The organism is Curvibacter sp. CHRR-16 (assembly GCF_018474005.1).
Taxonomy (GTDB): Bacteria; Pseudomonadota; Gammaproteobacteria; order Burkholderiales; family Burkholderiaceae_C; genus Allorhodoferax.
On record NZ_JAHCSH010000006.1, the window covers coordinates 56424 to 171766 of the forward strand.

Here is a 115343-nt window from a genome sequence, read left to right on the forward strand (position 1 = left end):
AAAACCTTGCGACCACGGTAAAAACCGTTGGGGCTGATGTGGTGGCGCAGGTGGGTTTCGCCAGTAGTGGCTTCCACAGCGATACCAGGAACGGTCAGCGCATTGTGCGAACGGTGCATACCGCGCTTAGAAGGAGACTTTTTGTTTTGTTGAACTGCCATGATCGGCTCCTGAGCATGAGTGCTGCACAGGGATAGGCAACACATCGGTTAAAAGGGTTAAGCCGCGAACCAAGTACTTTTCAGCACGCGAAGCCCGCCATTATAGACCAAACTAGACCGAACTAGGAACCCCCCTTTTTGAACTGCTGCAAAACGGCAAATGGGTTGGGCTTTTCGCTCTCGCCTTGGTCAAAGTCTTTGTCTTGCACCGCCATACGCACAGGCTGTGGGCACACGGCATGCATGGGAATGGCGGGCATGTCCATTAAAAATTCATCTTCTGCCAGCTCTTGCACGGAAAAAGTTTGGCTGATGACCAGCACATCTTCTTCCGACTCCTCGTCCTCGATTTCAGCCAACTCTTCGGTAGCCACAAAGCGGAACTGGCGATCCACCTGCATGGCCATGTCGACTGGCTGCAAACAACGCTGGCAAGTTTGGCGCAAGGTGGCGGTGCTTTGCAGATGCAACCAGGGTTCTTGCGCACCGGATGCATCAGCCTGCATCCACCCACGGGCTTGTATGTACACCGCCACCGATTGATCGGTAGGCAAAGTTTCGCGCAGCAAACGTGGCATGTCTGCCAGTGGCACGGTGGCTTGCAGTTGCCCCTCTTGTTTGGCGAACTGAACGATGTTGAGGCTTTGGACAGAGTATTCGTGCTTCATAGGCGGCAGTGTAAGAGAATCGCCCCCCATGACCGCAACATCCCCCGCCCCAATCCTGACGCCCCCAGTGGTGCTGGGCTCCACCTCGGTGTACCGCCGCGCTTTGCTGGAGCGCCTGCGCATCCCTTTTAGCGTAGCCGCCCCCCACGTGGACGAAACCCCACTGCCCGGCGAAGCCCCCCAAGCCTTGGCCCAACGCTTGGCACTGGCCAAAGCCCAAGCCGTCGCCGCCCAGCATCCCCATGCCGTGGTGATTGGTTCCGACCAAGTAGCCGACCTGAACGGCGAGCCGCTGGGCAAACCCGGTACGCACGAACGGGCTGTCGAACAACTGCGCCGCATGCGCGGGCAAACCGTCATTTTCCAAACCGCACTGGCAGTGGTGTGCCAAGCCACGGGCTTTTGCCAACAAGACATTGCGCAGGTGAAAGTGGTGTTTCGCGACCTGAGCGATGCCGAAATCGAGTTCTACCTGCGGACTGAAACGCCGTATGACTGCGCGGGCAGCGCCAAGAGCGAAGGGCTGGGCATCAGCCTGTTGGAGCGCATCGACAACGACGACCCCACCGCCTTGGTCGGGTTGCCACTGATTCGCACCTGCCACCTGCTGCGCGCTGCCGGAGTTCCCCTGCTGTCGCCCACCCCCTCTGCCAGCGCATGAGCACCACCAAACACCCCAGCCCCGGTCGCTTGCTGCTGGTGCCAGCCCCACTGGACTTTGGCTGCGAGCCCCAAGGGCCGCTGCAGCACACCCTGCCCGAGGCCACTTTGCAAGCAGCAGCCAACCTGCGCCACTGGGTGTGCGAAAACGCCAAAACCACCCGCGCTTTGCTCAAACGCCTCTCGGCCACCCACCCACTGCCCTGCCCGCTGCAGGAGATGCAGATCCAAGAATTACCACGCCAAGTGCACAAAAAAGGGGATCACGTCACAGGTGATCGCTCTGGCCTATTCGATGCCAAACCACTGTTGCAAGCCGCTCTGCTGGGCCACGATATAGGTTTAGTCAGCGAAGCGGGTATGCCGGCCGTGGCCGATCCAGGCAGCTCCGTGGTGCGTGCAGCCCATGACCTAAGCCTGACTGTGGTGCCCTTGGTAGGCCCCGTCTCGCTACTGCTGGCCTTGGCTGGCAGCGGTCTCAATGGCCAAGACTTTGCCTTCGTGGGCTACATCCCCACCGATGCAACCGAACGCAGCAAGCGTTTGCGCGAGTTGGAGCAGCGCGCCCTGCAAACCGGGCAAAGCCAGCTGTTCATTGAAACACCCTATCGCAATAGTGCCTTGCTGCAAGCCTTGCTACAAAGCCTCAAACCCAGCACCCGCTTGGTATGCGCCAGCGGACTGACGCTGCCCCAGCAAAGCATTCGCAGCGCCACCGTGCAGCAATGGAAGCAACGCAGCTGGCAACTGGACAACGCCACCCCCGTGGTGTTTGCCTTGGGCGCCTAGGGTTTTGCACTGCTTCGATAATGGCAACTGCCTATCAACGCCCCTCCCTCCAAAGCCTCGCACTGAAAGCCTAAATCATGAGCCCATACTACGAACGCCATATTTTTTTCTGCCTCAATGAACGCCCCAACGGCGAAGACAGCTGCCACCTGCACGGAGCCAAAGAGGGCTTTGACCACTGCAAACGCATGGTCGCCGCAGCCGGACACGCTGGCAAAGGCAAAGTGCGCGTCAACAAAGCCGGCTGTCTGGATCGCTGCGCGGGTGGCCCAGTGGCCGTGGTCTACCCCGAAGGCACCTGGTACACCTTTGTCGACAAAAGCGATGTGGAAGAAATCGTGCAAAGCCACCTGATCGGCGGCCAAGTGGTCGAGCGGCTGGTATTGCCCGAGGACGTGGGGCGCTGAGCATGGTGGAGCAACTGTTGATCCAAGGCCCTGCGGGGTCTGTGCAAGTCGCCATCGATACACCCGACGGCTGGCAGCCCGGACACGGCACGGCCATCGTGGCCCACCCCAACCCCGCCCACGGCGGCAATATGGACCACAAAATCGTCCACACCCTCAACCGGGCTTGGGTGCTGATGGGCTGGCGCGCGGTGCGCTTCAACTTCCGCGGTGTGGGCCAGAGTGAAGGAGCCTTCGATGACGGCAAGGGCGAAGTCAATGATCTGATGGCCGTGGTGCAGCACATCACCCCCACCGGACCATTGGGCCTATCAGGCTTTTCCTTCGGTGCGTATGTCACCAGCCACGCGGTGCAGCGCCTGCATGCCAGCCGTGCAGCCGACATGCGCTCCATCGTACTGGTAGGCACAGCCACTAGCCGCTTCACTGCCGCCACCATTCCCAGCGACCTGCACCACCGCACCCTGGCATTGCACGCCGATGACGACGAGATCGTCCCCTACGCGGGTACGCTGGCGTGGGCGCAAGCGCAAAAGCTGCCCCTGCTGGTGGTTCCCGGTGGTGGTCACTTCTTCCACGGTCAGCAACCCTTGCTGCGTGAGCTGGTGCTGCGGCACTTGCGCGGCACGCTGACAAGCTAGGCTACAAGCCGCCTGCCGGGTCGATAAAACTGCCGGTAACGAAAGACGACTTATCGGTAGCAAGCCACACAATGGCCTCTGCTACTTCGTGTGCCTGACCACCCCGCTGCATAGGGATTTTGCTTTTCAGTCGGTCTACCCGCCCTGGCTCACCGCCGGCTGCGTGTATGTCGGTGTAGATCAACCCTGGGCGCACGGCGTTGACACGTATGCCCTCGGCAGCCACCTCCAAAGCCAGCCCTCGGGTCAAGGTGTCCACAGCGCCTTTGGATGCGGCGTAGTCCACATACTCGTTGGGCGAGCCGCTTTTGGAAGCCCCCGACGACACATTGACAATGACCCCTCCTGCGCCGCCATAGCGGGTGGACATGCGCATGATCGCTTCTTGGCAGCACAAAAAACAGCTCAGCACATTGGTGCGAAACACCGCTTCAAAACGTTCCACACTGATATCTACCAATCGGCTTTGTGTGTGCAAAATACCTGCGTTGTTCACCAGCACCGATACCGTGCCCAGCGCCTGCTCAACCGCATCGAACATTGGCTTCACCGCCGCTGGCTGTGACACATCAGCCTGAACCAAGAGGCCTATACCACCCGCTTGCTCAATATCGTGCAGCACCGCCTGCGCTGCTTGCGTGTTGGAGTGGTAGTTGATGGCTACGGCATAGCCATGCGCGGCCAATAATTTGGCGGTAGCCGCGCCAATGCCGCGACTGGCACCCGTGACGATGGCGACTTTGCGTCCGGCTGCGTTCATGCTTGCTGGCCCGTCTCTGCGCATGGCGTGTGCGCTGCCCGCTGGGCACAGCGGGGGCACAAACACGCTAGACCCACTTTGTCAGCCGGTATTTGAGCCAGCGCATTGGCCGACACTGCTACACGCTGGCACCAGCAATCGAGGGCCACTTGGGCTGAACTGGGACTGGAAACGCTCTGCCCTGTCGCGGGCTGCGCTGCAGCCACCATGGCGCAGGCATTGGCTGCGCCACACAAAGGACAGATATCGGCGCTCACTGCAAGGCAGGCAGTTTTCCGCCCATGGCTTTGACAGCACCTTCACCAAAGGCTGCACCAAAGCGTTTGGCCAGGCGTTCGGCCACGTTGTCTTTGCGGGTGTAGTCGATGATGTCTTCGGCCTTCACCACCTCACGCGCCACGTAGTCCAAGCTACCTAGCTGGTCAGCCAAGCCCATTTCCACGGCTTGCTGGCCCGTCCAAAACAAACCGCTAAAGGTTTCTGGCGTTTCTTTCAGGCGTGCGCCACGGCCTGTTTTGACCGCTGCGATGAACTGCTGGTGGATTTGATTGAGCATCTCTTGGGCATAGCCCCGTTGCTTGTCGGTTTGGGGGCTGAATGGATCCAAAAAGCCTTTGTTCTCACCCGCCGTGAGCAAACGGCGCTCCACGCCCAGCTTGTCCATCAAACCCGTGAAGCCAAAACCATCCATCAACACCCCAATACTGCCGACGATGCTGGCCTTGTCGACAAAGATTTTGTCCGCAGCCGAGGCGATGTAGTACGCCGCCGATGCACAACTCTCCTCCACCACGGCATACACCGGGGTGTCTTTGTGCAGACTGCGCAAGCGACGGATTTCGTCGTAAATCATGCCAGCCTGCACAGGGCTACCACCGGGCGAATTGATGAGCAATACGATGGCTTTGGCGTTTTTGTCCTCAAAGGCGCTGCGCATGGATGCATTGACAAACTCCGCACTGGCTTGGGCGCCGCTGGCAATCTCACCTTGCACCGCCACCACCGCTGTGTGGGGGGTATTCAGGTTGGTATCGCTGGCATTGCGCTCCCAGCCAATCACCACCAGCACAATGGCAAACGCCAACCATGCCAAGCGGATGCCGTTGCGCCAACGGCGGGCAATGCGCTGCTCAGCCAAAGAACCCAAGGCCAGTTTTTCCAGTACCGCCCGCTCCCAGCCGGGGGCGCTACCAGTCTCAGTGGCAGCACCTGCCAGGGAAGGGATAGGGCTTGGCTGCGCACTGGCATCGGCATGGATATCCGTGCGCTTATCGTCATCGGTGGGGCTTGTCATATTAAAAAGGGATGGGTTTCAAGTTGTAAGCAGTATGCCAGTAGACCATGTCACCGACTTCCGTGGTGGCAATTGGAACCAATGCCCCCCGGCAAGGGCCGCTGCGGCAGCGCCCTGTGCGCGGATCGTACTGGGCACCATGGGTGGCACACATGATCCAGTGACCAGTCATGTCAAAAAATCGGTTGGGCTGGTAATCCATCTCCATGGGGACATGGGAGCAGCGATTCAGGTAGGCATACACCTTATCGGCATAGCGCACCGCAAAACCAAGGCAAGTCTGGCCACCATACTGCACATCAAACGGCACCGCCAACCCACTGTTGAGCAAAGCAGAGGATGGGCACAGCGCAATCGACTGCGATTGGAACGGTGCATCCTGCATGTGCAGCACCTCAACTCAAGCGTTGGTCAGCAGCCACTGGTGCAAATCAGCCACCGAGTGGGCGATGTACAGCGGCTTGAGCGCAGCAAAACCACTGGGCTCATGGGCTCCATAGCTCACCGCCACGCTGGGACAGCCAGCGTTGAGTGCCAACTGCAAATCATGGGTCGTATCGCCAACCATGAGCAAACGCTCGGGGGTGATATCCAGTTCAGCCATCAGTTCTTGCAGCATCAGCGGGTGGGGCTTGCTGGCGGTTTCGTCCGCGGTGCGCGAGGCGTCAAACACCCCACGCAAGCGCACGCTGTGCAGGGCTTCGTTCAAACCCGAGCGGCTTTTGCCGGTGGCCACGGCCAACAGGTGCTGGCGGTCTTTCAGGTCTTGCAGCATAGGCAGCACGCCATCGAACAAGGTAATGTCGTTCTGGTGCGCCATGTAGTGGAAACGGTAGCGCATGCCCAAATCGGCATGGCGCTCAGGAGGCACATCGGGCGCTGCGTGGGCCAAAGCCTGCATCAACCCCATGCCAATCACATAGGATGCTTGGCTGTCGCTGGGCACGGTGCCGCCCACATCGGCCACGGCCAACTGGATGCAACGGGTAATGATGGCGGTCGAATCGAACAGCGTGCCGTCCCAGTCAAAAGCGATAAGGTCAAATTGGCGCGGGCGTTCGGTCATGGAGTCTCCGGTAGGGATGCGGCGAATTGCTGCAATTCTGGGGCCAAGGGGCACAACAGCTCCATGGCTTGGCCTGTGGTGGGGTGGGTGCAGCGCAAGCGCCACGCATGCAAAAACATGCGCTTGAGGCCACCACTCTGGCGTGCCAGCGCTTTATTGAGTTCAAAGTCACCGTATTTGTCATCGCCCGCAATGGGCATGCCTTCGCTGGCCAAGTGCACGCGGATTTGGTGTGTACGCCCGGTTTTGATGGTCACCTCCAACAAGGTGTAGTCACCCAAGCGTTGGCGAATCTGCACCAGTGTGAGCGATGGCATACCTTCGGGATCGTCCTTGGCTACCGCCCGCACCCGGCGCTCCCCATCGGGCAACAAATATTTATAGAGCGGTTTGTCCAGCACCTTTTTGTTGGCGGGCCAAGCACCTTTGACCAGCGCCAAATAGGTTTTGCCAGTCGAGCGCTGGCGAAATTGGTCCTGCAGGTGGTTCAGGGCACTGCGTTTTTTGGCCACCAACAAAATACCGCTGGTTTCCCGATCCAAGCGGTGCACCAGCTCCAAGAACTTGGCTTGCGGGCGCGCCATGCGCAACTGCTCAATGACGCCAAAGCTCACACCCGACCCACCGTGCACAGCCACACCAGCGGGCTTGTTGACAGCAATGAAGGCGTCGTCTTCAAACAACACATCAAACTGCCGCGCTGGCGCAGCAGCGCTGGCCACCAACGCAGCCCCTTGGGCCACCTGCTCGGCTTTGGCTTGGGCGCGCTCGGACACGCGCACCGGGGGCACGCGCACTTCGTCGTCCAGCTCCAGACGGGTGTCGGCGCTGGCACGGCCTTTGTTCACGCGCACCTCACCGCTGCGGATGATGCGGTAGATATGGGTTTTGGGCACGCCTTTGAGTTCGCGCAGCAGGAAGTTATCCAGCCGCTGGCCGCTGCTGTTTTCATCCACGCGCAATCGGCGCACTGAAGCGGCCCCTATAATGTCTTTCACTAGTGTTGCAAGATCAGTGGTTTAAGCGTCTGGAGTTTAGTCGACGCGCTAGCTGATGCGGCACTGGTGGAGTCGATGCTGCTGCAGGCGCTGCCAGCAAACCCCAAAGGGCCAATTGCCAGGGGTGGCTGACCCGCTCGCAGTCAAGCGGACGCATGAAAGCTTTACATAACGGAATACCCCAATTCGCCAGCTTGACTCTGGCGAACGGAATGAAAAACGAGATGCTGGTGTTGTTCAAATTAATCCTGTGGTGCCTGCACGGCGAGAAGCGCGTGCAAAAAAGCATTTTCAGGCCTGCAACACCCGCTCCATCTGCACTGGCTGCTACATTTTTGCTAGCAAAAACCACTGCTTTCAACCTCGTCCACATCCCTGCGCCCCCACTGCTAGGCGCCGCCCTCAGGGTGGCGTGAGCGGTTATTGGCAATTCCTGCAGCTTTTGTTCGTCGGCCTTGCATCCTGTCGCCCGTAATGGGCTGTTATTTACGTAAGGAATGCAATCCATGAAACGGATGCTGATCAACGCCACGCAGGCAGAAGAACGCCGCTTGGCCATTGTGGACGGGCAAAAACTGCTCGACTACGAAATCGAAATCGAAGGACGCGAGCAGCGCAAAGGCAATATCTACAAAGCCGTCGTCACCCGCGTAGAACCCTCGCTGGAAGCCTGTTTTGTGGATTACGGCGAAGAGCGCCACGGCTTTTTGCCTTTCAAAGAAATCTCCAAGCAATACTTCGCCCCTGGCGTAGCGCCTAGCCAAGCACGTATCCAAGACGTCATCAAAGAAGGCCAAGAGCTGCTGGTGCAAGTGGAAAAGGAAGAGCGCGGCAACAAAGGCGCAGCCCTGACCACTTTTGTGTCTTTGGCTGGCCGCTATGTGGTGCTGATGCCCAACAACCCCCGCGGTGGTGGCGTATCGCGCCGCATCGAAGGTGATGACCGGGCCGAACTGAAAGAAGCCCTCGATCAGCTCGAATACCCCAACGGCATGTCCATCATTGCGCGCACCGCCGGCATTGGCCGCAGCGCACCCGAACTGCAATGGGACTTGAACTACCTGCTCAAGCTCTGGAGCGCCATTGACGGTGCCGCCAAAGGCTCCAAAGGTGCCTTCCTGATCTACCAAGAATCGAGTTTGGTGATCCGCGCCATTCGCGATTACTTCAACAGCGACATCGGCGACATCCTGATCGACACCGACGACGTGTACGAGCAAGCGCACCAATTCATGGCCCACGTCATGCCCGAACACGTGGCCAAGGTCAAGCGCTACCGCGACGACGCGCCGCTGTTTAGCCGTTTCCAGATCGAGCACCAAATCGAATCGGCCTACGCCCGTACCGTGCAACTGCCCTCGGGCGGTGCCATCGTGATCGACCACACCGAAGCGCTGGTATCCATCGACGTCAACTCAGCGCGAGCCATCAAGGGCGGCGATATCGAAGAAACCGCCACCCGCACCAACTTAGAAGCGGCTGACGAAGTGGCCCGCCAAGCACGCCTGCGCGACTTGGGCGGCCTGATCGTGATCGACTTCATCGATATGGAAGAGAGCAAAAACCGCCGCGAAGTGGAAAACCGCCTGCGCGACGCGCTGCGCCAAGACCGTGCCCGCGTGCAGTTTGGCTCTATCTCCAAGTTTGGCCTCATGGAAATGAGCCGCCAACGCCTGCGCCCCGCACTGGCCGAAGGCGCATCCTGCCCCTGCCCCCGTTGCGGCGGCTCTGGACACATCCGCGACACCGAAAGCTCCGCACTGCAGATCCTGCGCGTCATCCAAGAGGAATCTCTCAAGGACAACACCGCTTGCGTGCAAGTGCAAGTGCCGGTGGAAGTGGCCAGCTTCCTGCTCAATGAAAAGCGCAACGAGATCACCAAAATCGAACTCAAGCAGCGCATCAGCGTGCTGATGGTGCCCAACAAGTCGCTCGAGACTCCCAACTACAAGCTCGAACGCCTCAAGCACGACGACCCCCGTTTGGACCACTTGGAAGCCAGCTACCAACTGGCCGAAGTGGTGGAAGACCCCACCACCGTCACCCGCCGCTCCCAAGAGCCCACCAACAAACAAACCCCAGTGATCAAGGGCGTGCTGCCGGACGCACCCGCACCCGTGGTGCCAGTTGCGCCCGTTGCAGCCAAAACTGCCTCCAACAAGCCTGCAGCCCCCGCTGCGGCACCTGCCAGCGCCACAAGCAGCGGCGGGTTCTTTGGCTGGATCAAAAAGCTGCTCGGCCTTGAAGCCGCACCAGCCCCTGCCACCACACCAGCCAAACCCGTTGGCAAAGACGGCAAGGATGGCCAGCGCGGCCCACGCGATGCCCGTGGCGAACGCAGTGAACGCAATGGCCGTGGTGAGCGCAAAAACAGCGAGCACGGTGAACGTGGTCGCAACGGACGTGATAGCCGCGATGGCCAACGCCCAGCACGCGACGGCCAAGCCGACGCCACCAGCGACACCCGCCCAGAAGGCCGCAATCCACGCGCCCAAAACGGCAATGCCAACCGCCCCGAACGTGGCGAACGCGCAGACCGTGGCGAGCGCAATGATCGCGGCCCACGTCCCCCCAAGGGAGAGCGTGGTGAACAGCGGCCCGATACACGTGCCGAAACACGCACAGACACGCGTGCAGAAATCACACCTACAGCGCCAAACCAAGAAGTCGGTGTACCCGAGGCACGCAGCGAACGCCCCGCGCGTGGTGAACGTGGCCGCAATGGCCGTGGCGACCGTGGTGAACGCGCCCCACGCCGCGAGGAAGCAGCCCCCGCCGAAGCTGTGGTGGACAACACCGCCGTAGAAGCCAATGCTGCACAAACCATGGCCGTAGCGCCCGAAGGTGAAGGCCACAGCCCCGTGCTGGAAGGCAACCGCGAACCCCGCCGCAGCCGTGACCGTTATGGCCGCCGCCGTGGCGACCGTGGCGCCCGTGGCGAGCGCACTAGCGATGCAGTAGATGCTACAGAAACAGGAGCAGATGCAGCTTATTCCACGGGCTCTGCAGCCGAATTGACTACACAGAGCACAGAGACAACACCTGCTGCAGCCCCCCAAGCGACGGCACCTGTGTCAGCCCCTGCCGTGCCTGCTGCTCCAGCGCTAGCCCCCGCGCCCGTGGAGACTGCCCCTGTGGTAGCAAGCGCAGCAACAGTGCCCGCAGCACCCCTGCCTGTAGTGAGCCGCTACACACTGCCAGTGACTGATCTGCAAGGCATTGCCCAAGCCTCTGGCTTGGAGTGGGTGAACTCCGACGCCGCCAAGGTAGCTGCTGTGCAAGCTGCCATCGCTGCCGAGCCTAAGCCGGTGCACGTACCGCGTGAGCGGCCCCCGGTCGTAGAGCTGGACGAAGGTCCGCTGGTGCTGGTGGAAACACGCAAAGACCTGCGCAACCTGCAACTGCCTTTTGACCAGGTTTGATCACCTGCAAGACCAGCAAAAAGCCGACCCAAGGGTCGGCTTTTTTGTGGGCCTAAAACAAATCCACCCCACCACGGCGCGGTTGACCGGGCTTGATACCCCGGCTGACCAACTCAGCATGGTGGTGAATTTGGTTGCCGCCATGCTGACGACCATACTCCATGGCATCCTCGGTGCGCTCCAGCGCAGCAGCTGGCGAGTCATCGGGCGTGACGCGGGTGTAGCCCGCCGAAATGGTGATGTTCTCCACCTGCGGGAATGTGAACTTCTCCACATTGGCACGCAAACGCTCAAAAGCGGCGTGCACCAAGGCATCTTGCGGGCAGTGCATGAGCACGGCAAACTGATCCCCACCCAAGCGGTACAGGCGGTCATAGGCTCGGAAAGTGTTGCCCAAAATACGGGCAATGAGCAGCAGCACCTCTTCGGCCAGCAAATGGCCATGCTGCTCGGACACTTTGCTAAAGCCATCGACCCGCAAGGTGCCCAACCAATAGTTGGGCGGCACGCGGTGGCGTCGCTCTTGCTGCGGCTCCAGCGTGGACTGCAATTGGGCCAAGCCCGTGGGTTTGACACCCAACTCGTCGAGCACCGCTTTGTAAAACGTGTCATCCAGTGCTTGGCGGTTGAGCAAGCCGGTCAATCCATCGCGGTCGCTGTAGGCCAACAACTGGTACATGCTGCGAAAAACGTGGCGTAGCTGGTGCACCAAGTGCAATTCGTCTGCGGGAACCAGCGCATCGGTGTGCAACTCCAGCACACCGAGCTCTTCGTCGGGGTTGGGAGCAAACAGAGGCATGTAGGTAATGCGGGGACCGTCTTCTCCCGCCCAGGCCACCGTATGCTCGGCATTTGTTTCCAGCGCCCGCAAACGGTCACCATGCTCTTCCAGCAAGGGCAACTGCTCAAAATCCACACGCAGTGGATCGACCACCTTGCCACCGCCACGCACGTCCAACGAAGCCACTTCCAGCCATCGTCGGGAGCCATCCTCGCTGAGTACACGGCTCACAACCACGCGCTCAATAGGCAGCAAATCCACTACGGCTTTGCAAAGCGTTAGTTCCAAATGATCCCGATCGCGGTGATCGGTGAGGAAAATGAGGTGTTCGGTCAAGGTAGGCATGCAGCCATGATAGTCCTGCAAGCCCAATTCGTCACCCCGGGTGCTGCCCGGGGGGCCAAAGATCAATGCCCGCTGCGGGCAGCTTCGCGGTAGGCCTGCTGGGCTGCGGCCATGTCTTGGCGTTGCTCGGCCAATTCGGCCAAGGTGTTCCAAGCGTGGCGGCGCAAAGTGCTGTCCTTGAGGCCATGCAAAGACTGGCGGATCAGCTGCTGGGCCTTGCCCCACAGTGCCAAACGCATGCACACCATGCCCGCTAAATACTGCCACAGCGGATCGCCGGGGTTGGCCATTTGCACCTGCTCCACGCGCTGCAGCCATTGTTTGTCCAAGCCATCGGTCTCGCTATCGGCTTCTTGGCCAAATGAACGCTCGACCAATCGCACCAACTGCACCCGGTGACTCAAAGGAAAACCACCCTGTACAGCGCTCTGCGCTTGGATTGCTTGCTCCCAAATTGGTAGCAAACACTGGCGAACCCAGGCTGCAGGCATACCCACCACCAGTCCACGCTCAGCAGCCTGAAAGGCGACATCGGGAATGGTTTTCTCACCACTGGTCAGTTGCTCCCATGCACGCTCCAGTTGCACCGTGTCGTAGGCGTGGCGCAGCAGTTCGAGCACCAAACCACGCACAATGCCCGTGGCCGCCACACTGGAGAAAGCACGGTGCTTATTGAGCAAGCGCACCGCCTCCAGCGCCTGCTGGATTTCTCCACCTTGGCGGGCCGCTTTGAACTTGAGGCGCAATGCCAGCGTGCGGCGGGCGGCCCCCAAAGGCAATTTGTCCAACCAGTCCAGCGATGCACGGGCATCACGGTTTTCAAAAGCCCAGCGGGAGGCCCGCAAAATCGTGCCCTCTTGCAAGTCCTGCGACCCCAAACCCTCATTGCGCTGCTGGGCATGCTGCAAATGCTGCTCGCGTCGCGTGTGGTCTTGCACGGCGTGCGCGCTCTCGGCGGCAATCAGGTGCGCCACGATGGCCAAGCGGGGCCAATCAGCGCTGGGGGTATCGCCATCGACGGCACCATGGTTACGGGCCACCTCTTCCAACTCCACCACGCGCTCTGCGGCTTTGCGGGCACGCACAAAGCGACCAGCGATCAGGTACTGCAAAGCATCCAGCAAATCGGCCAGCATGGCGCGCTCACGCTGCAGCGCGCGCCAGCGCCGGGCCTGCTGGGGCAAGCCCCCCACCCAGCCCATCACACTGAGCAGCACATGCACCACGACAAAGGCCAAAAGCAAGGCCACGATGACGAGGTTGAGCGACAAATCCACCCGGTAGGGTGGCCAGTACACGGTCACAGTGCCGGGGTTGCTCCCAACCAGCACGGCCAAGCTGACAGCTACGGCAAAAAGCACCAAAAACCAAACTGCTGCACGCATAGTCACCGCCCCGCCGCTGCGGTGGCCAAAGCCGCCAAAGTGTTATCGACACGCGGCAACTGCAGGGTGCGCGCTTGGGCTTGCAACTGTTGCAAGGCATCGCGTGCCAGTTGGCTCTTGCGGGCATTGGCATCGAAATAGCGCTGCAGCATGGTGGCTGCCAGCGCCAAATCCGTGCGCACCACCTCGTTTTGGCGTGACAACAAGCCCAAGCGGGCATTGAGCAAGCGCAGCTTGAGGTTTTCGCGCACAAAGTAGGCTTGCTCGGGTGCCAACAGAGCGGCCTCGGGCGCATCAATGCGGCTCACCCGCACCAGCGCCTGCAACTGGCCTTGCAGCTCTTGCCACACACCTTGCCACCACTGACTAGAAGGGAACTCGGCACTGGCCGCAGCGCGCGCGCCCTTGGCGGACTTGGCCGTTGTGGCGGGCGCTGCATTGGTAGCGTTAGCTGTGTTGGCGCTGGCTGCCAACGCATTGGCTACGGGCAGCTCATCGACCAGCAGCACCAGCTCGTCCAGCTTGACCAAGAGCGTGGGCAAATCGGCGTAGTTGGCCGAGCGGATCTGGTCCAAATCCTTGGCCACCGCGCGCTGCACCGGAGCCAAGCGCGGCTGGGAGAGGCGGTTCAGGCGCTGCGCGGCCGACTGCAAGCTGGCCACGAGGGGATCCACACTGCCCGTCAGCTGGGCTTGCTGCATGGCAAAGCGCACCGCCGCTTCGATGTCCACCACTAGGTTTTCATCGCGTGAGCGCGACAGGCTTTGCATCAACTCTTCTAGCTGGCTGCGCTGCAGCGCAGCCTCGGCCAAGCGGCTCTCGGCCAAGGCGAGTTTGGAGGCCGTATCGAGCACCATGTCTTGCGCTTGCTTGGCCTGCAGGCGGGCCTGGCTGGCCTGCTCTAGTGCCGCCGTGGTTTGCTGCTGCCACTGGGTTTGCCATGCGCCAATCTTGGCCCACAAGCCCACGCCCAAACCAAGGCTGGCCACCACGCCCAGCGTCATCCACGTGCTGGGCCGCACCGAGCGAATCACCTGCAAGCGCTTGCGGCGCGGGACCTCGGGTGCAGCGGGTGGCGAAGCAGGCGCAGCGGCCTGCGCTGGGGACGTGACAGCGGGGGATTCATCGGGGCTTGTGCTCATGCGTTTGATTCTAGCCCTGCCACAGGAGCGGCACGACTTGCTGCGGCAGTGGTGAAGCTGTTGGGCTCGTACTCTTATAGTCTGTTGCAACAGCTTGTAAAGAGCTGCCGCAAGCGGGCTGAAGCTGTTGTCCAGTGTGGGGCGTTGAGTACCAAAGAGGATGGATATGAAACGAAGCAAACAAAAAACGACGCGCGGGCTTGCGCGGGCGATCAAGGCTGCAAACGACACGCAATGGAAGGACGCAGCATGAGTGCAATGAATCATCAAAACATCCCGGCGCTTAATGAGACTGGTGGGTCATCGACTGGCAGCGACCTTGCGAAAAAGCACTTTATGCACTCCAAAAAACTCGTGCTCATTGGATTGGTGTGCTTGAGCATGAGTGCCTGCGGCCCGAGCGAGAAGCAGAAGGCGGCGAACGCGGAGAGAGAGCGCATTGAGTGCCTAAACACGATATGTCAAGGCGATGTGCAGCCAGAGCGGGACTACACCAAGGATGAATTGCTCAAGCTCAACGGGCAGTGGTTTATTGGGCCGCAAGAGTATTTCACGAGTGGGAAAAATGGAGGGGGGTTTTATTGGCCAAGCAAGACTCCCTCATACCGTGGCGGGGACTATCCAGAAATGGGAGAAGACTTTTACCAAAAAGCCATCGAAATATTTCTCCGTGGCCGCGCAAGGTGGCCTGATCCCCAAGCCGTAACCCCATGGATTAACAAAGGCTGGGAGGGGAGATTTGAAGAGTTGCAGAAAAAAGGCTACCGAATTGAGCGGCAGCATCTGCGGCCAGATTTAGAACGTGTGCGCTTCTTTGACACGCAAGGAAAGTCCTATCGATCAGAGTTTTTCATAGCAACCAATGAAAAAAAACCTCTCGGCATGCACGTTCCGGGAATTGGTTGTGACGCACCAACCGGCAACCCAGTAATCGATGTGGATGCAGGGTGCACAGGAGGCTTTTTCTGGCAGCCTGAAATTTACGTTGATTTCCGACTCCATGCGAAACACGCCAGCGACTGGCCCGAGATCTACCAAGAAATCATCCGCGTTCTCTCCTTACTCAAGAAAGCATAACCATGACCACATTGACTACTGAACAACTAGCACAACTAAGCGTGATGCGTGCACAAGCGCAAGCCGATGCAGCTGCTGGCATCAAGTCCTACTACAAGATATATGCCCAAATTGCTGACTGGCTGGAAGCTGCTGGCACACCCCTAACCGATACCGCGTTGCGCTGGCTACGCGGGGCAACACAGGCCAATAAAGGTGAAGGTGCGATCAAAATCGCAAACGACACGCAATGGAAGGGGGCAGCATGATCACGATTCCACTGCTAATCATTTTCGCTCTCTATATTGCTTTGATGCTTTGGATCAGAAAGCGCTTTGATTCATCGCTTGCGCGCCGCGCAGTGGTGCTGGTTTTTGCATCACCCTTTATCTACTGGATCGGAACCTACCAGTACATGCACTACCGCCATGAGCAGGATTGCGCTCGCGAGGGCGGCTTGAAGGTGTTTGTTCAGCCTGAAAAGGTGGATCGGATTCAATTAGATCCGAAACACTTTAATGAGCCTACTGCGGAATGGCTTTTGAATCGCAACTACCCCAATCTCAAAGCCGTAGAGGCGTGGGATGGTACGTATGACGGAACTGGAACCTATGGCAGGAATGGCCATCTTTTCACATACACACTCGATCCTGCAACGACATCGCTCCCCGAAAAAGAGCGGAAATTCATCAAAACCCCCCTGACAAACCTCACAGATGGCCTATATGTCATCAGCAAGGTTCCAAAGTGGAGTCATGAAATCTCCAAAACCACGACAACCCTGTCGCGCAATGGGAGGTTATATGCCTCCGCAACTTGGTTCTATCACTACTGGTCAAACAACCAAGCTATGAATATCGGGTGGCAATGCTTTGAACGCGTAGATGAAACACAGCAACTAACGAGTCTTATTTTGAAATAATTTTGAAGGAATCAAAATGAACACAACCCAACTCAAAGAGTTTGTACAGCTTGGGCAAGCCGCCTATGCGGACTTTTCTGTACTCGAAGCGACAGTTGCGCTTCAGAAAGCCGCCAACGGCACCTTCGCGGCAGGAGAAGCAGATCAATTTCTTAGTCGCTACGGTGTTCTGGACCAATACACCGATCCTGGGATCAATGGCTTCAGCGCCACCGTGTTTCAGGACAAAGACAACCCCAACCGCGTCGTGCTGAGCTTTCGGGGAACGGAGTTCAAGGGTGACACATGGCACGACCTGTTTCTGAGTGATCTTCAAATTGGGTTTGATGGCTAGGAGTTGCAAACCACTTCATGTACAAGCTCACCGACTACCTAGCCGCATAGCCCGTGCAGTAGCACACAGTCATACCCCCTCCATCGCCCGCCACACCGCCTGCGGCAGCGGCTTGCTCACCACCACCTGCTGCCAGCCGCAGGCCAGCGCCTGCTGGGCTATGCGTTCGTGCGTGACGACGGCGCGGGCGGTGCCAGCGTGTTGGGCTACGGCCTTAGGCGGCAGCAGGTCGTGCAAATGGCGCAAGGCCTGCGAGCTGCTGAAGACCCACACACTCTGGCCATCGGCCAAGGCTTGCACGGCTTGCTCTTGCTGCGCGGCAGTCCACACCGGGGTGCTGCGCTCGTAGGCCACCACCCAATCCACGGTAGCGCCTGCGGCGTGCAGTTGCTGGGCCAACCAGTCGCGGCCGCTGCCTTGGGGTGTGGGGTTATCGCCTGCAGCGGGTTCGGCTACTTCGTCCTGCCCGCGCACGATGAGCACGCGCCAGCCGTGCTGTACCTGCCCCCCCACCAAGGCCCACAGGGCTTCGGAATCGAATTGCGCTGCCGTATCGGGCGGGCACACGATGCGGGATGCTCCCACACCGCACTCCAACAAGGCTTGGCGCGTGCCAGGCCCGGTAGACCATGCCATGCAGGGCCAAGGCTGTGGCGCGGCCAGCGCCCACAAGGCTTGTACGGCCATGCGGCTGACAAACATGACGGCGTGGTAGTGGCCTTGCTGCACACGCTCGGCACAGGCGCGCACCGTGGCTTGGGCGGCGGCATCGCGCACGGGGCACAGGGCTATCAAAGGCCACTGCTCCACCTGCAAGCCAGCTTGCTGGAACACGGGCAGCCACGCGGCAGACTGCCCGGCAGGGCGCGTCAGGATGACACGCATGCGCGCAAGTCCTGCCCCACAGCCTGGCCCAGCGCGATGGCTTGCTCCAGCGTCTGCACGGTGGCTTGGCCTTGCACGTGCAGCAGGGGGCGCTGGCCTTCGGTGTCACCCCAGGCGGCGCGCAAGTGCAGGGTAGTGCCTTGCCACACCGCGTAGGCGGCCAGCGGCACGGAGCAGGAGCCGCCCATCACGCGGCTGACGGTGCGCTCGGCAGCCACCGCCATCCACGTGGGCAGGTGGGCCAAGGGCTGCAGCACGGCCTGCACGTCGCTGCGGTGCTGGCAAATCTCAATGCCCAGCGCACCTTGCCCGGCGGCGGGCAGCATCTGTTCGGGCTCCATCACAGCGCGGATGCGCTCGGCCAGCCCCAAGCGCTTGAGGCCTGCAGCGGCCAAGACGATGCCGTCGTACTGGCCTTTGTCCAGTTTTCCCAAGCGGGTATCCAGGTTGCCGCGCAGGGGTTCGTAGCGCAAGTCGGGGCGCAGGGCGCGCAGCAAGGCGACGCGGCGCAGGCTCGATGTGCCCACCACCCCGCCCGCAGGCACATCGAACACGCTGGCGTATTGGTTGGAGACCCAGGCATCGCGCGGGTCTTCGCGCTCCATGACGCAGGCCAGCGCAAAACCCTCGGGCAGTTCCATGGGCACGTCTTTGAGGGAGTGCACGGCCAAGTCGGCACGGCCTTCTTGCAGGGCCACTTCCAGCTCTTTCACAAACAGGCCCTTGCCCCCCACTTTGGAGAGGGTGCGATCCAAAATTTGGTCGCCCTGCGTGGTCATGCCCAGCAGCTCCACGCCCAAGCCTTGCTGCTGCAGCAGAGCTTGCACATGGCGGGCTTGCCACAAGGCCAAACGGCTCTCGCGGGTGGCGATGGTCAGAGCAGCAGCCGCAGCCACTGGCGAAGAACTAGGAAGGGAAGTCGACACCTTGTACCTTGCTTGTAATAGGAAAACGCTCAGGCGATGCTAGCATGACCCTTTCCCCCTGAACCACGACCTAGCGCAATGAAACCCACCGCCAAACCAGCCCCCAAACCCGCCACAAAAGTGGCGAGCAAGAACAACGAACGCCCCTTGGTGGAGGACATCCGCCTCTTGGGGCGACTGTTGGGTGACGTGATCCGCGAGCAAGAAGGACAAGCCGCGTTTGACTTGGTGGAAAAGATCCGCACGCTGTCGGTGGCGTTTCGCCGCGATGCCGACCACGAAGCGGACAAAGCACTGAAAAAATTACTCAAAGGCCTGAGCGAAGACAAAACGGTGAGCGTGATTCGCGCCTTCACTTATTTCAGCCATTTGGCCAATTTGGCCGAAGACCGCCACCACATCCGCCGCCGCGACTACCACGAGCGGCTGGGCAACACCCAAGAAGGCAGCCTGGAGGTGGCGGTATCGCGCCTGCGCTGGGCCGGCATTCCGTCGGACACCATCACCCACACACTGGCCAACAGCTATGTGGCCCCAGTGCTCACCGCCCACCCCACCGAGGTGCAGCGCAAGAGCATATTGGACGCCGAGCGCGACATTGCCCGCCTGCTGACCGAGCGCGACGAGATTCGCCTGCGCAGCCAGCTGGTCACCACCACCAAAGACGCCCTCACCCCCAAAGAACTGGCGGCCAACGAAGCCCAACTGCGCGCCCGCGTGGTGCAACTGTGGCAAACCCGTTTGCTGCGCCTGACCAAGCTGACGGTAGCCGATGAGATTGAGAACGCGCTGAGCTACTACGAATCGACTTTCCTGCGCGAAATTCCACGCCTGTACGCCAACTTGGAAGCTTTGCTGGGCGACGTGCCCGTGGCCAGCTTTTTGCGCATGGGCCAATGGATTGGTGGCGACCGCGATGGCAACCCCAACGTGAGCGCCCAAACGCTGGAATACGCCCTGCGCCGCCAAAGCGAAGTGGCCCTGCGCCACTACCTGACCGAGCTGCACTACCTGGGTGGGGAGCTGTCCACCACCTTGCTGCTGGCCAGTTGCACACCCGAGATGCAAGCGCTGGCCGACAGCTCACCCGACCACAATGCCCACCGCGCCGACGAGCCCTACCGCCGCGCGCTCACCGGCATGTATTCGCGCTTGGCCGCCACGCTGCAACTGCTGACAGGCACTGAAGCCGCACGCCACGCCCTGCCACCGCAAAACCCTTACCACCTGCCCGAAGAGCTCTTGGCCGACTTGCGCACCATCGAGGCCTCGCTGGCACACAACCATGGCGCGGCCTTGGCCGATGAGCGCCTGCGCCCGCTGATCCGCGCCGTGGAGGTGTTTGGCTTTCATTTGGCTACGGTGGATTTGCGCCAAAGCTCGGACAAGCACGAAGAAGTGGTGCACGAATTGTTGGCCACAGCCCATGTGCATGCCAATTACAGCGGCTTGGACGAGATGGCCAAGCGCGAACTGCTGCTGGGCTTGCTCAACGATGCGCGCCCGCTGCGCGTGCCCGAGGCACCCTATAGCGAACACGCGGAGAAAGAATTGGCCATCTTTGCCATGGCCAAGACCCTGCGCCAGCGCTATGGCAAAGACGCTATTCGCCACTACATCATCAGCCACACCGAAACGGTGAGCGACTTGCTGGAAGTGGTGCTCTTGCAAAAAGAAGTGGGCTTGGTGCATGGAACCCTGAATAAGCAAGCCGTAGCAGACCTGATCGTGGTGCCGCTGTTTGAGACCATCGAAGACCTGCGCAACGCCGCGCCCATCATGCGCGACTTCTACGCCCTGCCCGGCGTGGTCGATCTGGTCAAGCGCAGCGGGGCCGAGCAGGACATCATGCTGGGCTATTCGGACAGCAACAAAGACGGCGGCATCTTCACCAGCAACTGGGAGCTGTACCGCGCCGAGATCGCGCTGGTGGAGCTGTTTGAGCAACTGCAAGCGCAGCACCACATCCAGCTGCGCATGTTCCACGGCCGGGGCGGCACAGTGGGCCGTGGCGGTGGCCCGAGCTACCAAGCCATTTTGGCCCAGCCACCCGGCACGGTGCGCGGGCAGATCCGCCTGACCGAGCAAGGTGAAGTGATTGGCTCCAAATACGCCAACCCCGAGATTGGCCGCCGCAATCTGGAAACCTTGGTAGCCGCCACGCTGGAAGCCACGCTGTTGCAGCCCACCAAGCCAGCCACCAAGGCGTTTTTGCAAGCCGCTGCCGAGCTGTCGCAAGCCAGCATGGATGCCTACCGCCAACTGGTGTACGAAACACCGGGCTTTACCGAGTATTTCTTCAGCGCCACGCCGCTGCGCGAGATTGCTGAGCTCAACATCGGCTCACGCCCTGCATCGCGCAAAGCCAGCCAGCGCATCGAAGACCTGCGCGCCATTCCCTGGGGGTTTAGCTGGGGCCAATGCCGCCTGACACTACCCGGCTGGTTGGGTTTCGGTTCGGGGGTGCAGCACTTCATCCACGCCGCAGGGCCTGACAAGGTGGATGCTCGCATCGCCTTGCTCAAGAAAATGTACAAGCAGTGGCCGTTTTTCCGCACCCTGCTCTCCAACATGGACATGGTGCTGGCCAAGAGCGATTTGGCACTGGCCTCGCGCTACGCCGAACTGGTAGAAGACGCCAAGCTGCGCAAGCGGATTTTTGCCGCCATCGAAGTGGAATGGCATGCCACGGCACAGGCACTGGAGCAAATCACGGGGGAGAAACACCGCCTGTCCAACAACGCGTCCTTGGCCCGGTCGATTGCGCACCGTTTCCCCTACATCGACCCGCTGCACCACTTGCAGGTGGAGCTGATTCGCCGCTACCGGGCCGGCCAAACCGACGAGCGCGGTCGCCGGGGTATCCACATCAGCATCAACGGCATTTCGGCTGGGCTGCGCAATACGGGTTGATGGACCTTGATCCGCAGTGCTGCCCCTAGAGGGCAGCACTGTTTGCTTGGCTTGTTAACCCACAGCTTCTACGCCGTTTTGCGGATGAACTCCAGAAACTCATCTGGCAGCATTGGCTTGGCAAAAAAGTAACCTTGGGCAAAGTCGCAGTCCGCTTCCACCAGAAGGTCTCGTTGCACTGAGTTTTCTATGCCCTCGGCGATGATTTGTATGCCCAACTCATGGCCCATGCGGATAATGGCCTTGCACAAGGTTTCCGTCTTTGAGCCAGGACGCAACTCGCGCATGAAGGACTGGTCTATTTTCAAGAAATCAATGTCGTAGCGGTGCAAGTAAGACAGTGATGAATACCCGGTGCCAAAATCATCCAATGACAGGCGCAAGCCCGATTGGCGCGTAGTCTGCAACTGCTGCCGAACCCATTCGGAAGCATCCAACAGCAAGCCTTCGGTAATTTCGACGACGATGGCATCGGGCGCCAGATTAATGGAGTGCAAGTACTCCACCCAATCCGCGCCCTGAGGGACCTTGCGTTGAAACTGGAGCGGTGATTTGTTGACCGAAATCTGCATCAATGGATCAACCTCACTGCGCCACTGGCGAACCGTTTGCGCAGCCGTGCGAAAAACCCATTCGCCAATCTCCTCAATCAAACCGATGGACTCAGCCAAGGGGATGAATTCACTGGGAGGGATCGCCCCTTGCTGCGGATGATTCCATCGGATCAACGCTTCTGCCTTATGAATAGCCCCAGACCGAAGATCCACGATGGGCTGGTAAACCAAGTGAAATTGCTGCTCGCGAACCGCGATATGCAGGTCATGGGCCATGCGCAAGCGATTGCTGGAACGCTCCTGCAAGGCCTGCGTAAAAAAGCAAAAGCGGTTTCTTCCTTGCTCTTTGGCCTCGTACATCGCCTGATCCGACAATTTCAGCAATTCATCGAAAGACTCTCCGTTCTGCGGATACAAGGTCACACCGACGCTAACCGAAACAAAAATGCACTGACCACTCAAATCGAAAGCATCGTCCATGCAACTGACGATTTTATGGACGATGTCCCCTACATAGGTGTCGGACACTTGGTCAGTCAGGATGATGGCGAACTCATCACCCCCCATGCGCGCCAAAGTGTCCGATGCACGCAAGCAAGCACCAATGCGCTTGGATGCAGCGACCAGCAACTGGTCACCCACGGCATGCCCCAAGTTGTCGTTGACTTCCTTGAAGTGATCCAAATCCAGTATGAGCAATGCCAGTCCATGGCCACTGCGCTTATGGCTCTTGACCGCCTGCTCCCAGCGGTCTCGCAGCATGCGGCGATTGGGCAATCCGGTGAGGGCGTCAAAGTTGGCCTGCTGCCAAATAAGGGCTTCGGCTTTCTTGTGTTCGGTAATGTCGTGGGCAACGCCGTAGATGCCGATTGTCTTTCCCGTGGCATCACGAAGCGGCATCTTCATAGAGACATTCCAGGCCTCGGTGCCATCGTTCCAGACTTCGTGATGGAGCTGATTGAATATCGGTGTACCGGTGCGCATGATTTCCAATTCTTCGCGGCGCGTTTGCGCGGCGTGCTCTGCCGAGTAGAAATCTGCATCCGATTTGCCAACCGCTTGCTCCGGGCGATCCAAACCATAGCGTTTGGCCAAGCTGGCGTTGATGCGTATAAAGCGACTCTTGAGGTCCTTGAAAAAGATCTGATCGGGCACGCTGTCCATCATGGAGTGCATCAAATCGCGCTCGTATTGGGTCGCCATGTCCTGCAAGTATTTGCCCGTGACATCCCGCCACTGCGACACGATTCCAGTGCAGCTACCCAAGGGCATGAAACGATAGGCAATGCGCTCCAGCCAACGCCCATCCTTGAGTTTGAAGTAGCGCGACTTGGGCTCATCCAGACCGAGCTTGAGAAGACGCAACGCAAACGCATCCTCCTGCGGATTGGCCAGCAAATCGGCCTGGTATGCAAAGCGCTCACTGGGGGTCATCCCATAGGCACTTTGCTCGGTAAACCCCCATATCTCCAAGTAGTGCTGGTTCACAAATTGCAAAACATAGGCATCGTTCATCAGCGCAATTCCATCTGGATGGGATCGCAACAGTTGTTCTGCCCAATGGTGTTCTTGCATGCGGACCTCCTTGGGGGGGCACTTTGGTTAGGCTAACAACATCCTAACCCAACAGATCCCATCTTGAATTCCCCCTAAAAGCGGTGCATGTACACCACGGAAATGCGCTCGTAGCGTTGTTTGTCCACCAGCGGACTATCGGCCATGGATTGGCCTAGCTGGTGCATTTGGTAGTCCACCATGAAACCGTCGTTGCGCGACACGGGCATGATGGCATTGAGCCCCACCCACGATGCGGTGGCAGCGCCAGGCGTGTACACCGGGCGGCTGGCACTGGCCTCGTCTGCCCGTACACCGTAGTAATAGTTCACGTAGTCGTTGCTGAGCCAGCGCACATGAACCGAGGGGGTAAGCTGCAAATAGCCAATGCGAAACGGTTTGGCGTAGCCCATGCGCACTTGGTAACCGTTGCCGTTGTGGGCTGCATCGGTCTCTATCGTGGCGGTGACTTGGCCCCAGTCGTTCTTGTAACGCACCGAGGGGCCAGCCCACCAACCAGGCTCACGTTTGCTGGTGCCATCGAGCACGGTAGCGGTGGCATTGTCATGGGCTTCAACATTGATCCAGCCCACATGCACGCTCCAGCGCCAGTCGCCATCGTGCAGGAAGTGGTAGCTGGCATTGGTGGTGGTTACATCCAGCGTTTTGCTGCGGTAGTGGATGAAGGGGAAACCTCGCTCCAAGTTGTTACCACTCTCACCTTTGAACACGGATGAGCGTTTGGTGTAGCCGACACCCAGTAAAAAGAACTCGGCCGTGGGGTCTGGAACACTGGTTTGCGGCTCGTTACCAGCAGGGCTACTAGGTGCCGAAGGCGTCTGGGCGTGTGCGGCAGCCGCAACAACGCAGCACAGCAAAGGCAAAAACTTCATACAAACTTGATTAAGACAAGCCCACGTCGTGGCGCTGTTGAAGCAGTTCACGCACTTGGGGCAACTGGCGACGGGAAACCGCCAGTATCGCATTCAAACCGCGCAAACGAAGTCCCCAAGTGTCTTCACCGATGGCTGGGTCTTGGCGACTGGCCTCTATCCAATCGCGGCTCCCTGGGCGCAGCAAAGCATCGACCGCTTGACGAGCCACCAAGGCATTGCGGTGGATGCGCAAGAACCGTTCACCATAGTGCTGCTCCAACTCCTGCAAGGATGCATCCAGGATGTACTCACGCTGGGCGGTGACGACGGTGATGTATTTGAGCTCGGCCTTGAAGTACAGCACCTGCGACAAGGGCACCAACTCTATCCCTTGTCGAGTCGGTATATGCAAATACTCTTCTACAGGAGAATCGGGCTGCAGAGCTTGCTGGACGGGCTGTACGCGCTCTACTTTTTGTAGCGCCGCCTGCAAACGCTCTAGGCGCACAGGTTTGGTCAAGTAGTCCACGGCCTCAATGTCAAAGGCGCGCACCGCATGCTGGGCATGGGCCGTGACAAAGATCACCGCCGGGCTGGGCTGGCCGTTGGCGCGTTGCAGGTGCAACAGCTCTGCCAAGCGCATGCCGTCACCACCGGGCATGGCAATGTCGAGCAAGAGCAAGTCCACGGGCTGCTGCTCCAACACGTTGAGCACATCCATGACGCTGGCCGCTTCGGCCACGATCTGCATGGCAGGCTGGGCAATGTCCCCCAAGAGCACGCGCAAGCGGTTGCGCGCCAGTGCTTCATCATCGGCAATCAGTACACGCAAGCTCATAGCGGGAACTCCAAGCGCACTTCATAAATGCCATCACGCAAGCGACTGCGAAAGTGGGCCTGCACATCGTGCAGCAGGGTTAAGCGCTCTTGCACATTGCGCAGGGCCAAACCATGGCCTGGTTTACCTGGCCCCGCTGGAACGCTGTTGCGTACTTTGAGCACCACCGAACCACCGCGCACACGGGTTGAAATTTCTACCTGTGCGCCCTGCAAGCTGGGTTCAACGCCGTGGGTGATGGCGTTTTCGACCAAAGGCTGCAGCAGCAAAGGGGGTACTTTGGCTGCATTGGCCGCTGGATCCAAATTCCAGCGCAGTTGCAAGCGCGCCCCAAAGCGGATGTGTTCAATGGACAAGTAGCGCTCTGCCAGCTCAATCTCTTGCGCCAAGGGCACACTGCTGTCGCTGTCTGCCAAAGCTTGGCGAAACAAGTCACTCAAGTCTTCCAGCAGCCGTTCGGCTTGCGCGGGTTCAGCGCGCACCAAGGCGATGGCGCTGTTCAAGGTATTGAACAAAAAATGGGGCCGTATGCGGGCTTGCAAACCAGCCAAACGGGCAGCCGTGTCAGCAGGCTGGCGGGCCTTGCTGCGCCAGACTTGCAATTGCCACAGCCCCAATGCCAGCAAAGCCCCAGCAGCAGCTACAGCCGGTACGTTGGGCTGTAGCTGCGCATCCATCCACGCCAACAGCACCACTGCCAGCATGGCGCACACCGCACCTAAAGCGGCCATAGCACTGCCTTGCAGCCATTCAGACCAATGCGCCATGGGTTTGCTGGCAGCACATGCCAGCAACAGCCACAGCAAGGTTGCAGGCAAGCTTGTGCCTGTGAGAAATGCCCACTGCGGCACCCACAATTCCCAATGAACGTAGACAATGGCACACACCACCGCCAAGGTGACATGCACCAACACCACGCTGCGCAAAACCACACCCAAATCGCAGCCACTGAAGTGATGCACAGGCACGGGTGCTTCGTCCAGCACAGACCAACCTGTCAGGTCTGCGCGCTGGGTCGATAGAATTTCACTGTCTTTCATGGCCATAGCGCCCATTTTCCCCGAGCCTTTCATGTCCCACAATCAATTCGACAACAAGTCCCAAGCCTGGTCTGCTCTCTTCTCTGAACCGATGAGCGAGCTTGTGAAACGGTACACCGCCAGTGTGTTTTTTGACAAACGACTGTGGCAAGCCGACATCACAGGCAGTTTGGCGCACGCGGAAATGCTGGCAGCGCAAGGCATCATCGCGGCCACAGACTACGCCGCCATCCAAAAAGGCATGACACAAATTTGGAGCGAGATAGAGGCTGGCGCTTTCGAGTGGAAGCTGGACTTGGAAGACGTGCACCTGAACATCGAAGCCCGCCTGACCCAGCTGGTGGGCGATGCGGGCAAGCGCCTGCACACGGGCCGCAGCCGCAATGACCAAGTGGCCACCGACGTGCGCTTGTGGCTGCGCAGCGAGATCGACCTGATTGGCGGCTTGTTGACCGACTTGCAACGCGCCTTGGTGGATGTGGCCGAGCAGAACGTGGACGTGATCCTGCCCGGCTTTACCCACCTGCAAGTGGCCCAACCCGTGAGCTTTGCCCACCACCTGCTGGCCTATGTGGAAATGTTCAGCCGTGACGCCGAGCGCTTTGCCGACGTGCGCCGCCGCACCAACCGCCTGCCGCTGGGCAGCGCCGCCTTGGCCGGCACCACCTACCCGCTGGATCGCGAGCGCGTAGCCCGCACTCTGGGCATGGTGGACGATGCAGGCCAGCCCCAAGTGAGCCAAAACAGCCTGGACGGCGTGAGCGACCGCGACTTTGCCATCGAGTTCACCGCCGCTGCCAGCCTGACCATGGTGCACATCAGCCGCTTGTCGGAAGAACTGATTTTGTGGATGAGCCAGAACTTCGCGTTTGTGAAGATTGCCGACCGCTTCACCACCGGCAGCTCCATCATGCCGCAGAAGAAAAACCCCGACGTGCCCGAACTGGCCCGCGGCAAAACCGGCCGTGTGGTGGGCCACTTGATGGGCCTGATCACTCTGATGAAAGGCCAGCCACTGGCCTACAACAAAGACAACCAAGAAGACAAAGAGCCGCTGTTTGACACCGTGGACACGCTCAAAGACACGCTGCGCATCTTTGCCGAGATGATCGGCGGCCAAGTCAACCCGGCTACGGGCGAAAAGAGCGGCGGCATCACCGTCAACGCAGCGGCCATGCGCGCTGCAGCGCAAAAAGGCTTTGCCACCGCCACCGACTTGGCCGACTACTTGGTGAAAAAAGGCCTGCCCTTCCGCGATGCGCACGAGACCGTGGCCCATGCGGTGAAAGTAGCCAGCGACCGGGGCGTGGACTTGAGCGAACTGCCGCTGGATGTACTGCAGCAATTCAACCCCCACATTGCCGATGACGTGTACCAAGTGCTGAGCTTGGAGGGCAGCCTCAACGCCCGCAACGTGATTGGCGGCACAGCCCCCGTACAGGTGCGCCAGCAAATCACGCGGCACCGCCAACGCCTGGGCTAAGCAACGCAAAAAACACCCATAACGAGGAGACTTGCATGCCCGTGATCACCAACATCGAAGACCTGCGCGTACTGGCCCACAAGCGGGTGCCGCGCATGTTTTACGACTACGCCGACTCCGGCTCGTGGACTGAAGGCACTTACCGCGCCAACAGCAGCGACTTTGCCCGCATCCAGCTGCGCCAGCGCGTGGCCGTGGACATGAGCAACCGCAGCACCGCCACCACCATGGTGGGCCAGCCTGTGGCCATGCCCGTGGCATTGGCTCCCGTGGGGCTGACGGGCATGCAGCACGCTGACGGCGAGATACTGGCCGCCAAAGCCGCACGCGACTTTGGCGTGCCCTTCACCCTGTCCACCATGAGCATTTGCTCCATCGAGGACATTGCCGAACACACGGGCGCGCCGTTTTGGTTCCAGCTCTACATGATGCGCGACCGCCAGGCCATGGCGCAGATGATCGAGCGCGCCCGCGCCGCCCGCTGCAGTGCCTTGGTGCTCACGCTCGATTTGCAGGTGATTGGCCAGCGCCACAAAGACCTGAAAAATGGCCTGACAGCCCCCCCCAAGCCCACGGTGCGCAACCTCCTCAACCTGATGACCAAACCGCGCTGGTGCTGGGGCATGGCCCAGACCAAGCGCCACTGCTTTGGCAACTTGGTGGGCCACGTCAAGGGCGTGAGCGACATGCGCTCCCTCTCGGCTTGGACCAACGAGCAGTTTGACCCCACCCTGTCGTGGGCCGATGTGGCGTGGGTGAAAGAGCGCTGGGGCGGCAAACTCATTCTCAAAGGCATCATGGAAACGGTGGACGCCGAACTGGCTGCCCAGCATGGTGCCGATGCCATCGTGGTCAGCAACCATGGCGGCCGCCAGTTGGATGGCGCACCCAGCAGCATCGCGGTGCTGCCCGAAATCGTGCAAGCCGTGGGCGGCAAAACCGAAATTTGGCTCGACAGTGGCATCCGCAGTGGGCAAGACGTGCTCAAAGCCCGCGCCTTGGGCGCTCAGGGCGTGATGATTGGCCGCGCTTTTGTCTATGGCTTAGGTGCCATGGGGCAAGCAGGCGTCACCAAGGCTTTGCAAATCATCCACAAGGAGCTGGATGTGACCATGGCTTTTTGCGGCAAAACCCGCATCGACGATGTGGATGGATCCATCTTGCGGTGACTGAGCCGCTGCCACGCCGCATAGCGCATCTGGACATGGATGCGTTTTACGCGTCCGTCGAGTTGCTGCGCTACCCGCAGCTCAAAGGGCTGCCGGTGGTCATTGGTGGTGGCAGGCGCTCTGCTGACGACGCCCTGAGTAGCGCCTATCCCACAGGCCAAGAAAACCGCATTCCACTGGCAGCCTTTCCGCGCTTGCGCGACTACACAGGGCGTGGCGTCATCACCACGGCCACCTACGCAGCACGCCAGTTTGGTGTGGGGTCGGCCATGGGGCTGATGAAAGCAGCCAAGCTGTGCCCCGATGCCGTCTTGCTGCCGGTGGACTTCCCGCGCTACCGCCACTACTCGCAGCGCTTCAAAGCCATCATCACCGACATAGCACCGTTGATGGAAAACCGGGGCGTGGACGAGGTGTATATCGACTTCACCCACGTGCCCGGCGGACAGCGCGAAGGCGGGCGGGTGCTGGCCCGCCTGCTGCAAAAGTCGATTGCAGACGACACGGGCCTGACCTGCTCGATTGGCGTTGCGCCCAACAAGCTGTTGGCCAAAATGGCCAGCGAGTTCAACAAGCCCAACGGCATCGCCATCGTGCACGAAGCCGACATACCGACCCTGGTCTGGCCCCTGCCCTGCCGCAAGATCAACGGTATTGGCCCCAAAGCCGATACCAAGTTGCAGCAACTGGGCATCCACACCATTGGCGAGTTGGCCCGGCGCGATGTCGCCGAACTCATGGAGCACTTTGGGCGCAAAACGGGCTATTGGCTGCACCAAGCAGCGCATGGGCAAGATGACAGCCCGGTGGTGACGCACAGCGAGCCGGTTTCTCTGAGCCGGGAAACATCATTCGAGCGCGATTTGCATCCGCGCCAAGACCGGGCCGAGTTGAGCAGCATCCTCATTGCCTTGTGCGAGCAACTGGCCCATGACGCCGAGCGCAAAGGTTACGCCGGACGAACCGTTGGCATTAAAGTCAAATACACCGACTTCACCGTGGTAACACGCGACGTTACCCATGTGAATACCGTTGCTAGCAGCACTGAATTGCTGCACTGGGCCAGACAGTGCCTGAAGCGCGTTCCGTTGGAGCGCAAATTGCGGCTATTGGGCGTGCGCTTGGGCAATTTGGTATCCAAAGAAGCACCTGCAGCCATCGACCTGTTCGCAAGCAACGGGAATAGCCAATCATCCCCCCTTGCATAGCCGCTTTTGCTGGTACAAACCCTGTTGGCTATATCACTGATATACGATATCGTTATTGACCCCTGTCAAAAACTGTTTTCTTACAGATTTCAACACCTGCTAACCCAATGTTAGGCGTTCTTCGTTAGCCTATTTTTATCCACATGCACAGGAGCGTTTGATGCGCCAAAACTTGCCTGTTACCCAACAGGAGTACAACTATTCCGATGGGGCGATGCTGGTGTCCATGACGGATACACAGGGTCGCATCACCCATTGCAACCCCTCATTCGTGGAAACCAGTGGCTTTGAGATGCAAGAACTCATTGGTCAACCGCACAACATGATTCGCCACCCCGACATGCCCGAACAGGCGTTCAAAGACATGTGGCGCACCATTGGCAGCGGTTCGCCATGGACGGGTTTGGTCAAAAATCGCCGCCAGAATGGCGACCACTACTGGGTGCGAGCCAATGTCACCCCGCTCATGAAAGACGGTAAGCCACAGGGCTACATGTCAGTGCGCACCAAACCCAGCCGCAACGAAGTGCAAGCTGCCGAGCAGTTGTACGCCCAAATGCGTACCGAAAAAGAACGCGGCGTGGAAACCATGTACTTGCAAGCTGGCAAATTGCACTACCACGGTCTGCGCAAATTCTGGGGCTGGATACAGTTCAAGAGCATCAACCAGCGCATCACACTGGCTTTGCTGGCCATGATTGCGCTGGGCTGCGTTCCTGACTTACTGGGAATGAGCGGATCGAGTGGCTTTGCTGCGCAACTGATCTGCTTGTTGCTGGGTGCTGGCGCAGTGGTCTATACCTTGTACAGCAGTTTTTCCTCGGCCATGGACGATGCACAACGCTTTGCCAGCGCGATATCCAGTTGCAACTTAACACTAGCCCCGCTGAGCGACGACTACCCAGAACCCGTATCGTCTTTGGTACAAGTGCTTAACCAAACCCAGATCAACCTGCGCGCCGTGCTGGCCGATGTACGCACCAGTGTGCATTCGTTTGGAGACACCACCAATGAAATTGCCTCGGGCGGCATGGATTTGGCCAATCGCACATCAGCCCAAGCGATCAGTTTGGATAAAACCAGCAACGCCATGGGCGAGTTGTCCAACAACGTGCAGCACACCGTCGCAACGGCTGAGAACGTTGCGGTGAGTAGCCAACAATCTATTCTCAGTGCACAAGACGGATCGCATGCGGTGGCGGAAGTAGCACGCAATATGCAACAAATTGACCAAGCATCCAACCGCATGCGCGACATCATTGGCGTGATCGAAGGTATCGCTTTTCAAACCAATATCTTGGCCCTCAATGCCGCCGTGGAAGCGGCCCGTGCAGGGGAGCAAGGGCGTGGTTTCGCGGTGGTGGCCAGTGAGGTGCGTGCACTGGCGCAGCGCAGCGCCAGTTCAGCCAAAGAGATTCGGGATTTGATCGCCCAAACGGCGGACCAAATCTCGGTGGAATACAAGCAAATGGTGGAAGCCGGTCAGAAGATTGATGCACTGGTCGCATCCGTCAGCACCGTGGGCAACATGATTCAGGACATCATTGGCGCGAACCGCGAGCAAGCCGATGGCATTGCTACTGTGAATGCATCGATTGGGGAACTCGATTCGGTAACGCAACAGAACGCAGCGTTGGCCGAAGAGTCTGCAGCGGCCATTGCCGCCTTGCGCAACAACGCGCAAGCCATCATGAGTTCACTGCAGGTCTTCACCATGCGCTAAGGCCATTTACTGCCGTGCCAAGCGCACATTGGGCGGCAGTGCTTGCGGGTGGCTGGTGCGCCATGGATTGATGTCCAAACCACCACGCCGGGTATAGCGTGCATACACACTCAGCTTGATAGGCTGGCAGCGTGCCCAGATGTCCATGAAGATGCGCTCCACACACTGCTCGTGGAACTCATTGTGGTTGCGAAAACTCACGATGTACTGCAGCAAGCCTTCATGCGCTATCGGATGGCCCGTGTAGGCAATTTGCACACTGCCCCAGTCCGGCTGGGCTGTCACCAAACAATTGCTCTTGAGCAAATCACTGGTCAGCACTTCGCTTATGGGGGCTTGCGCGGTATCTGCCTGCAGCAAATGGGGTGCCGGTTGGTAGTGGGTGCACTCGACATCCAAGCGATCCAAGCTCAGGCCATCGAGCGTTTGCACTGTTTCACCCACAAATCCATCGGCAGGCAACAACCGCACCCCCACCGTGGCGGTTTTGTCCGCACCACGCCAAGCGGCTTCACTGATGTCCTTGCGCAGCATCTCTTGCACTGTCTGGGCATCTGGCAAACGGGTATTGTTAAAACTATTGAGGTAGAGTTTGAAGGACTTGCTCTCGATGATGTTGGGAGTCTCTGCTGGAATGGTGAAATGCACCAATGCCACTTGCGGTTTGCCGCGCATATTGAGCCAGCTCACTTCAAACGCAGTCCACAAATCAGCCCCGATGAATGGAGCTTGTCCAGCAATGCCGATTTCACTGCGCTTGGTTTGGCGCGCAATCGGAAACAACAAAGAAGGCGTGTACTGATCGATGTACTCGCTGCGCTGGCCCAGTTGGGACGCTTCGGGCGAATTTGCCAGGGGGGGGTGGTTCATGGGTGTATTGCTGTGCATGGCGCCATCGTAGCGTGCTGTGACACGTACTTTTTGGCAAAAAAATGGCTTTTGTGGCATGCACCCGCGAAAGCTTGCTACAATAACTGCTTTCGCGGCTGTAGCTCAGCTGGATAGAGTACTTGGCTACGAACCAAGGGGTCGTGGGTTCGATTCCTGCCAGCCGCACCAAACGATGCCCCTCAGATAGCAATATCTGAGGGGTTTTTCGTTTGTGCCTGCGATGATGGAGATGGACGCATGAGCAAAGCATTCACCAAAGAATCCGACGACCAAGATGACGACGATCTGGCACTGCCCGCCCTGCCTGCAGGCGGCAAAAACTACATCACCCCCGCAGGCTACGCTCGTCTGCGCGGCGAGTTGCTGGAACTGATTGACCAAGAGCGCCCCAAGATCGTGGACATCGTGCATTGGGCGGCCAGCAATGGCGATCGGTCTGAGAACGGTGACTACCTGTATGGCAAAAAACGCCTGCGCGAGATAGACCGCCGCATTCGCTTCCTGACCAAACGCTTGGAAATTGCCGAGGTGGTGGATCCGAGTGTGCACTATGGCAAAGAGCAAATCTTTTTCGGCGCAAGCGTTAGCTACTTGGAAGACGGTGAAACCGAGCGCTGCATCACCATCAAAGGCATAGACGAGGCCAATAGCGCAGCGGGCGAAGTGAGCTGGATTGCCCCCATTGCCCGCACCCTGCTCAAAGCACGCGAAGGCGACGTGCTCAAGCTGGTGATGCCCGAGCGCACCCTGGAAATTGAGGTGCTGAGCGTGCAATATCCATCCCCGCCAAATTAGCGCTATAATCGAAGGCTTCGCGGCTGTAGCTCAGCTGGATAGAGTACTTGGCTACGAACCAAGGGGTCGTGGGTTCGATTCCTGCCAGCCGCACCAAACGATGCCCCTCAGATAGCAATATCTGAGGGGTTTTTCGTTTCTGAGAGCAGCTAGTCCTTAGCGATCACCAGCCGCTTGACTGATCAAGCGCTCAGCTTTGAGCACTGGAGGGCAACGACGCAAGCTGCGCAGGACGGCATCTAAATGGGAGGTATCGCGCACTGCCACCGTAAAGCGCAAATCACTGGCCGCTTGGATGGAGTCTTGCCCCATGTCGATGTGCACAATATCGCCCTCTGCGGCAGCCAAAGCAGCAGCCACTTTGGCCAATACCCCTTTGTCGTTGCGCACCGTGACCAACAAGGTGACAGAAAATGAGCGCACAGGTTCATCCGACCACTCCACGCTGATAAAACGCTCAGCATCCTTGGCTTGCAGCTTGCGGGCCACGTTGCAACCATCTCGGTGCACGGCCAAGCCTTCGCCTTTGCCGAGGTAACCCACGATGGAATCACCCGGTACAGGGCGACAGCAACTGGCGAACTGCACCGAAGCATTCTCGCTACCATCGACCACAATCGCACCAACCGGCGCAGTTTCGTGGGCCATGAAGCGCTCGCGGGTGATCAACAATGCATCGGGCTTGATACCCTCTTCGGCCAGCAAACTGGCCATGCGCTTGGCCACGATGTGGGCGATGCGCTTGCCCAAACCTATATCGGTGAATAAATCGTCGCGCGACTTGTTGCCCGTGAAGCGTAGCAGCTTGTCCCACATCGCGCTGTGATTGGCGCTGTCTTCTGGCACGCTCTCCAGCCCTTCGGCACGCAATGCCTGGGCGAGCAACTTGAATCCCAAGGTAGTGGACTCCGTTTGCGCCATGGTTTTGAGGTGGTGGCGTATCTTGGAACGCGCCCGGCCTGTGCGCACAAAACCCAGCCAAGCCGGATTGGGCGCTGCACTAGGGGCTGTAGTCACCTCCACCACATCGCCATTTTGCAACTCAGTGCGCAAGGGAACTTGGTGACCATTGACACGGGCAGCAATCATTTTGTCCCCCACATCGCTGTGTACGGCGTAAGCGAAATCCACCACTGTCGCCCCCCGCGGTAGAGCCATGATTTGTTGCTTGGGCGTGAATACGTACACCGCATCGGGGAACAGATCGACCTTGATGTGATCCCAGAACTCTGCTGCATCGCGCGTTTCGTTCTGGATATCTAGCAATGATTGCAGCCACTTGGCACCCAAATGGTCGTCGGAGCCACCATCAGGGTTATTGGTCTTGTACAGCCAGTGCGCAGCCACCCCGGAATCGGCAACCAAATTCATGGCTTCGGTACGCATTTGGAATTCGATGTTGATGCCCGCTGGCCCCACCAAGGTGGTGTGCAAAGACTGATAGCCATTGGTTTTGGCAATGGCAATATGGTCTTTGAACTTGCCGGGCACTGGCTTATAGAGTTGGTGCAGCAGCCCCAAAGCGGTGTAACAGTCGGTCACCGAGGGGACGATGAGGCGAAAACCATAAATATCGGTCACCTGGGCAAAGCTCAGGTGCTTGGTGTCCATCTTTTTGTAGATGGAGTACAGCGTTTTTTCACGCCCAGCCAAGCGCACAGCCATACCCGCATCTGCAAATACCCGCTCCACCTCTTTGTGCACGGTTTGAATGAGGTCACGGCGACGGCTACGGGCCTTGGCAACGGCCTTAGAGAGCACGCTGTAACGCCAAGGCAGCAAGTGGCGGAACGACAGCTCTTGCAACTCGCGGTAGGTTTGGTTCAAACCCAGTCGGTAGGCAATGGGCGCATAAATTTCCAGCGTTTCGGACGAAATGCGCCCCCATTTGCTGCGCGGCATGTCCGAGAGCGTGCGCATATTGTGCGAACGGTCGGCCAATTTGATGAGGATGACACGCACATCACGCGCCATGGCCAAGAGCATTTTGCGAAAGGACTCGGCTTGGTTCTCTTCGCGGGTGTTGAACTGCAGCTTGTCCAGTTTGGTCAGCCCATCGACCAGCTCGGCTACGGGGCTGCCAAAGCGCTCGAGCAGCTCGCTTTTGGTGATACCGCAGTCTTCCAGCACATCGTGCAACAAGGCGGCCATCAAAGCCTGGGCATCCAACTTCCAGTCGGCGCACTGCGCAGCTACCGCTATGGGGTGGGTGATGTAGGGCTCACCACTGTTGCGTAGCTGGCCCAAGTGGGCTTCATCGGCCAGGCGGTAGGCCTTGCGCACCTGCTCCACATCGCTGGGAGACAGGTAGTCCAACTTGTCCACCAAAGCGGCAAAACTGGCGGCTGCCGCAATGTGCGCAGCATTAGCAAGGTGCGCGCCGCCAAAAGCGGCATTCGGTGCGTTGGTGGTACTGTGTTCGACTCGGCCCATAGCGTAAATGTAGCGCCTAGCAGGCGCTACCGGACAGTTGGGCCATGCCTTCTTTGGCGTGATTAATGGCGGAAATGGCGCACACCGGAGAACACCATGGACACGCCACGCTCATTGGCAGCGGCAATCACCTCGTCATCGCGCATGCTGCCACCGGGTTGGATGACGCAGGTCGCGCCGTGGTCGATGACCACATCCAGCCCGTCACGGAAGGGGAAGAAGGCATCGCTGGCCACGGCTGTGCCTTGCAGGCTCAGGTTGGCGTGTCCGGCCTTGATGCTGGCAATGCGCGCGCTGTCCAAGCGGCTCATCTGCCCTGCTCCTACACCCATCGTCATACCGTCCTTGCAGAACACGATGGCGTTGCTCTTGACGAACTTGGCCACCTTCCAAGCGAACAGCAGGTCTTGCAGTTCTTGCTGGGTGGGTTGCTTGATGGTCACGACCTTGAGGTCGGCCAGAGTCAACTCGTGGTTGTCCGCCGTTTGCAGCAAGATGCCCGAACCAATGCGCTTCATGTCCATGGCATTTTGGCCCTTGAGCCATGGCGTATCACCGCCAGCGGGCAAGTCGATTTGCAGCAAACGCACATTGACCTTGGACTTGAACACTTCCAGCGCTTCGGGCGTGAAGGCTGGCGCCATCAGTACTTCCACAAACTGCTTCGAAATTTGTAGCGCAGCAGGCCCATCCAGCGGGCTGTTCAGGGCGATGATGCCGCCAAAGGCGCTGGTTGGATCGGTCTGGAATGCCTTGCTGTAGGCCTCCAGCGCATCCTTGCCGACGGCCACGCCGCAGGGGTTGGCATGCTTAACGATCACACACGCGGAACCTGTGAAACTCTTGACGCATTCCCACGCCGCATCGGCATCGGCCAAGTTGTTGTAGCTCAGCTCTTTACCTTGTAGCTGCTTGGCCGTGACCAAGGAGCCGGGGGCGGGTTGCAGGTCGCGGTACAGGGCCGCTTGCTGGTGGCTGTTCTCACCGTAGCGCAGGTCTTGTACCTTGATGAAGCGCCCATTGCTCTGCCCGGGAAAGAGTTGCAGCACGGGAGCGGCTTCGTCAGCAGGCACTGCATCGCCTTCGGCCAAGGCGATGGCCGACAGGTAGTCGCTGATGGCACCGTCGTACTGGCTGATGCGATTGAACGCGGCAATCGACAGCGCCAGCTTGGTCTTGCGGCTGACTTCGCCTTGCGCTTGCAACTCGGCAATCACGCCAGCGTATTGGGATGCGTCGGTGAGCACCGCCACGTCTTTCCAGTTCTTGGCGGCGCTGCGCACCATGGCGGGACCGCCAATGTCGATGTTCTCGATCGCATCGCCCAACGTGCAATCGACTTTGGCCACGGTGGCCTCAAAGGGGTAGAGGTTGACCACCAGCACGTCAATGGTGTCGATCTGGTGCTCGGCCAGCGCAGCCATGTGGGCTGGGAAATCACGACGGGCCAGCAAACCACCGTGCACGCGGGGATGCAGGGTTTTGACACGGCCATCAAGCATCTCGGGAAATCCGGTCATATCGGCCACTTCGGTCACGGGCAGGCCTTGCTCGGCCAGCAACTTGGCCGTACCGCCAGTGGACAGCAGGCGCATGCCTTGCTGGTGCAGGACGCGGGCCAGCTCGACGATGCCGGTCTTGTCGGAAACGGATAACAGGGCAGATTTCATATGAGGTTGTGCTCCAGCAATTTCTTGCGCAGGGTGTTGCGATTGAGGCCCAGCCATTGGGCGGCTTTGCTCTGGTTGTGGTCGGCGCGCGCCAGCACCACTTCCAGCATGGGTTTTTCGACTGCGTGCACCAGCATGTCGTAGATGCCGTTCGCTTCGATGTCACCCAGATCTTGAAAATACGTCTCTAGACTGGCACGCACACAGGCGTCCAGACGATTAGGCTCGCTCATGCGGCTAGCTCCTTGGTGTTGTTATGGTCAGTGGTCACCTGCGCTGTGGCCGCATCCAACGCGGTACGGACTGGCAGTCTGTCCATCTGGGCATCGAGTTCAAGCAAAAATTGCTCCACCGCCTGCACCTGCTCGTGGCTGGTTTGCAGGGTGTTCATGTGGCGGCGAAATTCCGCCGCACCTGGCAGGCCTTGGATATACCAGCCAATGTGTTTGCGTGCCGATCGCACGCCCGTCAATTCACCGTATAAGGCATAGTGGTCGTGCAAATGCTCAACCAATTCGCGGCGTACCTCGCTGACCAAGGGAGCGGCCATTAGCTCGCCAGTGGTCAAAAAGTGGGCAACCTCGCGGAATATCCACGGGTAGCCTTGGGCGGCACGCCCAATCATGATGGCATCGGCCCCGGTCGCGCGCAGCACAACTTGGGCTTTGTGGGGACTGGTGATGTCGCCATTGGCCACCACAGGTACTTGCACCGCCGCTTTCACGGCGGCGATGGTGTCGTACTCGGCCTGTCCACTGTAGCCCTGCTCGCGCGTGCGGCCATGGACAGTGAGCATTTGCACCCCGGCAGACTCGGCCTGGCGGGCGATGGACACCGCGTTTTTGTGCGACTGGCACCAACCAGTACGCATCTTGAGAGTGACCGGCACATTGTGGGGGACGCAGGCTTGCACCACCGCTTGCACAATGCCTATGGCCAAGCCTTCGTCTTGCATCAAGGCTGATCCAGCCCATTTGTTACAGACCTTTTTGGCTGGACAGCCCATGTTGATGTCGATGATCTGCGCCCCGCGGTCAATGTTGTAGCGCGCGGCGTCGGCCATCATCTGGGCATCGGTTCCGGCAATTTGCACCGCAATCGGCCCAGGCTCGCCCTCGTGGTTGGCACGGCGAGAGGTTTTGAGGCTGTCCCACAAATCGGGGCGGGATGTGACCATCTCACTGACGGCATACCCTGCGCCCAAGCGTTTGCACAATTGGCGAAAAGGCCTATCCGTCACCCCTGCCATAGGGGCGACAAAATAAGGGTTAGCCAACTCGTACGCACCAATGCGCATAGAACACAATACCAATAAGGGGGATGGAAAAAAACTGCCCCTGCAAGAGGGGCATGGGCGCGATTTTACCTGCCCCGCACAACACTGGCCCAACCCTAGTAAACACTAACGCATGGACGCTTGGATCAGCCCTCTTTTGCACTGGCTTGCCGTACCAGACAACAGCCTTTTGGCCGTATTCGTGGTGGCTACCTTGTCGGCTACTTTGCTGCCTATGGGGTCGGAACCGGCGGTGCTGGGGGTGGTATATGTCAACCCCCATTTGTTTTGGCCCACGATTGCAGTGGCCACAGTAGGCAACACCTTGGGCGGTGCCTTCAATTGGTGGTTGGGCTATCAGGCCCAAAGCGTGCGCCGCAAGCACCTGCCCCCAATGCAAAAAAACCAAGAGTTGCGCGCTTTGCGTTGGTTGCAGCGCTTGGGCCCCAAAGCCTGTCTGCTGGCATGGCTGCCACTGGTGGGCGATCCTTTGTGCACGGTAGCAGGGTGGCTGCGTTTGCCTTGGTGGCCCTGTGTGGTCTACATGGCCATCGGCAAAGCCTTGCGCTACGTGGTGATGACGGCCCTGGGCTTGGGACTTATTGGCGGGTAAGCACCAGCACGGTTCCCACCACGGTGAGGACAGCGCCCACCCACGCGCCACGTGCAGGGGGTTTGCCTTGCACTAACCACAACAGTGGTAGCACCATAACCGGTGTCACCGACGACAGCACGCCCACCAAACCCAAGTCTCCGCCATGCAATGCCAGCATAACGAGGGTCATGCCCAAACCCATGCCAACCCAGCCACTGAGAACCGTCAAACCCAACGTTTTGCCGCGCAGAGGAACCTGGGCCCGAACCATCTTCCAACCCGAAGCAAACAAGACCCAATGGACTGCACATGTCGCTCCCGCACGGACGGTGGCTGCGGTCAGCGAATCCACACCCGACAACAGAACTGGTTTGACCATGGCCGAACCGACAGCTTGGCACAAGGCCGCCGTCAACCCCAATGCCACGCCCCAGTGCCAAGAGCCACGCACTGTTTCCAAGTGGTGCGACTCGTCGCGACGGCTCCCCCACGCGATGGCAACCATCACACCACCGACGACCAATATCCCACCCAACACCGCTTGCAGGCCCATGCGCTCATCACGCAGCCACCACCCCAATAATGCGCTGAACAAGGCATGGGTGGCGTACAGAACTCCGGTACGCCGTGGGCCCAAACGATTCATGCAGGCAAACATCGCGGTATCGCCAATGAAAATGCCTGCCACGCCACTGCCCACTAGCAGTAGCCATGCCGTAGCATTCAACTGGCGCCAGCTGCCCAGCCACAACAACAGGGGAATGAAAACCAGCAACAGCGCTGTGATGCGCCAGCGGGTAAAAGCCAATACACCCAGTTGGCGCGAGGGTTGCGCCGATAGCAATGCCGAGACCGCCCAACTGGCCGCTGCCGCGAGGGCAAACCAGTCGTATGTCACGCCATCACTGCCAGCAGCATGGATGGAAAGGCTTAGGAGCTGAACAAGAAATTCATCACATCGCCGTCTTGGACGATGTACTCCTTGCCTTCGGCGCGCATCTTGCCCGCCTCTTTGGCACCCTGCTCGCCCTTGAAGGCGATAAAGTCATCAAAGGCGATGGTCTGGGCGCGGATGTAGCCTTTTTCAAAGTCGGTGTGGATCACGCCCGCGGCCTGAGGGCCTGTGTCGCCCACGCGAATGGTCCACGCACGCACTTCCTTCACTCCAGCAGTGAAATAGGTTTGCAAGCCCAGCAGCTTGAAGCCGGCGCGGATCAAGCGATTAAGGCCGGGTTCGTCTTGGCCCAATTCTTTGAGGAACTCGATGCGGTCTGCGTCGTCCATCTCGGACAACTCGGCTTCGATCTTGGCGCAGATGGCCACCACGGGCGCGTTTTGCGTGGCGGCGTATTCCTTGAGGCGATCAAGGTAGGGATTGTTCTCGAAACCATCTTCGCTGACGTTGCCCACAAACATGGCGGGCTTGGCGGTAATGAGGAAAAACTGCTTGAGCAGGGGCAACTCTTCTTTGCTGAACTCGATGGTGCGTACCGGCTTGCCTTGATCCAGCGCGGCTTGGCACTTTTCCAAAATCGCCACCAGTTTGATCGACTCTTTATCGCCTGAGCGAGCGGTCTTGGTCACGCGCTGCAGGGCCTTCTCGACGGCACCCAAGTCCGCAAGGCACAGTTCGGTTTGGATCACTTCGATGTCGGCAATCGGGTCCACTTTGCCAGCCACGTGGATCACGTTGTCATCGGCAAAGCAGCGCACCACGTTGACGATGGCATCGGTTTCGCGAATGTGGGCCAAGAACTTGTTGCCCAAGCCTTCACCATTGCTGGCACCTGCCACGAGACCTGCGATGTCCACAAACTCCACAATGGCTGGCACCACACGCTCAGGCTTGACCACGCTGGCCAGTTGATCCAGTCTGGGATCCGGAACCTCCACAATCCCCACATTGGGTTCGATGGTGCAGAAGGGATAGTTCTCGGCTGCGATACCGGCCTTGGTCAGGGCGTTGAAAAGGGTGGATTTGCCCACGTTGGGTAGACCGACAATGCCGCACTTGAGGCTCATGGAATGCTTTCTGAGAATTCGGAAAAATCCGACGATTTTATTTGATTCGCTGCTTCTCTAGCTTGCGCGCCAAGGTACGGCGGTGCAAGCCCAAGCGGCGGGCTGTTTCGGAAATATTGAAACCCGTTTCAACCAGCGTCTCGTGGATGCGTTCCCACTCCAAGGTTTTGATGGAGGTGCTCTGGCGTGCCAGTTCCACATCCACCTGTCCTTCGACCCGACTGAATGCCGCCTCTATGTCATCGGTATTGGAGGGTTTGGCCAAATAGTGGCACGCCCCCAGCTTGATGGACTCCACCGCTGTAGCAATGCTGGCAAAACCTGTGAGCACGACGATGAGCATGGAGGGGTCATACTGGTGCAAACGCTGCACACACACCAAACCCGAGGCCTCATTGTTGAGCTTAAGGTCAACGACTGCATAGTGTGGATCGAAGGTTGCGAGCTTGTGCTCCAACTCGACCAAGTTGGCCACATGTTCTACCCGATAACCACGGCGCGTGAACGAACGCGCTAGGGTGCGCGCAAAGTCCGCATCGTCCTCCACGATGAGCATGTGTTTGGAGTCCAAGCTTGCGTCCATGGTTCAAATAGTAAGCGCGGACAAAGGGATACTCAAGCGCACCAAGGCACCGCCTTCTGGCAGATTGTGAACCTGCATCTGCCCCTCCAAGGTTCGTACAACATTGCTCACCAAAAACAAGCCCAGGCCGCTGCCGGCCCGCCCTTTGGTGGATTGGTAGGGTTTGCCCAATGCCTGCAAGATGGCGACAGGGAAACCAGGCCCTTGGTCGCGCACGGTGAGCACCAAACTTTGCATTTCTTGCTCTACGTGCAAATGCTGCCCCTGCGGGGATGCTTCCAAAGCGTTATCAAGCAGGTTGCACAGCATTTGCTCCACCATGCTGTCACCAGCAATCGCCAGCGCTCCATCCATGGCATGGCTGTAGCGAAATTGCGTGGCATGGCGCGATGACTGCCAGCGCTCCACAACCCCCTGCAGGAAAACACCCAACGTCGTGCGCTGCGACCCTTCACCACGCGCCTCACCCGCGGAGAGCAAAATGCCACTGACAATGCGTTTGCAGCGCTGCAGTTGTTGCTGCATTTCCTCAACCTCTTGGCGCAATTCAGAGTTTTGCTGCAGGACAGGCATGCGCTGCCAGTCTCCCACTATGACACTCAGGGTAGCCAGCGGGGTTCCTAACTCATGGGCCGCGCCGGAAGCCAGCAAGCCCATGCGCACAATGTGCTCGTTTTCAATTGCCTGCTGGCGCAAAGCGGCCAATTTGGCATCGCGCTGGCGCAAGTTGTCATTGATGCGGCGAATAAACCACGCCAGCAAACCTGCATTCAGTGCAAAACAAACCAATAGGCCTTGGTTGTACAAACTGCGCCAACCGTGGTCATGGTCCAAGGGAATACCCAAAGGTTCTGCCTTCCAGGCCAGTAGGGTCAAAGCCAGAACCGTAACACCCACCATGCACCAACTCCACCTCGACTTGAGCAACACGGCGCCCAAAATGACTTGCAACAGGTAGATAAAAGCAAAGGGATTGGTCAGGCCGCCGCTCCAATACAGTTGCCATGTGAGGGCTGCTACATCCACCAGCAGAGCCACAAAGAGCGCTCTGCTGCTCACGGAAGGACTTTCGCGCCAACGCACGTGGCTAATGGCATTGAAAATAGCCAAGAACAGCACCGTGGCTCCCATAGCCCACAACGGCAAGGGCACTTGGAACAGTCCCACTGCGATGGCAATGGTGACAATTTGCCCAACCACCGCGATCCAACGTAGCTGGATCAACTGCTGCATATTCTTATGACCAAAGCTGATATCCAAATCAGCCAAAGGCTCAGTCATGTTCTGCATTGGCAATAGCGCTGCGCTGACGCCAGACAAAAACAGCCCCCCAAGCAGCCATGAAAGCCATGGCAAACCAAGTCAGGGCGTATTGCAAATGGTTATTCGCAAATCGCACCACCGTCAAACCACCCACAGGAGCAAACTCCGACTGCGCTGAACTCGTGAACGACGAGTCCGCATCGACAAAGAGAGGGGCTACGTGTTGCAAACCCGCTCGGCTGGACAGGGCGGCTATGTCACGCGAATACCAACGATCCTTCTCCGCCTGGTTGGCACGCAATACAGTTCCCTGAGGTTCTGTCTTGCGCACTAGACCCGTGATCTGCACCACTTCTTCAGGATCATGGGGTAGCACGCCTTTGTTCTGCTGGCTAACGTAGCCACGGTTCACCCAAACCACGGCTCCATTGTTTTGCACCAATGGCATCATGAGCCAATAGCCAGAACCCAACTCGGTAGCGGCCACCACCCACGCACCGCGCTCCGACAACCAACGCCCTGACACCTGCACACGCCTGTATTCAAGAGCAGATGCATCCACTGGCGCGGGTGATAACAAAGACAGCAGAGGCACGGGTTCTGCACGCAACCGCGCCTCCACTTTGGCTATCAAATCCAGTTTCCAGACACGCCTCTGCAGCTGCCATGTACCCAGTGTCATGAACACCAAGACCAAAAACAGCAATACTAAAGCAAGAACCGCCGCAGCAGTCCTTTTCGGGACGGGCTGCAGCGGATCGCGAGAAGATGGTGAAGATGTCACCATATCAGCCATAGAACGCCGTTAGGGTTTGACCCGCATCTCATGCTCGGTCATGGGCATCATGTTGGTGTTGAGGTGGTACATCACCCACAACGAACCCGACAAAACAATGATGACCAGCAGTGCCGTAAACATAAGTGCCAACATATTCCAACCACTTTCCGATTTGCTGTCCATGTGCAGGAAGTAGACCATGTGCACCACGATTTGCACGACTGCAAATGCCAGCAAGACAACAGAAGTCACTACCGAACTGCTAAATACTTTGCCCATGACTAACCAGAAAGGAATGGCTGTCAAGATAACGGAAAGAACAAAACCGATGACATACCCGCGCAGGCTGATGTGTGGACCTGCATCGTGGCCATGGTCATGATCATGGCCGTGGTGGTTATCGTGACTGCTGCTCATGGCAGAACTCCCATCAGGTATACAAAGGTGAAAACGCCAATCCAGACCACATCCAAAAAGTGCCAGAACATGGACAGGCACATCAAACGACGGCGGTTAGCGGCATGCAAACCATACTTGCCGACTTGCACCATCAGCGTAATAAGCCACACGATACCGAAGGTCACGTGCAAACCGTGTGTACCCACCAAAGAAAAGAAAGACGTCAGAAATGCACTGCGTTGTGGACCTGCGCCTTCGTGGATAAGGTGAGCAAACTCGTACAACTCCAAAGCCAAGAAGGCGGCGCCGAGCAGCCCCGTGATAGCCAGCCAAATCAAAGTGGGCTTAACCTTGTTGCTTTGTGCTTGCAACATGGCAAAACCGTAGGTGATGGAGGATAGCAACAGGAAACCTGTGTTGACCGCTACCAAAGGCAGGTCAAACAAATCAGCGCCCGATGGACCCGCTGCATAGCTGCGACCCAGCACGCCGTATGCGGCGAACAGAATCGCAAAGATGAAGCAGTCGCTCATCAAGTAGAGCCAGAAGCCCAGCAAAGTGCCATTTTCTGGGTGATGGTCGTGCGCAATATAGCGCGCGGTGTTCGGTGCAAAAGTGGTATCAGACATGGCTGGCCAGCAATCGTGTACGTTGTTCTTCCGTGCGCACCACATCCTCTGCTGGAATGTAGTAATCACGGTTGTAGTTGAAGGTATGGATGATGGCTGCTGCAATAGTGGCAACAAATGCTACACCTGCGATTAGCCACATGTGCCACACCAAAGCGAATCCCAACAAAGCGCTCAAAGCGGCAATGATGAAACCAGCACCGGTGTTCTTGGGCATGTGGATATCAACAAACCCACCCAAAGGACGCTGGTAGCCGTTTTTCTTCATATCCGCCCATGCATCGAGATCGTGCACCACAGGCGTAAACGCAAAGTTGTAGTCCGGTGGAGGCGAAGAAGTCGACCACTCCAATGTGCGGCCATTCCATGGATCGCCGGTCACATCGCGCAGCTGCTCACGCTTGAGGAAGCCGAAGAATATGCTCGCTATAAAGCTGGCAATACCCAAGGCAATCAAGGCTGCACCGAAGGCGGCAACAACAAACCAGATCTGCAGTGAAGGATCATCAAAGTGACTCATGCGACGGGTCACACCCATCAGACCAAGTACATACAAGGGCATGAATGCAAAGTAGAAACCAATGCACCAGAACCAGAACGAGCACTTGCCCCAAAAGGGATCAAGCTTGTAACCGAAAGCCTTGGGGAACCAGTAGGTGATGCCCGCAAACATACCAAACACCACACCACCAATGATGACGTTGTGGAAGTGCGCAATCAGGAACAAGCTGTTGTGCAACACAAAGTCAGCAGGAGGAACCGCCAACAACACGCCTGTCATGCCACCGATAACGAAGGTCACCATAAAGCCCATCGTCCACAACATGGGGACTTCGAAACGAATACGGCCACGGTACATGGTGAACAACCAGTTGAAAATCTTCGCCCCGGTCGGAATGGAGATGATCATCGTGGTGATGCCAAAGAAGGTATTCACACTGGCACCTGACCCCATGGTAAAGAAGTGGTGCAACCAGACCAAATACGACAGTACTGTGATGCATACGGTCGCATAGACCATGGACTTATAGCCAAAGAGGCGCTTTCCAGTGAAGGTGGGTACGACCTCTGAAAACACACCAAACGCCGGCAAGATCAGGATATACACCTCGGGGTGGCCCCAGATCCAGATCAAGTTCACGTACAACATGGGGTTACCACCCAAGTCGTTGGTGAAAAAGTTAGTGCCGACGTAGCGATCCAAGGACAACAACGCCAAGGCTGCCGTCAAAATGGGGAAGGTCACCACAATCAGCACGTTGGTGCACAAGGATGTCCAAGCAAACACGGGCATCTTCATGTAGTTCATGCCTGGCGCACGCATCTTCACGATGGTGACAATCAGATTGACCCCCGACAACAGAGTGCCGACACCAGCAACCTGCAAGGCCCAAATGTAGTAATCCACCCCTACATCCGGACTATTCAAGATGCCTGAAAGCGGTGGATAAGCCAACCAACCAGTTTTGGCAAACTCGCCAATAAACAGCGATGCCATGACCAAACCAGCACCAAATGTAGTCATCCAGAAGCTGAAGTTGTTCAGGAACGGGAAAGCCACATCGCGGGCACCAATTTGCATGGGCACCACGTAGTTCATCAGACCTGTCACCAAAGGCATGGCCACAAAGAAAATCATGATCACGCCGTGTGCGGTGAACACTTGATCGTAGTGATGCGGGGGCAAAAAGCCGGCCTGGTCACCAAAAGCAATTGCTTGTTGGGCACGCATCATGACGGCGTCAGCAAAACCACGCAGCAGCATGATGACAGCCAAGACGATGTACATGATGCCGATGCGTTTGTGGTCGATGCTGGTCACCCAATTGCGCCAGAAAGGTCCCCATAAACGGAAATACGTCATCAAGGACAGGACAGCCAAGCCCCCCAAAGCTACCGCAATGAATGTGGCAACCAAAATAGGCTCATGGAAAGGAATGGAGTCCAGTCCCAAGCGGCCTAATAGCCAATGGTCTGTATGGTTTGATTCAAGCATAAAGGTCTCGTCTAAAACGGATTCAATGGCTTACTGCACAACACTGAAACGATCAGCATCAGCGGTCGTACATGCCTGCGCGGTGACATAGCGGCGCGTCAATGTGGTGTTGGTGCCAGAGCCCTGTACAGGCTTAGTGACCACATCAAACGCCGTCAAGCCCATGCCGCCTTTGGCATCAATCGAAGCCATCTCGTGCATGCACAACTTGTCAGATTCGACACAGCGGTTCAGTACTACATCAAATAGCTGGGGCTCTACCGTAGCAAAACGCTGCACCGGCACACGCTCACTGGGTTTCTCCAATGCCAAGTAGGTCGTGCGATTGAGCTCACCACCTGCTTTTTTGGCTGAATCCACCCATTGCGCAAAACCTTCTTCACTCACCGCACGGAAGGTGAAACGCATGTGTGAGAAACCTGCACCACTGTAGTTGGCAGAGAAGCCCTCAAAATCGCCAGCTTTGTTGATAACCGCATGCAGTTTGGTCTGCATGCCGGGCATAGCGTAAATTTGTCCAGCCAAGGCAGGCACATAAAACGAGTTCATGTTCGAGGACGACGTCAACTTGAAGTTAATGGGCCGATCTACGGGAGCGGCCATCTCATTGACTGTCGCAATACCTTGTTCAGGGTAAATAAAAAGCCATTTCCAATCCAATGCCACAACCTGTACTTCCAGAGGCTTCACATCGGCTGGCAAGGGCCGCTGCGCATCAATACGATCCAATGGTCGATAAGGATCCAGAGAGTGCGTGGTAATCCAAGTCAAAGCAGCCAATGCAATGATGATCAGAATCGGGGCTCCCCAGATCACCACTTCTAGCTTGGTGGAGTGATCCCAATCGGGGGTGTAAGTCGCCTCTTTATTGGCAGCACGATAGCGCCATGCGAACAGTAACGTCAACACGATGACCGGCACAATGATCAGCAGCATCAACAGCGTAGAAACCGTGATGAGATGCGCTTGTTGCTGCGCAATGTCACCCGACGGATTCATCACCACAGTATTGCAACCGGTCAATAAAGCTGCAGATAAGAGCAGCAAGCTACTGGAGCGCTTGATAAATGTCATAGCAATAGTTTAAAGAATGCGCTTGTAAACCACGAACCGTATCACCAAATGTTCTTGTGAACAATTGGACGTTTTGTCTCAGTTGTAAGGCTGAGTTGCAGCCTCCACGGCTTGAGAGCACAAAAAACAAAAGGCCTGATTGCTCAGGCCTTCGTATAGTGGCGGAGTGGACGGGACTCGAACCCGCGACCCCCGGCGTGACAGGCCGGTATTCTAACCAACTGAACTACCACTCCTGGTAGATAGCTTTTGCCTGCATCACACAGGCCAAGCGCTACAAACTTGGCGACCCTACGGGGATTCGAACCCCGGTACTCACCGTGAAAGGGTGATGTCCTAGGCCTCTAGACGATAGGGTCAAAACCTTTGGACTAAATCCATCTCGATTGGTGGAGGTAAGCGGGATCGAACCGCTGACCTCTTGCATGCCATGCAAGCGCTCTCCCAGCTGAGCTATACCCCCATTGCTTTGCAAGTATGTCTGCATCGCGTCGAGACAGAAATTATATACCGCGTTTTCAAACCTTGGCTAGCTTGTCGAGAACTTTTTTTCTGTCACTTAACTCAAGCATCGCATCTACAGAAGGCGTTTGGGCAATGCCATAGACCAACACACGCACAGGCATGGCCAATTGCGGCATCTTCAGTTGGTGGGCTGCCAACACTTCTTTGAGTGCAGCTGCAATCGCCGCCTTATTCCACTCAATTGCTTGGAATTTTTCAGCCAAGGCTTGCACAGCCGGAGCAATCGCAGGCGTGATGTGTTGCTGCCACTCCGCTTCGCTGGCGGGCACATCCCCGTAGAAACGTTCCAACCAATCAGCCAAGGCGACCAAGGTTTCGCAACGGTCTTTGAGCAAATCACACAAAGCGGACAAACGGTCATCGAGCTGCAAGCCACGCTGCTGCAAATACGGCGTTACTTTCTGCGCCAGCACCTCTCCAGCCAAGGCCTTGAGGTGCTGGGCATTGACCCAACGCAGTTTGGCTTCGTCAAACTGGGCGGCACTGCGGCCCAAATGATCCAGATCGAACCACTCCAAAAACTGCGCGCGACTGAATATCTCATCATCCCCATGACTCCAGCCCAAGCGAGCCAAATAGTTCACCATGGCATCGGGCAAAAAGCCCGCATCGCGGTACCACGTTACCGGCTTAGCGCCATGGCGTTTGCTCATCTTCTCGCCCAGCTCATTGAGCACGGTAGGCAAATGCGCATACACCGGTGGCTCCTTGCCCAAGGCACGGAAGATGTTGATCTGGCGCGGGGTATTGTTCACGTGGTCATCACCGCGAATCACGTGCGTGATGTCCATGTCGATATCGTCCACCACCACACAAAAATTGTAGGTCGGGGTTCCATCGGGACGGGCAATGACCAAATCGTCCAGTTCGTCGTTGGAAAATTCGACGCGGCCCTTGACCTTGTCATCCCAGACGACCGAGCCACCTTGCGGGTTTTTGAAACGCAGCACAGGCTGCACGCCCTCTGGCACAGCGGGCAGCACCTTGCCGGGTTCGGGACGCCATGTGCCGTCGTAGCGCGGCTTCTCTTTGTTGGCCATTTGGCGCTCGCGCAAGGCATCCAACTCTTGCACACTCATGTAGCACGGGTAGACCAAGCCTTGGGCTTGCATCTCGGCCAGCACTTGCTTGTAGCGCTCCATACGCTGCATTTGGTAGAAAGGACCTTCATCGTGGCTCAGGCCCAACCACTCCATGCCTTCCAAGATCACATCCACCGCCGCTTGGGTGGAGCGCTCCTGATCGGTATCTTCGATGCGCAGAATGAAATCACCCTGCTGCGAGCGGGCAAAAGCCCAAGGGTACAAGGCCGAGCGGATATTGCCCAGATGGATAAAGCCCGTGGGAGAAGGGGCAAAACGGGTACGAACGCGGCTCATATATTTCTCACTTTACCGAGGCCAGCGTGTTCAGGCCTCGCAACAAATCATTGTGGATATCGTCCAAATGCTCTAGGCCCACACTCATGCGAATGAGCCCCTGTGCAACCCCAGCCGCCTGGCGCTGCACTTCGGTCAGTCGGCCATGGGAGGTAGTCGCAGGGTGGGCCACCAAGGTTTTGGTGTCGCCCAAATTGGTGGACAGTGACAGCACCTGCATTTGGTTGAGCACATGGAAAGCGCGAGCGCGGCCCAGCTCAGGCGTGTCCGCCTTGACCACAAACGACAACACTGCTCCGCCCAAACCATTTTGCTGACGCAAGGCCAAAGCATGCTGGGGATGGCTGGACAAACCGGGGTAATAGACACGATCCACCGCAGGGTGCTGCTCCAACCACTGGGCCAACGCCAGGGCTTGAGCAGACTGAGCCCGCATACGAATATCCAAAGTCTCCAGCCCCTTGAGCACGGTCCAAGCATTGAAAGGCGCCAAGGTCATGCCGGCGCTCTTGAGCACAGGCAAAAACTTCTCGGTCATCAACTGCTGACTGGCACACAAAGCACCCGCCATCACGCGCCCTTGTCCGTCCAAAAACTTGGTACCCGAATGCATGATGATGTCCGCCCCCAGTTCCGCAGGACGCTGCAGTGCTGGGGTGGCAAAGCAGTTGTCCACGGCCAGCAAAGCCCCTGCCGCGTGCGCAATATCGGCCAAGGCAGCGATGTCACACACCTCGGTCAAGGGGTTGGTAGGTGTTTCTGCAAACAGCAACTTGGTATTGGGGCGCACCGCTGCACGCCATGCATCCACATCGGTTTGTGGAACAAAGCTGGACTGCACGCCAAACTTGGCCAAATCCGAGCCAATGAGCTTGATGGTGGAGCCAAACATCGACTGCGAGCACACCACATGGTCGCCCACTTGCAGCAAGCCCATGCACATCATCAAGATGGCCGACATGCCCGACGCGGTAGACATGGCCGCCTCAGTGCCCTCCATGGCGGCAAGGCGCTGCTCGAAACTGGCCACAGTAGGGTTGCCATAGCGGCCGTAAGTAAAGCCCTCTTCCTCACCAGAAAACCGGGCAGCTGCGGCTTCTGCCGATGGCTGCACATAGCCACTTGTCAAGTACAGTGCTTCAGAGTTCTCACCATACTGGCTGCGCTCTACCGCTTGACGCACGGCCAAAGTAGAGGAGTGCAAGGTGGTTTTTTCTGCTGCACTCATGCGCCATCCCCCCCTGCGTTGGGCAGCGCCAAACGCGATGTATCGGCATCGTCTTCCGAGCCACCCACACGCGCTGCATTGAGCGCAGCGATATCGTCCACGGTCACATCACCCGTGATGTACACCCCGTCAAAGCAGGATGCATCAAAGCCCTGCAATTTGGGATTGGCCGCAGCAATCGCCTGCTTCATGGGCTCCACATCTTGGTAGATCAAAGCATCGCAACCAATGATGGCGCGGATTTCTTCCACCGAGCGGTTGTAGGCCACCAGCTCGTTGCTGGTAGGCATGTCAATGCCGTAGACGTTGGGGTAGCGCACTGGCGGCGCAGCGCTGGCCAGGTACACCTTGCGTGCACCGGCGTCACGCGCCATTTGCACGATTTCTTTGGAGGTAGTGCCGCGCACGATGGAGTCATCCACCAGCAGCACGTTGCGGCCCTTGAATTCACTGGCAATGACGTTGAGTTTTTGGCGCACCGACTTTTTGCGCACCGACTGCCCCGGCATGATGAAGGTACGACCCACGTAGCGGTTTTTCACAAACCCTTCGCGGTACGGCTTGCCCAACATTTGCGCCAACTGCTGGGCACTGGGGCGTGACGACTCGGGAATGGGAATCACCGCATCGATATCGGTCGGGGGCACGGTAGAAATGACGCGCTTGGCCAAAGTGGCTCCCATGTTCAGGCGGGCTTGGTAAACGGACACACCATCCATCACCGAGTCGGGGCGTGCAAGGTACACATACTCAAATACACAAGGCATGAGTTTGGGGTTCTCTGCGCACTGCTGGCTATACACCTGTCCATCGAGCGAGATAAACACCGCCTCGCCAGGCGCAATGTCACGCTCCAGCAAATGTCCCGTACCTTCCAACACCACCGATTCACTGGCTAGCATCCGTGTACCGTCAGCACCCTTCCCCATGCACAGCGGGCGAATGCCAAACGGGTCGCGAAAAGCCAGCATGCCATGGCCCGCAATGTGGCAGATAACCGCGTAAGAGCCCTTGATGCGCTTGTGCACTTTGGCAACGGCAGCAAACAAGTCTTGGGGTTGCAAGGGCAAGCCCCGTGTACCCAATTCGATCTCGTGCGCTAGCACGTTGAGCAGCACTTCCGAATCGCTCTCGGTATTGATGTGGCGGTGATCGTGGTGGAACAGCTCCGCCTTGAGCGCTTTGGCATTGGTCAGGTTGCCGTTGTGCACCAACACCAAGCCAAAAGGGGCATTCACGTAAAAAGGCTGGGCCTCTTCCTCGCTAAAAGCATTGCCAGCCGTGGGGTAGCGCACTTGCCCCAAGCCACTATTGCCCAACAAGGAGCGCATATTGCGGGTGCGGAACACATCCTTGACCATGCCCTTGGCCTTGTGCATGAAGAATTTGCGATCCTGCTGCGTCACGATACCAGCGGCATCTTGCCCGCGGTGCTGCAACAGCAGCAACGCGTCATAGATGAGCTGGTTCACGGGCGACTGACTGACTACCCCAACGATTCCACACATAAAACACCTATTTCTACGCGAGAGACAATGCTCTCAGTTCAGATCCACAGCATTTAGACGTAAGGCCTAAACGCCTCAGGCATGAGGGGCTTGCACCAACCCAACACGGTTTGACTCCAATGCGGCCCTGTCGCTTGCGTCCAGAAAGCGGCTTCGCGCAGTGGCGTCATCCCCACCAGCACCGTGAGCACCAGCAGCATGAGCACCGCCCGCAGCACGCCAAACAAGGCGCCCAAGGCTCTGTCTGCTGGCCCCATGCCCACGGCAGAGACCAGCTTTTTGGCTATCCACGCCAGCAAACCACCGGCAAACACCACCACCACGAACACCAGCACAAAACCCAAGGCCACCCGCAAGGTCTCGCCTACTGCCATGATTGGCAACTGCGCTGCCGCCTGTGGCCCCAGCCACTGGGCCACCCAAAAAGCTGCTGCCCAGCTGAGCAAGGACAGGGTTTCGTACACCAAGCCGCGCCATGCACCCAGCAAGGCCGACCCTGCTAGCACCGCCACAAACAACCAGTCCACTGCTGTCATGGTTGCGGGCTCACAGCTCCAAAATGGCTGCAGGCAGGTTGAGTTTTTTGATCTTGTCAGCCACCTTTTGGGCTGCAGCCTTGTTGGGGAATGGGCCTATGCGCACTCGGGTGCGCTTGCCATCGCTACCCCCCACCACTTGGGCATAGGTTTTGTAGCCCGCTTTCTCCAGCTTGGCGCGCACTTCGCGCAACTTGGCCGCGTCGGTATAAGCGCCCACTTGCACCACATAGCGCCCCGCATCAGCAGCGGCTTTTTTGTCGGCTTTGTCGGCCTTTGCTGCAGGCTTGCTGTCATGCGCTGCATCGTGCTTTGCATCGGCCTTGCTGTCGGGTTTTTTCTCGGCTTTGTCCGACTTGGCCGGACTGATGATTTCTTCTTTGCCTGCCACCTCCTTGGATGCATCGGCCTTGGCAGGCGCAGACTGGGATGGAGAGCTAACGCCAGCGCTGGACGGTGCCAAAGGAGCGGAAGTAGGCGAACTGGTTTTAGCGGCGTCGCTCGCCGGTGCGGATGGTGCCGCTGCCGGTGCAACACTGGGCAGCACAGCAGCCGACGATGGTGCAGGTGCCGTGACCGCAGTTGCTTTGCCGTCTTTGTCTGGAATTTGGATTGGAATGTCCACCGCTATCGGGCGCGGCTGGCTGTCAAACAGCAACGGAAAGCCAATCACCCCTGCCAACACCAAAATGGCCGAGCCCATGAGGCGATGCTTGGCGCGCTTGCGCAACACATCGACGCTTTCCACAGCGTTGCTGGTCTGGAGGGTTTGATCACCCCCCTTGCGAAACTTGAAAAAAGCCATGGATGGGGACTCAGGATTGAACGTGGGGGGCTTCTAGCCTGGGCAGACCGTTTTCCAGTATGCCGCCCACGGTATAGAACGATCCAAAGACAACGATTCTATCAGCCGGGGTGGATGCAGCCAGCGCGGCCTGCAGGGCAGCACTTGGGCTACTGTGGGCGCTGGCTTGCGTATCGTGGCGCGCATTCATGGCTTGCCAACGCGCCTGCAGTTCTGCCCCCGACGCAGCACGCGGCGTAGGCAGATCACTGAAATACCACTTGTCCACCAGCGGCAGCAAGCGCTGCAACATGGGCTGCAGGTCTTTGTCGGCCATGGCACCGCACACCGCATGGGTGGTGGGAAAAAAACCCATGGCGTCCAAATTGGCCGCCAGCGCCGCCACCGAGTGCGGGTTGTGCGCCACATCGAGCACCAACGTGGGCTGGCCCGGCACGATTTGGAAACGCCCCGGCAACTGGGCGAATGCAAACCCGTTGCGAATGGCTTGTGCTGGCACCGGCAACACCTCGCGCATGGCGGTCAGCGCAGCCAACACGCCCGATGCGTTGACCAATTGGTTGGCCCCACGCAACGCTGGATAGCCCAACCCGGCGTAGCGACGCCCACGCCCCGCCCAAGCCCACTGCTGCTTGTCGCCACTGGCATTGAAATCGCGCCCGACCTGCCACAGGTCGGCACCGATTTCCAGCGCATGGTCGATGACGGTGTGTGGCGGTAGCGGATCGCTGACGATGACCGGACGCCCCGTGCGCATGATGCCGGCTTTCTCATAGCCAATGGCTTCGCGCGTGTCGCCCAACAATTCCATATGGTCTAGATCGATGCTGGTGATGATGGCGCAGTCGGTGTCGATGATGTTGACCGCATCCAACCGACCACCCAGCCCCACCTCCAAAATGACGGCATCGGGCTTTTCCCACGCGCTCACCAACAAACAAGCCAAGGTGGTGAACTCAAAATACGTCAGCTCAATTTCTGCCCCCACTTGGGCTCTGGCGCTTTCTACATGCGCCATAGCCGCTACTAATTTGGTAGCAGCAACCGGATCACCGGAGAGGCGCAGACGCTCTTCAAAGTGCACCAAATGCGGCGAGGAATACACCGCCGTGCGGTAACCCGCCTGCAGCAAGATGCTCTCAAGCATCGCGCAAGTCGAGCCCTTGCCATTGGTGCCCGCCACCGTGAAAACCGGGCACGGCAACTTGAGCTGCAAGCGCTGAGCCACCGTGCGTATGCGGTCCAGCCCCAATTCAATGCCGTGAATGCCCTTGGGATGCTGGCGCTCGCAATACGCCAGCCAGTCTTGCAAAGTGGATTGTTCGGTCGGTGTGGGATGCATTGTCATAGGGTGCGATTGTCACCCGAGCCCAAAAAAACAGCCCGCAGTGCGGGCTGTTTTTTCATGCGAACCCCACTCAGGCTTGCTGCTTGCGGCGGCGCACTGCAACGCCCACGACCACCAAACCCGCCGCCATCATGGCCAGTGTGTCCACTTCTGGAACAGCACTGACAACCGCCCCAGCGGATGCGGCTTGGGGGACGAATGCCCCACCAAAATTGCCTTGGAAGCCCTGAAAACCACCAAAGCCACCACCCACTCCACCTGCAAACGTATTGCCCAAACCATTTCCACCACGATTCCCAGAACTGGAGAACGATCCGTTGGAACCACTGAAACTGAAGCTGAAACTGCTTCCAGAACCCGAGGAGCTGTTGCTGTTGGAGTGGCTATTGCTGCCCGTGGGGTGGGTATCCGCAGCATGGGCGGCCCAAGAGGTAAACGCCATGCTGGCTACTAAAAAGAGAGATAAGAAACGCAAAGGCATAGTGTGTAAGAAAAACAAAAGTGTTTTTGTATGGCTCCCTATTGTCTCTTTAATTATATTTGCAATATTTAATTCATTGGCAAAAAAAATACTGCCACATCTTATGCAGGGGTGTCACTGGCACAATCAAACCCATGATTACCGTCTATGGCATCCCCAACTGCGACTCGGTGAAAAAAGCCCGCACTTGGCTCACAGAGCAAGGGCTGGACTACACCTTCCACGACTACAAAAAGCAAGGCGTTCCTGCCGACTTGCTCACCCAGTGGGTGAGCGAACACGGTTGGACAGTGCTACTCAACCGCAAGGGCCCCACATGGCGCAAGCTGCCGCCCGAAATGCAAGCCACCGTGGTGGACAACGCCAGCGCCGTGGCCGTGATGTGCGCGCACAGCAGCACCATCAAGCGCCCGGTCATCGTTTGGGGCAGCGGCGCAGTGAGCGTAGGCTACGACCCCGACGTGCTGCAGCGCTGCGCCCATGGCTAATGGCCCAGCCGACTAAAATGCCCGGTTTTATTCGCACACTGTTTTTCAGCCCATGACTACTACCGCTATCGACGGCGTTTCCGTCACCACCAAGGCCAATGTGTATTTCGACGGCAAATGCGTGAGCCACGGCATCACGTTTGCAGACGGCACCAAAAAGTCGGTCGGCGTCATCTTGCCCGCCACCCTGACCTTCAACACCGGCGCGCCCGAAATCATGGAATGCGTGGCTGGCAGCTGCGACTACCAACTCGACGGCAGCGACGTCTGGGTGACCAGCGGCGTGGGCGACAAGTTCAGCGTGCCCGGCAATGCCAAGTTCCAAATCCGTGTGACCGAAGGTTTCGACGCCTACCACTACATCTGCCACTTCGGTTAATCCGCCAGCTAAGCAGCCAGCTTTTGCTACAACTTTTATAGCTACTCCAGCTTGCCACACAAGCTCTAGAGGCCAAAAACATGTCCAACACCATCCTGCAAAACATCCCCACCGGCCAGAAAGTCGGCATCGCTTTCTCCGGCGGCCTAGACACCAGCGCCGCCCTCTTGTGGATGAAGAAAAAGGGCGCCCTGCCCTACGCCTACACGGCCAACCTGGGCCAGCCCGACGAGAGCGACTACGACGCCATCCCCCGCAAGGCCATGGAATACGGTGCCGAGAAAGCCCGCTTGGTGGACTGCCGCCCCCAGCTCGCTGCTGAAGGCTTGGCCGCGCTGCAAGCCGGTGCGTTCCACATCACCACCGCTGGCTCCACCTACTTCAACACCACCCCGCTGGGCCGCGCCGTGACCGGCACCATGCTGGTGGCCGCCATGAAGGAAGACGACGTCAACATCTGGGGCGACGGCTCCACCTTCAAGGGCAACGACATCGAGCGCTTCTACCGCTATGGCCTGCTGACCAACCCCGCGCTGAAGATTTACAAGCCTTGGCTGGACCAAGCCTTCATCGACGAGCTGGGTGGCCGCGCTGAAATGAGCGCCTTCCTCAATACCCACGGCTTTGGCTACAAGATGAGCGCCGAAAAGGCCTACAGCACCGACAGCAACATGCTGGGTGCCACCCACGAAGCCAAGGACTTGGAGCACCTGAACAGCGGCATCCGCATCGTCAACCCCATCATGGGCGTGCCGTTCTGGCGCGACGACTGCGTGGTCAAGGCTGAAGAAGTGAGCGTCACCTTCGACGAAGGCCGCCCTGTGGCCATCAACGGCGTGGAATACGCCAACCTGGTGGACCTGTTCATGGAAGCCAACCGCGTGGGTGGCCGCCACGGCCTGGGCATGAGCGACCAGATCGAGAACCGCATCATCGAAGCCAAGAGCCGCGGCATCTACGAAGCGCCCGGATTGGCGCTGCTGTACATCGCTTACGAGCGTTTGGTGACCGGCATCCACAACGAAGACACCATCGAGCAGTACCGCGACAACGGACGCAAACTGGGCCGCCTGCTGTACCAAGGCCGCTGGTTCGACAGCCAGGCCATCATGCTGCGCGAAACCGCCCAGCGCTGGGTGGCCCGCGCCATCACCGGCACCGTCTCACTGGAGCTGCGCCGCGGCAACGACTACAGCCTGCTCAACACCGATTCCCCCAACCTGACCTACGCGCCCGAGCGTTTGTCTATGGAAAAGGTGGAAGACGCGCCATTCGACCCCGTGGACCGCATCGGCCAACTGACCATGCGCAACCTGGACATCAGCGACACCCGCGCCAAGCTGGGCATCTACGCCAACAGCGGCCTGCTGTCCCTGGGCTCTGTGGGTGAAGACTTCTTGAAGCTGGGCAAGTAAACACGAACCGGCTTGGGCGACACCCAAGAGAAAGCCCGCCGCAGCGAAAGCTGGGCGGGCTTTTTTTTAGCAGAACCCCTTCAACATTTACTCAGTACCAATTGATTCAACGTTTGGTTTTGGCAAAGGTGTGTGTGGTTAATCTTTGGAAATTCAGTGTAATTCTTGTGATGCTGTTCGGTTCCGTTTTTCCCCGAAACACTCAAGCCAGCGAGATTACTACTCGCCTCCCCCACCAATCCGTCATTTTCGGCGCCTTTGAAGTAACGCTGAATCATCCAGTTAACCGTTTGATTCACCAGCCAATTCGTTCCTATCCGCAGCTCAGGCAAACCACCTGAAAAGCTGTGAAACTCAACTTGCCCACTTGGCCGTGTTGAATTCAGAACATCCAAAAAAGGAGTTCCTGAAGTAGTGTCTTGTTTGGTTAATTGGAGTGCAGATTTTGCTGCGTATCCATAGCCACCATGAACTACTCCAGATATCCGCTCTCCTGCAGCAACCATTAACCCTAATAGCGCTTTTTTAACAAGCGTCCCATCGTGGGGGGAGCCAATGGTGAGCGCCTTGCGTACGAAGTTGTGACCGGAACACATAGCGACAAGCGCGCGTGTAACTAGTCCCCCCATGCTGTGCCCAATAACGACAATTTTATTTTTTTCAAGCGCACCCTGTGTATTGGTATTAAAAATGGCCAATAACCCTTGTAGCGCTTGTGCAGCTGAATCAATACCGTCGTAGCAAGGATAGTTGTATGCGATTGACGTGTAGCCTGCCAGAGCAAACTCCTCCATGATCGGCACCATATAGTCAGCGTTTGCCGTGAAGCCATGGATGAATAAAGCGACCTTACCGTCGACAAAATCCTGCCCGGTGGCTGGACGAAAATACTCTTTAGAACTCAAACTAACGTAAGTTAGGAGCCTGGCGCCAACTTTAGCCGCATGCCGCTGGTTAGTTATCACCGAAATGTTCATCACTGCACCTCCAACCCCATCAGCTGCACCACTGAAACTAAGCCTTGCAGGACCGTGTCCTCACTCGATGGTTCATCATCTGGATCCAGAAGACTCCACATCCCGAAAGGCCGAAGCTCCATAACACCAAGCTCATTCCGCACGAAAGTACCTACCGTGCGCATTGCGCCACTCGGGAATTTTGCAATCGCTGCGAAACTGAAATCATCAGGCACCCAACCAGGAAGTGACAACTCAGGCAAAGACACGGGAAGCGCGTCCTCCTCTCCCAAATACGCAATCAGCTCATCAATGTGGTCAAACTTTCCAAATGAAAACTCCACTTCGAATGGTTCTATGCGCATCTGCTCCCGCATCCATGGTTGAAGCTGCTCTTTAAGTATTGCAAGCTCACCAACTGTGAGTGACTTGACGCGTGTTGTTGGAGACGACAAAACCCTATCCACGATGCCCAACGGGGGCAGCCCTTTGACAATCCGAACGGATTCCAAACTGACGCGGACAATGCGCTTCACGAGGTCAACGATGTAACGAGGGTCAGTAGACCACTCATTGGGATCATTCTTGATGCCACTAGGCTTGTCCACGGAAACGGCATAGCGCTCCATGATCCAATCTATAGCCGACTTACCATTGACCACGTAGTCATAGGCTTCGAGTGGAATGTCGCGCAGGGTCAGATGCGGGTTGTATACGATCACGGACTTATCTGGCTTTCCGTCCTTTTTACCGAAGGTCATCTTGTCCACCTGAAAGTCGCCCGCCTCCATCACGAGGCGCTTGCTTTCCTCGGTCAGCGGATAGGGCTCGACGTTTTCGTAGTTCAGGTGCCATTCGCCCAACCTCTGCCCTGCCGTGCTGAACGCGCGGAAGTCCATCACAAAGGGAATCCGGGGCACCATCTTTTTGAGGTCGGTGCCGAATCTCGCCTTGTACTCGGGCGAGTGCAAGATGCCGTAGACGTACCAGAAGATGTCTTCCTTGGTGATGGCCTGGTCGGCATACTGTTTGCGGAATACTTCGAGCGCCCAATCCGTTATTGCGTCTCGGCGAACGTAGCCCTCGGCATCAGCCCTGCCATTCGCTCCGAACATTTCGCCCTGATCTTGAGAATTTTCAGCAACAGCCTCATACCAGTACATCGGGAAGCACTGGCCAGTGTCATGCATATGATAGTTCGGCACCGAGTCCGCGATAAGCGCCGAAAAGCCCTTTGCGGCGCCAATGCCGGATACGGCGATAACCACGTTCTCGTGGCGCGGCGTCGGGAACAGTTTGGGCTGTTGGTACACACGCTCATTGAAACGGCGATTGAAGTACAGCCACTGCTTCGTGAAGGGGCGGTACATGCTCTGCGTCAGGCATGCAGACTCAAACTCGTAGACTTTGCCGCGCCGCACGTCCTCTTTTAGGTTGTGCGTCCAGCTAACCCGCTTCGGGTCGGAGTCAATGACGGACTCAACCTCAGGCCAATCGTCTTTCGCCTTGCCTTCACAGAGCTTGGCGTACCTTGCTCGGTCTTCATTGAAGGCGTCGATCATGCGGCGCATGTTCGACTCCAACGTCTTCTTGCTCAGGTTGTAGGCCCAGGCATCGCGCGCACTCAGCAAACCTTGGGAGTACACATCGAAGACAACCTTGCCACCGCAATCGTCCTTGTCGCCGAGCGGAATGAACGCTTCGAAAGCAGGGTCTCGTTGATTGACCCAATCTCCTTCGGCGTTCGGGGAAAGCGTGCGCCACTCCATGCCGTCGATGCTGCCAAAGCGCTCGATGATGTCCAGCTTCTCCTGCTGCGTGAGGTAGTCGCCGATGTCGTGGTAGCGCAATACGCAAGCCCCTGTGTGGGCTGGGTCTTTGACCATGATGGAGACGACGACGGGAGTGCGCGAGCCCTCTCCAAAGATGCCTCCCCCTTCCTTGCGACGGTCTTCGCCCTGGGTGCGGGCATTGCCGCGAAGATTGAAGATGTAGAGGTGGCTGTAATCATGCGTCAGGCACTTGCGCAGGCCATCCATGTTGTTCGCGTCCAAGAACGAACCGTTTGTAACGAACGCCACGATGCCCTTCTCGCCGATGCGGTTGGATGCCCAACGGATGGCGCGGATGTAGGAGTCGTAGTTGTTTTTGACCAGCTTGGCGTTGGACTGAGCGGCATAGGACAGTCGAATGCGCTCATCTAGCGTCGGATATGCGAGGTTCTTGTTGTTGTCGTTCTCGCTATCTTGCTGCGCCGAGTAAGGCGGGTTCCCGACGATCACGCGAATGGGCTGGGCAAGCTGGCGCTCCACCCGCGCGTTGTTCTCGGGCAAGATCACCTTGTCCACGAGGTCGTTCTCCTCCGTCATCTGGAAGGTGTCGGTGAGCACCATGCCATCGAAGGCTTGGTAGTCGCCCATGACGCCGTGGTAGGCCGTCTCGATGTTGATGGTAGCGATGTAGTAGGCCAGCAGCACGATTTCGTTGGCGTGCAATTCGTGTGCAAATTTGTGCGGCAAGGCTTCCTTGCCAATCAGGCCTGACTGGATCAAACGCACAGGGAAAGTGCCCGTGCCCGAGAAGGGGTCGAGGATTTGCACCCCCTCGCTGCCCAGCGATTCGCCAAAGTGTTTGCGCAGGGCCGCATCGGCGCTGCGCAGGATGAAGTCCACCACCTGTACCGGTGTGTAGACGATGCCTAGACGATCCGCCATGCGCGGGAACGCGTTGTTGAAGAACGTGTCGTAGAGGTTGCGGATGATGTCCTGCTTGGACTTGTCGCTCTTGGCGAGGGCTACGCGCTCGCGCACGTTGTCGTAGAACTTTTGCAGCCCTTCGGTCTCCGAGCCCACGGCAGCAGCATCCAGCTTGTCCACGATGCCTTGCAGTGCCCGACCGACCACATTGCGATTGGGGAAGTCCGAACCGACAAACAAGGCCTGAAAGACGGGCAACGTCAGGATGTGCTGCGCCAACATTTCCACGGCGTCCGCGCGGCTTACAGTAGGGTTGAGCGTGTCCTGCAAGCCTTTGAGGAAACGCGCAAAGTCCGCCGCGAGCACGGGTGAACTGTCGATCAAGGCATTGATGCGAGCGATCAGCCGTTCGGCAACCTGACCGATGCCCTTAGCCCACTCGGCCCAGTATTCGCGGTCGCCCAGCTTCTTGGGGATGGCCGCGTACACCGCCTCATTGATGGCGTCGATGGGCAAGGCAGGGAATTCGAGCGGCAGGTCGGCCTGGTCGCCACCCTTGCGGTCGTCGCCACCCTTCTTACCCGGGTCGGTGATGACCTTGATCTTGCGGCGGAACTCGGCCTCATCCACCAGACTTTCATCGTGCGCGCGGAGGGCCTTGATGACCTTCCAAATGCCTTTGAATTGAGGGTCGCTGTCGATGTAATTGTTGTAGTCCTTGACGCGCTCAGAGGGGATGCAGACGGGCAGAATGATGTAGCCGAATTCCTTGTCATCTGCCTGGCGCATGACACGCCCCACCGACTGCACGATATCAACGATGGATTCACGGGTGTCGAAGAACACCACGGCATCTAGGGCGGGAACGTCGATACCTTCGGATAGACAGCGGGCGTTGGACAGAATGCGGCATTGCCCCTCGCCCGCGTCGGCTTTGAGCCAGTCCAACGCGCTCTGCCGTTTGAGGGCGTTCATCGTGCCGTCCACGTGGTCAAGCTGGCAGGCCACCATCCCCGAAAGCGCCTCATCTTCTCCCTGATGTGCGGCGCGGTAGGTTTCGACCAGTTTCCCGAAGGTCTCCTGCATTTGCTTGGAGTCCTTGATGGACTTGGAGAAGGCTACGGCGCGGCGCATGGGCACCACATCCTCTGCCAAGGCGTCCTCTTGACCATCTTCACCCACAAGCACGAGGCCCCGCTTCGACAGCCCCTTCCAGCTACCAATGATCTTGGTGGCGAAGTTGATGTCGATAGCCTTCTTGTCGTCGAGCTTGAAGGCGTTGTTGAAGTTGTTGGCGAGCTTGGCCATCTCAGCTTCTTTCACCGCCACGATCAGCACCTTGTATTCGGCGAGCAGGTCTCGATCCACGGCCTTGCCGAAGCCCAGGCGGTAGAACTCCCGCCCGTAGGTCTCCTCATCGTCCATGGAGAAGAGAACGGCATCGGCCTCGTTGGCCTTGGTCTTGGACTTGTCCGCAAAGATGCGCGGCGTGGCGGTCATGTAAAGTCGCTTCTTGGCCTTGACGATGGCGTTGTCGTGCACCTTGACGAACTCGGACGGGTCTTCGCTCGGCAGTGTTAGGCCAGTGGTGCGGTGTGCCTCGTCGCAGACGATCAGATCGAACTCGCCCAGTCCTGCCTTCTGAGCATCAGCCACCACTTGAATAGACTGGTAAGTCGAGAAGACGATGGTGCGGCGATCCTTCGCCAGCGCCGATGCGGCCTTGCTAAGCTTCTTGGCATCGGTGGTTGCGGGATAGGCGATGTCATGCGTACTGATGTCTTCCTCGTCGCGCCCCACCTTGGAGTCAGAGCAGACGACAAAGGCATGGAAGGGATCAGTGCTTTCTGCCGTCCACTCGCGCAGCGACTGCGCCACCAGCGAAATCGACGGCGCGAGAAACAGCACGCGACCATTGGCGGGTACTTCGTTTTCCATCAACCGCAGCGCGGTGAGGGTCTTGCCCGTGCCGCAGGCCATGATGAGCTTGCCCCGCTCCGCCTCTTTGAAGCCATCGGCGACACCAGCGATAGCCTCTTTCTGATGCTTGCGTGGTTCCTTCTTCTTCCTGAGCTTGATGTCCTTGATGTTGGACAGGCTGAACTGGCTCCAGTCGACGGGGCTCTCCGCCAAGTCCTTGAACCAGAGGCGCGATGCGGGGATGACCTGATCTGAGAGGGCATCGTTGGCATGCTTGCTCCACTTATCGGTGGTGGAAACAACGATGCGGTGGGCAAAACTGCGCTCACCATCCTTGGTCGCAAACTTCTTGCCCGAGGCCGTGAAGAACGAGTCGATGTCAGCCTTTTGCAGCGAGTAGCTGGGGTCATAGAACTTGCACTGGATCGCCCAGTAATCGCCTGTGCCACGCTCACGGGCAACAAGGTCGATGCCGACATCGGTATCCCAGCGATCAGGCCACTCCTCCCACAGCCAAACATCGGCAAGGCGGTCGGCGTACTGGGGGTCAACCAACAGGTAGCTGGCAATCAGCTTCTCGAACTGGGTGCCCTTGTCTTTGTGGCTGCGGGTGGCTTCTGCTAGCTCATCGAGTAGCTCTTGAAAGGTCATACTAATCTTCTCCGATTTGCACGAAATCAATATCTATCTTGAATAGTTAATTCTTCTGGCTTGCCATTAAGTTAATGCAAACAACCCCTGATGCTCTCGGCAATACTGCAACCCGCCAAAGCGCTTGGCGAACCTCCAGCAGTACTTACCCTCATCAAAGCTGATCTTTGCATGGCAGTGGGCGCAAATTAGCTTCTTAGCCAATGACGCATCAGCCTGAGCGGGTGCTACCGCCGCGGGGGCAGCATTAGGCGCAAGGGCTGCTGGTTTGGGTTGCATAAAGTCCGGCAGCGCCAGCAAGTCCACTGGGCGGTGTTGGCGCTTGAGCTTTTCGCCCCACTCCTTAATGGTTTCAGGGCTACGCATATTCAGCAGTGCTTTAAGCACACCGCCTGTACTCGTGGCATTCACCAACTTTTCATGCCATGTCGGGAACTGGTCTGCTTTGATAAGAAAGCTGGTATCAAACGCCTTGGGGTCTGGTCGCTCAATAATGGCCTTAGGGTGAAGCATGACCACGTTGTGAAACTCCGGCAACTTGTCAGTGCGGGTGCTTATCTCCAGACGATCCAGCAGCTTGCCCAATATGCGGGCATGACGACGACTTTGCTCGTAGGGGGATGCAATACCGTAGCGGTCTTTGCCATAGCTGACGGTGAATTCCCCATGGGCGTTTACCTGCAAATCTCCACCATAGCTCTTGGTTTCAATAAGCACCATGTACCCTGTGCGATTGATAACCAAATGGTCTATCTGGGCCACTTCGCCGTCCACCACCAGCCGCAGGTCATGCAGCAGCACATTGTTTTGGCTGTCTTTGTAGTGGCCATCCAAGTAAAAGGCGGCAGCACGCTCGCCGTCAATTCCGGTTTTGCAGCGTCGCAACTCGTCACGCAGCCATTCCTTCTGCCGCTCATCCAGTAGCTTTGACTTTTGCAGATCTTCCAAAAGCGCTAAGCGCTTGTTTTTATCGTCGGCTGACTTAATCAGCATAGATTGCACTCCCACTTAGGGTGCTGACTATAGCGTCTGGCTTTGTTACATTTGATCAACAACATTCAACACCCAGCATTAACAGCACTACTTCTTGACACAAAAAGAGAGTGCAAGCACGCTGGTTTGGGACAACAAGGCTCTCTATAGTGGCAGTCGTATTCATACCATGCGGCTCTACCTAGGAGGTTTTTATGCATGCCTTATTGCGTCGTTCTGTTTTGTTGGGTGTCATTGGCACGGGACTGACCATGGTGGCGGCCCACAGTGCGTGGGCACTGGAGCCCGCCAAAGGCAAAGTGATCCTGACAATCAGCGGCAAAATTGGTGAGACCAACGCCCCTACCGGGGCTTTGTTTGACTTGTCCATGCTGGAAAAGCTGCCCCAGCAAACCTTCTCCACCAACACGCCATGGGATAAGGCACCTGTCAAATTCAAGGGGCCTCTACTGCGCGATGTGCTGGCAGCAGTGAAGGCCAATGGCACCACACTCAAAGCCATGGCGCTCAATGACTACCAAACCACCATCCCCGTAGAAGATGCAACGCGTTTCAATGTCATCGTGGCACACCAAATGAATGACAAGGCAATTCCCATCAGCACCAAGGGACCACTGTTCATCATTTACCCTTACGATTCGCTAGAGGAATTGCGGGCTGCCAAATACTACGAACGTTCTGCTTGGCAGCTCAAATCATTGACTGTGGAATAAACACCAACCTGTGAGCATGTGGCGCACCACCAATCGGCATAAACAATATTTGATTGTTCTCACGCTGGGCAGTGGTCTGCTGGCTTTGGTGATGGCTGTTCTGTTGGTGCTGCAGTTGATGCAGAACCGCGTTCTCGAGAACGTTAATCGACAGCAGATGGATTCGGTAACTTTTCTTACCTTCCAGTTTGAGCGCGAATTTTTGCGCATGCGCCACCAAGTCATCTTGGCCAGCATACAAAAGCCGATCGACACTTACCAACTGCAGTTGCGCTATGACATTTTGATAAGCCGCTTGGTGCTGCTGCGCGACAGCCCCACGCTAGCCATCTTGGCAGAAACCCAAGAATTCCAGCAAATTCTGCCCAAGCTGCTGCAGTTGCTCGATGGCATAGAACCCACCATACGGCAAGAGCGTCCAGTCCCCAGAGATTTGGCTCGCATCGTCACTTTGTTCGATGCGCTAGGGCCCGATGCGCAGCGTTTGAGTTACTTGGCAGCTGAACGCATCTCCACCTATTTGGAGCAAAAAAACAAAGAGCTAATGCACCAAAACCAAGAAATCATCTGGCTGACAATCACACAGTTGGTGATCTTGGTATTGGCCACTATCAGCTTGGCACTGCGGCAACGCGCACAAGAAAAAGACCGACAAGCACTAGAAGCCCTGACTGAAGAGCTGCGTCAAGCACGCTGGCGCGCTGAAACTGCCAACAAGGGTAAGAGCCAATTTTTGGCCAACATGAGCCACGAGCTGCGCACCCCATTCAACGGCATGCTAGGCATGCTCAGCCTGCTCGAAAACACCCAAGTGAGCGCAACGCAGGCGGACTACATCCAAACAGCCAAAGCATCGGCACAGCATTTACTCACCGTGCTCAACGATATTTTGGACATTTCGGCACTGGAGTCGGGCAAGATGCAGATTCGCCCCGAAGCCGTGCAACTGCCCAATTTACTGCGCGATGTAGAACGCCTCATGCGCCCCCACGCCAGCGGCAAAAACATCCAGTTTGTGGCTAGTTGGCCCGACGACTTGCCTACTTGGATACAGTGCGATCCAACACGGCTCAAGCAAATTTTGTTCAACCTATTGAGCAATGCAATCAAGTTCACCGAACAAGGCAGTGTCAAGCTGACAGTCACTTGTGAGCCTGCAAACCAGACCTTGCACCATTTCACTTTCACAGTGGAAGACACCGGCATAGGCATGAACCATGAAGCGGTGGAAAAACTATTCCAGCGCTTTTACCAAGCCGACGGCGGTATGGCGCGCAAGTTCGGCGGCACAGGCTTGGGCTTGGAGATTTCGCGCAGCTTAGCCCGCATGATGGGTGGCGACATCGCCGTGCACAGTGTGGAGGGCCAAGGCAGTACCTTCCGCTTAGACTTGGACTTGCACATGGTAGAGGCACCTGCCCAAGCCAAAGGCAATCCACTACAAGGCCAACTGACAGCACCGAACAAAGACCCAAAGTGTTCGCCCCTGCGGGTGCTGGTGGCAGAAGATCACCCCGTCAACCGCAAATTTGTGGGCATCTTGCTCGAAAAATTGGGCTGCGAAACCACTTTCTGCGAAAACGGGGAACTGGCCGTGCAAGCCGTGCAAGACAGTGACTTTGACATCATCCTCATGGATGTACACATGCCAGTAATGGACGGTCTTGCCGCTACACGTGCCATCCGTGCCATGGAAGCCCCCAAGAATGGCATTCCCATTGTGGTGCTAACCGCCGATGTAATGAACGAGGCACAAGACCAAGCGCTGGCCGCTGGTGTCAATGACTTTGTGGGCAAGCCAGTACAAATCAGCCAACTCAAAGCGGCCATGCAACGATGCCTCACCACACCATCGGCTCAGGCTCCAACATGATGCCAAAGCGCTCGTAAACGCTGGTTTGTATGGCCTTGGCCAAGGTCATCACTTCGCCCCCTGTGGCCCCATTCCCGTCGTACCCACTACCGCGGTTGACCAGCACCAAGGCCTGCTTCTCATAGACACCAGCATGGCCCATGGTTTTGCCTTTCCAGCCGCACGCATCAATGAGCCAGCCAGCGGCCAACTTCACGCTGCCGTTGTCTAGGCGGTAATGCACCACTTTCGGGTCACGGGCAATGATGTCTTGGCACTGCTCTTCGGTCACAGTGGGGTTTTTGAAGAAGCTGCCCGCATTGCCCACCACCTCGGGGTCGGGCAGCTTGCTGCGGCGCACATCGCAGACCCAGTCGTAAATCGTCCACGCATCGGGCGCATGGTTGCCGCTTTGTTCCATGTGGCGCTCTAAGTCGGCATAGCCCAGCACGGGTTTCCAAGGTTTGGGCAGGCTTAGGCGTACCCGCACAATCATGGCGCGGTCTTTCAGGCCCATGCGACCAGTGTGCTTGAACACCGAGTCCCGGTAGCCAAAGCCGCATTGCGCCGCATCGAGCGTGAAGAGTTCACCCGTTTGCAAATCCACCGCATCGAGCGAATGGAAACGGTCTTGCAACTCCACCCCATAAGCACCAATGTTTTGCACCGGGGCGGCACCCACGGTGCCGGGTATGAGGGCCATGTTCTCCAAACCGGGATAGCCCTGCTGCAGCGTCCAGCGCACCAAACCATGCCACGACTCGCCACCACCGGCCTCCACAATCAAGGCCTTGTCGGTCTCTTCGAGCAAGCGCAGCCCCATAACCTCTGACTTGAGTACCAAGGGTTCCACATCGCCAGTCAGCACAATATTGCTACCGCCGCCTAGCACCCGCTTGGGCCAGTCACGCCAATGGGGGTTTTGTAGCAGTTCTTGCACATCTTGGTGGCTAGCAACGCGCACCAAAGACTGGGCTTTGGCCACAATACGAAAGGTGTTCATGCCCTGCAAGGACACGTTTTTCTCGACTAACATCCGGCAATTGTCGCACCCACGCCCTGCCCGCTTGCGCTAGGCTGGGTGCAGTTGTATTTTTCACCTGCTACCTTCTTACGCTATGCCTTCATTCGATACTGTGTGCGAACCCGATATGGTCAAGGTCAAAAACGGAGTGGACAACACCGCCAAAGAGATTGGCACCCGCTTCGACTTCAAAGGCACCTCGGCCAGCATCGAAATCAAAGACAAAGACATCACCATCGTGGGCGATGCCGATTTCCAACTGGAGCAAATTCTGGATGTGCTGCGCAACAAGCTGACCAAGCAAAGTGTGGATGTGCGCTTTTTGGACATTGGTGACCTGCAAAAAATGGGCGGTGACAAAGTCAAAAAAGTGGTCAAGGTGCGCAGCGGCATCGAGTCTGAGCTGGCCAAAAAAATCCAACGCCTGGTCAAAGACAGCAAGATCAAGGTGCAAGCCGCGATCCAAGACGAAAAGGTGCGCGTCACCGGTGCCAAGCGTGATGACCTGCAAGCCACCATGGCCCTGTTGCGCAAAGAAATCAGCGACGTACCATTGGACTTCAACAACTTCCGCGACTAAGCCACTAGCACCCGCCCTATGAAGCTACGCGATGAGAATGCTTTTGAAGATCTGCTCAGCCAGTGGTCAGATCTGGAAGCAGGGCTGGGCGTGGTGCTCAACAAACCCCAAAGTGCCCAACAGTTTGCACACCGCATCGTGCAGTACGACCGCTGGATGCAAGGCCTCATGCTGCGCGATGCGGACACCGGCCTGTACCTGCTGTTTCAGCTAGCCACCAACTCACACCAAGGCTATAGCACCTCGCACGCTTTGGTGTGTGCAGTGCTGTGCCATTTGGTGGTCAACCAACTGCAGCTCACCCTCAAAGAACGCAACAGCCTAGTGCATGCAGCCCTGACCATGAATGTGGCCATGACCGCTGTGCAAGACCAACTGGCCGACCAAGACGGCAAACCCACTGCCGAGCAGCAAGACGTGATACGCCTGCACCCGGTCAAAGGGACGATGCTCTTGGCCAATATGGGGGTGACCGATGAAGACTGGTTGGAAATCGTGGCCGCGCACCACGACGACAAGCTGTTCAACCAACCACAGCAGGTGCTGACCAGCAGCCAGCGTTTGACGGTGGTTCTGAACATTGTGGATCGCTACGCGGCCATCATCAGCCCCCGTCGCAGCCGCGCGGGACGCAGTGCAATCGAATCCGCCCAGTCCATCTTGGGCACTCCAGGCACATGGGCGCACACCGTGGCTAAAACCCTGATTCGCACCATCGGCTTGTGCCCACCGGGCACCTACGTCAAGCTCGATTCGGACGAAACCGGCATTGTGGTCAAACGCAGTTTGCAGCCCAACCAGCCGCTAATAGCCATACTGACAAAACCCGATGGCTCGGTAGACACCTACCCACGCCTGCACAACACCTCAGAAACCTACCCCCGCATACGCACAGCCGTCTCGACATCGAGTATGCGCATGCAGTTCAACCACTTTTACATTCTGCAGCTAGGCGCGCAAGCCCTGTAAGGGACAGCGCCGCCTGCCACTGCACGCCAAGAACTTGGCATTCAACTTTTCTTTTTGCTGCCCAGCTTGGACTCCGTGCCTTGCACCAAGCGCTGGATATTGGCCGCATGGCGGGCCACCAAGAACAAAGCCATGACCACCACCGCCGCCATGGTGTAGCGATCCAGCACCCACAAAGTGCCATCACCCAAGCCATACCAAACCACGGCCAACACCGCTGCCGACAACGAAGCCAGCGAGGAGTAGCGGAACAAATACGCCACCACCAACCACGTGAGCAGCGTGCACAAACCCAACCAGGGGCTGAAAGCCATCAACACCCCTGCTGCGGTGGCCACGCCTTTGCCGCCTTCAAAACGGAAGAACACAGGGTACAGGTGACCCAGAAACGCAGCCAACCCGGCCAGCGCTTGGGCATCCACATCCAGCCCCGCCCAGCGGGCCACCAGCACGGGCAACCAGCCTTTCACGGCATCCAGCAGCAGCGTAATGACTGCGGCTTTTTTAGACCCTGAGCGCAGCACATTGGTCGCGCCCGGATTCTTGCTGCCATAAGTGCGCGGGTCATTGAGCCCCATCACGCGACTGACGATGACCGCAAACGACAAAGAACCCAGCACATAGCCGCCCAGTGCGGCACCCATTAACCAGCCCCATTGCATAAGCATTGCTCTTTCTTATTCGTCCAAAAGGGCGCACTGTACCGCTTTTGCACCCAACAACTGCACACACACCTGCGGATCGATGCTGACCAAAAACCCCCGGTTGCCGCCATTGATGAGGATTTGCGGCAGCGCCAAAATGCTCTCCTCCACATACACTGGCATCACCTTGCGCGTGCCAAAAGGCGAGGTGCCGCCCACTTGGTAACCGCTGTGTCGGTTGGCCACATCGGGGGTACAGGGCTGTACGGACTTGGCCCCTATCTGGCGCGCCAAATTTTTGGTCGACACCTTGCGGTTGCCATGCATCAACACCACCAAGGGCTTGGCGTCTTGGTCTTGCATGATGAGCGTCTTGACCACGTGAAACGGATCCCAGCCCAGCACCAGCGCACTGTGCTGCGCGCCACCATGCTCCACGTAGTCGTACACATGCTCACCAAACACCACACCGTGCGCACGCAGCATGGCGGTGGCACGGGTTTCGGAATTTTTTTCTTTTTTTGCCATTTGGAGTTTAGTTTATCGAATCGTTAGGAACGTCATACAAGTCAAACCATGTCGACATTTGTTGCGACTGACCACCTCCAAATGAATGCTCGACTGTCTTGCGTGAGAAACTTTATTTATTTGCTTAGGAATTTATGCGTTTCGTTCTTTACTTAGCTAGTTTGTCAGCCTTTGTATTTGCAGTCCGATCCCTGCTGGGTATGCTGACTTGGTATGTCCTGTACTTGTTCGGAATGACGCTTGCGGGGCCATTTACACCCATTACTTCAATTGCCTTGCACACCACAGGCTACTTGCCCTATGCGTTTCCGGTAATGCGTCTGTTTATTTGGTTCAAACTAAGAAAAATATCCACACCAAAAACATTTCAGGGGATTCCATTTAGAGTGGCCTGTATCGCTGCTGCCATAGTTGCTGCAGTAGTTGTAGGCTATGTTTTTGTTGCCACCGTCTTTGGTAGCGCTGGGCTTTCTGGCATCCCGCTAGCAATGATCCTGATGGTTTGCGGATTTTTTATAGTTATTTCCATGCCATTTGTCGAAATACGAGATTGGTTGGCATTTTTTCGAGAGACGCGTCAAGTTACTGATTAGAAAAACCTTCTAAAAGCACCAACAACCACTAAACATTAATCTGCTGCTTGAAATTTCCGCCTCTTAGCAGAGGGAGCATGGGTGCAAACCGATTGGAATCGATTAACTCGCAATCATGCACTAACACCCCGACAATCCCGGACATGAAAGCATTGCACGATACCAAACTCTCCATGCTCGATCTGGTAGCCGTGCGCGAGGGCGGCACGGTGGCCGACGCACTGGCGCTGGCCACCCAAACCGCGCAGCATGTGGAGCAGCTGGGTTTTAGCCGCTACTGGCTGGCCGAGCACCACAACATGCGCAGCATTGCCAGCTCGGCCACGGCCGTGCTCATCGGCCACATCGCGGGCCACACGAAAAGCATCCGTGTGGGTTCGGGCGGCATCATGCTGCCCAACCATGCACCACTGGTGGTGGCCGAAGCCTTTGGCACACTGGCCGAGTTGTACCTAGGACGTATTGATCTGGGCCTTGGCCGCGCCCCGGGCACCGACCCCCACACCATGCGCGCCCTGCGCCGCAACCGCGTGGAGACCGAGGAAGACTTCCCGCGCGAGGTGGCCGAACTGCAGCAGCTTCTGGCCCCCGCGCAAGAAGGCCAGCGCCTCATTGCCAACCCCGGCGCGGGCACGCAGGTGCCCATCTGGCTCTTGGGTTCCAGCCTGTTCTCAGCCCAGCTGGCTGCGCAGCGCGGTTTGCCCTATGCCTTTGCCTCGCACTTCGCACCGCGCCTGATGATGCAGGCCATAGAGCTCTACCGCAGCACATTCCAGGCCTCGGCCACGCTGGCCAAGCCCTACGTGGTGATTGGCGTGCCCTTGGTGGCTGCGCCCAGTGACGAAGAGGCCGAGTACCTGGCCAGCAGCATTTACCAGCGCGTCTTGGGCATCATCACGGGCGACCGCAAGCTGCTGCAGGCACCGGTGAAGGACTTTATGGCCACCCTGCATCCGCAAGAGCGCGCAGCCATTGAAGACTTTCTTGCCCTGGCCGTGATCGGTGGGCCAGACAAGGTACGCAGCGATTTAAAGACCTTGGCCGAGGCCACCGAAGCGGACGAATTCATGCTCGTCTGCGATGTGTTCGAGCCGCGCTGGCGGCTACGGTCGCTGGAAATTGCGGCGCACGCGATGAGGGCTGGCCAAGCTGCCTGATTTGCTGCTATACTCGCAGTCTCGAACAAACACAGGCGCGTAGCTCAGCTGGTTAGAGCACCACCTTGACATGGTGGGGGTCGTTGGTTCGAGTCCAATCGCGCCTACCAAATACAAAAGCACCCTTCGGCAACGACGGGTGCTTTTTTCTTTGCCGCTCTGTTATCCCTACAATCTCGGCCACCATTTCGCCACTTTCAGGCGCCTTCGCGCCCGCTTGAACCATGCCCCAAAACACCACTGGTACCCAGGCTAGCGCCCAGCGCGTTATCAAAAAATACCCCAACCGCCGCCTGTACGACACGGCCACGTCCACCTACATCACGCTCAGTGATATCAAGCAACTGGTGATGGAGCATGCCCAATTTGCAGTGGTCGATGCCAAAACCGGCGAAGACATCACGCGCAGCATCTTGCTGCAAATCATTTTGGAAGAAGAAGCCAATGGCTCGCCCATGTTCACCACGCCAGTGTTAGCCAGCATCATTCGCTTTTATGGCCACGCCATGCAAAGCATGATGGGTGGCTATCTGGAGAAGAACATGCAAATGCTCATGGACATGCAAAAGCAAAACCCCATGGTGCAAGGCATGATGGGTAACAACCTCTTCCAACAAATGCAAGAAAACCTGCACAAACAAACCGAGCAGTTTTTCAACAGCATGGGCATCAAACGCTGAGCGTGCACTCGTTTTTCTGACATCGTATGACTACCACCGACACCCCCACCCAAGCCGCCCCCAAAGTAGGTTTTGTGAGCCTGGGCTGCCCCAAGGCGCTGACTGACTCTGAGCTGATCCTCACGCAACTGAGCGCCGAGGGCTACCAAACCTCCAAGACCTTCCAAGGCGCGGACTTGGTCATCGTCAACACCTGCGGCTTCATTGACGATGCCGTCAAGGAAAGCCTGGACACCATTGGCGAAGCGCTGGCCGAGAACGGCAAAGTCATCGTCACCGGTTGCTTGGGTGCCAAGGCAGGTCAGAGCGGTGGCAACCTGGTGCGCGAAATGCACCCCAGCGTGCTGGCCGTGACCGGCCCCCACGCCACGCAAGAAGTGATGGACGCGGTGCACACCCACCTGCCCAAACCGCACGACCCGTTCCTAGACTTGGTGCCCGGTGCCTTTGGCGAAGCGGGCCTCAAGCTCACGCCCAAGCACTACGCCTACCTCAAGATCAGCGAAGGGTGCAACCACCACTGCACCTTCTGCATCATCCCCAGCATGCGCGGCAAGCTGGTGTCACGCCCCATTGGCGATGTGCTCAAAGAAGCGCGCGCCCTGTTTGAAGGCGGCGTCAAAGAGTTGCTGGTCATCAGCCAAGACACCTCGGCCTACGGCGTGGATGTGCAGTACCGCACGGGCTTTTGGGATGGCCGCCCGGTCAAAACCCGCATGCTCGAACTGGTGCAGGCCCTGGCTGACCTGGCTGAGCCGTTTGGCTCCTGGGTGCGCCTGCACTACGTCTACCCCTACCCGAGCGTGGACGAGATCGTGCCACTGATGGCCAGTGGCCGCGTGCTGCCTTACCTCGACGTGCCGCTGCAGCACAGCCACCCCGACGTGCTGCGCCGCATGAAGCGCCCTGCCAGCGGTGAAAAAAACCTCGAGCGCATCCTGCGCTGGCGCGAGGCCTGTCCGGAGCTGGTGATCCGCAGCACCTTCATCGCCGGTTTCCCCGGGGAAACCGAGGCCGAGTTCGAGCACCTGCTGCAATTTGTGCAAGAAGCCCAACTCGACCGCGTGGGCTGCTTTGCCTACAGCCCAGTGGCAGGCGCTACCGCCAACGAGCTGCCTGACCAACTGCCCGCCGAACTGCGCGAAGAACGCCGCGCCCGCTTCATGGAAGTGGCCGAAGCCGTGTCCACCGCCCGCCTGCAGCAGCGCGTGGGTGCCACTATGCAAGTGTTGGTGGATTCGGCCCCCAATATGGGCCGCCGTGGCGGTGTGGGCCGCAGCTATGGCGACGCCCCCGAGATCGACGGAGTGGTTAGGTTGCTGCCTCCAGAAAAAATCAGCAAAACTCTGAAAGTTGGCGAATTCACCAAGGCCCGCATCGTGGGAACCGAAGGCCACGACTTGGTAGCCCAACCGTTCTGATAAATCCAATATTTCGAGGCAGACACCTATGACCCCCGCAGAGATCTTGGCCCAGTTTGGCCCCCGTGAATCCATGGAATACGACGTCGTCATCGTTGGTGGCGGCCCCGCTGGCTTGTCCACCGCGATACGCCTGAAGCAGCAAGCCCAAGCCGCAGGCCAAGACATTTCGGTGGTGGTGCTGGAAAAAGGCTCCGAGCCCGGCGCGCACATCCTGTCCGGCGCGGTCATGGATCCGCGGGCTATTACCGAGCTGTTCCCCAACTGGCAAGAACTGGGTGCGCCGCTGAACCAAGCGGTGTCGGGCGATGATGTGCTGTTTCTGTCCGAAACCAGCGCCACCCGCACGCCCGACTGGCTGGTGCCGCGCAACTTTCACAACCACGGCTGCTATGTGGTGTCGCTCTCCAACGTGGTGAAGTGGCTGGCCCAGCAAGCGGAAAACCTGGGCGTGGAAATTTTTCCCGGCTTTAGCGCTGCCGAAGTGCTGTACGACGAGCAAGGCCACGTCAAAGGCGTCGCCACGGGCAATCTGGGCATTGGCAAAGACGGCGAGCCGACCGACAACTTCCAGCTCGGCATGGAACTGCTGGGCAAATACACCGTGTTCGCCGAAGGCGCACGCGGCCACTTGGGCAAGCAACTGCTGGCGAAGTACAAGCTGGCTGAGGGCAAAGACCCGCAAAGTTTTGCCATCGGCATCAAAGAACTGTGGGAAATCCCGGCCGACAAAGCCCAACCCGGCAAGGTGGTGCACACCGCAGGCTGGCCCATGGCGGACGACACCTTTGGCGGCGGCTTCCTCTACCACTTGGAGGGCAACAAGGTCACGCTGGGCTTTGTGATCGGACTGGACTACAGCAACCCGCACCTGAGCCCGTTTGAGGAAATGCAGCGCTGGAAGACGCATCCCGCCATCCGCGCCCACATCGACGGCGGCAAGCGCATTGGCTATGGCGCGCGCGCCATCAACAACGGCACGCCCCAAGCCCTGCCCAAGACGGTGTTCCCCGGTGGCTGCTTGGTGGGCTGCGACGCGGGTTACCTGAACGCCGCCCGCATCAAGGGCAGCCATGCTGCCATCAAGAGCGGCATGCTGGCTGCTGAGGCCATTGCCAGCGCCTTGGCCGAGGGGCGCGCGCACGACGAACTGAGCGCCTACCCCGCAGCCTTTGAAGCCAGTTGGCTCAACGAAGAGCTACAACAAAGCCGCAACTTCAAACTCTGGTTCAAGAAGAGCCCCTTGCTGGGCAAGCTCATGGCCGGGGTGGAGCAATGGCTACTGCCCAAGCTGGGCGTGACCAATCCCCCCTGGACGCTGCACGCCAGCGAGCCCGATCACGTCAAGCTCAAGCCTGCCAAGGACTGTCAACCCATCACCTACCCCAAGCCCGATGGCAAGCTGACTTTTGACCGCCTCTCCAGCGTGTTCATCAGCAACACCAACCACGAAGAAAACCAGCCTGCGCACCTGACGCTCCAAGACGCCTCCGTGCCCGTGGCCATCAACCTGGCCCAATTTGGCGGGCCCGAGAGCCGCTACTGCCCCGCTGGTGTGTACGAGTTCGTGAAGAACGACGACGGCAGTGACCGCCTGCAGATCAACGCGCAAAACTGCGTGCACTGCAAGACCTGCGACATCAAAGATCCGACACAAAACATCAACTGGGTGACCCCCGAAGGCGGTGGCGGCCCCAACTACGCGGGCATGTGATGCCCGCGCCCCACTCCGCCGCACTGGATGCAGGGCTGCTGCAAGCCCTGCGGCTGCTGGGCAACGGGCCACGGCGCTTGCTGGGCATCGTGGGGCCACCGGGTGCGGGCAAGTCCACCTTGGCCGAACTGGTGTGCGCCACGCTCAACACAGCCCACGCCCACCCACTCGCTCAACTGCTGCCCATGGATGGCTTTCACCTAGCGCAGAGCGAGCTAGAACGCTTGGGCCGTGCCCAGCGCAAAGGCGCGCCAGACACCTTTGACGCCAGCGGCTACGCAGCCCTGCTGCAGCGCTTGCGCCAGCAAGCGCCCAGCGAGGTGGTCTACGCCCCCGACTTTCGCCGCCCGCTGGACGAACCCATTGCCAACGCGCTGCCGCTGTGGGGCACCACCCCTTTGGTCGTGACAGAAGGCAACTACCTGCTGCTGGCCGAGGATGGGTGGGCCCCGGTCGCCCAGTGGCTGGATGAGGTGTGGTACCTAGAGGTCGATGCCGCCATACGCTTAGAGCAACTGGCGCAGCGCCACCAGCGCTTTGGCCGCACGCGCCAAGAGGCGCTGGACTGGATTGCCAGCACCGACGAACCCAATGCCAGGCGCATAGAAGCCACCGCCGTACGTGCCCACCGCACGGTGCTGTGGGATGCCGCTGCGGGCCTGTATCGGCTGCGCTAAGAGCGCCAACACCAGGGAAAAGCCCGCACCCACTGCGCCAACCTGCTCGGGTGGCTGGGCTGCCGCTACAATCGCGGCTTCGTCAGGAGAGAGCCGCCGCCCCAGCTTCAAGCCAAGCGGGTTGCGTGGCCGCCGAAGGCGCAGGGTGCTGATCGCAGCGCCCAAACGCTCAGGCAAAAGGACTGGCAAACGCAGCAGCGGCGCAAGCCCTTACTGCGCTCCCCTCTGGAGAGAGGTTTCCAACGCGAAACCCACCGAAGGAGCAAGCCCACAAGCCCCGCACCACGCTGGGCCGGGTGAATCTCTCAGGTAAAGCGGACAGTGGGGCCGTCCATGGCATCGGTTTTTGCCATGGAATGTTTGCCCTATTTCTGGAGTCCGCCATGACCGCCGCCGCTTTGCTACAAACCCCTTTGCACGCCCTGCACCTGGAGCTGGGTGCCCGCATGGTGCCTTTTGCAGGCTATTCCATGCCCGTGCAATACCCCGCTGGCTTGATGGCCGAACACCACCACACCCGCCAAGCGGCAGGCCTGTTTGACGTGTCGCACATGGGCCAGCTGCGCATCAGCGGAGCCGACGCCGCCGCCGCTATGGAAAGCCTGATGCCCGTGGACGTGATCGACCTGCCCGTGGGCAAGCAGCGCTACGGCCTGCTGCTGACCGACGAGGGCACCATCATCGACGACCTGATGTTCTTTCGCGAGTCTGCCGATAGCTTCTTTGTGGTGGTCAACGGCGCATGCAAGGCGGGCGACATCGCCCACATGCAAGCGCGCATCGGCCAGCGCTGCACCCTCACTCCCCTGCCCGAGCAAGCGCTGCTGGCCTTGCAAGGCCCGCAAGCCGTGGCCGCGCTGAGCCGCCTCGTACCCGGGGTAGAAAAACTGGTCTTCATGACGGGTGGCACATTCAACTGGAACGGCACCAACCTGTTCATCACCCGCAGCGGCTACACCGGGGAAGACGGGGTGGAAATCTCCGTCCACCAAGCCCACGCCGACGCATTGGCCCGCGCCCTCTTGGCCCAGCCCGAGGTCAAAGCCATTGGCTTGGGTGCCCGCAACTCGCTGCGCCTAGAGGCAGGTCTGTGCCTGTACGGCAACGACATCGACACCACCACCACCCCGGTGGAGGCCAACCTGCTGTGGGCCATGCAAAAGGTGCGCCGCGCCGGGGGGGCCCGCGAAGGCGGCTTTCCTGGTGCTACAAAAATCATAGCTGCACTAGCAGATGCAGCAAGCTCTACAGGCCAAAACACCTCCAAAGTGCGGGTGGGCCTGGTAGCGCTGGAGCGCGTACCGGTGCGCGAACATGTGGAACTGCACAGCGCGCAAGGCGAACGCATTGGCGAAGTGACCAGCGGCCTCTTGGCCCCCACAGCCGACCAGCCTATTGCCATGGGCTATGTGCCCCGCAGCCACAGCGCCGTGGGCACCCGTGTGCTGGCCATGGTGCGCGGCAAGGCTGTGCCCATGGAGGTGCGCCCCATGCCCTTTGTGCCCAACCGCTACTACCGCGGCTAAACAGCCGCTACAGTGCCAGCCAGTGACTTGGCTGGTTGCTTGAACCGTTTTTCTTTTTGACCTGATTAACCGGAGTTTTTTCATGAGCCTCAAATACACCCCCGACCACGAATGGATCTTGGTAGAAGGCGACATCGCCACTGTGGGCATCACCCACCATGCGCAAGACGCGCTGGGCGACGTGGTGTTTGTCGATTTGCCCGAAGTGGGCGCCAGCATTGACGCCAAGGCCGTGGCCGGCGTGGTCGAGTCCGTCAAGGCCGCTGCTGACGTGTACATGCCCGTGAGTGGCACCGTGACCGAAGTGAACGAAGCCCTGCGCGCCGACCCTGCTTTGGCCAACAGCGACCCACTGGGTGCGGGCTGGTTCTTCAAGGTGCAACTGTCCAACCCCGCCGAACTGGACGGCCTGATGGACAAGACCAGCTACGACAGCTTCGCGGCCAATAACTAACCGCACTGAGCCTCGACCCCGCTACCAGCCCCTAGCCCTTTTTGCCGCCGTTCAAGCACCATGTCCAATCCTGTCACCCTTGACCAGCTGGAAAACGCCAGCGAGTTCCACGCCCGCCACATTGGCATCAGCGCTGCCGACGAAGCCGCCATGCTGGCCGCCATCGGCGCGCCCAGCCGCGAGGCCCTGATCGCCAGCATCGTGCCCGAATCCATCCACCGCCACGACCGCATGCCCATCCCCGAGGCGGTGACCGAAGCGGCCGCGCTGGCCGAGCTCAAGGCCATTGCCAGCAAAAACCAAGTGCTCAAGAGCTTTATTGGCCAAGGCTACTACGGCACGCACACCCCCGGCGTCATCTTGCGCAACATCTTGGAAAACCCCGCTTGGTACACCGCTTACACGCCCTATCAGGCCGAGATTTCCCAAGGCCGCATGGAAGCGCTGGTGAACTTCCAGACCATGGTGTGCGACCTGACGGGCATGCCCATTGCCAACGCCAGCATGCTGGACGAGGCCACGGCTGCGGCCGAAGCCATGACGCTGGCCAAGCGCTCAGTCAAGGCCAAGGGCAACGTGTTCATCGTCAGCGGCGACTGCCACCCCCAAAGCATTGAAGTGGTGCAAACCCGCGCCAAGCCGCTGGGCATCACCGTCAAAGTGATTCGTGGCTCTGACGAGTGGCTGGCCGCGATTGCTGCGGACGACTACTTTGCCGCCTTGCAGCAATACCCCGGCAGCAGCGGCTGGTTGGCCGACTGGCAAGCCAGCGCCGACCTGATTCACAGCAAGGGCGCAGCCTTGATTTTGGCGGCCGACTTGCTGGCGCTGACCCTCATCAAAGCGCCCGGCGAGATGGGTGCCGACATCGTGGTGGGCACCACCCAGCGCTTTGGCATGCCCATGGGCAACGGCGGCCCGCACGCCGCCTACATGGCCTGCCGCGACGAGTACAAACGCTCCATGCCCGGCCGCTTGGTGGGCGTGAGTGTGGACGCACACGGCAACCCGGCCTACCGCTTGGCGCTGCAAACACGCGAGCAGCACATTCGCCGCGAAAAGGCCACCAGCAACATCTGCACCGCGCAGGTACTGCCCGCCGTCATCGCCAGCATGTACGCCGTCTACCACGGCCCCGAGGGCTTGAAGCGCATCGCCCAGCGCGTGGCACGCTACACCGCCATTTTGGCCGCAGGCTTGCAGCAACTGGGCGTGAAGCTGCTGCACAGCAGCGCGTTTGACACCGTGACCGTGGACTGTGGCAGCGAAGCCGCTGCCAACGCCGTGCATGCCCAGGCGGTGGCTGCGGGCGTGAACCTGCGCCGCTTTGCCGGTGGCCGTACGGCCATGGTGGGCATCAGTCTGGACGAAACCACCAGCCGCGACGACATCGCCCAACTGTGGGCTTTGCTGGCTGGCGTGGGCACGAACACAACCCTGCCCAGCGTGGCGCAACTGGCTGACAGCGCCATCAGCCTGATCCCTGTGGAACTGCTGCGCACCAGCAGCTACCTGTCGCACCCGGTGTTCAACACCCACCACAGCGAAACGGCCATGCTGCGCTACATCCGCCAACTGTCAGACAAAGACTTGGCACTGGACCGCAGCATGATCCCGCTGGGCTCTTGCACCATGAAGCTGAACGCGACCAGCGAGATGATTCCCATCACCTGGCCCGAGTTCGCCCACATCCACCCCTTCTGCCCTGCCGAGCAGCGTGCTGGCTACACCGTGCTGGACGAGCAGTTGCGGGCTTGGCTGTGCGCTGCCACCGGCTACGCGGGCATCAGCCTGCAGCCCAACGCGGGCAGCCAAGGCGAGTACGCAGGCCTGCTGGCCATTAAGGGCTGGCACGACAGCCGTGGCCAAGGTCACCGCAATATTTGCCTCATCCCATCGAGCGCGCACGGCACCAACCCGGCCAGCGCCCAGATGGTGGGCATGCAGGTGGTAGTGACCCAATGCGACTCCAACGGCAACGTGGACATGGCCGACCTGCAAGCCAAGTGCGAACAGCACAGCGCCAACTTGGCCGCGGTGATGATCACCTACCCCAGCACGCACGGCGTGTTCGAAACCACCGTCAAAGAGCTGTGCGCCTTGGTGCACCAGCACGGTGGCCGTGTGTACGTGGACGGCGCCAACATGAACGCGCTGGTGGGCGTGGCTGCACCCGGCCAGTTTGGCGGCGATGTGAGCCACCTGAACCTGCACAAGACCTTCTGCATTCCCCACGGCGGTGGCGGCCCCGGTGTCGGCCCCGTGTGCGTGGTGGAGGACTTGGTGCCCTTCTTGCCCGGCCATGCGGCAGCAGGTGCGGTGAGCAGCGCCACCCCCGCAGTGTCCAGCGTGGGGGCTATTTCAGCAGCGCCCTTGGGCAACGCCGCTGTGCTGCCCATTAGCTGGATGTACATCCGCATGATGGGCCCCGACGGCCTGCGCGCGGCCACCGAGACCGCCATCTTGTCGGCCAACTACATCAGCGCCCGCTTGCGCGAGCACTTCCCCACGCTGTACGCGTCCAGCAATGGCCGCGTGGCGCACGAGTGCATTTTGGATTTGCGCCACTTCAAGGACAGCTGCGGCGTGATGGCCGAGGACGTGGCCAAGCGCCTGATGGACTATGGCTTTCACGCGCCCACCCTGTCCTTCCCGGTGCCCAACACGCTGATGGTGGAGCCCACCGAGAGCGAGACCAAGTACGAGTTAGATCGCTTCATCGCCGCCATGGTGGCCATCCGCGGCGAAATCGCCCAGGTGGAAGCGGGCCAGTGGAGCCAAGAGGACAACCCGCTCAAGGCTGCGCCGCACACGGCAGCCGCCGTGATTGGCAGCTACTGGAAGCACGCCTACAGCCGCGAGCTGGCCGCCTTCCCGGTCGCTGGCCTCAAAGCCAACAAGTACTGGCCCACAGTGGGCCGTGTGGACAACGTGTACGGTGACCGCAACCTGTTCTGCAGCTGCGTGCCCGTGAGCGAATTGGCCGAGTAAACACAACCAGCAGCACAGAAAGCGGCAGCACCATGGCGGTTTCGGTATTTGACTTGTTCAAGATTGGCATTGGCCCCAGCAGTTCGCACACCGTGGGGCCGATGCGGGCCGCACGCCAGTTTGTCGGCAAGCTGCAGCAAACCGGTGAACTGGCCCGCGTGCAGACCGTGCGCTGCTGGCTGCACGGCTCGCTGGGTGCCACGGGCAAGGGCCACGCCAGCGATGTGGCGGTGCTGCTGGGCCTGTGTGGCCACGAGCCCGATACCGTGGAGGTGGACACCATCGCCCCCACGCTGGAGCAGATTCGCACCGACAAACGCATCGCCCTCATGGGCGAGCACAGCGTGGCCTTCAATGCCAAGGAGGATTTGCTCTTCATGCGTGCACCGCTGCCCTTTCATGCCAATGGCATGCGCTTGGTGGCCTATGACGCAGCAGGGCAAGAACTGAGCAACCGGGTGTTTTACTCGGTGGGCGGTGGCTTTATCGTCACCGAAGAGGCGGCAGCCGATGGCAGCCGCCACAAGACCATTGCCCCGGACACCACGGTGCTGCCGCTGCCGTTTTCCACTGGCGAGCAACTGCTGGCGCTGTGCCAAGCGCACAACCTGAGCATTGCCCAGGTGATGCGGCGCAACGAACACCACTGGCGCAGCGATGCCGACATTGACAGCGGACTGCAGCGTATATGGCAAGTGATGCAAGACTGCGTGCGCCGAGGCTGCCAAACGCAAGGCCTATTGCCCGGCGGTTTCAAGGTCAAACGCCGCGCGCCCGAGCTGCACCAAGCTTTGTGCAGCAACCCCGAAGCCGCGCTGAAAGACCCGCTGCAGGTGCTCGATTGGGTCAACCTGTACGCCTTGGCAGTGAATGAAGAAAACGCTGCGGGCGGGCGCGTGGTCACTGCGCCCACCAACGGAGCGGCGGGCATTATTCCGGCCGTGCTGCACTACTACACGCGCTTTTGCCCCGGTGCCAGTGCAGCGGGTGTGGTGGACTTTTTGCTCACCGCAGCGGCCATCGGCATTCTCTACAAAGAAAACGCCAGCATCAGCGGAGCGGAAGTGGGCTGCCAAGGTGAAGTGGGCGTGGCCTGCAGCATGGCAGCAGGCGCGCTGTGCGCGGTCATGGGAGGCACACCCCAACAGGTGGAGAACGCCGCCGAGATTGGCATGGAGCACCACCTGGGCCTGACCTGCGACCCGGTGGGCGGCTTAGTCCAGATACCCTGCATTGAGCGCAATGCGATAGCATCGGTCAAAGCCATCAACGCAGCACGCATGGCCTTGCGCGGCGATGGCACCCACTTTGTCAGCCTGGACAAAGTGATCAAAACCATGCGGGAGACTGGAGCCGATATGAAAACCAAGTACAAGGAAACCGCGCGCGGCGGCTTGGCCGTCAACATTGTGGAGTGCTAAGGCCTCCCGCACGCAGCACCGACCATGGGCAAGAAACTGCATGTCCTGTTGGCAGAGGACAACCTCATCAACCAGCGCTTGATCACCGGCTTGCTCAAGCAATTGGGGCACACCGGCATGGTGGTTCCCAATGGGCAAGAGGTGTTGCGTTGCTTGGAGCAACACCGTTTCGATGTCCTGCTGCTGGACAATATGATGCCCCTTATGGATGGGTTAACTACCCTTAAACACCTGCGCGAACGGGAAAGATCTGCTCGCACTCGGCTGCAGGTCATTGTGGTGACTGCCGATGATGACCCGCAGTGCCAAGCGGAGTTCATGCATGCAGGGGCTGATGACTTCTTGATCAAGCCTGTTCAATTACACAGCTTGCAGCAGGCGCTAGACAAAACCCAACAGCGCGCATAAAGCCCAACCATTGCTTGCAGTTTGTTGCAGCAAACGCTAAGCACTAACGCTAGGATCAACCGAACATTTCTTGGCAGATAGGATTCGGGGGGACATGCGTGACGCGGCCAATCCAAGTAAGAAAAAAAGTACCAAGATGGTTAAAACCAGCCGTAAGTTTGATGAATCGGCTACGCATGTCGCACAAGCTGGTACTGGTCGTGGGTTTGGTGCTGATTCCATTGGCCATTACCAGCAGCATTTTGTTTGCGCGCAACTTGGAGCAGTACCACTTCACGCATCTGGAAATGAAGGGCGTACATGCATCGATTGATGTGATGCACACCATCACCATGCTGCAAAAAAAACGCTTGCAGCAAATAACCCACGGCGATCCGCAACTGCCTTCTGATGGGTTCAGCACGCCCCCTCTATCACCCACCTTGGCCCGCATTGACGATGTACTGCAGCGCAATGACTGGCCGGGGGCTCGCCAAGCGTTTGCCACCATCCAACCCAAGGTGGTGCAACTGCTCGGTGAAGGCAGCAACGAAGACTTCCAAGCCTACTCGGCAACGATTGCCAAGCTCAACCAGTTGATAGGGCTGGTGGCAGAGGAGTCTGGGCTGATTCTGGACCCGACCATGGAGAGTTATTTGCTGCAAAACCTGCAGCTGTCACTGGCCCCGCCCTTGGTGGAAGGCTTGAGTCAATCGCGCTTGACTTTAGCGAGGTGGGTACTGAACAAGCTAGACACCCCTCAAGCGGAAAGCCTGCTGCAGCAAAAAAGCCTGCAAACCGCGGTGTGGCACGAGCAAATGGTGCAGGCCGTGCAAACACGGGTTAAATATGTGCCCGGTGTGTCCCTTGCCGCTATAGAGCCCCACTTCCAAGCCTTAGAAAAATACCTGCAAGCGCTACACACCCCTCTGAGCAGCAAAGAACATGCACTCGCTCTGTTCCAACAAAGCCTGCCCTTGCTTGCCCAAACACGCGAATACAACCAAGGGGGGAACAAACGGTTGCTCAATACCCTGGAGCAAAGGGCCAACCAAGAAATGCGCCAACTGACCACCACTGGCCTCATCAGCATCCTGTGCATCGCCATAGCGGCATACCTGATGATGGGGTATTGGATCGCTACCGTGCGCAGCGTGCAGCAACTTGAGGCCGCACTCAAGATGGGCAGTGAGGGGGATTTGACCTATCGGGTGCAGGCCGAAGGAGAGGATGAGATGGCCCGCATCAGCCAGTATTTGGAATCCATGCTGGAAAGTCTGTCGGGTTTGGTCGCCGATGTGCGCAGTGCTACCAACTTGGTCAGTGATGTAGGCATGCAACTGGTACAAGACAGCCAGTTGCTCTCCGAACGCACCCAAAGCCAAGCTATCAGTTTGGAGCATGCCACCAGCAACGTGAGCAAGGTCAGTGATACCGTAGCACGCAATTCCGAAGCAGCCCAAATGGTGAGCATGATGACGCAAAGCCTGCACGCAGAAGCACAGCATGCCAGCACACTCATGAACTCGGCCGTACAGGGCATGGATGGGGTGAAAAGCTCTTCAGACCGCATGAGCGAAATCATCACCAGCATCGACAACATTGCCTTCCAAACCAATTTGCTGGCGCTCAACGCGGCGGTAGAAGCTGCACGTGCCGGTGAGCAAGGGCGTGGTTTTGCAGTGGTGGCAGCTGAAGTACGTGGCCTGGCCAAACGCAGCCAAAGCGCTGCCAGCGAAGTACGCCAACTGATTGCCGATGCTTCCAGTCGCACAGGTGTGGCTGTACAGCAGATTCAGCAAGTAGGCAGCATGATGAATAGCTTGGCCACGGGTATCAGCGAGATTTCGCAAAACGTGCACTCCATGGCTGAGGGCAGCGTGCGGCAAAGCCAAGCTTTGGCCGAGGTGGTGAAAACCGTGACCAGTTTGGACCAAGTGACGGTAGATAACACGCAATTGGTAGACCGCACATCACACCGCTCCAATCGGCTCATCCAACGCTCACACGAGTTGGTGGATGCGGTCATGCACATCGGGCTGCGGCGTGGCACAGCCGATGAAGCCAAAGCCATGGCTGAAAAAGCGCAAGCTCACTTGCATGCAAACAGCCTGCACAGCGCCGCAACAGCCATGCACAACCCCACAGGGGAATTTCGCTACAAAGATTTGTATGTCTTTGCCATGGATCGTGAAGGGGTATTCCACATTTATGGCCAAGACAGTCAGCGAGTAGGCCAAACCGCATGGGACTTGCCAGGTTTGAATGGGGATGATTTGTTGGCCCAAGCATGGAACCGCTGCGACCTCAGCGGTGGAGGATGGGTCGAGTACGACATCATCGACTACCAGAGCAATACACTGCGCGGCAAGATTACTTACGTGCTGCCAGTGAATAACAATTTGCTGGTCGGGTGTGGTGCCTATCGCACCGGACTTCGCAGCCTGACAGCAGAAGAGGCCAGCGTCATCATCTAAGCGCCATTGGCACAAACAAGCACTCAGGCGCGCGCATCAAAAGCCAGCACAGCACTGGCGATATCCCCTAATGGCAGCACATCGTCCACGGCTTGCAGTTTGATGGCTTCTTTGGGCATGCCAAAGACGACACAAGTTTCCTCGTTTTGGGCAATGGTGCGCCCCCCTGCGTCGTGGATGGCTTTCATGCCACGGGCACCATCGTCCCCCATGCCGGTCATGAGGATGGCCAAGACATCGCGCCCGGCGCATTCCGCCATTGAGCGGAACAGCACATCCACCGAGGGTTTGTGACGGTTCACAGGCGGCCCATCCATGACATGGGCGTAATACTGTCCAGCGTTTTTGCGGAGTTGCAAATGGCGCCCTCCAGGCGCTATGAGCACCAAACCACGCTCCATACGATCACCATCGCGCGCTTCACGCACTTGCATGGCACACAAACCATTGAGGCGCTGCGCCAGCATGGCAGTAAAACGCTCGGGCATGTGCTGGGTCACTGCAATGGAGGGAGCGTCCGATGGCAATTGCAACAGCATGGCCTCCAATGCTTGCGTTCCCCCGGTGGAGGAGCCGATGACAACGGGTTTGTTCATGGACAGGGCATGCACCCCTGCCGTGCGAGCCGCCCGCATCGATCGCTGCATAGGGAGCACTGCTGCAGGCGTGGCATGGCGCAAGCGAGGGTGTGAACGGGCGGCGGCCTTGAGCACGCTGATCATTTCGTGGCGCGACTCTTCCAGGTGCGCCCGCACCCCCAGCGCGGGTTTGGCCAGCACAGCGACGGCACCGCTGGACAAGGCCTCCAAGGCCACGGCACTGCCCTCGGTAGACAGGGATGAGCAAATCACGGTGGGAATGGGGTTGTTGGCCATGATTTGGCGCAAAAAGGTCAGCCCATCCATGCCGGGCATTTCGATATCCAGCAAGAGCACATCAGGGCGTTGCTTTTGAATCGCGGCCTGCGCTAGCAAGGGGTTGGGGGCAGATCCCACCAATGCGATATCTGCCTGACCAGACAGGATATGGGCCAACGCTTGGCGCACTACGGCGGAGTCATCCACCACAAATACCTGTATGGTCATGTTCAGGCTGTCTCCAGTTGTATGGCATCGATCTGGGGTGGTTGGGAACCGACTACCCAACTGAGCTTGCGGTAGCAACGCCCGCCCAAACAGGCCTGCACGGGTGTCATACCCCAGTGCTGCAGTGTCGCTTGCAGCCACAGAACATTGTGCAAACTCACATTGTCTTCGTCGGCGATGGAAGCAAACATGTTGCCGCCGCCATAGGCATACGCGTGGCAATAGCGGGGGGTGATACCCACCGACAACAACAACGCCTGCATGCGCTGCAAGGCCACACTGCCATAGGCAGTGTTGTGCAACTGGTCTGCCGGAGGGCGCGAAGCGTGCACGATGTGGCACATGCACCCCACGGTGCGGCGGGGGTCGGTCAAGATGAGACTCACACACGACCCTAGCAAGGTGCGCAATTGATCTCCCGCATGGGCCAACACCACATCGCCGGGCATGAGGTCGTAGGTACTCATGCTGCCTCCTTTTTGCGAAAAACGCCGGGGCGTACCACGTCCAAGGGGGTACGGCAGACCACACGCCCTTCAGCCGTACCAACAAAAAACAAGCCCCCAGGGCGCAGTGTTTGCAAAACCCGATCAGCCACCTCCTGCTTGGTCGGCGCATCGAAGTAAATCAACACATTGCGCAGGAAGATGGCATCAAACAGCCCCCAATCGGTATCGAGTGGCTGACACAGATTGAGCTGGCCAAACTGCACATGCTGGCGCAGTTTTTCTTGCACCATGACCAGCCCATCAGACTGCCCATCGCCACGCAAGCAATAACGCCGCAAACGGTCTTCGGATACGGCACGCAAACGATCTTGGGGGTATATACCTTCTTTGGCGGCCAATAAAACCCGGTGGCTGATGTCGGTGGCCACAATGCTCCATCCACTGGAGGTTTTGCCACTGACTTGCAAATCCATAAGCAGCATGGCAATGCTGTAGGGCTCATCACCGTACGAGCAGGCTGCACTCCAAACCCGCAATGCCCGCTTGTGGCCCCAGCGGGTAACGTGCTGCTCCAGTACCTGAAAGTGCTCCGGCTCGCGGAAAAAGTAGGTTTCATTGGTGGTGAGCAAGTCCAAAGCGGCTTGCATTTCACCATGGGCATGGGGGCCGCACAGCACATCGGCATAGGCCTCAAAACTATCCAATCCCAACTGCTGGATGCGCCCCGCTAAACGTGACTGCACCAAGAAACGCTTGTTTTCGGAAAAACTCAACCCTGCTGCGCGGTACATCACATGCACCAGCCGCTGAAATGCGTTGTCGGTGAGTTGCAAATCGGCCACCCCGTGTTTACTGGGTGGCTACCAGTTGGGCCATTTCGTCCATGCTCAAAGCGCGTTCAGTGTCCAAAATGCCAACGAATTGGCCAGCCACTTTGGCGACCCCCTGCAAGTAGTCCCGATCTATGCTGGTACCAAAGTTGGGCGGGGACTCAATTTGGCTTTGGCGCACTTCGATGACTTCGCTCACCGCATCGACCATGACCCCCAAATCCAGCCGCTCCCCTTCGCGCGACACGTCCAAAATAATGATGCTGGTTTTTTTTCCCAAGGGTGTAGGACTGCGCCCCAAACGGGCTCGCAAATCAATCACGGGAACCACCGATCCACGCAAATTGATCACCCCCCGCACAAAGCTGGGCATGAGGGGAACCACCGTCATGGAGGCATGCTGGATGATTTCACGCACACGGTTGATATTCATGGCGAACAGCTCGTCGTCAACCCAGTAAGTCAAGCACTGCAAGATGGTGTCAGGCTGGCCTTGTAGCAGCAACTTGGCGTAGTCCATAGGTGCACCTCTTTTTTAATGGCAATGAATGCATGGTTTTAGCGTCCGTGCTCTGCAGGGCTCAATTGCTTAGGTGGCTGCATGGCTAAGTCAGCCAAGCCCACCACATCCACAATGAGTGCGACTTCGCCACTGCCCAGCACCGATGAGCCCGAGATACCACGCAGGGTTTTGAACAAGCGCCCCAACGGTTTGATGACGATCTGGTTTTGCCCCAGCAGGGTATCGACCTCTATGCCGTATTTGCCTTTGGGTGACTGCACCACCACCACGCTGGAGCGCGTACTGCCACTGGCTTCCAAACTATAGAGGGCGCGCAAACGTACCACTGGCAAAACAGCACCACGCAACTCGACGCAATGGCGGTCTGCGTCGTCTTGGTGCACTTGGTTGCTCTTGGCCTCAATGACCTCGACCACCGACTCCAGTGGCAACACAAATTTGGATTTACCAATCGCCACCAAAAAGCCATCGATGATGGCCAGCGTGAGGGGCAAACGGATGTCCACACGCAAACCTTTGCCCGGTGTATTGACCAATTTGAGACTGCCGCGCAGCGCTTCAATATTGCGCCGCACCACATCCATGCCAACACCGCGCCCAGACAAGTCGGTGACTTGCTCGGCGGTGGAAAAGCCGGGCTCAAAAATGAGCATATTGATGTCGTCATCGGGCGGCACTACGCCTTGCTCTACCAGCCCTCTGTCCCATGCACGCTGCAGTACTTTGTCGCGGTTGATACCTCGGCCATCGTCTTGAATTTGGATCAGGATGGCACCGGTCTCATGGCGCGCGCGCAGCACCAAATGCCCCTCGGCTGACTTGCCAGCAGCCACGCGGTCATGCGGCGTTTCCAAGCCATGATCGAGTGCATTGCGCACCAAGTGCATGAGGGGATCGGCAATTTTTTCGACCATGGACTTATCCAATTCAGAGTCGCCACCGTAGATATCAAACACCACCTCTTTGCCCAACTGGGCAGCAGTGTCGCGCACGACGCGCTTGAAGCGGCTGAACGTCTCGCCAATGGGCACCATGCGCAAGGCCAAGGTGCCGTTGCGAATTTCTTCGATGAGGTTGCCCATTTGCAAATTGGCTTCGAGCAAAGCCACCTGTTTGGTGGTGCGCGCCATCAAGGTGGCACCAGCACTGGCTATAACCAGTTCACCAAGCAAGTTGATGACGGCATCGAGCTTGTCCGCTTGCACACGGATGTAACGCTCGTCCCCTCCTGCCGCACTGGCTTCGCGCATTTTTTGCTGCTTACCCAAGGCGGCAGTGACCACCGGCGCAGGTATGCCTGCTTGGCTGGTCAGTAGTTCGCCCAGTTTGGGCTTGTGGGACTCCTCGCTGGTGCTCTGAGCATGCAGGAGTTGGGCGACTTTTTCAGGTGCTAGCACCCCCGCCGTCACCATCAAATCACCCAAGCGAGGGGTATCGGGCAGGTTTTCTATGGCTTGCACCATTTGGCTTGCTGTGGGTGGCAGCATCTCTAGGCTGTACTGGCAATCGTCCTCCACAAAGCTAAAGGCCTCACGCAGTTCTGCCTCTGCGGCTGTGCTCTGCAACTCCAGCACAAAGCCAATGTGGCAGTCTTCAGGGATCAAATCAGTCAGAACAGGAATGCTGTCGCACAAGGCTTGCACCCTGAGGACAGTGCCGAGAGTGGCCAAATAGCGCAGCACGGCCAAGGGATCCATGCCATTGCGAAAGGTCTCTGGCCCAAACTGGGCTTGGATGCGCCACACTGGCTCGTGTACGGTGCCACCCAAGTCTGGCATGGCGCTGCGTTCTGGCGTACTGCTTGGCGGCGCAGACACAGAAGACGTAGCCAATGCGGCGGGGGCGATTCCTACAGCACTATTGACCACTCTATTGAGTTGCTGCACTAGCAATGCACGCAAAGTCTGCTCATCATCAGTGTCCAGCGAGTCGTCCGATGCAGCCTTGACCAGCAAGCGAATGTGGTCATTGCTCTGCAATAGCAAAGTGTTGGTGTCGGCCGTGCATTGCAATTTGCCATCGCGCATTTTGTCGAGCAAGGACTCTACGTGATGGGTGAATTCGACCACTTTGCTCAACCCAAACATGCCTGCCGATCCCTTGACCGTATGGGCGCAGCGAAACAGGGCATCGAGCAAATTTTTGTTATCGGGCTGATCCTCCAACTCCAATAACAAAGATTCCATGGCGTCGGTCTGCTCGACTGCTTCGCTCATGAAAGCGGGCAACGCTTGGGCTATGAAATCGGCATCGCTATTGCTCACGGAAACTCCCAGTGGGTTGATGCATCCTCAGACACTTTCTGGTGTGAAGTCTGTCCTGGTGTGTTGCTGCAAACAGGCTTGTAAACCGTAGTCTTGGCAGGCTTGCTGCAGCACATTGCTGGGCTCTACCAAGTGCCATTGGTACGCGGTTTTTCCCAGTGCCACCAATATCTGCAAGCCCGCCGCATCCACTTGGGCTACTTGGTCTGCATGGACATGCAGCACTGGTGCCTGAGCATCGCTTTGGTGAACTTGCTGCAGGCATGCCAGCAGGGCCTCATGGCATTTCTGAGCCGAGTAAATATTGAACTCTGTGGGCAACTCGAATATGGGCATAGTGGCCTCCAAGCTGTAGCGCTAGAACTGTTCCCTTTAGGGGCAAAGCTTGGACACTGCGTTGAGCAACTGGGTGGGGGCAAAGGGCTTGACCATCCACGCTTTGGCACCTGCTGCTTTGCCTTGCTCCTTCTTCTCCTCTTGGCTCTCGGTCGTGAGCATGAGAATGGGCATGAATTTGTAGTTGGGCAAAGTCTTGGCAGCCTTCACAAATTCGATGCCGTTCATATTGGGCATATTCACATCGCAAATAGTCATGTGCACTTGACGCCCATCGAGCAAGGCCAGTGCGGCCTGACCATCGCCAGCCTCTATCACTTGGTAGCCACTGGCAGTCAGTGTCATGTTGACCACTTGGCGCAAACTAGCTGAATCATCAACAACGAGTATGGTTTTGCTCATGAATTCTCTCCATCAGAAGAAATGGGGGTCTTGGGTTCCGTTATTCGCACCATCTACGGCGTGGTTTGAGTGATCGTTGTGCTGGTCATTCATGGCGTATTCCCCACGCAAACGTGCCAGCCATGCATTGGCGTCTGGAGGTGGGGCATGTGCATCTTGCAGTTGCTCTACCAAGCGCGTGATGTCTTGCTCTAGCAGTGCTAAGCGTTGACTCAAACGGTCTTGGTACTGAAAAGCCTCCAGTAGCTGGTGACTACTGCCTTGCATAGCTGTTGGCATGTTCTGCCCCAGTTGCTGGCAATGGTCACTGACCTGACGCTGGAACTCGGCAAAGGCCACCAACATGTTGCTCACAGCCTCATCGGAATGGCGACGCACCGACGCAATGTGGCGATGCCAGACAGGCAGCAATTGCTGCGTCAGTTCAAGAATTCTGTCGGCGCGCTCTGTGGCAGCGCTATGCTGCACTGGCGTGCTTGGTGAGCTTGCTGATTCAATCATTCACTCCCATCCCTCTCACAGTAGAGTCGCCGCCGATAATTTGGCTTTGACGCTGAGTTATGGGTCATATGTAGCAAGGTATGTCCGTAACGTGCGAGCAAGTGGTAACCAGATTCTTATTCCGGCGCTCCTTCATAACCGTTTATTGCAAATGACACAGAAAACCGACAACTGGCTGCAAACAGCGATCGCACGCATCAATGCAGATTACCAACGCAGCGCCGATACGCACCTCATCCCACTGCCGATACCGCATTTGCAAACAGCAGGAATCGATCTGTATCTGAAAGATGAGTCCACGCATCCCACGGGGAGTTTGAAACACCGACTGGCGCGCTCATTGTTTTTGTATGCCTTGTGCAATGGCTGGATACACCAAGGCACAACCGTAGTCGAAGCCAGCAGCGGCTCCACGGCCGTCAGTGAGGCCTACTTTGCGCGCCTGCTTGACCTTCCTTTTGTGGCGGTGATGGCGAGCACCACATCCAAAGAAAAAATCGCCTTGATTGAGTTCTACGGAGGTCGTTGCTTGCTGGTGAACGATCCCAGCCAAGTCTACGCAGTGGCCCAAGCAGAAGCCGATCGCACCGACGGCCATTACATGGATCAGTTCACTTACGCGGAGCGGGCCACGGACTGGCGTGGCAACAACAACATTGCGCAAAGCATTTTTGAGCAGATGCGCAGTGAGCGCCACCCCATTCCCCAATGGATAGTGACTGCCGCTGGAACCGGTGGCACCAGTGCCACGATTGGTCGTTTTATCCGCCTACAGCGTTATGACACCCACTTGTGCGTGCCAGATCCTGCTGGATCGGTGTTTCTGGAGTTTTACCGCAGCCGCAATGCTGCGCTAACAGGATCTGGCTCGCGCATCGAAGGCATTGGCCGTCCCCGTGTGGAACCCAGCTTCGTTCCTAGCTTAGTGGATCGCATGGAGGAGGTCAGCAACCTGCGCAGCGTGGCCGCTATGCGTGAGTTGTCTACCTTGCTAGGGCGTCGCGTAGGCCCTAGCACTGGCACCAATTTCGCTGTCATGCTGGAACTGGCCCATGAGATGCGTGCCTGCGGCCAACGGGGTTCGATCGTTTCGCTCCTGTGCGATGCCGGTGAGCGCTATGCACAGACCTACCACGATGCTACTTGGGTTGTTCAGCAGTTTGGCGACTGCACCGTAGAGCAAACGCACATTCGCAGCCTGCTTGGCCGATAAGATGCCTTGTCAGTGCAATGGCATGTGTTTAGACTCGTCATGCTTTAGCAGCACCTTGTCATGGCAGACGGCGTTGTTTCCTCCACCACCCAAATCAACCAGGCTCAGCAAGCCCGGTTGATGCAGTTGCGCCTGCAAAAGGCGCGTAATGAAGCGGAAAACACGGAGAAGCAGACGCAGGATCTGAAAAATGATCTGCGCATCACCGAATACAAAAACTCCACCGCTCGCAGCACTGAGCGGGTTCTGATGCTACAAAACATGCTGGAAAAGGGCGATGGACAACTGCCTGTTGCAGCCAACGGTGTAGAAAAAACTTACTCCAGCACCACACCAGACACTCCCCGCTACCAACCTGGCGAGCTATACCACCGGACTGCATGAAATAAATTTTTTGCATAACCATGCAAGAGATTCGCCTTGGACATTCACGATCCATCCTCCTACAGTCCGCTTCGTGCTTACACCAAAAGGAGACTGTATGAGCCAAGTTCGTGACCATGCCCTTACAAAGACGCTGGCCGCTTCGTCGACACACGCCCTGCCTTCTTACCTGAATGCGGACGACTTGGGCCCATGGGGCATTTATTTGCAGCAGGTTGATCGGGTGACGCCTTATCTGGGCCACTTGGCGCGTTGGGTTGAAACCCTCAAGCGCCCCAAACGCATGCTGGTAGTGGATGTACCAATTGAGCTGGACAACGGCACTATCGCCCACTTTGAAGGGTATCGCGTGCAGCACAACACATCGCGTGGCCCCGGTAAAGGTGGTGTGCGTTTTCACCAAGACGTCACGCTGTCAGAAGTCATGGCTTTATCCGCATGGATGAGCATCAAGAATGCAGCGGTAAACGTACCTTACGGCGGCGCTAAGGGCGGTATTCGTGTCGATCCCAAGACCTTGTCACGTGGTGAGTTGGAGCGTTTGACACGCCGCTACACCAGTGAAATTGGCATCATCATTGGCCCCAGCAAAGACATTCCTGCACCAGACGTCAACACCAACGACCAAGTGATGGCCTGGATGATGGACACCTACTCCATGAACGTAGGAACTACAGCAACAGGCGTAGTCACTGGCAAACCGATTGACCTTGGTGGTTCTTTGGGCCGCCGCGAAGCCACTGGCCGTGGTGTATTTACTGTCGGCGTTGAGGCTGCCAAGCATATTGGCCTTGATATCAGCAAAGCGCGTGTTGCCGTACAAGGATTTGGCAATGTGGGCGGTATTGCAGGCAAACTGTTTTCCGAGGCTGGTTCGCGCATTGTGGCGGTGCAAGACCACACTGGCACCATCTACCAAGAGTCTGGCTTGAACGTGCCCGCCTTGCTAGCGCACATCAAAGAGCACGGCACACTGATCACTTTCCCTGGGGTGGAGGTCATTGCCAACGATGCGTTTTGGGACGTTTCCTGCGACATCCTGATCCCTGCGGCTTTGGAGCAGCAAATCACGGCCACCAATGCGGGCCGTATTCAAGCCAAGTTGGTGATTGAAGGTGCGAACGGCCCTACCACGCCGCAAGCTGATGACATCTTGCAAGAACGTGGCGTACTGGTTGTACCCGATGTTGTGGCCAATGCAGGCGGCGTAACCGTGAGCTACTTTGAGTGGGTGCAAGATTTCTCCAGCTTTTTCTGGAGCGAAGACGAAATCAATGCACGTTTGGTTCGCATCATGCAAGACGCTTTTGATAGCGTATGGGCTGTATCGCAACAGCACAAAGTCACACTGCGCACAGCTACTTTCATCGTTGCCTGCCAGCGCATCTTGCACGCTCGCGAACTGCGCGGTCTGTATCCCTAATCTATAAGCCGACGCACCAGCCAAAGCCTATGCAGCGGTTGGTGTCAGTGCTAGTGCAAGTCGTTTTTCAATCCATCGGGAATGGGGAGGGGCAGCACCTCGACCCCCTCATCCCATAACGCGTGCACTTGTTCTGCCGAAGCTTGCCCACGAATTGCGGCTACTGGTTTTTCTCCATAGTGCATTTTGCGGGCTTCATCAGCAAAATGTTCTCCCACATCGGTAGTATTGCGCACCACCGCTTTGGCGATTTCCAGCCATGCACGCTGCAACGCTTGTATCGCATCGCTGCCGCCATGCAAGGTGCTAGGCATCGCATCGCCCGCCTGCACGGCAGGGGACTGACTTGGCGACTCTGCAGGTTTATGGGCACCCAAATTCAAACGCGGCGCGCTAAGGCATTTATGAATGTCTTTGCTGGCACAAAAAGGGCACTCCAACAGACCTCTGTTTAGCTGCTGGGCGAAGTCATTCTCAGAGCTGAACCAGCCTTCAAAACGATGGCCCATGGGGCACTGCAAATCGAGTACCTTCATGGGAAAACCTTTCCCGCAGCATCCAACCACTGAACTTGCACGCGCCCAGCCAAATAATGCTCCAGCCAAGTAAGTCCAGAAACCGTTTTAGCATCCGTCAACTCACCGCGCAAGAAATGATCTTGCAGTGCTGTCACCGACATCGGCAATAGCGTCAGAAACTCATCGGCATCCAATGACTGCTGCCCTTGGGTCAAGCCACGCGCCAGCCAAATATCAATACGTTCGGTGGAATAGGCTATGCAAGGATGAATGCAGCCTAAATGGGCCCAATACTGAGCGCGATAACCTGTTTCTTCCATCAACTCACGCTGAGCGCAGTGCAGCAAATCTTCATTGGGATCTAGTTTGCCTGCAGGAAACTCTATCAAATGCGAGGCCACAGGATAGCGATACTGCCTTTCCATGAGTACCGTCGGATTTGCGGCACTCGTTTCATCCAGCAAAGGAATGATCATGACCGCGCCTGGATGGATGCAGTATTCGCGATAGGACTGTGCACCCGATGGCAATGCCACCGTATCGCGGACTACACGCAAAAAATGCCCTTGCAGCAAGTCTTCCGTCTGAACGCGCCGCTCTGTCAAGTCCGGCAAATCTATATCGTGGGACACACTAGGCTCCAACACAGAGAGTTAGGGACGCCACAAATAGCGATAGACAAAGCCAGGGAAGGAAAAAGCCGCATACACAAACCAAGTCGCGGCCCAGAATACCCAACCTTGGCTGGCGTTTTGTCCTAAATACCGCTCAAAAGTCATCCCCAACGCCAACACGATGGCGTATCCAGCAAACCAGCCCATCCATCGGAAAAAACTGGCACGGACTTGGGCCCAAGCTGGCAGTAAGCGCACTGGTAATACCAAAAAGATATTGGCTGCGACCAGCGCAGCCAATATCAGTACCCAGATCAACAAGCTCTGGAATGATTGCAAGGTTTAACCACCAATCAATGACTTCATAGCATCGGCACAAACTGCCATCAAACCTGCGGGAAACATACCTAGCACTATCAGCGCCAATCCGTTGATGCTCAGTACAGCATTGAATGAGGATCTGACAGGGGCAACAGGTGTTGTCACTGTGGGTTCATCAAAGTACATGACCTTGATCACACGCAGGTAATAAAAAGCACCAATTACGGACATCAGCACAGCAAAGATAGCCGTACCCAGCGCCCACGCACTTTGGCTAGCTAGTAAAGCCTGTAATACGGCCAATTTGGCATAAAAGCCAATCATGGGAGGAATACCTGCCAGCGACAACAAGGCCACCGTCATGATGCCTGCATGCATAGGGCTGCGCTTATTCAAACCAGCGAAATCGGCAATGCGCTCATTTTCATTGTCTGCACTGCTCAATGCCAGCACTACACCAAAGCTCACCAAGGTAGTAAGGACGTAGGCCACAACATAGAACATGGAAGAGCTGTAGGCGTTGGCAGCATTGGCATCATCCCCATTGTGGACACCCGCGATGAAACCAATCAACACAAACCCCATTTGGGCAATAGTTGAAAACGCCAACATGCGTTTGAAGTTGTCCTGTGCAATGGCTGCCAAGTTGCCGACGATCAAGGAGGCAACCGCCAAGAACAACAGCATTTGCTGCCAGTCGTGCGCCAAGGGAAGTAAGCCTTCGACCAAAAGGCGCACCAAAATCGCAAATGCAGCCAACTTAGGCGCACCGCCAATCATCAGAGTAATAGCTGTTGGTGCACCTTGATAAACATCCGGAATCCACATATGGAAAGGAACGACCCCCAGCTTGAAAGCCAAACCAGCAGCAACGAAAACCAGCCCAAAAACCAACACTTGGTGTTTGATTTGCCCAGTTGTGATGGCCTTGATGAACTCTGGTATCGACAAAGTGCCAGAAGCGCCGTACAGCATAGACATGCCGTAGAGTAAGAAACCTGACGCCATAGCACCCAAAACAAAGTACTTCATTGCCGCTTCAGTTGCCAGCACATCATCGCGGCGCAATGCAACCAATGCATAGCTAGACAAAGTCAGCAACTCCAAGCCCAAATAAATGGTGAGAAAGTTGTTGCCACTGATCATTACAAAGATACCCAGCAAGGCAAACAAACTGAGTGTGTAAAACTCCCCGCCTGTTTTTGTCATGGATCGCACGTGTAGATACTCACGCGAGTACACCCAAGTGATGAGCATTGCCACTGTTGCAAAAACCTTAGACCAAGCGGCAAAAGCATCCACCACCACCAAGCCACCGAAAGCGTATACCGCTTCTGTGCTTGCAGTTTTGGGTAGTAACAAGCATCCCACTACCAACAACACAATTACCGAAATACCAAAAGTCAAGTTGCGCTGGTCACTTTGCTTGCGCAAATCGATCAAAGTCAACAAAGACGCCATCACGAAAAGTACGGCCTCTGGTAATACGGAGAAGAAACTGATTTTGTCCATCATGAAAATCTCACTTCAGCCAAGAGCTCAATTCAGCTTGCTAACAGCCACATGCTTAAGCAGCTGCTGAACAGAAGCATCCATTACGTCAGTGAAGGGTTTTGGCTGAATACCCATCCAAAGAACTGCCAAGGCCAAAACTGTCATCACCAGCATTTCACGTGCATTGATATCGGTCAGACCACGTACATCATCATTCTCAACAGGACCTAGATACACCCGTTTGTACATCCATAAGGTGTAGGCAGCACCCAAGATCAAGGCTGTTGCTGCCAAGAAACCAATCCAAAAGTTGTATTTCACTGCGGCCAAAATAACCATCCACTCCCCAACAAAACCAGCTGTGCCTGGCAAGCCGCAGTTCGCCATCGCAAACAACAAGGCAAATGCTGCAAACTTGGGCATGGTGTTGACCACACCACCGTATGTTGCAATTTCACGGGAATGAACACGGTCATAGAGTACGCCGATACCCAAGAACATAGCACCCGAAACAAATCCATGGGACACCATTTGCACCAAGGCACCGGACACACTCAAAGGATCGAACATGAAAAAGCCCAAGGTAACAAAACCCATGTGGGCGACCGATGAATAAGCAACAAGCTTCTTCATATCTTGCTGCATCAAGGCCACCAAGCCAACATAAATCACTGCCAGCAAAGACAAAAGAATCATCAGCCATGCCCATTCGTGCGATGCATCGGGGGCGATAGGCATAGAAAAACGCAGGAAACCGTAAGCACCCAACTTCAGCATAATCGCTGCCAGCACTGCAGAGCCCCCAGTAGGCGCTTCCACGTGCACGTCTGGCAGCCAAGTGTGCACGGGCCACATCGGCACCTTGACTGCAAAGGCTGCAAAGAACGCAAAAAAGAGATAGGTCTGTGCAGAGGCAGACAAGGGCAGTTTGTGCCAAGTCGCCAAATCAAAACTGCCATTCGAGTGGATGTACAGATAGATCAATGCAATCAGCATCAATACAGAACCCAGCAAGGTGTACAAGAAAAACTTGAATGCGGCGTAAATGCGGTTAGGACCACCCCAGACACCAATGATCAAATACATCGGAATCAATGTGGCTTCGAAGAAGATGTAAAAGAGCAGCGCATCTTGGGCCAAAAAGACGCCAACCATCAAACCGCTCAAAATCAAGAACGCCCCCATGTACTGGTGCACGCGCTCCGTGATGACTTCCCATCCAGCTACCACGACGATCACGGTGATAAAAGCAGTCAGCAAAACAAACCACAGAGAGATGCCATCTACACCCAAGTGGTAATTCACATTGAAGCGGCCAATCCATGGCTCGTTCTCGACCATTTGCATACCGGCTTGCGCGGTATCAAAGCCCATGTACAAAGGCAAAGTCACAGCAAAACTGGCCAATGCGGCAATCAGCGCAATCCAGCGCACCGCTTTGGCGTGCTCATCACGCCCCAAGGCTACTATCACCAAACCCAAAGCGATGGGCAACCAAATAGAAAGGCTCAACAAACCCATTCTTATTCTCCTATGCGAGCCAGACAAAATAGGTGAGCAACACAAACACCCCCACGATCATCATTAGGGCATAGTGGTACAGATAACCAGTCTGTACGGTGCGAACACGACTACTGAAACGGGCTACGAGCTTCCATGCGCCATTGACGATAAAGCCGTCAATAATCGTTTTATCCCCTACTGTGGACAAGAAGCTGCCCGCACAGCGTGTGAGACGTGCAATCACGTTTTCGTTGAACCAGTCCATGAAATACTTGTTCTCCAGCACGATGTACAGCGGCTTTAGCACTTCCTTGAGTTTGGCGGGCACTGCAGGCACAACCATGTAAAGCACGTAGGCAACTACCACGCCGGCCAATGCCAGAGCAAATGGCAAAGTGGTCAGTGCATGCAAAGCCATGCCTGCTGCGCCGTGGAATTCAGAGGCCAACTCTTCCATCGCGGGGTGTTTTTCCAAATCAATGTGGAGCACATTGACAAAGAAGTCACCGTACAGCATGGGCTGGATAGCAAAGTAACCAATCAGCACAGAAGGAATGGCCAATAGCACCAAGGGTAGCGTCACCACCCAAGGCGATTCGTGCGGCGCATGTGCATGGTGGTCATCGTGACCATGGTGGTCGTCATGGTGGTGAGCGTCCGGATTCTCGTCATACCGCTCTTTGCCGTGGAAGACCAAGAAATACATGCGGAAAGAGTAGAAAGCCGTGACAAACACGCCAGCCAACACGGCGAAGTTAGCAAAACCAGCTGCGGGCAAGTGACTCAGGTGCACTGCTTCGATGATGCTGTCTTTGGAATAGAAACCCGAGAACAGGGGCGTACCAATCAACGCCAAGGAACCCAGCAAGCTGGTGATCCATGTGATGGGCATGTGTTTCCACAAACCTCCCATGTAGCGAATATCTTGGTTGTGGTGCATGCCGATGATGACCGAGCCAGCCCCCAAGAACAGCAAGGCCTTGAAGAAGGCGTGGGTCATCAAGTGAAAGACAGCTACAGAATAAGCCGATGCACCCAATGCAACGGTCATATAACCCAATTGGGACAAGGTGGAATAGGCCACTACACGCTTGATGTCGTTTTGGATAATACCCAAGAAGCCCATGAAAAGTGCCGTGATGGAGCCGATCACCATGATGAAGTTCAAGGCCACGTCGCTGAGCTCATACAGGGGAGACATGCGTGAGACCATGAAAATACCAGCCGTCACCATGGTCGCAGCGTGGATCAGCGCAGAAATAGGCGTGGGGCCTTCCATCGAATCAGGCAACCATACATGCAACGGGAACTGGGCCGATTTACCCATAGCCCCTACGAACAAGCAAATGGCAGCGGCAGTCAACACAGACCAACCTGTGCCAGGCATGGTGGTAGTCGCCAATCCTTGCAGCTTGGGAAAAAGCTCCGCGTAGTTGAGCGTGCCAGTGTAGGTGAGCAAAATACCGATACCCAAAATGAAGCCAAAGTCGCCCACACGATTGACCAAGAAGGCTTTCATGTTGGCAAAAATGGCGGTCTTCTTGTTGTACCAAAAGCCGATCAAGAGGTACGAAACCACGCCCACTGCTTCCCATCCGAAGAATAGTTGCAGGAGGTTGTTGCTCATCACCAGCATCAGCATGGAGAAGGTAAACAAGGAGATGTAGGAGAAGAAACGGTTGTAGCCCTCGTCTTCTTCCATGTAGCCGATGGTGTAGATGTGCACCATCAGCGAGACGAAGGTGACCACGCACATCATCATTGCTGTCAGGCTGTCAACCAAAAAGCCGACCTCCATCTTCAAGCCCCCAACACTCATCCACGTGTAGACCGTCTGGTTGAATGTAGGCCGACCTTCCGAAAGAATCTCTATCAACACCAAGGCTGATAGAACAAAGGCAACCAGAACACCCAATATGGTGATGCTATGGGAGCCACGACGCCCCAAGACATTTCCGCCCATTTTGGTACCCAAAATACCTGCCGCAATAGAACCAACCAGCGGAGCCAGTGGTATGGCTAGCAAAGTCTGCATTGACAAAGCACTCATTCTGTTAGCCCTTCAAGGTATTCAATTCATCCACGGAGATGGCAGACTTATTCCGGAATAGGAGAACCAAAATGGCCAAGCCAATAGCTGATTCAGCAGCAGCAACAGTCAAGATGAACAACACAAATACTTGACCATCTATATCGGCCAAGTAGCGCGAAAAAGCCACGAAGTTGGTGTTGACTGCCAATAGCATCAACTCGATTGACATCAACAGCACAATCAAATTGCGACGGTTGAGAAAAATTCCAATAACCGACAAGGCGAACAACAAGCCGCCAAGCGATAAAAAATGACCCAGGGTTAATGTCATTTACCTTCCCCTTCTGCGCTGGTCTCTGTAGAAACTTCAGGCGCTTTGGCTGTAGCAGCCATCGACACCACTTTCAAGCGATCACGCTGGCGTGCCATTACTTGTTTGGCAGGATCTGCATATTTGCTGTCCTTGCGTGTGCGCAAAGTCAGGGCTATAGCAGCAATCATGGCGACCAACAAAATTGCGGCAGCTACTTCCAACGCATAGAAGTAATCAGTGAACAAAACCATGCCCAATTGCTTGGTATTGGGCAAGGCAGCCGCAGCAGCATCAGGGTTGACTGCAATGGTCGTTTGACGGAAATTGCCCAACGACAAAATCGCTACTTCCACACCCATCAAACCACCAAGCGCAGCAGCGACAGGGAAATGCTTCCAAAATCCAACGCGCAATGCCTCCACATTGATGTCGAGCATCATCACAACGAACAAGAAAAGCACCATTACAGCGCCTACATAAACCATCACCAAAGCGACCGATAAGAACTCGGCACGCAACAGCATCCAGACCAATGCCCCTTGGAAAAAGGTAAGCACCAAATACAGGGCCGCATGCACGGGGTTTTTGGAAGTAATAACCTTGAACGCGGCAACCAACATGACTGCCGAAAAAATATAAAACAGAGCTGTCTCAATCGACATATAGGTAGTCCTTGATTAGGCTGCTTCAGCGGTATTTCGCATCCATTGCCTTATTGGCAGCGATTTGCGCTTCAAATTTGTCACCTACAGCCAGCAACATGTCTTTTGTGAAATACAGGTCACCGCGCTTCTCACCGTGGTATTCAAAGATATGGGTTTCCACAATTGAATCTACAGGGCAACTTTCTTCACAAAAACCGCAAAAAATACACTTCGTCAAATCGATGTCATAGCGTGTAGTACGACGCGTTCCATCGTCGCGTTGTGCAGACTCAATGGTGATGGCCATTGCAGGACAAACCGCTTCGCACAACTTACAGGCAATGCAACGCTCTTCACCGTTTTCATAGCGGCGCAGTGCATGCAAACCACGAAAACGTGGCGAAAGCGGCGTTTTCTCCTCCGGGAATTGAACCGTCACTTTACGACGGAATAAGTACTTACCCGTCAGCCACAAACCTTTGAACAGCTCCACCAAAAGCAGGCTGTAAAGGAAATCCTTTATCGAAAATTGGTTGCGCATGGTCGTCATTTCCAAATATTCAAAGGGGTTTGCATCCAGGCGCCTACAACAAGCAACCACACCAAACAAATCGGGATGAACACCTTCCAACCCAAACGCATGATCTGGTCATAGCGATAGCGGGGGAAAGTTGAACGAATCCAAATAAACAAACTAATGAATGCAAATGACTTCAGACCCAACCAAATCCAGCCAGGTATCCATGCCAAAGCATCAACTGGAGGCAGCCATCCACCTAAGAACATGACGGAGGCCAGCACGGAAACCAACCACATGTTCGCGTATTCGGCCAAATAGAACATGGCATACGACATGCCCGAGTACTCCACCATGTGACCTGCAACAATTTCGGCTTCACCTTCGACCACATCGAAAGGGTGTCGATTGGTTTCAGCCAAACCAGAAATCACATAGATGACAAAAATGGGCAGCAATGGCAGCCAGTTCCAAGACAAAATGCCAACACCATGCTCGGCAAACATGCCCTTACCCTGTCCCAAGACTATATCGGTCAGATTCATACTGCCCGACACCATCAATACAATCAAGAAGCAAAAGCCCATCGCAATTTCATAGCTGACCATCTGGGCTGAAGCACGCAGCGCTCCCAGAAAAGCGTATTTCGAGTTAGAAGCCCAACCAGAAATCACGATCCCGTATACCTCCATGGAGGTAATGGCCATAATGAAAAGCAAACCCGCGTTGACATTTGCCAAGGCCAAATCCGGACCAAATGGCACGACAGACCAAGCAGCCAACGCTGGCATGATGGTCAACACAGGGCCGATAAGGAACAAGCCTTTGCTGGCCATTGCAGGTACCAAAATTTCTTTGGTCAGCAATTTGAACGCATCTGCAATGGGCTGTAACAAACCGCTTGGGCCTACGCGGTTTGGCCCTAGGCGAACTTGCATCCACCCCATGAACTTGCGTTCCCACAATGTCGTGTATGCAACCGCACCCAAAATGGGAAGCAATACAGCCACAATTTTCAAAACAGCCCATATCACAGGCCATGCAATCGCCGCCCACCAAGGAGCCGCGATCAAACCAGCACCCAAGCTGTGCAATTGATCAATCATCAGATCACTCCCTTGGCAATACCTACTTGTCCATCTGCAGTCAGTTGCAGTGATTGCGCTCTACGCACCAATGCATCCAACTGATAGATACTGGCACTCAATGGAGCCGTAGATGCTGGACTCATATCGATAGACGCAGTGTTAGCGCAGCTCAAAAGATTGGCTGGAAGCAAACCATCAACATCAGCGGGCGTTTTTTCCAATGCTTTTTGCAAAACCTCTTGGCTTGAATTGAAATCAAAACCGGGCAAGTCCAACAAATTTGCCAGTACGCGCAATACTTTCCACGCCGGACGTGTTTCAGCCAAAGGTTTGACCACCGCATGGAAACTTTGAACACGAGCCTCTGCATTGACAAAACTACCAGAGGTTTCGCTGAATGGTGCTATTGGCAACAGTACGTCACTAAACTCCATGTTGCACTGGAAAGGGCTCAGGGTGACCACCATGTCTGCAGCGTCCAAGGTTTTCGCCCATTCCGCGTGCTTGGCAACATCTCCCACGATCTCCGTATTCAGAAGGAACATTGCCTTCATACCCGCTTGCAGCATCTGACCTGCATTCAATCCTGAACCTTGGGGCTCGGCTTTAGCCAGCTGAGCGCCAACAGTGTTGGCAGCCTCTGTCAAGTAGCCCACTGTCGCGCCAGTTTGGGCACCAATCCAATTTGCCAAAGCCAAAAGACTTGCTGCTCGCTCATGGTGCGCCGCGGCATTACCCAGCAAAATCGCATTTTGTTCACCGGACAACAAAGCGCGAGCCGTTTGCGCAGCAAAATCGCTGATAGCACCGACAGCCACAGGCGCATCAACAGCCTTGTTTTGGGCAACTGCCGCAGCCACTTCTGCCAATGCCTGCACCCATTGCTGATGCGATACAACATGTGCAGACTCAATGGACATAGCCCACTCTGGAGCAACATCCACCACAGCAAAGACCTTCGCTCCCGCACGAACCGCTTGGCGTACACGCTGCGCAAACAACGGATGATCTTTGCGCAAATTGGAGCCAACCACCAATACCGACTGCAGTGTGCTCAAAGAAGCTATGGAGCGCCCCAAAGTGCGCAGGCCGGATGTTTTAACAAACTCCAATGCACGCAAACGATGATCAATATTGTCACTGCCTGTCAAACGCAGTAGTTGCGCCAACAAATACTGCTCTTCCAATGTGGAGTGCGGGCTGACCAAAGCACCGATTTGACCTGCGCCATGTTCGCTCTTTATCGAGCGAACACCATTGGCGACATACTCCAATGCAGTTTGCCAGTCAACCGATTTCCATTGACCACCTTGCTTGATCATCGGAGTGGTCAAGCGATCCGATGTATTCAACGCCTCATACGAGAAACGGTCACGATCAGCAATCCAGCATTCGTTGATGGCATCGTTTTCATATGGAACCACACGCATGACTTTGTTGTTCTTCACTTGAACAATCAAATTCGCACCTGTTGAATCGTGTGGGCTGACCGACTTGCGACGAGACAACTCCCAAGTGCGCGCCGAGTAACGGAATGGTTTGCTTGTCAAAGCACCAACAGGGCACACATCAATCATGTTGCCAGACAATTCCGAGTCGATCGAATTACCCACAAATGTCTCAATCTCAGCATGCTCACCACGGTGTGACATGCCCAACTCCATGACGCCAGCTATCTCTTGACCGAAACGCACGCAGCGTGTGCAGTGGATACAACGACTCATCTCTTCCATCGAGATCAGCGATCCAACATCCTTGTGAGCAACTACACGTTTTTCCTCTTCGTAACGCGATTTGCTTCCACCATAGCCCACGGCCAAATCTTGCAATTGGCACTCACCGCCTTGGTCACAAATAGGGCAATCCAACGGGTGGTTGATGAGCAAAAACTCCATCACGGACTTTTGCGCTTTAACCGCCTTGTCGCTTTTGGTGCGCACAATCATCCCCTGTGTTACAGGCGTAGCACAGGCAGGCATGGGTTTGGGCATTTTCTCCACATCGACCAAGCACATACGGCAACTAGCCGCGATACTCAATTTCTTGTGATAGCAGAAATGCGGAATATAGGTGCCAGCCTTCTCAGCAGCATGCATCACCATGCTGCCTTCTTGCACCTCTACTTTTTTGCCGTCAAGCTCGATTTCAATCATCTTGTGACCCACTCAGTCAGGCATTGCTACCAGTCGTGCATTTTTTGTTCTGCACGTGGTCTTCGAATTCATGGCGGAAATGCTTCAGCATTGCACGCACAGGCATAGCAGCAGCATCCCCCAAAGCACAGATCGTGCGCCCTTGGATGTTTTCTGCCACGTTGTCCAACAGATCCATATCACCGGGCCGGCCTTCACCACCCTTGATACGATCCACCATGCGAGAGAGCCAACCCGTACCCTCACGGCATGGCGTACATTGGCCACACGACTCGTGCATGTAGAAATAGCTCAAGCGCTGCAATGACTCCACCATGCAACGGGTTTCGTCCATCACGATGACTGCGCCAGACCCGAGCATGGAACCCGCCTTAGCGATTGAGTCGTAATCCATGGTGCATTCCATGATGATGTCTGCAGGCAATACAGGCGCTGAAGAACCACCAGGAATCACCGCTTTGAGCTTGCGACCACCTTTAACACCGCCAGCCAACTCCAAGAGTTTTGAAAATGGAGTGCCCAAAGGAATTTCATAATTGCCAGGACGTTCCACATCACCACTGACAGAGAAAATTTTGGTACCCCCGTTGTTGGGCTTACCGCATGCCAAGTAAGCTGCACCGCCGTGGCGAATAATCCATGGCACTGCCGCAAAGGTTTCTGTGTTGTTGATGGTTGTTGGTTTGCCATACAAACCAAAGCTGGCTGGAAATGGCGGCTTAAAGCGTGGTTGACCTTTTTTGCCCTCCAGCGACTCCAGCAACGCTGTTTCTTCGCCGCAAATGTAGGCACCAAAACCATGCGCGGCGTATAACTGGAAGCTAAAGTCAGAACCTAGGATGTTATTACCCAGATAGCCTGCTGCACGGGCCTCTTCTAAAGCCGCTTCAAAACGCTCGTAGACCTCGAAAATCTCACCGTGGATGTAGTTGTAGCCTGCAGTGATGCCCATGGCATAGGCCGCAATGATCATGCCCTCAATCACGATGTGTGGGTTGAACATCAAGATGTCGCGATCTTTGCACGTCCCTGGCTCCCCCTCATCGGAATTGCAGACCAAGTATTTTTGACCAGGGAACTGACGCGGCATGAAACTCCATTTCAAGCCAGTCGGGAAGCCCGCGCCACCGCGTCCACGCAATCCAGATTCTTTGACAGTGGCAATCACTTGGTCTTGGCTCATGCCTTCAGAGCCATCTTTGCCCAATATCTTGCGCAACGCTTGGTATCCACCGCGCGCAACGTAATCATTCAAAGACCAGTTGGCACCATTCAAATCGGCATAAATTTGTGGATTGATATGGCGATCGTGAAAGCAAGTCTCAACCCCAGAGGAGGAAAACTGCTCCAGCACTTGGGATACGTTCATGCTTGTCCCTCCGCAGTACGCAAGCCATCCACCAAGCGATCCAGTTTGTCATGACTCATGAAACTGCACATCTTGCGATCGTTCACCAACATCACTGGTGCATCAGCACAAGCACCCAAGCACTCGCTTTGCTGCAATGTAAAAAAACCATCGGCTGTCGTTTCGCCCATATGCACACCCAACTTTTCCTCCAGATGCCGCAAAGCCTCATTACCACCACGCAGTTGGCATGGAAGATTGGTGCAGACATTGAGCTTGAATTTGCCAACCGGTTTTTGGTTGTACATGTTGTAGAAAGTGGTGACCTCGTGCACAGCCATAGGTGCAATACCCAAGTACTGGGCTAAATCACGCTCACTTTCAGCACTCACATACCCTTGTTCTTGCTGGATGATGGCCAAGCAAGCCATCACTGCCGATTGGCGCTGCTCGGCCGGGTATTTAGCGACCTCGCGGTCAAATCTTGCGCGTGTAGCTTCAGAGATCATCGGTCAATCTCTCCAAAAACAATATCCATGGTTCCAATAATGGAAACAGCGTCCGCCAGCATATGGCCTGCAGACATTTCATTGAGTGCCGACAAGTGCACAAAACCGGGAGGACGAATCTTCAACCGATAGGGTTTGTTTGCGCCATCACTGATGATGTAAATACCAAACTCACCCTTAGGGTGTTCAACAGCAGCATAAGCCTCGCCTTCGGGGACTTTGAACCCCTCTGAGAAAAGCTTGAAGTGGTGAATCAACTCCTCCATGCTTGTCTTCATGGCTTCACGGCTAGGTGGAGCTATCTTATGGTTATCGGTAATCACCGGACCAGGATTGACGCGCAACCAGTCCACGCATTGTTTGATAATGCGATTGGATTGGGTCAACTCTTCCATACGAACCAGATAACGATCATAGACATCGCCAGTCTTACCGACAGGAATGTCAAATTCAAGTTGATCGTAGACCTCGTAGGGTTGCTTTTTGCGCAAATCCCAAGCAATACCAGAGCCACGCAGCATAGGTCCGCTAAAACCCAAGTTCAATGCACGCTCAGGTGAAACCACACCGATATCTACCGTACGCTGCTTCCAGATCCGGTTCTCGGTCAAAAGCGTGTGGTATTCCTCGACGTACGTTTCAAAACGGCGTGTGAAATCCTCAATGAAATCCAACAAGGAACCTTGGCGATTGCTATTCAGGTAATTCACACCCGCTTGATTGCGCACCTTACTAGCCTTGAATTGCGGCATGGTGTCGGGCAAATCACGGTACACACCACCAGGACGGAAATATGCTGCGTGCATACGCGCACCAGATACCGCTTCGTACATATCGAAGAGGTCTTCCCGTTCACGGAAGGTGTACATCAGCATCGTCGAGCTACCAATGTCGTTAGCGTGAGAACCCAACCACATCAAGTGATTCAAGATACGGGTAATCTCCGCAAACATCACACGGATGTATTGCGCACGAATAGGCACCTCAATGCCAAGCAGCTTTTCCAAAGCCAAGCAATAAGCATGCTCGTTGGACATCATGGACACATAGTCCAGACGATCCATGTAAGGCAGTGCTTGGATGAATGTTTTGCTCTCAGCCAATTTTTCAGTGGCGCGGTGCAGCAAACCAATGTGTGGGTCTGCACGTTGGATGACTTCACCATCCAATTCCAGCACCAAGCGCAACACCCCGTGTGCTGCAGGGTGCTGCGGACCAAAGTTCAAAGTGTAGTTTTTAATTTCTGCCATGGCTCAATCTGCTCAGTGCAGGTCCCCATAGTGCTCTTCACGGATGATGCGCGGTGTGATTTCGCGCGGCTCAATCGATACAGGCTGGTAGACCACGCGCGCTTGCTCAGCGTCGTAGCGCATTTCGACGTGTCCAGACAATGGAAAATCTTTTCGGAATGGATGACCGATAAAACCGTAGTCGGTCAAAATACGGCGCAAATCGGTATGGCCTTCAAACACAATGCCGTACAAGTCAAATGCTTCACGCTCCAACCAACTAGCTGATGACCAAACACCCGCAACCGATGACAGGATCGGAAAGTCATCGCTGTCCAGGAACAACTTGACGCGCAAACGCTGATTCAATGCGATCGACATCAACTGAACCACTACAGCAAAGCGCGGGCCTTCATAAAGTCCGGCACCATACTCGGAATAATCAACGCCGCAGAGATCAATCAATTGCTCAAACTGGCAACCAGCGGCATCGCGCAAAACCTGCGCAACATCCAACCAATTGGCAGCTGATACTTGCAATTCAACTTGATCAAAAGTTGTAGAGAGGGCTTTAACCTTATCCCCAACAGCGGCGCGCACTGCAGCCTCTATGGCTGCCGGAGTTACTGCATACGTAGACATGTGCTTCCCTTATGCGCGCGCAATAGTTTGGGTGCGGCGAATTTTTTGCTGCAACTGCAAAATGCCATACACCAAAGCCTCGGCAGTAGGAGGACAGCCTGGCACATAGACATCCACCGGCACGATGCGATCACAGCCGCGTACAACCGAATAGCTGTAATGGTAGTAACCACCGCCGTTAGCACAGGAGCCCATACTGATAACCCAACGAGGTTCCGACATCTGGTCGTAAACCTTGCGCAAGGCAGGAGCCATTTTGTTGCACAGGGTTCCAGCAACAATCATCAAATCGGACTGACGCGGGCTGGCACGGAAGACCTCTGCACCAAAACGGCTGAGGTCATAACGCGCCGCAGCTGCGTGCATCATTTCAACGGCACAGCAGGCCAATCCAAATGTCATAGGCCAAATAGAACCCGTCTTGGCCCAGTTCATCACCGTGTCGTAGCTCGTGGTGACGAAGCCTTCTTTCAACACACCTTCAATCATTGCATTACTCCCAATCCAGGGCGCCTTTTTTCCACATGTAGACAAACCCAATGGTCAGCACTACAACGAATTCAACCCCGACCAAAAAGCCCCACATACCGAGCTCCTTCAGGGTAACAGCCCAAGGAAACAGAAAAGCCGTTTCCAAATCAAACAAGATGAAAAGGATAGCAACCAAGTAATAGCGCACATCGAACTTCATGCGCGCATCTTCGAATGCCTCGAAGCCGCATTCATATGGGGAGTTTTTGGCTGCGTCAGGCTTGTTAGGCCCCAAGATGTAACCAATCAATTGGGGCAAAACGCCCATGGCCACACCAATCAAAATAAAGAGAAGCGCGGGGAGATATTGTTCGAGGCTCATCGTGTGTACAAGACCTTCGTTACGCCCACCTGCAGCATGACTGAAGCGAGCTTTATTTGTTGGTGCCGTCGGCGAGACTCGAACTCGCACAGCTTTCGCCACTACCCCCTCAAGATAGCGTGTCTACCAATTTCACCACGACGGCTGCTCTCAGTCCGTGAACTTGCGTGAGGATTGCCTTACAGCATTAGCTCATTCACAAGCATGAGAGTTTACTCTGAAATGCCCCCTCTTAATGAAGGAATTGCAGAGAAAATCACTTGGCTGGAATCTGATCCACTGCCTTAGCAGGCTCAGTGGGTACGACTGGCGCAGCTTGCTCTGCTTGTTGTGCAACGGGGGCCGCAGTCGCTGGTACAGAACCCAGCACAGAACTCGAGTTATCGGGGCGCACACCACCGACAAAAGCCAAAGCCAAGGTGCACACAAAAAATACCGCAGCCAGCACTGCCGTTGTACGCGACAAGAAATTGGCACCACCAGTAGCACCAAACAAACTACCAGAACTGCCGCTGCCAAACGCCGCACCCATGTCCGCACCCTTACCGTGCTGCAACAAGATCAAAAAAATCATGCCCACTGCGGACAGCAGTTGGATTGTCATGATCAGTCCAGACAAAAATCCCATCACTCACTCCTTCAATTCATTCACTGCACAGCAGCCACAATGGACAAAAATTCTGCTGCTTTAAGAGATGCACCACCAACGAGTGCACCATCCACATCCGGCAAGGCAAACAATGCCGCAGCATTGGCTGCATTGACACTGCCACCATACAAAATGCGCACCCTATCTGCATGGGCCGTAGCAGCCTGTAACTGCGCCCGTAGGACTGCGTGTATTTCTTGCGCTTGCTCTGGCGTAGCCGTTTTGCCAGTACCAATCGCCCAGACCGGCTCATACGCAACCACCACCTCGCTTACACAATGTTTGTTGTGGTGAATCACTGCGGCTAGCTGACGCTTGACCACCTCAAACGCATGACCCGCCTCGCGCTCTTCCAAAGTTTCTCCCACACACACAATGGGAGTCACACCACAAGCCAAGACGCGCTGCGCTTTCAACGCCACCAGCGCATCGGTTTCCCCATGGTATTTGCGGCGCTCTGAGTGCCCTACGATGGCATAACGCACCGCCAAGTCAGCCAGCATGGCTGCAGATACTTCGCCTGTGAATGCCCCAGCCTCTTGGGCCGAGACATCTTGGGCACCAAGCTGTACAACACTGCCTTGCAACAGCGCTGCCACTTGGGCCACATACACAGCTGGTGGGCACACCAACACATCACAGGCTGGCGCAGTGCTTGCAAGACCGTGGACAAGTTCAGACAACAGATCTACATTGGCAAGCTGACTGCCATGCATTTTCCAATTGCCCGCAACCAGTTTCTTTTTCATGCAAGACACCTCTGGCAAAACTTATTGAGCCGCCTCTGGTGCTGCAACCGGCGCTACTGAAGCAGGCTTATCCAGCAATGCCTTCATGGACAGCTTGACGCGACCCTTTTCATCGGTTTCCAACACTTTGACCTTGACTATTTGACCTTCGGCCAAATAGTCAGTGACCTTTTCCACACGCTCATGGGCAATTTGGCTGATGTGCAGCAAACCGTCTTTGCCGGGCAACAGATTGATAAGCGCACCGAAATCCAAAATCTTGGTTACAGGCCCCTCGTAGACCTTGCCTACTTCCACTTCTGCAGTGATGGCCTCAATGCGGCGTTTGGCTTCATCGGCCTTTACCCCGTCTGTAGCGGCAATCGTGATGGTGCCATCTTCGGCGATGTCGATTTGGGTACCGGTTTCTTCGGTCAAAGCACGAATCACTGCGCCACCCTTGCCGATCACATCACGAATTTTCTCGGGATTGATCTTGATGGTGTAGAGCTTGGGCGCGAAGTTGGACACTTCGGTCTTGGCTTCGCCCATGGCATCTTGCATCTTGCCCAGAATGTGCATACGAGCTTCTTTGGCTTGGGCCAAGGCCACTTGCATGATTTCTTTGGTGATACCTTGGATTTTGATGTCCATCTGCAGCGCGGTAATGCCGTTGGTGGTACCTGCCACCTTGAAGTCCATGTCGCCCAAGTGATCTTCATCACCCAAGATGTCAGTCAGCACCGCAAAACGGTTACCTTCTTTGATCAAACCCATGGCAATACCCGCAACGTGCGCCTTCAGTGGCACACCTGCATCCATCATGGACAAGCATCCACCACAGACGGACGCCATGGAAGAGGAACCATTGGATTCGGTGATTTCAGACACCACGCGCACGCTGTAGGGGAACTCTTCCTTGCTGGGCAGCACCGCTACCAACGCACGCTTGGCCAGACGACCGTGGCCGATTTCGCGGCGCTTGGGTGTACCCACACGGCCTGTTTCGCCTGTGGCAAAGGGAGGCATGTTGTAGTGCAACATGAAGCGCTCTTCGAATTCGCCAGCCAAAGCGTCAATCTTTTGCGCATCGCGCTCGGTGCCCAAAGTGGCAATCACCAAGGCCTGAGTTTCACCGCGGGTGAACAATGCAGAACCATGGGTGCGGGGCAGCACGCTGTTGCGGATTTCGATGGGACGCACCGTGCGGGTGTCGCGGCCATCAATGCGGGGTTCGCCCGCCAAAATTTGGCCACGCA

At 57.0% G+C, this 115343-nt stretch carries 110 protein-coding genes, 7 tRNA genes and 2 riboswitches (2 of these 119 cut by a window edge); of the genes, 41 read left to right on the plus strand and 76 right to left on the minus strand.

Annotated elements, in window-relative coordinates; all coding sequences use genetic code 11:
• Positions 1 to 161 carry the 5' portion of a 50S ribosomal protein L32 gene (gene rpmF / locus KIK84_RS13625; RefSeq protein WP_214123655.1) on the minus strand. Its footprint begins 22 nt before the window's first position, so only the first 161 of its 183 coding nucleotides appear in the window; the start codon lies at positions 159 to 161; its stop codon lies off the left edge, out of view.
• A gap of 122 nt (positions 162 to 283) precedes the next feature.
• Positions 284 to 829: a YceD family protein gene (locus KIK84_RS13630; protein WP_214123656.1), complete on the minus strand. Its 546-nt coding sequence runs from the start codon at positions 827 to 829 to the stop codon at positions 284 to 286.
• 28 nt (positions 830 to 857) lie between these two features.
• Here KIK84_RS13630 and KIK84_RS13635 point away from each other — a divergent pair, with 28 nt between their 5' ends.
• The 4 genes from KIK84_RS13635 (at position 858) to KIK84_RS13650 (ending at position 3326) form a co-directional block, all read left to right on the plus strand.
• On the plus strand, positions 858 to 1490 hold the full coding sequence (locus tag KIK84_RS13635; RefSeq protein ID WP_214123657.1) for a Maf family nucleotide pyrophosphatase: 633 nt from the start codon (positions 858 to 860) through the stop codon (positions 1488 to 1490).
• Positions 1487 to 2278 (plus strand): SAM-dependent methyltransferase, encoded by a 792-nt coding sequence (locus KIK84_RS13640; protein ID WP_214123658.1) that lies wholly within the window; start codon positions 1487 to 1489, stop codon positions 2276 to 2278. The genes KIK84_RS13635 and KIK84_RS13640 overlap by 4 nt, the downstream gene beginning before the upstream one ends.
• A 77-nt stretch (positions 2279 to 2355) precedes the next feature.
• Positions 2356 to 2685: a (2Fe-2S) ferredoxin domain-containing protein gene (locus KIK84_RS13645; protein WP_214123659.1), complete on the plus strand. Its 330-nt coding sequence runs from the start codon at positions 2356 to 2358 to the stop codon at positions 2683 to 2685.
• Between the two features lie 2 nt (positions 2686 to 2687).
• The gene (locus KIK84_RS13650) at positions 2688 to 3326 is read left to right on the plus strand and encodes an alpha/beta hydrolase (RefSeq protein ID WP_214123660.1); all 639 of its coding nucleotides are present in this window, start codon (positions 2688 to 2690) and stop codon (positions 3324 to 3326) included.
• Between the two features lies 1 nt (position 3327).
• Here the strand turns inward: KIK84_RS13650 and KIK84_RS13655 are convergent, their stop codons facing one another.
• The 6 genes from KIK84_RS13655 to KIK84_RS13680 are packed head-to-tail and all read right to left on the minus strand — an operon-like array spanning position 3328 to position 7444.
• Positions 3328 to 4086, minus strand: coding sequence for an SDR family oxidoreductase (locus KIK84_RS13655; protein ID WP_214123661.1), 759 nt, complete (start codon positions 4084 to 4086; stop codon positions 3328 to 3330).
• Positions 4083 to 4295 carry a cysteine-rich CWC family protein gene (locus KIK84_RS13660; protein ID WP_214123880.1) on the minus strand — a complete coding sequence of 71 codons (213 nt, stop codon included), beginning with the start codon at positions 4293 to 4295 and terminating at the stop codon, positions 4083 to 4085. The genes KIK84_RS13655 and KIK84_RS13660 overlap by 4 nt, the downstream gene beginning before the upstream one ends.
• 44 nt (positions 4296 to 4339) lie before the next feature.
• Positions 4340 to 5380 (minus strand): S49 family peptidase, encoded by a 1041-nt coding sequence (locus tag KIK84_RS13665; protein ID WP_214123662.1) that lies wholly within the window; start codon positions 5378 to 5380, stop codon positions 4340 to 4342.
• A 1-nt stretch (position 5381) separates the two neighbouring features.
• Complete coding sequence (locus KIK84_RS13670; RefSeq protein ID WP_214123663.1) at positions 5382 to 5765, minus strand: Rieske (2Fe-2S) protein; 384 nt, start codon at positions 5763 to 5765, stop codon at positions 5382 to 5384.
• A gap of 15 nt (positions 5766 to 5780) precedes the next feature.
• The gene (locus KIK84_RS13675; protein ID WP_214123664.1) at positions 5781 to 6446 is read right to left on the minus strand and encodes an HAD family hydrolase; all 666 of its coding nucleotides are present in this window, start codon (positions 6444 to 6446) and stop codon (positions 5781 to 5783) included.
• Positions 6443 to 7444, minus strand: a complete 1002-nt coding sequence (locus KIK84_RS13680) for an RluA family pseudouridine synthase (RefSeq protein ID WP_349815936.1) — start codon at positions 7442 to 7444, stop codon at positions 6443 to 6445. Before KIK84_RS13680 ends, KIK84_RS13675 begins: the two co-directional genes overlap by 4 nt.
• Before the next feature lie 506 nt (positions 7445 to 7950).
• Between KIK84_RS13680 and KIK84_RS13685 the strand changes: the two genes are divergently transcribed.
• The gene (locus KIK84_RS13685; protein ID WP_214123665.1) at positions 7951 to 10866 is read left to right on the plus strand and encodes an Rne/Rng family ribonuclease; all 2916 of its coding nucleotides are present in this window, start codon (positions 7951 to 7953) and stop codon (positions 10864 to 10866) included.
• Between the two features lie 52 nt (positions 10867 to 10918).
• Here the strand turns inward: KIK84_RS13685 and KIK84_RS13690 are convergent, their stop codons facing one another.
• The 3 genes from KIK84_RS13690 to KIK84_RS13700 form a co-directional block, all read right to left on the minus strand.
• Complete coding sequence (locus KIK84_RS13690; RefSeq protein ID WP_214123666.1) at positions 10919 to 11992, minus strand: GGDEF domain-containing protein; 1074 nt, start codon at positions 11990 to 11992, stop codon at positions 10919 to 10921.
• 62 nt (positions 11993 to 12054) lie between these two features.
• Positions 12055 to 13377 (minus strand): heme biosynthesis HemY N-terminal domain-containing protein, encoded by a 1323-nt coding sequence (locus tag KIK84_RS13695; RefSeq protein ID WP_214123667.1) that lies wholly within the window; start codon positions 13375 to 13377, stop codon positions 12055 to 12057.
• A 2-nt stretch (positions 13378 to 13379) separates the two neighbouring features.
• Positions 13380 to 14519 carry a uroporphyrinogen-III C-methyltransferase gene (locus KIK84_RS13700; protein WP_214123668.1) on the minus strand — a complete coding sequence of 380 codons (1140 nt, stop codon included), beginning with the start codon at positions 14517 to 14519 and terminating at the stop codon, positions 13380 to 13382.
• Between the two features lie 249 nt (positions 14520 to 14768).
• Here KIK84_RS13700 and KIK84_RS13705 point away from each other — a divergent pair, with 249 nt between their 5' ends.
• From KIK84_RS13705 to KIK84_RS13720, 4 genes are read left to right on the plus strand one after another with little or no spacing between them, the layout of a single operon-like run.
• Positions 14769 to 15596 (plus strand): hypothetical protein, encoded by an 828-nt coding sequence (locus tag KIK84_RS13705; protein ID WP_214123669.1) that lies wholly within the window; start codon positions 14769 to 14771, stop codon positions 15594 to 15596.
• A gap of 2 nt (positions 15597 to 15598) precedes the next feature.
• Positions 15599 to 15844 (plus strand): hypothetical protein, encoded by a 246-nt coding sequence (locus KIK84_RS13710; protein ID WP_214123670.1) that lies wholly within the window; start codon positions 15599 to 15601, stop codon positions 15842 to 15844.
• Complete coding sequence (locus KIK84_RS13715) at positions 15841 to 16497, plus strand: hypothetical protein (protein ID WP_214123671.1); 657 nt, start codon at positions 15841 to 15843, stop codon at positions 16495 to 16497. Before KIK84_RS13710 ends, KIK84_RS13715 begins: the two co-directional genes overlap by 4 nt.
• A 16-nt stretch (positions 16498 to 16513) precedes the next feature.
• Positions 16514 to 16831 carry a hypothetical protein gene (locus KIK84_RS13720; protein WP_214123672.1) on the plus strand — a complete coding sequence of 106 codons (318 nt, stop codon included), beginning with the start codon at positions 16514 to 16516 and terminating at the stop codon, positions 16829 to 16831.
• Positions 16832 to 16900: 69 nt separating this feature from the next.
• Here KIK84_RS13720 and KIK84_RS13725 read toward each other — a convergent pair whose 3' ends face one another.
• Both KIK84_RS13725 and hemC read right to left on the minus strand, forming a co-directional pair.
• Positions 16901 to 17716, minus strand: coding sequence for a uroporphyrinogen-III synthase (locus KIK84_RS13725; RefSeq protein WP_214123673.1), 816 nt, complete (start codon positions 17714 to 17716; stop codon positions 16901 to 16903).
• Positions 17701 to 18642, minus strand: coding sequence for a hydroxymethylbilane synthase (gene hemC / locus KIK84_RS13730; RefSeq protein ID WP_214123674.1), 942 nt, complete (start codon positions 18640 to 18642; stop codon positions 17701 to 17703). The genes KIK84_RS13725 and hemC overlap by 16 nt, the downstream gene beginning before the upstream one ends.
• 78 nt (positions 18643 to 18720) lie before the next feature.
• On the opposite strand from hemC, the gene ppc reads away from it, so the two are divergent.
• On the plus strand, positions 18721 to 21555 hold the full coding sequence (gene ppc, locus KIK84_RS13735) for a phosphoenolpyruvate carboxylase (RefSeq protein ID WP_214123675.1): 2835 nt from the start codon (positions 18721 to 18723) through the stop codon (positions 21553 to 21555).
• Positions 21556 to 21623: 68 nt separating this feature from the next.
• Here ppc and KIK84_RS13740 read toward each other — a convergent pair whose 3' ends face one another.
• From KIK84_RS13740 to KIK84_RS13755, 4 genes are all read right to left on the minus strand, one after another.
• Complete coding sequence (locus tag KIK84_RS13740) at positions 21624 to 23684, minus strand: putative bifunctional diguanylate cyclase/phosphodiesterase (protein ID WP_214123676.1); 2061 nt, start codon at positions 23682 to 23684, stop codon at positions 21624 to 21626.
• A gap of 74 nt (positions 23685 to 23758) precedes the next feature.
• The gene (locus KIK84_RS13745; protein ID WP_214123677.1) at positions 23759 to 24556 is read right to left on the minus strand and encodes a MipA/OmpV family protein; all 798 of its coding nucleotides are present in this window, start codon (positions 24554 to 24556) and stop codon (positions 23759 to 23761) included.
• A gap of 10 nt (positions 24557 to 24566) precedes the next feature.
• On the minus strand, positions 24567 to 25376 hold the full coding sequence (locus KIK84_RS13750) for a LytR/AlgR family response regulator transcription factor (RefSeq protein WP_214123678.1): 810 nt from the start codon (positions 25374 to 25376) through the stop codon (positions 24567 to 24569).
• Entirely contained in the window at positions 25373 to 26449 is a 1077-nt protein-coding gene (locus tag KIK84_RS13755; protein ID WP_250207986.1) for a sensor histidine kinase, read from the minus strand. Before KIK84_RS13755 ends, KIK84_RS13750 begins: the two co-directional genes overlap by 4 nt.
• Between KIK84_RS13755 and argH the strand changes: the two genes are divergently transcribed.
• From argH to KIK84_RS13775, 4 genes are all read left to right on the plus strand, one after another.
• Positions 26448 to 27899 carry an argininosuccinate lyase gene (gene argH, locus KIK84_RS13760; protein WP_214123679.1) on the plus strand — a complete coding sequence of 484 codons (1452 nt, stop codon included), beginning with the start codon at positions 26448 to 26450 and terminating at the stop codon, positions 27897 to 27899. The genes KIK84_RS13755 and argH overlap by 2 nt on opposite strands.
• Before the next feature lie 35 nt (positions 27900 to 27934).
• Positions 27935 to 29068, plus strand: coding sequence for an alpha-hydroxy acid oxidase (locus KIK84_RS13765; RefSeq protein WP_214123680.1), 1134 nt, complete (start codon positions 27935 to 27937; stop codon positions 29066 to 29068).
• Between the two features lie 35 nt (positions 29069 to 29103).
• Positions 29104 to 30276, plus strand: coding sequence for a DNA polymerase IV (gene dinB, locus KIK84_RS13770; protein WP_214123883.1), 1173 nt, complete (start codon positions 29104 to 29106; stop codon positions 30274 to 30276).
• 160 nt (positions 30277 to 30436) lie between these two features.
• Positions 30437 to 31999 (plus strand): methyl-accepting chemotaxis protein, encoded by a 1563-nt coding sequence (locus tag KIK84_RS13775; protein WP_214123681.1) that lies wholly within the window; start codon positions 30437 to 30439, stop codon positions 31997 to 31999.
• A gap of 6 nt (positions 32000 to 32005) precedes the next feature.
• Here KIK84_RS13775 and queF read toward each other — a convergent pair whose 3' ends face one another.
• Entirely contained in the window at positions 32006 to 32869 is an 864-nt protein-coding gene (queF, locus tag KIK84_RS13780; RefSeq protein ID WP_214123682.1) for an NADPH-dependent 7-cyano-7-deazaguanine reductase QueF, read from the minus strand.
• Between the two features lie 112 nt (positions 32870 to 32981).
• On the opposite strand from queF, the gene KIK84_RS13785 reads away from it, so the two are divergent.
• The 3 genes from KIK84_RS13785 (at position 32982) to KIK84_RS13795 (ending at position 33781) form a co-directional block, all read left to right on the plus strand.
• Positions 32982 to 33058 (plus strand) — tRNA-Arg (locus KIK84_RS13785).
• Positions 33059 to 33127: 69 nt separating this feature from the next.
• Positions 33128 to 33685, plus strand: a complete 558-nt coding sequence (greB, locus tag KIK84_RS13790) for a transcription elongation factor GreB (RefSeq protein WP_214123683.1) — start codon at positions 33128 to 33130, stop codon at positions 33683 to 33685.
• 19 nt (positions 33686 to 33704) lie between these two features.
• Positions 33705 to 33781 (plus strand) — tRNA-Arg (locus tag KIK84_RS13795).
• 60 nt (positions 33782 to 33841) lie between these two features.
• Here KIK84_RS13795 and KIK84_RS13800 read toward each other — a convergent pair.
• The 4 genes from KIK84_RS13800 to dusB all read right to left on the minus strand — a co-directional run bounded on the left by KIK84_RS13800 (position 33842) and on the right by dusB (position 39085).
• The gene (locus KIK84_RS13800) at positions 33842 to 36118 is read right to left on the minus strand and encodes a RelA/SpoT family protein (protein WP_214123684.1); all 2277 of its coding nucleotides are present in this window, start codon (positions 36116 to 36118) and stop codon (positions 33842 to 33844) included.
• Between the two features lie 62 nt (positions 36119 to 36180).
• Entirely contained in the window at positions 36181 to 37788 is a 1608-nt protein-coding gene (gene purH, locus KIK84_RS13805) for a bifunctional phosphoribosylaminoimidazolecarboxamide formyltransferase/IMP cyclohydrolase (RefSeq protein ID WP_214123685.1), read from the minus strand.
• On the minus strand, positions 37785 to 38021 hold the full coding sequence (locus tag KIK84_RS13810; protein WP_214123686.1) for a helix-turn-helix domain-containing protein: 237 nt from the start codon (positions 38019 to 38021) through the stop codon (positions 37785 to 37787). The genes purH and KIK84_RS13810 overlap by 4 nt, the downstream gene beginning before the upstream one ends.
• Positions 38018 to 39085 carry a tRNA dihydrouridine synthase DusB gene (gene dusB, locus KIK84_RS13815; RefSeq protein WP_214123687.1) on the minus strand — a complete coding sequence of 356 codons (1068 nt, stop codon included), beginning with the start codon at positions 39083 to 39085 and terminating at the stop codon, positions 38018 to 38020. Before dusB ends, KIK84_RS13810 begins: the two co-directional genes overlap by 4 nt.
• Positions 39086 to 39197: 112 nt before the next feature.
• On the opposite strand from dusB, the gene KIK84_RS13820 reads away from it, so the two are divergent.
• Positions 39198 to 39677 carry a YqaA family protein gene (locus tag KIK84_RS13820; RefSeq protein WP_214123688.1) on the plus strand — a complete coding sequence of 160 codons (480 nt, stop codon included), beginning with the start codon at positions 39198 to 39200 and terminating at the stop codon, positions 39675 to 39677.
• Here KIK84_RS13820 and KIK84_RS16940 read toward each other — a convergent pair.
• From KIK84_RS16940 to KIK84_RS13915, 19 genes are all read right to left on the minus strand, one after another.
• Positions 39664 to 40557, minus strand: a complete 894-nt coding sequence (locus KIK84_RS16940) for a DMT family transporter (RefSeq protein ID WP_214123689.1) — start codon at positions 40555 to 40557, stop codon at positions 39664 to 39666. The genes KIK84_RS13820 and KIK84_RS16940 overlap by 14 nt on opposite strands.
• 32 nt (positions 40558 to 40589) lie before the next feature.
• Positions 40590 to 41681: a redox-regulated ATPase YchF gene (ychF, locus tag KIK84_RS13830; RefSeq protein ID WP_214123690.1), complete on the minus strand. Its 1092-nt coding sequence runs from the start codon at positions 41679 to 41681 to the stop codon at positions 40590 to 40592.
• 37 nt (positions 41682 to 41718) lie between these two features.
• Positions 41719 to 42264, minus strand: coding sequence for a response regulator transcription factor (locus KIK84_RS13835; protein ID WP_214123691.1), 546 nt, complete (start codon positions 42262 to 42264; stop codon positions 41719 to 41721).
• Positions 42265 to 42267: 3 nt separating this feature from the next.
• Entirely contained in the window at positions 42268 to 43545 is a 1278-nt protein-coding gene (locus tag KIK84_RS13840) for an ATP-binding protein (RefSeq protein ID WP_250207987.1), read from the minus strand.
• Positions 43538 to 44323, minus strand: a complete 786-nt coding sequence (locus tag KIK84_RS13845; RefSeq protein ID WP_349815937.1) for an SURF1 family protein — start codon at positions 44321 to 44323, stop codon at positions 43538 to 43540. The genes KIK84_RS13840 and KIK84_RS13845 overlap by 8 nt, the downstream gene beginning before the upstream one ends.
• Before the next feature lie 9 nt (positions 44324 to 44332).
• The gene (gene cyoD / locus KIK84_RS13850; protein WP_214123694.1) at positions 44333 to 44722 is read right to left on the minus strand and encodes a cytochrome o ubiquinol oxidase subunit IV; all 390 of its coding nucleotides are present in this window, start codon (positions 44720 to 44722) and stop codon (positions 44333 to 44335) included.
• Complete coding sequence (gene cyoC, locus KIK84_RS13855) at positions 44719 to 45333, minus strand: cytochrome o ubiquinol oxidase subunit III (RefSeq protein ID WP_214123695.1); 615 nt, start codon at positions 45331 to 45333, stop codon at positions 44719 to 44721. The genes cyoD and cyoC overlap by 4 nt, the downstream gene beginning before the upstream one ends.
• Entirely contained in the window at positions 45326 to 47329 is a 2004-nt protein-coding gene (gene cyoB / locus KIK84_RS13860; RefSeq protein ID WP_214123696.1) for a cytochrome o ubiquinol oxidase subunit I, read from the minus strand. Before cyoB ends, cyoC begins: the two co-directional genes overlap by 8 nt.
• A 30-nt stretch (positions 47330 to 47359) precedes the next feature.
• Complete coding sequence (gene cyoA, locus KIK84_RS13865) at positions 47360 to 48403, minus strand: ubiquinol oxidase subunit II (protein WP_214123697.1); 1044 nt, start codon at positions 48401 to 48403, stop codon at positions 47360 to 47362.
• Between the two features lie 159 nt (positions 48404 to 48562).
• Positions 48563 to 48639 (minus strand) — tRNA-Asp (locus KIK84_RS13870).
• A 47-nt stretch (positions 48640 to 48686) separates the two neighbouring features.
• A tRNA-Glu gene (locus tag KIK84_RS13875) sits at positions 48687 to 48762 on the minus strand.
• Between the two features lie 28 nt (positions 48763 to 48790).
• Positions 48791 to 48866, minus strand: a tRNA-Ala gene (locus KIK84_RS13880).
• Between the two features lie 55 nt (positions 48867 to 48921).
• Positions 48922 to 50307, minus strand: a complete 1386-nt coding sequence (gene gltX, locus KIK84_RS13885; RefSeq protein WP_214123698.1) for a glutamate--tRNA ligase — start codon at positions 50305 to 50307, stop codon at positions 48922 to 48924.
• Between the two features lie 7 nt (positions 50308 to 50314).
• Entirely contained in the window at positions 50315 to 51535 is a 1221-nt protein-coding gene (locus KIK84_RS13890) for an O-succinylhomoserine sulfhydrylase (protein WP_214123699.1), read from the minus strand.
• A complete protein-coding gene (gene purF / locus KIK84_RS13895) occupies positions 51532 to 53043 on the minus strand; it encodes an amidophosphoribosyltransferase (RefSeq protein ID WP_214123700.1) in 1512 nt (503 codons plus the stop codon). The genes KIK84_RS13890 and purF overlap by 4 nt, the downstream gene beginning before the upstream one ends.
• A 53-nt stretch (positions 53044 to 53096) precedes the next feature.
• The gene (locus tag KIK84_RS13900; RefSeq protein WP_214123701.1) at positions 53097 to 53579 is read right to left on the minus strand and encodes a CvpA family protein; all 483 of its coding nucleotides are present in this window, start codon (positions 53577 to 53579) and stop codon (positions 53097 to 53099) included.
• A gap of 10 nt (positions 53580 to 53589) precedes the next feature.
• Entirely contained in the window at positions 53590 to 54384 is a 795-nt protein-coding gene (locus tag KIK84_RS13905; protein WP_214123702.1) for an SPOR domain-containing protein, read from the minus strand.
• A gap of 10 nt (positions 54385 to 54394) precedes the next feature.
• On the minus strand, positions 54395 to 55732 hold the full coding sequence (gene folC, locus KIK84_RS13910) for a bifunctional tetrahydrofolate synthase/dihydrofolate synthase (RefSeq protein WP_502757562.1): 1338 nt from the start codon (positions 55730 to 55732) through the stop codon (positions 54395 to 54397).
• A gap of 70 nt (positions 55733 to 55802) precedes the next feature.
• Positions 55803 to 56174 carry a hypothetical protein gene (locus tag KIK84_RS13915; RefSeq protein WP_214123703.1) on the minus strand — a complete coding sequence of 124 codons (372 nt, stop codon included), beginning with the start codon at positions 56172 to 56174 and terminating at the stop codon, positions 55803 to 55805.
• 173 nt (positions 56175 to 56347) lie between these two features.
• Between KIK84_RS13915 and KIK84_RS13920 the strand changes: the two genes are divergently transcribed.
• The 3 genes from KIK84_RS13920 (at position 56348) to argG (ending at position 58495) form a co-directional block, all read left to right on the plus strand.
• Complete coding sequence (locus tag KIK84_RS13920; RefSeq protein WP_214123704.1) at positions 56348 to 56701, plus strand: arsenate reductase; 354 nt, start codon at positions 56348 to 56350, stop codon at positions 56699 to 56701.
• Between the two features lie 52 nt (positions 56702 to 56753).
• Entirely contained in the window at positions 56754 to 57080 is a 327-nt protein-coding gene (gene ppnP / locus KIK84_RS13925; RefSeq protein WP_214123705.1) for a pyrimidine/purine nucleoside phosphorylase, read from the plus strand.
• Positions 57081 to 57160: 80 nt separating this feature from the next.
• Positions 57161 to 58495 (plus strand): argininosuccinate synthase, encoded by a 1335-nt coding sequence (gene argG / locus KIK84_RS13930; protein WP_214123706.1) that lies wholly within the window; start codon positions 57161 to 57163, stop codon positions 58493 to 58495.
• Between the two features lie 80 nt (positions 58496 to 58575).
• Here the strand turns inward: argG and KIK84_RS13935 are convergent, their stop codons facing one another.
• From KIK84_RS13935 to KIK84_RS13945, 3 genes are all read right to left on the minus strand, one after another.
• Positions 58576 to 59472 (minus strand): esterase/lipase family protein, encoded by an 897-nt coding sequence (locus KIK84_RS13935; RefSeq protein WP_214123707.1) that lies wholly within the window; start codon positions 59470 to 59472, stop codon positions 58576 to 58578.
• Positions 59472 to 64718, minus strand: a complete 5247-nt coding sequence (locus tag KIK84_RS13940; RefSeq protein WP_250207988.1) for a DEAD/DEAH box helicase — start codon at positions 64716 to 64718, stop codon at positions 59472 to 59474. Before KIK84_RS13940 ends, KIK84_RS13935 begins: the two co-directional genes overlap by 1 nt.
• Before the next feature lie 66 nt (positions 64719 to 64784).
• Positions 64785 to 65711, minus strand: coding sequence for a nuclease-related domain-containing protein (locus KIK84_RS13945; protein ID WP_214123708.1), 927 nt, complete (start codon positions 65709 to 65711; stop codon positions 64785 to 64787).
• Between the two features lie 194 nt (positions 65712 to 65905).
• Between KIK84_RS13945 and KIK84_RS13950 the strand changes: the two genes are divergently transcribed.
• Both KIK84_RS13950 and KIK84_RS13955 read left to right on the plus strand, forming a co-directional pair.
• Positions 65906 to 66424 carry a putative pterin-binding protein gene (locus tag KIK84_RS13950; protein ID WP_214123709.1) on the plus strand — a complete coding sequence of 173 codons (519 nt, stop codon included), beginning with the start codon at positions 65906 to 65908 and terminating at the stop codon, positions 66422 to 66424.
• A gap of 16 nt (positions 66425 to 66440) precedes the next feature.
• Entirely contained in the window at positions 66441 to 68297 is a 1857-nt protein-coding gene (locus KIK84_RS13955; protein ID WP_250208005.1) for an ATP-binding protein, read from the plus strand.
• Here the strand turns inward: KIK84_RS13955 and murB are convergent.
• Positions 68266 to 69312: a UDP-N-acetylmuramate dehydrogenase gene (murB, locus tag KIK84_RS13960; protein ID WP_214123711.1), complete on the minus strand. Its 1047-nt coding sequence runs from the start codon at positions 69310 to 69312 to the stop codon at positions 68266 to 68268. The genes KIK84_RS13955 and murB overlap by 32 nt on opposite strands.
• Before the next feature lie 82 nt (positions 69313 to 69394).
• Between murB and KIK84_RS13965 the strand changes: the two genes are divergently transcribed.
• Together KIK84_RS13965 and KIK84_RS13970 are read left to right on the plus strand one after the other, a co-directional pair.
• Positions 69395 to 69880 (plus strand): YajQ family cyclic di-GMP-binding protein, encoded by a 486-nt coding sequence (locus KIK84_RS13965; protein ID WP_214123712.1) that lies wholly within the window; start codon positions 69395 to 69397, stop codon positions 69878 to 69880.
• 18 nt (positions 69881 to 69898) lie between these two features.
• Complete coding sequence (locus KIK84_RS13970; RefSeq protein ID WP_214123713.1) at positions 69899 to 70849, plus strand: HD-GYP domain-containing protein; 951 nt, start codon at positions 69899 to 69901, stop codon at positions 70847 to 70849.
• Positions 70850 to 70890: 41 nt separating this feature from the next.
• Here KIK84_RS13970 and plsY read toward each other — a convergent pair whose 3' ends face one another.
• Together plsY and KIK84_RS13980 are read right to left on the minus strand one after the other, a co-directional pair.
• The gene (gene plsY, locus KIK84_RS13975) at positions 70891 to 71511 is read right to left on the minus strand and encodes a glycerol-3-phosphate 1-O-acyltransferase PlsY (protein ID WP_214123885.1); all 621 of its coding nucleotides are present in this window, start codon (positions 71509 to 71511) and stop codon (positions 70891 to 70893) included.
• A gap of 15 nt (positions 71512 to 71526) precedes the next feature.
• Positions 71527 to 72021 carry an aminoacyl-tRNA deacylase gene (locus KIK84_RS13980; protein WP_214123714.1) on the minus strand — a complete coding sequence of 165 codons (495 nt, stop codon included), beginning with the start codon at positions 72019 to 72021 and terminating at the stop codon, positions 71527 to 71529.
• Between the two features lie 134 nt (positions 72022 to 72155).
• Between KIK84_RS13980 and KIK84_RS13985 the strand changes: the two genes are divergently transcribed.
• From KIK84_RS13985 to KIK84_RS14045, 13 genes are all read left to right on the plus strand, one after another.
• Positions 72156 to 72614 carry a hypothetical protein gene (locus KIK84_RS13985; RefSeq protein ID WP_214123715.1) on the plus strand — a complete coding sequence of 153 codons (459 nt, stop codon included), beginning with the start codon at positions 72156 to 72158 and terminating at the stop codon, positions 72612 to 72614.
• Positions 72615 to 72757: 143 nt separating this feature from the next.
• Positions 72758 to 73771, plus strand: a complete 1014-nt coding sequence (locus KIK84_RS13990) for an LLM class flavin-dependent oxidoreductase (RefSeq protein WP_214123716.1) — start codon at positions 72758 to 72760, stop codon at positions 73769 to 73771.
• A 33-nt stretch (positions 73772 to 73804) separates the two neighbouring features.
• Positions 73805 to 73881 (plus strand) — tRNA-Val (locus KIK84_RS13995).
• A gap of 114 nt (positions 73882 to 73995) precedes the next feature.
• On the plus strand, positions 73996 to 74451 hold the full coding sequence (phaR, locus tag KIK84_RS14000; protein ID WP_214123717.1) for a polyhydroxyalkanoate synthesis repressor PhaR: 456 nt from the start codon (positions 73996 to 73998) through the stop codon (positions 74449 to 74451).
• A 26-nt stretch (positions 74452 to 74477) separates the two neighbouring features.
• Complete coding sequence (gene rimO / locus KIK84_RS14005; RefSeq protein WP_214123718.1) at positions 74478 to 75872, plus strand: 30S ribosomal protein S12 methylthiotransferase RimO; 1395 nt, start codon at positions 74478 to 74480, stop codon at positions 75870 to 75872.
• 28 nt (positions 75873 to 75900) lie between these two features.
• A complete protein-coding gene (locus KIK84_RS14010; RefSeq protein ID WP_214123719.1) occupies positions 75901 to 77586 on the plus strand; it encodes an electron transfer flavoprotein-ubiquinone oxidoreductase in 1686 nt (561 codons plus the stop codon).
• Positions 77586 to 78263, plus strand: a complete 678-nt coding sequence (locus tag KIK84_RS14015; protein WP_214123720.1) for a nucleoside/nucleotide kinase family protein — start codon at positions 77586 to 77588, stop codon at positions 78261 to 78263. The genes KIK84_RS14010 and KIK84_RS14015 overlap by 1 nt, the downstream gene beginning before the upstream one ends.
• Before the next feature lie 73 nt (positions 78264 to 78336).
• A riboswitch (glycine riboswitch) is annotated at positions 78337 to 78458 on the plus strand.
• A 20-nt stretch (positions 78459 to 78478) separates the two neighbouring features.
• Positions 78479 to 78595, plus strand: a riboswitch (glycine riboswitch).
• 51 nt (positions 78596 to 78646) lie between these two features.
• A complete protein-coding gene (gene gcvT / locus KIK84_RS14020; RefSeq protein WP_214123721.1) occupies positions 78647 to 79789 on the plus strand; it encodes a glycine cleavage system aminomethyltransferase GcvT in 1143 nt (380 codons plus the stop codon).
• 82 nt (positions 79790 to 79871) lie between these two features.
• Positions 79872 to 80243: a glycine cleavage system protein GcvH gene (gcvH, locus tag KIK84_RS14025; RefSeq protein ID WP_214123722.1), complete on the plus strand. Its 372-nt coding sequence runs from the start codon at positions 79872 to 79874 to the stop codon at positions 80241 to 80243.
• A gap of 60 nt (positions 80244 to 80303) precedes the next feature.
• On the plus strand, positions 80304 to 83234 hold the full coding sequence (gene gcvP / locus KIK84_RS14030; RefSeq protein WP_214123723.1) for an aminomethyl-transferring glycine dehydrogenase: 2931 nt from the start codon (positions 80304 to 80306) through the stop codon (positions 83232 to 83234).
• Positions 83235 to 83266: 32 nt separating this feature from the next.
• Positions 83267 to 84655, plus strand: coding sequence for an L-serine ammonia-lyase (locus tag KIK84_RS14035; protein ID WP_214123724.1), 1389 nt, complete (start codon positions 83267 to 83269; stop codon positions 84653 to 84655).
• A 24-nt stretch (positions 84656 to 84679) separates the two neighbouring features.
• Positions 84680 to 85063 (plus strand): response regulator, encoded by a 384-nt coding sequence (locus KIK84_RS14040; RefSeq protein ID WP_214123725.1) that lies wholly within the window; start codon positions 84680 to 84682, stop codon positions 85061 to 85063.
• Between the two features lie 161 nt (positions 85064 to 85224).
• The gene (locus KIK84_RS14045; RefSeq protein WP_214123726.1) at positions 85225 to 87519 is read left to right on the plus strand and encodes a methyl-accepting chemotaxis protein; all 2295 of its coding nucleotides are present in this window, start codon (positions 85225 to 85227) and stop codon (positions 87517 to 87519) included.
• Positions 87520 to 87542: 23 nt separating this feature from the next.
• Here the strand turns inward: KIK84_RS14045 and KIK84_RS14050 are convergent, their stop codons facing one another.
• From KIK84_RS14050 to KIK84_RS14085, 8 genes are read right to left on the minus strand one after another with little or no spacing between them, the layout of a single operon-like run.
• Positions 87543 to 88604: a protein-glutamate methylesterase/protein-glutamine glutaminase gene (locus tag KIK84_RS14050; RefSeq protein ID WP_214123727.1), complete on the minus strand. Its 1062-nt coding sequence runs from the start codon at positions 88602 to 88604 to the stop codon at positions 87543 to 87545.
• 2 nt (positions 88605 to 88606) lie between these two features.
• A complete protein-coding gene (locus tag KIK84_RS14055; protein ID WP_214123728.1) occupies positions 88607 to 89071 on the minus strand; it encodes a chemotaxis protein CheD in 465 nt (154 codons plus the stop codon).
• Positions 89068 to 89895, minus strand: a complete 828-nt coding sequence (locus KIK84_RS14060) for a CheR family methyltransferase (RefSeq protein ID WP_214123729.1) — start codon at positions 89893 to 89895, stop codon at positions 89068 to 89070. Before KIK84_RS14060 ends, KIK84_RS14055 begins: the two co-directional genes overlap by 4 nt.
• Positions 89896 to 89902: 7 nt before the next feature.
• A complete protein-coding gene (locus KIK84_RS14065) occupies positions 89903 to 90403 on the minus strand; it encodes a chemotaxis protein CheW (RefSeq protein WP_214123730.1) in 501 nt (166 codons plus the stop codon).
• A gap of 38 nt (positions 90404 to 90441) precedes the next feature.
• A complete protein-coding gene (locus KIK84_RS14070) occupies positions 90442 to 92670 on the minus strand; it encodes a chemotaxis protein CheA (RefSeq protein ID WP_214123731.1) in 2229 nt (742 codons plus the stop codon).
• 27 nt (positions 92671 to 92697) lie between these two features.
• Entirely contained in the window at positions 92698 to 93006 is a 309-nt protein-coding gene (locus KIK84_RS14075) for a hypothetical protein (protein ID WP_214123732.1), read from the minus strand.
• 36 nt (positions 93007 to 93042) lie between these two features.
• On the minus strand, positions 93043 to 93408 hold the full coding sequence (locus tag KIK84_RS14080; RefSeq protein WP_214123733.1) for a response regulator: 366 nt from the start codon (positions 93406 to 93408) through the stop codon (positions 93043 to 93045).
• A 12-nt stretch (positions 93409 to 93420) separates the two neighbouring features.
• Positions 93421 to 93909 (minus strand): hypothetical protein, encoded by a 489-nt coding sequence (locus KIK84_RS14085; RefSeq protein ID WP_214123734.1) that lies wholly within the window; start codon positions 93907 to 93909, stop codon positions 93421 to 93423.
• Positions 93910 to 94060: 151 nt separating this feature from the next.
• Between KIK84_RS14085 and KIK84_RS14090 the strand changes: the two genes are divergently transcribed.
• From KIK84_RS14090 to KIK84_RS14100, 3 genes are all read left to right on the plus strand, one after another.
• Positions 94061 to 95122 (plus strand): PLP-dependent cysteine synthase family protein, encoded by a 1062-nt coding sequence (locus KIK84_RS14090; RefSeq protein ID WP_214123735.1) that lies wholly within the window; start codon positions 94061 to 94063, stop codon positions 95120 to 95122.
• Positions 95123 to 95182: 60 nt separating this feature from the next.
• On the plus strand, positions 95183 to 95506 hold the full coding sequence (locus KIK84_RS14095; RefSeq protein ID WP_214123736.1) for a hypothetical protein: 324 nt from the start codon (positions 95183 to 95185) through the stop codon (positions 95504 to 95506).
• A gap of 97 nt (positions 95507 to 95603) precedes the next feature.
• The gene (locus KIK84_RS14100; RefSeq protein WP_214123737.1) at positions 95604 to 96929 is read left to right on the plus strand and encodes a Glu/Leu/Phe/Val family dehydrogenase; all 1326 of its coding nucleotides are present in this window, start codon (positions 95604 to 95606) and stop codon (positions 96927 to 96929) included.
• Positions 96930 to 96979: 50 nt separating this feature from the next.
• Here the strand turns inward: KIK84_RS14100 and KIK84_RS14105 are convergent, their stop codons facing one another.
• The 21 genes from KIK84_RS14105 to pnp all read right to left on the minus strand — a co-directional run.
• On the minus strand, positions 96980 to 97465 hold the full coding sequence (locus KIK84_RS14105; RefSeq protein ID WP_214123738.1) for a DUF1178 family protein: 486 nt from the start codon (positions 97463 to 97465) through the stop codon (positions 96980 to 96982).
• On the minus strand, positions 97462 to 98079 hold the full coding sequence (locus KIK84_RS14110) for an NUDIX domain-containing protein (RefSeq protein ID WP_349815938.1): 618 nt from the start codon (positions 98077 to 98079) through the stop codon (positions 97462 to 97464). The genes KIK84_RS14105 and KIK84_RS14110 overlap by 4 nt, the downstream gene beginning before the upstream one ends.
• Positions 98080 to 98100: 21 nt before the next feature.
• Positions 98101 to 98400: a DUF2818 family protein gene (locus KIK84_RS14115; RefSeq protein WP_214123739.1), complete on the minus strand. Its 300-nt coding sequence runs from the start codon at positions 98398 to 98400 to the stop codon at positions 98101 to 98103.
• 3 nt (positions 98401 to 98403) lie between these two features.
• Positions 98404 to 99897, minus strand: a complete 1494-nt coding sequence (nuoN, locus tag KIK84_RS14120) for an NADH-quinone oxidoreductase subunit NuoN (RefSeq protein ID WP_214123740.1) — start codon at positions 99895 to 99897, stop codon at positions 98404 to 98406.
• A 24-nt stretch (positions 99898 to 99921) separates the two neighbouring features.
• A complete protein-coding gene (locus KIK84_RS14125; RefSeq protein ID WP_214123741.1) occupies positions 99922 to 101397 on the minus strand; it encodes an NADH-quinone oxidoreductase subunit M in 1476 nt (491 codons plus the stop codon).
• Between the two features lie 10 nt (positions 101398 to 101407).
• The gene (gene nuoL / locus KIK84_RS14130) at positions 101408 to 103429 is read right to left on the minus strand and encodes an NADH-quinone oxidoreductase subunit L (RefSeq protein ID WP_214123742.1); all 2022 of its coding nucleotides are present in this window, start codon (positions 103427 to 103429) and stop codon (positions 101408 to 101410) included.
• Positions 103430 to 103433: 4 nt separating this feature from the next.
• Positions 103434 to 103742 (minus strand): NADH-quinone oxidoreductase subunit NuoK, encoded by a 309-nt coding sequence (gene nuoK / locus KIK84_RS14135; protein WP_214123743.1) that lies wholly within the window; start codon positions 103740 to 103742, stop codon positions 103434 to 103436.
• Positions 103739 to 104386: an NADH-quinone oxidoreductase subunit J gene (locus tag KIK84_RS14140; protein ID WP_214123744.1), complete on the minus strand. Its 648-nt coding sequence runs from the start codon at positions 104384 to 104386 to the stop codon at positions 103739 to 103741. The genes nuoK and KIK84_RS14140 overlap by 4 nt, the downstream gene beginning before the upstream one ends.
• A gap of 25 nt (positions 104387 to 104411) precedes the next feature.
• On the minus strand, positions 104412 to 104909 hold the full coding sequence (gene nuoI, locus KIK84_RS14145; RefSeq protein WP_502757563.1) for an NADH-quinone oxidoreductase subunit NuoI: 498 nt from the start codon (positions 104907 to 104909) through the stop codon (positions 104412 to 104414).
• Positions 104910 to 104914: 5 nt separating this feature from the next.
• A complete protein-coding gene (gene nuoH / locus KIK84_RS14150) occupies positions 104915 to 105991 on the minus strand; it encodes an NADH-quinone oxidoreductase subunit NuoH (RefSeq protein WP_214123746.1) in 1077 nt (358 codons plus the stop codon).
• Positions 105991 to 108126, minus strand: coding sequence for an NADH-quinone oxidoreductase subunit NuoG (nuoG, locus tag KIK84_RS14155; RefSeq protein ID WP_214123747.1), 2136 nt, complete (start codon positions 108124 to 108126; stop codon positions 105991 to 105993). The genes nuoH and nuoG overlap by 1 nt, the downstream gene beginning before the upstream one ends.
• A gap of 16 nt (positions 108127 to 108142) precedes the next feature.
• The gene (gene nuoF, locus KIK84_RS14160; RefSeq protein WP_214123748.1) at positions 108143 to 109495 is read right to left on the minus strand and encodes an NADH-quinone oxidoreductase subunit NuoF; all 1353 of its coding nucleotides are present in this window, start codon (positions 109493 to 109495) and stop codon (positions 108143 to 108145) included.
• The gene (nuoE, locus tag KIK84_RS14165) at positions 109492 to 109983 is read right to left on the minus strand and encodes an NADH-quinone oxidoreductase subunit NuoE (RefSeq protein ID WP_214123749.1); all 492 of its coding nucleotides are present in this window, start codon (positions 109981 to 109983) and stop codon (positions 109492 to 109494) included. Before nuoE ends, nuoF begins: the two co-directional genes overlap by 4 nt.
• A complete protein-coding gene (locus KIK84_RS14170; RefSeq protein WP_214123750.1) occupies positions 109980 to 111233 on the minus strand; it encodes an NADH-quinone oxidoreductase subunit D in 1254 nt (417 codons plus the stop codon). The genes nuoE and KIK84_RS14170 overlap by 4 nt, the downstream gene beginning before the upstream one ends.
• Before the next feature lie 12 nt (positions 111234 to 111245).
• On the minus strand, positions 111246 to 111854 hold the full coding sequence (locus KIK84_RS14175) for an NADH-quinone oxidoreductase subunit C (protein WP_214123751.1): 609 nt from the start codon (positions 111852 to 111854) through the stop codon (positions 111246 to 111248).
• A 9-nt stretch (positions 111855 to 111863) separates the two neighbouring features.
• Positions 111864 to 112343, minus strand: a complete 480-nt coding sequence (locus KIK84_RS14180) for a NuoB/complex I 20 kDa subunit family protein (protein ID WP_214123752.1) — start codon at positions 112341 to 112343, stop codon at positions 111864 to 111866.
• Between the two features lie 4 nt (positions 112344 to 112347).
• The gene (locus KIK84_RS14185) at positions 112348 to 112707 is read right to left on the minus strand and encodes an NADH-quinone oxidoreductase subunit A (protein WP_214123887.1); all 360 of its coding nucleotides are present in this window, start codon (positions 112705 to 112707) and stop codon (positions 112348 to 112350) included.
• Positions 112708 to 112767: 60 nt separating this feature from the next.
• Positions 112768 to 112852: transfer RNA gene (locus KIK84_RS14190), tRNA-Leu, on the minus strand.
• 111 nt (positions 112853 to 112963) lie between these two features.
• Complete coding sequence (gene secG / locus KIK84_RS14195; RefSeq protein WP_214123753.1) at positions 112964 to 113335, minus strand: preprotein translocase subunit SecG; 372 nt, start codon at positions 113333 to 113335, stop codon at positions 112964 to 112966.
• A 20-nt stretch (positions 113336 to 113355) separates the two neighbouring features.
• Complete coding sequence (gene tpiA, locus KIK84_RS14200) at positions 113356 to 114105, minus strand: triose-phosphate isomerase (RefSeq protein ID WP_214123754.1); 750 nt, start codon at positions 114103 to 114105, stop codon at positions 113356 to 113358.
• Between the two features lie 21 nt (positions 114106 to 114126).
• Positions 114127 to 115343, minus strand: the 3' portion of a protein-coding gene (gene pnp / locus KIK84_RS14205) for a polyribonucleotide nucleotidyltransferase (RefSeq protein ID WP_214123755.1). The gene runs 919 nt beyond the window's last position; the window shows 1217 of its 2136 coding nt (coding positions 920–2136); its start codon lies beyond the right edge, outside the window; it ends in the stop codon at positions 114127 to 114129.

Coding starts and splice junctions, on each gene's coding strand:
- KIK84_RS13630 (WP_214123656.1), bottom strand. CDS start 829: ATGAAGCACGAATACTCTGTCCAAAGCCTCAACATCGTTCAGTTCGCC.
- KIK84_RS13635 (WP_214123657.1), top strand. CDS start 858: ATGACCGCAACATCCCCCGCCCCAATCCTGACGCCCCCAGTGGTGCTG.
- KIK84_RS13640 (WP_214123658.1), top strand. CDS start 1,487: ATGAGCACCACCAAACACCCCAGCCCCGGTCGCTTGCTGCTGGTGCCA.
- KIK84_RS13645 (WP_214123659.1), top strand. CDS start 2,356: ATGAGCCCATACTACGAACGCCATATTTTTTTCTGCCTCAATGAACGC.
- KIK84_RS13650 (WP_214123660.1), top strand. CDS start 2,688: ATGGTGGAGCAACTGTTGATCCAAGGCCCTGCGGGGTCTGTGCAAGTC.
- KIK84_RS13655 (WP_214123661.1), bottom strand. CDS start 4,086: ATGAACGCAGCCGGACGCAAAGTCGCCATCGTCACGGGTGCCAGTCGC.
- KIK84_RS13660 (WP_214123880.1), bottom strand. CDS start 4,295: ATGGTGGCTGCAGCGCAGCCCGCGACAGGGCAGAGCGTTTCCAGTCCC.
- KIK84_RS13665 (WP_214123662.1), bottom strand. CDS start 5,380: ATGACAAGCCCCACCGATGACGATAAGCGCACGGATATCCATGCCGAT.
- KIK84_RS13670 (WP_214123663.1), bottom strand. CDS start 5,765: ATGCAGGATGCACCGTTCCAATCGCAGTCGATTGCGCTGTGCCCATCC.
- KIK84_RS13675 (WP_214123664.1), bottom strand. CDS start 6,446: ATGACCGAACGCCCGCGCCAATTTGACCTTATCGCTTTTGACTGGGAC.
- KIK84_RS13685 (WP_214123665.1), top strand. CDS start 7,951: ATGAAACGGATGCTGATCAACGCCACGCAGGCAGAAGAACGCCGCTTG.
- KIK84_RS13690 (WP_214123666.1), bottom strand. CDS start 11,992: ATGCCTACCTTGACCGAACACCTCATTTTCCTCACCGATCACCGCGAT.
- KIK84_RS13695 (WP_214123667.1), bottom strand. CDS start 13,377: ATGCGTGCAGCAGTTTGGTTTTTGGTGCTTTTTGCCGTAGCTGTCAGC.
- KIK84_RS13700 (WP_214123668.1), bottom strand. CDS start 14,519: ATGAGCACAAGCCCCGATGAATCCCCCGCTGTCACGTCCCCAGCGCAG.
- KIK84_RS13705 (WP_214123669.1), top strand. CDS start 14,769: ATGAGTGCAATGAATCATCAAAACATCCCGGCGCTTAATGAGACTGGT.
- KIK84_RS13710 (WP_214123670.1), top strand. CDS start 15,599: ATGACCACATTGACTACTGAACAACTAGCACAACTAAGCGTGATGCGT.
- KIK84_RS13715 (WP_214123671.1), top strand. CDS start 15,841: ATGATCACGATTCCACTGCTAATCATTTTCGCTCTCTATATTGCTTTG.
- KIK84_RS13720 (WP_214123672.1), top strand. CDS start 16,514: ATGAACACAACCCAACTCAAAGAGTTTGTACAGCTTGGGCAAGCCGCC.
- KIK84_RS13725 (WP_214123673.1), bottom strand. CDS start 17,716: ATGCGTGTCATCCTGACGCGCCCTGCCGGGCAGTCTGCCGCGTGGCTG.
- ppc (WP_214123675.1), top strand. CDS start 18,721: ATGAAACCCACCGCCAAACCAGCCCCCAAACCCGCCACAAAAGTGGCG.
- KIK84_RS13740 (WP_214123676.1), bottom strand. CDS start 23,684: ATGCAAGAACACCATTGGGCAGAACAACTGTTGCGATCCCATCCAGAT.
- KIK84_RS13745 (WP_214123677.1), bottom strand. CDS start 24,556: ATGAAGTTTTTGCCTTTGCTGTGCTGCGTTGTTGCGGCTGCCGCACAC.
- KIK84_RS13750 (WP_214123678.1), bottom strand. CDS start 25,376: ATGAGCTTGCGTGTACTGATTGCCGATGATGAAGCACTGGCGCGCAAC.
- argH (WP_214123679.1), top strand. CDS start 26,448: ATGTCCCACAATCAATTCGACAACAAGTCCCAAGCCTGGTCTGCTCTC.
- KIK84_RS13755 (WP_250207986.1), bottom strand. CDS start 26,449: ATGAAAGGCTCGGGGAAAATGGGCGCTATGGCCATGAAAGACAGTGAA.
- KIK84_RS13765 (WP_214123680.1), top strand. CDS start 27,935: ATGCCCGTGATCACCAACATCGAAGACCTGCGCGTACTGGCCCACAAG.
- dinB (WP_214123883.1), top strand. CDS start 29,104: ATGGATGCGTTTTACGCGTCCGTCGAGTTGCTGCGCTACCCGCAGCTC.
- KIK84_RS13775 (WP_214123681.1), top strand. CDS start 30,437: ATGCGCCAAAACTTGCCTGTTACCCAACAGGAGTACAACTATTCCGAT.
- queF (WP_214123682.1), bottom strand. CDS start 32,869: ATGAACCACCCCCCCCTGGCAAATTCGCCCGAAGCGTCCCAACTGGGC.
- greB (WP_214123683.1), top strand. CDS start 33,128: ATGAGCAAAGCATTCACCAAAGAATCCGACGACCAAGATGACGACGAT.
- KIK84_RS13800 (WP_214123684.1), bottom strand. CDS start 36,118: ATGGGCCGAGTCGAACACAGTACCACCAACGCACCGAATGCCGCTTTT.
- purH (WP_214123685.1), bottom strand. CDS start 37,788: ATGAAATCTGCCCTGTTATCCGTTTCCGACAAGACCGGCATCGTCGAG.
- KIK84_RS13810 (WP_214123686.1), bottom strand. CDS start 38,021: ATGAGCGAGCCTAATCGTCTGGACGCCTGTGTGCGTGCCAGTCTAGAG.
- dusB (WP_214123687.1), bottom strand. CDS start 39,085: ATGCGCATTGGTGCGTACGAGTTGGCTAACCCTTATTTTGTCGCCCCT.
- KIK84_RS13820 (WP_214123688.1), top strand. CDS start 39,198: ATGGACGCTTGGATCAGCCCTCTTTTGCACTGGCTTGCCGTACCAGAC.
- ychF (WP_214123690.1), bottom strand. CDS start 41,681: ATGAGCCTCAAGTGCGGCATTGTCGGTCTACCCAACGTGGGCAAATCC.
- KIK84_RS13835 (WP_214123691.1), bottom strand. CDS start 42,264: ATGGACGCAAGCTTGGACTCCAAACACATGCTCATCGTGGAGGACGAT.
- KIK84_RS13840 (WP_250207987.1), bottom strand. CDS start 43,545: ATGACTGAGCCTTTGGCTGATTTGGATATCAGCTTTGGTCATAAGAAT.
- KIK84_RS13845 (WP_349815937.1), bottom strand. CDS start 44,323: ATGGCTGATATGGTGACATCTTCACCATCTTCTCGCGATCCGCTGCAG.
- cyoD (WP_214123694.1), bottom strand. CDS start 44,722: ATGAGCAGCAGTCACGATAACCACCACGGCCATGATCATGACCATGGC.
- cyoC (WP_214123695.1), bottom strand. CDS start 45,333: ATGTCTGATACCACTTTTGCACCGAACACCGCGCGCTATATTGCGCAC.
- cyoB (WP_214123696.1), bottom strand. CDS start 47,329: ATGCTTGAATCAAACCATACAGACCATTGGCTATTAGGCCGCTTGGGA.
- cyoA (WP_214123697.1), bottom strand. CDS start 48,403: ATGACATTTATCAAGCGCTCCAGTAGCTTGCTGCTCTTATCTGCAGCT.
- gltX (WP_214123698.1), bottom strand. CDS start 50,307: ATGAGCCGCGTTCGTACCCGTTTTGCCCCTTCTCCCACGGGCTTTATC.
- KIK84_RS13890 (WP_214123699.1), bottom strand. CDS start 51,535: ATGAGTGCAGCAGAAAAAACCACCTTGCACTCCTCTACTTTGGCCGTG.
- purF (WP_214123700.1), bottom strand. CDS start 53,043: ATGTGTGGAATCGTTGGGGTAGTCAGTCAGTCGCCCGTGAACCAGCTC.
- KIK84_RS13900 (WP_214123701.1), bottom strand. CDS start 53,579: ATGACAGCAGTGGACTGGTTGTTTGTGGCGGTGCTAGCAGGGTCGGCC.
- KIK84_RS13905 (WP_214123702.1), bottom strand. CDS start 54,384: ATGGCTTTTTTCAAGTTTCGCAAGGGGGGTGATCAAACCCTCCAGACC.
- folC (WP_502757562.1), bottom strand. CDS start 55,732: ATGACAATGCATCCCACACCGACCGAACAATCCACTTTGCAAGACTGG.
- KIK84_RS13915 (WP_214123703.1), bottom strand. CDS start 56,174: ATGGCGTTTACCTCTTGGGCCGCCCATGCTGCGGATACCCACCCCACG.
- KIK84_RS13920 (WP_214123704.1), top strand. CDS start 56,348: ATGATTACCGTCTATGGCATCCCCAACTGCGACTCGGTGAAAAAAGCC.
- ppnP (WP_214123705.1), top strand. CDS start 56,754: ATGACTACTACCGCTATCGACGGCGTTTCCGTCACCACCAAGGCCAAT.
- argG (WP_214123706.1), top strand. CDS start 57,161: ATGTCCAACACCATCCTGCAAAACATCCCCACCGGCCAGAAAGTCGGC.
- KIK84_RS13935 (WP_214123707.1), bottom strand. CDS start 59,472: ATGAACATTTCGGTGATAACTAACCAGCGGCATGCGGCTAAAGTTGGC.
- KIK84_RS13940 (WP_250207988.1), bottom strand. CDS start 64,718: ATGACCTTTCAAGAGCTACTCGATGAGCTAGCAGAAGCCACCCGCAGC.
- KIK84_RS13945 (WP_214123708.1), bottom strand. CDS start 65,711: ATGCTGATTAAGTCAGCCGACGATAAAAACAAGCGCTTAGCGCTTTTG.
- KIK84_RS13950 (WP_214123709.1), top strand. CDS start 65,906: ATGCATGCCTTATTGCGTCGTTCTGTTTTGTTGGGTGTCATTGGCACG.
- KIK84_RS13955 (WP_250208005.1), top strand. CDS start 66,441: ATGTGGCGCACCACCAATCGGCATAAACAATATTTGATTGTTCTCACG.
- murB (WP_214123711.1), bottom strand. CDS start 69,312: ATGTTAGTCGAGAAAAACGTGTCCTTGCAGGGCATGAACACCTTTCGT.
- KIK84_RS13965 (WP_214123712.1), top strand. CDS start 69,395: ATGCCTTCATTCGATACTGTGTGCGAACCCGATATGGTCAAGGTCAAA.
- KIK84_RS13970 (WP_214123713.1), top strand. CDS start 69,899: ATGAAGCTACGCGATGAGAATGCTTTTGAAGATCTGCTCAGCCAGTGG.
- plsY (WP_214123885.1), bottom strand. CDS start 71,511: ATGCAATGGGGCTGGTTAATGGGTGCCGCACTGGGCGGCTATGTGCTG.
- KIK84_RS13980 (WP_214123714.1), bottom strand. CDS start 72,021: ATGGCAAAAAAAGAAAAAAATTCCGAAACCCGTGCCACCGCCATGCTG.
- KIK84_RS13985 (WP_214123715.1), top strand. CDS start 72,156: ATGCGTTTCGTTCTTTACTTAGCTAGTTTGTCAGCCTTTGTATTTGCA.
- KIK84_RS13990 (WP_214123716.1), top strand. CDS start 72,758: ATGAAAGCATTGCACGATACCAAACTCTCCATGCTCGATCTGGTAGCC.
- phaR (WP_214123717.1), top strand. CDS start 73,996: ATGCCCCAAAACACCACTGGTACCCAGGCTAGCGCCCAGCGCGTTATC.
- rimO (WP_214123718.1), top strand. CDS start 74,478: ATGACTACCACCGACACCCCCACCCAAGCCGCCCCCAAAGTAGGTTTT.
- KIK84_RS14010 (WP_214123719.1), top strand. CDS start 75,901: ATGACCCCCGCAGAGATCTTGGCCCAGTTTGGCCCCCGTGAATCCATG.
- KIK84_RS14015 (WP_214123720.1), top strand. CDS start 77,586: ATGCCCGCGCCCCACTCCGCCGCACTGGATGCAGGGCTGCTGCAAGCC.
- gcvT (WP_214123721.1), top strand. CDS start 78,647: ATGACCGCCGCCGCTTTGCTACAAACCCCTTTGCACGCCCTGCACCTG.
- gcvH (WP_214123722.1), top strand. CDS start 79,872: ATGAGCCTCAAATACACCCCCGACCACGAATGGATCTTGGTAGAAGGC.
- gcvP (WP_214123723.1), top strand. CDS start 80,304: ATGTCCAATCCTGTCACCCTTGACCAGCTGGAAAACGCCAGCGAGTTC.
- KIK84_RS14035 (WP_214123724.1), top strand. CDS start 83,267: ATGGCGGTTTCGGTATTTGACTTGTTCAAGATTGGCATTGGCCCCAGC.
- KIK84_RS14040 (WP_214123725.1), top strand. CDS start 84,680: ATGGGCAAGAAACTGCATGTCCTGTTGGCAGAGGACAACCTCATCAAC.
- KIK84_RS14045 (WP_214123726.1), top strand. CDS start 85,225: ATGAATCGGCTACGCATGTCGCACAAGCTGGTACTGGTCGTGGGTTTG.
- KIK84_RS14050 (WP_214123727.1), bottom strand. CDS start 88,604: ATGACCATACAGGTATTTGTGGTGGATGACTCCGCCGTAGTGCGCCAA.
- KIK84_RS14055 (WP_214123728.1), bottom strand. CDS start 89,071: ATGAGTACCTACGACCTCATGCCCGGCGATGTGGTGTTGGCCCATGCG.
- KIK84_RS14065 (WP_214123730.1), bottom strand. CDS start 90,403: ATGGACTACGCCAAGTTGCTGCTACAAGGCCAGCCTGACACCATCTTG.
- KIK84_RS14075 (WP_214123732.1), bottom strand. CDS start 93,006: ATGCCCATATTCGAGTTGCCCACAGAGTTCAATATTTACTCGGCTCAG.
- KIK84_RS14080 (WP_214123733.1), bottom strand. CDS start 93,408: ATGAGCAAAACCATACTCGTTGTTGATGATTCAGCTAGTTTGCGCCAA.
- KIK84_RS14085 (WP_214123734.1), bottom strand. CDS start 93,909: ATGATTGAATCAGCAAGCTCACCAAGCACGCCAGTGCAGCATAGCGCT.
- KIK84_RS14090 (WP_214123735.1), top strand. CDS start 94,061: ATGACACAGAAAACCGACAACTGGCTGCAAACAGCGATCGCACGCATC.
- KIK84_RS14095 (WP_214123736.1), top strand. CDS start 95,183: ATGGCAGACGGCGTTGTTTCCTCCACCACCCAAATCAACCAGGCTCAG.
- KIK84_RS14100 (WP_214123737.1), top strand. CDS start 95,604: ATGAGCCAAGTTCGTGACCATGCCCTTACAAAGACGCTGGCCGCTTCG.
- KIK84_RS14105 (WP_214123738.1), bottom strand. CDS start 97,465: ATGAAGGTACTCGATTTGCAGTGCCCCATGGGCCATCGTTTTGAAGGC.
- nuoN (WP_214123740.1), bottom strand. CDS start 99,897: ATGATGGACAAAATCAGTTTCTTCTCCGTATTACCAGAGGCCGTACTT.
- KIK84_RS14125 (WP_214123741.1), bottom strand. CDS start 101,397: ATGGGTTTGTTGAGCCTTTCTATTTGGTTGCCCATCGCTTTGGGTTTG.
- nuoL (WP_214123742.1), bottom strand. CDS start 103,429: ATGAGTGCTTTGTCAATGCAGACTTTGCTAGCCATACCACTGGCTCCG.
- nuoK (WP_214123743.1), bottom strand. CDS start 103,742: ATGACATTAACCCTGGGTCATTTTTTATCGCTTGGCGGCTTGTTGTTC.
- KIK84_RS14140 (WP_214123744.1), bottom strand. CDS start 104,386: ATGTCGATTGAGACAGCTCTGTTTTATATTTTTTCGGCAGTCATGTTG.
- nuoI (WP_502757563.1), bottom strand. CDS start 104,909: ATGCGCAACCAATTTTCGATAAAGGATTTCCTTTACAGCCTGCTTTTG.
- nuoH (WP_214123746.1), bottom strand. CDS start 105,991: ATGATTGATCAATTGCACAGCTTGGGTGCTGGTTTGATCGCGGCTCCT.
- nuoG (WP_214123747.1), bottom strand. CDS start 108,126: ATGATTGAAATCGAGCTTGACGGCAAAAAAGTAGAGGTGCAAGAAGGC.
- nuoF (WP_214123748.1), bottom strand. CDS start 109,495: ATGAACGTATCCCAAGTGCTGGAGCAGTTTTCCTCCTCTGGGGTTGAG.
- nuoE (WP_214123749.1), bottom strand. CDS start 109,983: ATGATCTCTGAAGCTACACGCGCAAGATTTGACCGCGAGGTCGCTAAA.
- KIK84_RS14170 (WP_214123750.1), bottom strand. CDS start 111,233: ATGGCAGAAATTAAAAACTACACTTTGAACTTTGGTCCGCAGCACCCT.
- KIK84_RS14175 (WP_214123751.1), bottom strand. CDS start 111,854: ATGTCTACGTATGCAGTAACTCCGGCAGCCATAGAGGCTGCAGTGCGC.
- KIK84_RS14180 (WP_214123752.1), bottom strand. CDS start 112,343: ATGATTGAAGGTGTGTTGAAAGAAGGCTTCGTCACCACGAGCTACGAC.
- KIK84_RS14185 (WP_214123887.1), bottom strand. CDS start 112,707: ATGAGCCTCGAACAATATCTCCCCGCGCTTCTCTTTATTTTGATTGGT.
- secG (WP_214123753.1), bottom strand. CDS start 113,335: ATGGGATTTTTGTCTGGACTGATCATGACAATCCAACTGCTGTCCGCA.
- tpiA (WP_214123754.1), bottom strand. CDS start 114,105: ATGAAAAAGAAACTGGTTGCGGGCAATTGGAAAATGCATGGCAGTCAG.